General features: G+C 72.7%; 112 protein-coding genes (2 of these 112 only partly in view). 54 read left to right on the forward strand and 58 right to left on the reverse strand.

Translation table 11 applies throughout. From position 1 onward, the window contains the following. Positions 1-1,915, reverse strand: the 5' portion of a protein-coding gene (locus DMB42_RS18705; RefSeq protein WP_125636228.1) for a polysaccharide lyase 8 family protein. 395 nt of this gene lie to the left of the window's left edge; the window shows 1,915 of its 2,310 coding nt (coding positions 1-1,915); it begins with the start codon at positions 1,913-1,915; its stop codon lies off the left edge, out of view. A 179-nt stretch (positions 1,916-2,094) separates the two neighbouring features. Between DMB42_RS18705 and DMB42_RS18710 the strand changes: the two genes are divergently transcribed. Then, positions 2,095-2,325, forward strand: a complete 231-nt coding sequence (locus DMB42_RS18710; RefSeq protein WP_125636230.1) for a DUF6289 family protein — start codon at positions 2,095-2,097, stop codon at positions 2,323-2,325. Between the two features lie 10 nt (positions 2,326-2,335). On the opposite strand, the gene DMB42_RS18715 is transcribed toward DMB42_RS18710, so the two are convergent. Genes DMB42_RS18715 through DMB42_RS18725 form a run of 3 tightly spaced genes read right to left on the reverse strand, consistent with a single transcriptional unit; the run spans position 2,336 to position 4,827 of the window. Beyond that, the gene (locus DMB42_RS18715; protein ID WP_260477796.1) at positions 2,336-3,382 is read right to left on the reverse strand and encodes a hypothetical protein; all 1,047 of its coding nucleotides are present in this window, start codon (positions 3,380-3,382) and stop codon (positions 2,336-2,338) included. 42 nt (positions 3,383-3,424) lie between these two features. Further along, on the reverse strand, positions 3,425-4,429 hold the full coding sequence (locus tag DMB42_RS18720; RefSeq protein ID WP_125636234.1) for an NAD(P)-dependent alcohol dehydrogenase: 1,005 nt from the start codon (positions 4,427-4,429) through the stop codon (positions 3,425-3,427). Between the two features lie 11 nt (positions 4,430-4,440). After that, positions 4,441-4,827, reverse strand: a complete 387-nt coding sequence (locus tag DMB42_RS18725) for a nuclear transport factor 2 family protein (protein ID WP_125636236.1) — start codon at positions 4,825-4,827, stop codon at positions 4,441-4,443. A 92-nt stretch (positions 4,828-4,919) separates the two neighbouring features. On the opposite strand from DMB42_RS18725, the gene DMB42_RS18730 reads away from it, so the two are divergent. Further along, positions 4,920-5,483: a TetR/AcrR family transcriptional regulator gene (locus DMB42_RS18730; RefSeq protein WP_125636238.1), complete on the forward strand. Its 564-nt coding sequence runs from the start codon at positions 4,920-4,922 to the stop codon at positions 5,481-5,483. Between the two features lie 27 nt (positions 5,484-5,510). Here DMB42_RS18730 and DMB42_RS18735 read toward each other — a convergent pair whose 3' ends face one another. From DMB42_RS18735 to DMB42_RS18760, 6 genes are all read right to left on the reverse strand, one after another. Further along, complete coding sequence (locus DMB42_RS18735; RefSeq protein ID WP_125636240.1) at positions 5,511-5,714, reverse strand: hypothetical protein; 204 nt, start codon at positions 5,712-5,714, stop codon at positions 5,511-5,513. A gap of 251 nt (positions 5,715-5,965) precedes the next feature. Next, positions 5,966-6,172, reverse strand: a complete 207-nt coding sequence (locus DMB42_RS18740; RefSeq protein WP_125636242.1) for a hypothetical protein — start codon at positions 6,170-6,172, stop codon at positions 5,966-5,968. Positions 6,173-6,253: 81 nt separating this feature from the next. Continuing rightward, entirely contained in the window at positions 6,254-8,257 is a 2,004-nt protein-coding gene (locus DMB42_RS18745; protein WP_125636244.1) for a sensor histidine kinase, read from the reverse strand. Between the two features lie 71 nt (positions 8,258-8,328). Next, entirely contained in the window at positions 8,329-8,694 is a 366-nt protein-coding gene (locus tag DMB42_RS18750; protein WP_125636246.1) for a hypothetical protein, read from the reverse strand. An 80-nt stretch (positions 8,695-8,774) separates the two neighbouring features. Then, a complete protein-coding gene (locus DMB42_RS18755; RefSeq protein WP_125636248.1) occupies positions 8,775-9,665 on the reverse strand; it encodes a TIGR03620 family F420-dependent LLM class oxidoreductase in 891 nt (296 codons plus the stop codon). A 103-nt stretch (positions 9,666-9,768) separates the two neighbouring features. Beyond that, complete coding sequence (locus tag DMB42_RS18760) at positions 9,769-10,101, reverse strand: helix-turn-helix transcriptional regulator (RefSeq protein ID WP_125636250.1); 333 nt, start codon at positions 10,099-10,101, stop codon at positions 9,769-9,771. An 85-nt stretch (positions 10,102-10,186) separates the two neighbouring features. On the opposite strand from DMB42_RS18760, the gene DMB42_RS18765 reads away from it, so the two are divergent. The 3 genes from DMB42_RS18765 (at position 10,187) to DMB42_RS18775 (ending at position 13,287) form a co-directional block, all read left to right on the forward strand. Continuing rightward, positions 10,187-11,056 (forward strand): phosphotransferase family protein, encoded by an 870-nt coding sequence (locus DMB42_RS18765; protein ID WP_125636251.1) that lies wholly within the window; start codon positions 10,187-10,189, stop codon positions 11,054-11,056. 273 nt (positions 11,057-11,329) lie between these two features. Then, complete coding sequence (locus DMB42_RS18770) at positions 11,330-12,553, forward strand: cytochrome P450 (protein WP_125636252.1); 1,224 nt, start codon at positions 11,330-11,332, stop codon at positions 12,551-12,553. A 71-nt stretch (positions 12,554-12,624) separates the two neighbouring features. After that, positions 12,625-13,287, forward strand: a complete 663-nt coding sequence (locus tag DMB42_RS18775) for a TetR/AcrR family transcriptional regulator (protein ID WP_125636253.1) — start codon at positions 12,625-12,627, stop codon at positions 13,285-13,287. Here the strand turns inward: DMB42_RS18775 and DMB42_RS18780 are convergent. Both DMB42_RS18780 and DMB42_RS18785 read right to left on the reverse strand, forming a co-directional pair. After that, on the reverse strand, positions 13,284-13,886 hold the full coding sequence (locus DMB42_RS18780) for a phospholipase (protein WP_260477769.1): 603 nt from the start codon (positions 13,884-13,886) through the stop codon (positions 13,284-13,286). The genes DMB42_RS18775 and DMB42_RS18780 overlap by 4 nt on opposite strands. A gap of 227 nt (positions 13,887-14,113) precedes the next feature. Then, positions 14,114-14,641: a hypothetical protein gene (locus DMB42_RS18785; RefSeq protein ID WP_125636255.1), complete on the reverse strand. Its 528-nt coding sequence runs from the start codon at positions 14,639-14,641 to the stop codon at positions 14,114-14,116. Between the two features lie 665 nt (positions 14,642-15,306). Here DMB42_RS18785 and DMB42_RS55040 point away from each other — a divergent pair. Continuing rightward, entirely contained in the window at positions 15,307-15,441 is a 135-nt protein-coding gene (locus DMB42_RS55040; protein WP_260477770.1) for a hypothetical protein, read from the forward strand. Positions 15,442-15,508: 67 nt separating this feature from the next. Here the strand turns inward: DMB42_RS55040 and DMB42_RS18790 are convergent, their stop codons facing one another. From DMB42_RS18790 to DMB42_RS18810, 5 genes are all read right to left on the reverse strand, one after another. Beyond that, the gene (locus DMB42_RS18790; RefSeq protein WP_125636256.1) at positions 15,509-15,697 is read right to left on the reverse strand and encodes a DUF5708 family protein; all 189 of its coding nucleotides are present in this window, start codon (positions 15,695-15,697) and stop codon (positions 15,509-15,511) included. Positions 15,698-15,825: 128 nt separating this feature from the next. Beyond that, positions 15,826-16,248: a hypothetical protein gene (locus DMB42_RS18795; RefSeq protein ID WP_125636257.1), complete on the reverse strand. Its 423-nt coding sequence runs from the start codon at positions 16,246-16,248 to the stop codon at positions 15,826-15,828. A 77-nt stretch (positions 16,249-16,325) separates the two neighbouring features. Continuing rightward, positions 16,326-17,567, reverse strand: a complete 1,242-nt coding sequence (locus tag DMB42_RS18800) for an alpha/beta hydrolase family protein (protein WP_125636258.1) — start codon at positions 17,565-17,567, stop codon at positions 16,326-16,328. A 138-nt stretch (positions 17,568-17,705) separates the two neighbouring features. Then, positions 17,706-19,319, reverse strand: coding sequence for a sulfatase (locus DMB42_RS18805; RefSeq protein WP_185844732.1), 1,614 nt, complete (start codon positions 19,317-19,319; stop codon positions 17,706-17,708). A 352-nt stretch (positions 19,320-19,671) separates the two neighbouring features. After that, positions 19,672-20,256, reverse strand: coding sequence for a TetR/AcrR family transcriptional regulator (locus DMB42_RS18810; RefSeq protein ID WP_125636260.1), 585 nt, complete (start codon positions 20,254-20,256; stop codon positions 19,672-19,674). Positions 20,257-20,349: 93 nt separating this feature from the next. Between DMB42_RS18810 and DMB42_RS18815 the strand changes: the two genes are divergently transcribed. The 11 genes from DMB42_RS18815 to DMB42_RS18865 all read left to right on the forward strand — a co-directional run bounded on the left by DMB42_RS18815 (position 20,350) and on the right by DMB42_RS18865 (position 33,417). Next, positions 20,350-20,760, forward strand: coding sequence for an organic hydroperoxide resistance protein (locus DMB42_RS18815; RefSeq protein WP_125636261.1), 411 nt, complete (start codon positions 20,350-20,352; stop codon positions 20,758-20,760). Between the two features lie 73 nt (positions 20,761-20,833). After that, entirely contained in the window at positions 20,834-23,077 is a 2,244-nt protein-coding gene (locus DMB42_RS18820; protein WP_125636262.1) for an immune inhibitor A domain-containing protein, read from the forward strand. 158 nt (positions 23,078-23,235) lie between these two features. After that, positions 23,236-23,820 carry a hypothetical protein gene (locus DMB42_RS18825; protein ID WP_185844733.1) on the forward strand — a complete coding sequence of 195 codons (585 nt, stop codon included), beginning with the start codon at positions 23,236-23,238 and terminating at the stop codon, positions 23,818-23,820. 70 nt (positions 23,821-23,890) lie between these two features. Beyond that, positions 23,891-24,418: a PadR family transcriptional regulator gene (locus tag DMB42_RS18830; RefSeq protein ID WP_125636263.1), complete on the forward strand. Its 528-nt coding sequence runs from the start codon at positions 23,891-23,893 to the stop codon at positions 24,416-24,418. After that, positions 24,415-25,095, forward strand: coding sequence for an ABC transporter ATP-binding protein (locus DMB42_RS18835; RefSeq protein WP_125636264.1), 681 nt, complete (start codon positions 24,415-24,417; stop codon positions 25,093-25,095). The genes DMB42_RS18830 and DMB42_RS18835 overlap by 4 nt, the downstream gene beginning before the upstream one ends. Then, positions 25,092-27,311, forward strand: coding sequence for an FtsX-like permease family protein (locus tag DMB42_RS18840; protein WP_125636265.1), 2,220 nt, complete (start codon positions 25,092-25,094; stop codon positions 27,309-27,311). The genes DMB42_RS18835 and DMB42_RS18840 overlap by 4 nt, the downstream gene beginning before the upstream one ends. Positions 27,312-27,318: 7 nt before the next feature. Further along, on the forward strand, positions 27,319-29,619 hold the full coding sequence (locus DMB42_RS18845) for a penicillin acylase family protein (RefSeq protein ID WP_125636266.1): 2,301 nt from the start codon (positions 27,319-27,321) through the stop codon (positions 29,617-29,619). Positions 29,620-29,739: 120 nt separating this feature from the next. Then, positions 29,740-30,249 carry a GNAT family N-acetyltransferase gene (locus DMB42_RS18850; RefSeq protein ID WP_125636267.1) on the forward strand — a complete coding sequence of 170 codons (510 nt, stop codon included), beginning with the start codon at positions 29,740-29,742 and terminating at the stop codon, positions 30,247-30,249. Positions 30,250-30,333: 84 nt separating this feature from the next. After that, positions 30,334-31,680, forward strand: coding sequence for a PP2C family protein-serine/threonine phosphatase (locus DMB42_RS18855; RefSeq protein ID WP_260477771.1), 1,347 nt, complete (start codon positions 30,334-30,336; stop codon positions 31,678-31,680). A 73-nt stretch (positions 31,681-31,753) separates the two neighbouring features. Next, positions 31,754-32,737, forward strand: coding sequence for a GlxA family transcriptional regulator (locus tag DMB42_RS18860; RefSeq protein ID WP_125636268.1), 984 nt, complete (start codon positions 31,754-31,756; stop codon positions 32,735-32,737). 71 nt (positions 32,738-32,808) lie between these two features. Further along, positions 32,809-33,417: a cysteine hydrolase family protein gene (locus DMB42_RS18865; RefSeq protein ID WP_125636269.1), complete on the forward strand. Its 609-nt coding sequence runs from the start codon at positions 32,809-32,811 to the stop codon at positions 33,415-33,417. A 25-nt stretch (positions 33,418-33,442) separates the two neighbouring features. Here DMB42_RS18865 and DMB42_RS18870 read toward each other — a convergent pair whose 3' ends face one another. Beyond that, positions 33,443-33,880 carry a hypothetical protein gene (locus tag DMB42_RS18870; RefSeq protein WP_125636270.1) on the reverse strand — a complete coding sequence of 146 codons (438 nt, stop codon included), beginning with the start codon at positions 33,878-33,880 and terminating at the stop codon, positions 33,443-33,445. Between the two features lie 222 nt (positions 33,881-34,102). Between DMB42_RS18870 and DMB42_RS18875 the strand changes: the two genes are divergently transcribed. Beyond that, positions 34,103-34,480 carry an STAS domain-containing protein gene (locus tag DMB42_RS18875; protein ID WP_185844734.1) on the forward strand — a complete coding sequence of 126 codons (378 nt, stop codon included), beginning with the start codon at positions 34,103-34,105 and terminating at the stop codon, positions 34,478-34,480. A gap of 13 nt (positions 34,481-34,493) precedes the next feature. Here the strand turns inward: DMB42_RS18875 and DMB42_RS18880 are convergent, their stop codons facing one another. Continuing rightward, positions 34,494-34,856 (reverse strand): cupin domain-containing protein, encoded by a 363-nt coding sequence (locus DMB42_RS18880; RefSeq protein ID WP_125636272.1) that lies wholly within the window; start codon positions 34,854-34,856, stop codon positions 34,494-34,496. A gap of 129 nt (positions 34,857-34,985) precedes the next feature. Then, entirely contained in the window at positions 34,986-36,506 is a 1,521-nt protein-coding gene (locus tag DMB42_RS18885; RefSeq protein ID WP_185844735.1) for an alpha/beta fold hydrolase, read from the reverse strand. 160 nt (positions 36,507-36,666) lie between these two features. Between DMB42_RS18885 and DMB42_RS18890 the strand changes: the two genes are divergently transcribed. The 4 genes from DMB42_RS18890 to DMB42_RS18900 all read left to right on the forward strand — a co-directional run bounded on the left by DMB42_RS18890 (position 36,667) and on the right by DMB42_RS18900 (position 39,010). Next, entirely contained in the window at positions 36,667-37,263 is a 597-nt protein-coding gene (locus DMB42_RS18890; protein ID WP_229824266.1) for an RNA polymerase sigma factor, read from the forward strand. Continuing rightward, positions 37,256-38,494 (forward strand): CU044_5270 family protein, encoded by a 1,239-nt coding sequence (locus DMB42_RS18895; protein ID WP_125636274.1) that lies wholly within the window; start codon positions 37,256-37,258, stop codon positions 38,492-38,494. The genes DMB42_RS18890 and DMB42_RS18895 overlap by 8 nt, the downstream gene beginning before the upstream one ends. Positions 38,495-38,566: 72 nt before the next feature. Beyond that, complete coding sequence (locus tag DMB42_RS53255) at positions 38,567-38,707, forward strand: hypothetical protein (RefSeq protein WP_185844736.1); 141 nt, start codon at positions 38,567-38,569, stop codon at positions 38,705-38,707. Between the two features lie 54 nt (positions 38,708-38,761). Further along, on the forward strand, positions 38,762-39,010 hold the full coding sequence (locus DMB42_RS18900) for a hypothetical protein (protein ID WP_125636275.1): 249 nt from the start codon (positions 38,762-38,764) through the stop codon (positions 39,008-39,010). Between the two features lie 19 nt (positions 39,011-39,029). On the opposite strand, the gene DMB42_RS18905 is transcribed toward DMB42_RS18900, so the two are convergent. The 3 genes from DMB42_RS18905 to DMB42_RS18915 form a co-directional block, all read right to left on the reverse strand. After that, positions 39,030-40,124, reverse strand: coding sequence for a serine hydrolase (locus tag DMB42_RS18905; protein WP_125636276.1), 1,095 nt, complete (start codon positions 40,122-40,124; stop codon positions 39,030-39,032). 132 nt (positions 40,125-40,256) lie between these two features. Then, positions 40,257-40,994: a 3-keto-5-aminohexanoate cleavage protein gene (locus DMB42_RS18910; protein WP_125636277.1), complete on the reverse strand. Its 738-nt coding sequence runs from the start codon at positions 40,992-40,994 to the stop codon at positions 40,257-40,259. Between the two features lie 109 nt (positions 40,995-41,103). After that, positions 41,104-42,090 carry an aldo/keto reductase gene (locus DMB42_RS18915; protein ID WP_125636278.1) on the reverse strand — a complete coding sequence of 329 codons (987 nt, stop codon included), beginning with the start codon at positions 42,088-42,090 and terminating at the stop codon, positions 41,104-41,106. Positions 42,091-42,220: 130 nt separating this feature from the next. Between DMB42_RS18915 and DMB42_RS18920 the strand changes: the two genes are divergently transcribed. From DMB42_RS18920 to DMB42_RS18940, 5 genes are all read left to right on the forward strand, one after another. Beyond that, positions 42,221-43,009: an SDR family NAD(P)-dependent oxidoreductase gene (locus DMB42_RS18920; RefSeq protein WP_125636279.1), complete on the forward strand. Its 789-nt coding sequence runs from the start codon at positions 42,221-42,223 to the stop codon at positions 43,007-43,009. Then, the gene (locus DMB42_RS18925; RefSeq protein ID WP_125636280.1) at positions 43,006-43,584 is read left to right on the forward strand and encodes a TetR/AcrR family transcriptional regulator; all 579 of its coding nucleotides are present in this window, start codon (positions 43,006-43,008) and stop codon (positions 43,582-43,584) included. Before DMB42_RS18920 ends, DMB42_RS18925 begins: the two co-directional genes overlap by 4 nt. A 61-nt stretch (positions 43,585-43,645) precedes the next feature. Next, entirely contained in the window at positions 43,646-46,273 is a 2,628-nt protein-coding gene (locus DMB42_RS18930; RefSeq protein WP_125636281.1) for a hypothetical protein, read from the forward strand. A gap of 77 nt (positions 46,274-46,350) precedes the next feature. Then, entirely contained in the window at positions 46,351-47,181 is an 831-nt protein-coding gene (locus DMB42_RS18935; protein ID WP_125636282.1) for a serine/threonine-protein kinase, read from the forward strand. Further along, positions 47,171-50,632 (forward strand): protein kinase domain-containing protein, encoded by a 3,462-nt coding sequence (locus DMB42_RS18940; protein WP_125636283.1) that lies wholly within the window; start codon positions 47,171-47,173, stop codon positions 50,630-50,632. The genes DMB42_RS18935 and DMB42_RS18940 overlap by 11 nt, the downstream gene beginning before the upstream one ends. A gap of 49 nt (positions 50,633-50,681) precedes the next feature. On the opposite strand, the gene DMB42_RS18945 is transcribed toward DMB42_RS18940, so the two are convergent. Both DMB42_RS18945 and DMB42_RS18950 read right to left on the reverse strand, forming a co-directional pair. Beyond that, positions 50,682-51,524, reverse strand: a complete 843-nt coding sequence (locus DMB42_RS18945) for a hypothetical protein (protein ID WP_125636284.1) — start codon at positions 51,522-51,524, stop codon at positions 50,682-50,684. A 3-nt stretch (positions 51,525-51,527) separates the two neighbouring features. Further along, complete coding sequence (locus DMB42_RS18950; RefSeq protein WP_125636285.1) at positions 51,528-51,851, reverse strand: hypothetical protein; 324 nt, start codon at positions 51,849-51,851, stop codon at positions 51,528-51,530. Positions 51,852-52,076: 225 nt separating this feature from the next. On the opposite strand from DMB42_RS18950, the gene DMB42_RS18955 reads away from it, so the two are divergent. From DMB42_RS18955 to DMB42_RS18970, 4 genes are all read left to right on the forward strand, one after another. Next, the gene (locus DMB42_RS18955; protein WP_125636286.1) at positions 52,077-52,709 is read left to right on the forward strand and encodes a CrcB family protein; all 633 of its coding nucleotides are present in this window, start codon (positions 52,077-52,079) and stop codon (positions 52,707-52,709) included. Further along, complete coding sequence (crcB, locus tag DMB42_RS18960; protein WP_125636287.1) at positions 52,706-53,071, forward strand: fluoride efflux transporter CrcB; 366 nt, start codon at positions 52,706-52,708, stop codon at positions 53,069-53,071. Before DMB42_RS18955 ends, crcB begins: the two co-directional genes overlap by 4 nt. A gap of 86 nt (positions 53,072-53,157) precedes the next feature. Next, a complete protein-coding gene (locus tag DMB42_RS18965; protein WP_125636288.1) occupies positions 53,158-53,610 on the forward strand; it encodes an ATP-binding protein in 453 nt (150 codons plus the stop codon). Between the two features lie 61 nt (positions 53,611-53,671). Then, on the forward strand, positions 53,672-55,414 hold the full coding sequence (locus DMB42_RS18970; protein WP_125636289.1) for a SpoIIE family protein phosphatase: 1,743 nt from the start codon (positions 53,672-53,674) through the stop codon (positions 55,412-55,414). 10 nt (positions 55,415-55,424) lie between these two features. Here DMB42_RS18970 and DMB42_RS18975 read toward each other — a convergent pair whose 3' ends face one another. The 7 genes from DMB42_RS18975 to DMB42_RS53260 form a co-directional block, all read right to left on the reverse strand. Further along, complete coding sequence (locus DMB42_RS18975) at positions 55,425-56,264, reverse strand: phosphotransferase (RefSeq protein ID WP_260477772.1); 840 nt, start codon at positions 56,262-56,264, stop codon at positions 55,425-55,427. Positions 56,265-56,269: 5 nt separating this feature from the next. Continuing rightward, the gene (locus tag DMB42_RS18980; protein ID WP_221762231.1) at positions 56,270-58,141 is read right to left on the reverse strand and encodes an alpha/beta fold hydrolase; all 1,872 of its coding nucleotides are present in this window, start codon (positions 58,139-58,141) and stop codon (positions 56,270-56,272) included. A gap of 55 nt (positions 58,142-58,196) precedes the next feature. Further along, entirely contained in the window at positions 58,197-58,760 is a 564-nt protein-coding gene (locus DMB42_RS18985) for a TetR/AcrR family transcriptional regulator (protein WP_125636291.1), read from the reverse strand. Between the two features lie 93 nt (positions 58,761-58,853). Next, positions 58,854-59,180 (reverse strand): TraR/DksA C4-type zinc finger protein, encoded by a 327-nt coding sequence (locus DMB42_RS18990; RefSeq protein WP_125636292.1) that lies wholly within the window; start codon positions 59,178-59,180, stop codon positions 58,854-58,856. 32 nt (positions 59,181-59,212) lie between these two features. Then, entirely contained in the window at positions 59,213-60,019 is an 807-nt protein-coding gene (locus tag DMB42_RS18995; RefSeq protein WP_125636293.1) for a rod shape-determining protein, read from the reverse strand. Positions 60,020-60,259: 240 nt separating this feature from the next. Beyond that, entirely contained in the window at positions 60,260-60,628 is a 369-nt protein-coding gene (locus DMB42_RS19000; RefSeq protein WP_125636294.1) for a hypothetical protein, read from the reverse strand. Between the two features lie 374 nt (positions 60,629-61,002). After that, positions 61,003-61,437 (reverse strand): hypothetical protein, encoded by a 435-nt coding sequence (locus DMB42_RS53260; RefSeq protein ID WP_185844737.1) that lies wholly within the window; start codon positions 61,435-61,437, stop codon positions 61,003-61,005. Positions 61,438-61,795: 358 nt separating this feature from the next. On the opposite strand from DMB42_RS53260, the gene DMB42_RS19010 reads away from it, so the two are divergent. The 3 genes from DMB42_RS19010 to DMB42_RS19020 all read left to right on the forward strand — a co-directional run bounded on the left by DMB42_RS19010 (position 61,796) and on the right by DMB42_RS19020 (position 64,734). After that, positions 61,796-62,326 (forward strand): GNAT family N-acetyltransferase, encoded by a 531-nt coding sequence (locus DMB42_RS19010; protein WP_185844738.1) that lies wholly within the window; start codon positions 61,796-61,798, stop codon positions 62,324-62,326. Positions 62,327-62,532: 206 nt separating this feature from the next. Continuing rightward, positions 62,533-62,970 (forward strand): carboxymuconolactone decarboxylase family protein, encoded by a 438-nt coding sequence (locus tag DMB42_RS19015; RefSeq protein WP_125636296.1) that lies wholly within the window; start codon positions 62,533-62,535, stop codon positions 62,968-62,970. Positions 62,971-63,036: 66 nt separating this feature from the next. Next, positions 63,037-64,734: a serine/threonine-protein kinase gene (locus tag DMB42_RS19020; protein WP_125636297.1), complete on the forward strand. Its 1,698-nt coding sequence runs from the start codon at positions 63,037-63,039 to the stop codon at positions 64,732-64,734. A 78-nt stretch (positions 64,735-64,812) separates the two neighbouring features. Here DMB42_RS19020 and DMB42_RS19025 read toward each other — a convergent pair whose 3' ends face one another. From DMB42_RS19025 to DMB42_RS19040, 4 genes are all read right to left on the reverse strand, one after another. Next, positions 64,813-65,688 carry a hypothetical protein gene (locus DMB42_RS19025; protein ID WP_125636298.1) on the reverse strand — a complete coding sequence of 292 codons (876 nt, stop codon included), beginning with the start codon at positions 65,686-65,688 and terminating at the stop codon, positions 64,813-64,815. 13 nt (positions 65,689-65,701) lie between these two features. Further along, positions 65,702-68,353: a hypothetical protein gene (locus tag DMB42_RS19030; protein WP_125636299.1), complete on the reverse strand. Its 2,652-nt coding sequence runs from the start codon at positions 68,351-68,353 to the stop codon at positions 65,702-65,704. A 147-nt stretch (positions 68,354-68,500) separates the two neighbouring features. Then, positions 68,501-69,217 (reverse strand): hypothetical protein, encoded by a 717-nt coding sequence (locus DMB42_RS19035; protein ID WP_125636300.1) that lies wholly within the window; start codon positions 69,215-69,217, stop codon positions 68,501-68,503. Positions 69,218-69,231: 14 nt separating this feature from the next. Beyond that, positions 69,232-69,786, reverse strand: a complete 555-nt coding sequence (locus DMB42_RS19040; RefSeq protein ID WP_125636301.1) for a papain-like cysteine protease family protein — start codon at positions 69,784-69,786, stop codon at positions 69,232-69,234. A gap of 161 nt (positions 69,787-69,947) precedes the next feature. On the opposite strand from DMB42_RS19040, the gene DMB42_RS19045 reads away from it, so the two are divergent. From DMB42_RS19045 to DMB42_RS19060, 5 genes are all read left to right on the forward strand, one after another. Continuing rightward, complete coding sequence (locus DMB42_RS19045) at positions 69,948-70,856, forward strand: hypothetical protein (protein ID WP_221762232.1); 909 nt, start codon at positions 69,948-69,950, stop codon at positions 70,854-70,856. 80 nt (positions 70,857-70,936) lie between these two features. Further along, a complete protein-coding gene (locus tag DMB42_RS19050; protein ID WP_125636303.1) occupies positions 70,937-71,842 on the forward strand; it encodes an NADP-dependent oxidoreductase in 906 nt (301 codons plus the stop codon). 139 nt (positions 71,843-71,981) lie between these two features. Further along, the gene (locus DMB42_RS53265) at positions 71,982-72,134 is read left to right on the forward strand and encodes a hypothetical protein (RefSeq protein WP_185844739.1); all 153 of its coding nucleotides are present in this window, start codon (positions 71,982-71,984) and stop codon (positions 72,132-72,134) included. 224 nt (positions 72,135-72,358) lie between these two features. Continuing rightward, positions 72,359-76,324: a metallophosphoesterase gene (locus DMB42_RS19055; protein ID WP_125636304.1), complete on the forward strand. Its 3,966-nt coding sequence runs from the start codon at positions 72,359-72,361 to the stop codon at positions 76,322-76,324. A 71-nt stretch (positions 76,325-76,395) separates the two neighbouring features. Then, positions 76,396-77,520: a HupE/UreJ family protein gene (locus DMB42_RS19060; RefSeq protein ID WP_125636305.1), complete on the forward strand. Its 1,125-nt coding sequence runs from the start codon at positions 76,396-76,398 to the stop codon at positions 77,518-77,520. Here the strand turns inward: DMB42_RS19060 and DMB42_RS19065 are convergent. Next, positions 77,477-78,466, reverse strand: a complete 990-nt coding sequence (locus DMB42_RS19065; protein WP_260477773.1) for a hypothetical protein — start codon at positions 78,464-78,466, stop codon at positions 77,477-77,479. The genes DMB42_RS19060 and DMB42_RS19065 overlap by 44 nt on opposite strands. Positions 78,467-78,541: 75 nt before the next feature. Here DMB42_RS19065 and DMB42_RS19070 point away from each other — a divergent pair, with 75 nt between their 5' ends. Beyond that, positions 78,542-78,994: a MarR family winged helix-turn-helix transcriptional regulator gene (locus tag DMB42_RS19070; protein WP_125636306.1), complete on the forward strand. Its 453-nt coding sequence runs from the start codon at positions 78,542-78,544 to the stop codon at positions 78,992-78,994. After that, positions 78,991-79,749: an SDR family oxidoreductase gene (locus DMB42_RS19075; RefSeq protein ID WP_125636307.1), complete on the forward strand. Its 759-nt coding sequence runs from the start codon at positions 78,991-78,993 to the stop codon at positions 79,747-79,749. The genes DMB42_RS19070 and DMB42_RS19075 overlap by 4 nt, the downstream gene beginning before the upstream one ends. 64 nt (positions 79,750-79,813) lie before the next feature. On the opposite strand, the gene DMB42_RS19080 is transcribed toward DMB42_RS19075, so the two are convergent. Next, positions 79,814-80,278: an ATP-binding protein gene (locus DMB42_RS19080; protein ID WP_125636308.1), complete on the reverse strand. Its 465-nt coding sequence runs from the start codon at positions 80,276-80,278 to the stop codon at positions 79,814-79,816. 98 nt (positions 80,279-80,376) lie between these two features. Between DMB42_RS19080 and DMB42_RS19085 the strand changes: the two genes are divergently transcribed. After that, the gene (locus DMB42_RS19085) at positions 80,377-80,715 is read left to right on the forward strand and encodes a hypothetical protein (protein ID WP_221762233.1); all 339 of its coding nucleotides are present in this window, start codon (positions 80,377-80,379) and stop codon (positions 80,713-80,715) included. Continuing rightward, positions 80,708-81,289 carry a TetR/AcrR family transcriptional regulator gene (locus DMB42_RS19090; RefSeq protein WP_260477774.1) on the forward strand — a complete coding sequence of 194 codons (582 nt, stop codon included), beginning with the start codon at positions 80,708-80,710 and terminating at the stop codon, positions 81,287-81,289. The genes DMB42_RS19085 and DMB42_RS19090 overlap by 8 nt, the downstream gene beginning before the upstream one ends. A gap of 92 nt (positions 81,290-81,381) precedes the next feature. Here DMB42_RS19090 and DMB42_RS19095 read toward each other — a convergent pair whose 3' ends face one another. Then, a complete protein-coding gene (locus tag DMB42_RS19095; RefSeq protein ID WP_221762234.1) occupies positions 81,382-81,930 on the reverse strand; it encodes a TetR/AcrR family transcriptional regulator in 549 nt (182 codons plus the stop codon). A gap of 93 nt (positions 81,931-82,023) precedes the next feature. Between DMB42_RS19095 and DMB42_RS19100 the strand changes: the two genes are divergently transcribed. Next, positions 82,024-82,944: a TIGR03620 family F420-dependent LLM class oxidoreductase gene (locus DMB42_RS19100; RefSeq protein ID WP_125636311.1), complete on the forward strand. Its 921-nt coding sequence runs from the start codon at positions 82,024-82,026 to the stop codon at positions 82,942-82,944. Here the strand turns inward: DMB42_RS19100 and DMB42_RS19105 are convergent. Together DMB42_RS19105 and DMB42_RS19110 are read right to left on the reverse strand one after the other, a co-directional pair. Further along, entirely contained in the window at positions 82,941-83,513 is a 573-nt protein-coding gene (locus DMB42_RS19105) for a DUF1707 domain-containing protein (protein WP_185844740.1), read from the reverse strand. The genes DMB42_RS19100 and DMB42_RS19105 overlap by 4 nt on opposite strands. 50 nt (positions 83,514-83,563) lie before the next feature. Next, positions 83,564-84,457, reverse strand: coding sequence for a DNA-3-methyladenine glycosylase (locus DMB42_RS19110; RefSeq protein WP_125636313.1), 894 nt, complete (start codon positions 84,455-84,457; stop codon positions 83,564-83,566). Positions 84,458-84,565: 108 nt separating this feature from the next. Between DMB42_RS19110 and DMB42_RS19115 the strand changes: the two genes are divergently transcribed. From DMB42_RS19115 to DMB42_RS19125, 3 genes are all read left to right on the forward strand, one after another. Then, positions 84,566-84,790 (forward strand): antitoxin, encoded by a 225-nt coding sequence (locus DMB42_RS19115; RefSeq protein WP_125636314.1) that lies wholly within the window; start codon positions 84,566-84,568, stop codon positions 84,788-84,790. A 66-nt stretch (positions 84,791-84,856) separates the two neighbouring features. Then, positions 84,857-86,032 carry an acyl-CoA dehydrogenase family protein gene (locus DMB42_RS19120; protein ID WP_125636315.1) on the forward strand — a complete coding sequence of 392 codons (1,176 nt, stop codon included), beginning with the start codon at positions 84,857-84,859 and terminating at the stop codon, positions 86,030-86,032. 35 nt (positions 86,033-86,067) lie between these two features. After that, positions 86,068-86,793 carry a YqjF family protein gene (locus DMB42_RS19125; RefSeq protein ID WP_125636316.1) on the forward strand — a complete coding sequence of 242 codons (726 nt, stop codon included), beginning with the start codon at positions 86,068-86,070 and terminating at the stop codon, positions 86,791-86,793. Here the strand turns inward: DMB42_RS19125 and DMB42_RS19130 are convergent. The 3 genes from DMB42_RS19130 to DMB42_RS19140 are packed head-to-tail and all read right to left on the reverse strand — an operon-like array spanning position 86,784 to position 89,705. After that, the gene (locus tag DMB42_RS19130; RefSeq protein ID WP_125636317.1) at positions 86,784-87,434 is read right to left on the reverse strand and encodes a phosphatase PAP2 family protein; all 651 of its coding nucleotides are present in this window, start codon (positions 87,432-87,434) and stop codon (positions 86,784-86,786) included. The two genes, DMB42_RS19125 and DMB42_RS19130, sit on opposite strands and share 10 nt — an antisense overlap. Beyond that, entirely contained in the window at positions 87,421-88,146 is a 726-nt protein-coding gene (locus DMB42_RS19135; protein ID WP_125636318.1) for a phosphatase PAP2 family protein, read from the reverse strand. Before DMB42_RS19135 ends, DMB42_RS19130 begins: the two co-directional genes overlap by 14 nt. Beyond that, entirely contained in the window at positions 88,146-89,705 is a 1,560-nt protein-coding gene (locus DMB42_RS19140) for a phospholipase D family protein (protein WP_125636319.1), read from the reverse strand. Before DMB42_RS19140 ends, DMB42_RS19135 begins: the two co-directional genes overlap by 1 nt. Positions 89,706-89,769: 64 nt before the next feature. Between DMB42_RS19140 and DMB42_RS19145 the strand changes: the two genes are divergently transcribed. Next, complete coding sequence (locus tag DMB42_RS19145; protein WP_125636320.1) at positions 89,770-90,645, forward strand: diacylglycerol kinase family protein; 876 nt, start codon at positions 89,770-89,772, stop codon at positions 90,643-90,645. On the opposite strand, the gene DMB42_RS19150 is transcribed toward DMB42_RS19145, so the two are convergent. Further along, positions 90,642-91,955, reverse strand: a complete 1,314-nt coding sequence (locus tag DMB42_RS19150; RefSeq protein ID WP_260477775.1) for an MFS transporter — start codon at positions 91,953-91,955, stop codon at positions 90,642-90,644. The two genes, DMB42_RS19145 and DMB42_RS19150, sit on opposite strands and share 4 nt — an antisense overlap. 148 nt (positions 91,956-92,103) lie before the next feature. Here DMB42_RS19150 and DMB42_RS19155 point away from each other — a divergent pair, with 148 nt between their 5' ends. Next, positions 92,104-93,603 (forward strand): cobyric acid synthase, encoded by a 1,500-nt coding sequence (locus tag DMB42_RS19155; protein WP_125636322.1) that lies wholly within the window; start codon positions 92,104-92,106, stop codon positions 93,601-93,603. On the opposite strand, the gene DMB42_RS19160 is transcribed toward DMB42_RS19155, so the two are convergent. Together DMB42_RS19160 and DMB42_RS19165 are read right to left on the reverse strand one after the other, a co-directional pair. Further along, positions 93,573-94,619: a 1-acyl-sn-glycerol-3-phosphate acyltransferase gene (locus tag DMB42_RS19160; protein WP_125636323.1), complete on the reverse strand. Its 1,047-nt coding sequence runs from the start codon at positions 94,617-94,619 to the stop codon at positions 93,573-93,575. The two genes, DMB42_RS19155 and DMB42_RS19160, sit on opposite strands and share 31 nt — an antisense overlap. A gap of 39 nt (positions 94,620-94,658) precedes the next feature. Continuing rightward, positions 94,659-95,471 (reverse strand): patatin-like phospholipase family protein, encoded by an 813-nt coding sequence (locus DMB42_RS19165; protein ID WP_260477776.1) that lies wholly within the window; start codon positions 95,469-95,471, stop codon positions 94,659-94,661. A 109-nt stretch (positions 95,472-95,580) separates the two neighbouring features. Between DMB42_RS19165 and DMB42_RS19170 the strand changes: the two genes are divergently transcribed. Genes DMB42_RS19170 through DMB42_RS19180 form a run of 3 tightly spaced genes read left to right on the forward strand, consistent with a single transcriptional unit; the run spans position 95,581 to position 98,274 of the window. Further along, positions 95,581-96,492 (forward strand): ABC transporter ATP-binding protein, encoded by a 912-nt coding sequence (locus DMB42_RS19170; protein ID WP_125636325.1) that lies wholly within the window; start codon positions 95,581-95,583, stop codon positions 96,490-96,492. Beyond that, positions 96,470-97,261: an ABC transporter permease subunit gene (locus DMB42_RS19175; protein ID WP_125636326.1), complete on the forward strand. Its 792-nt coding sequence runs from the start codon at positions 96,470-96,472 to the stop codon at positions 97,259-97,261. The genes DMB42_RS19170 and DMB42_RS19175 overlap by 23 nt, the downstream gene beginning before the upstream one ends. Then, a complete protein-coding gene (locus DMB42_RS19180) occupies positions 97,261-98,274 on the forward strand; it encodes a CdaR family transcriptional regulator (protein ID WP_125636327.1) in 1,014 nt (337 codons plus the stop codon). Before DMB42_RS19175 ends, DMB42_RS19180 begins: the two co-directional genes overlap by 1 nt. Here DMB42_RS19180 and DMB42_RS19185 read toward each other — a convergent pair. The 4 genes from DMB42_RS19185 to DMB42_RS19200 form a co-directional block, all read right to left on the reverse strand. Beyond that, complete coding sequence (locus DMB42_RS19185) at positions 98,265-98,885, reverse strand: LysE family translocator (RefSeq protein ID WP_125636328.1); 621 nt, start codon at positions 98,883-98,885, stop codon at positions 98,265-98,267. The genes DMB42_RS19180 and DMB42_RS19185 overlap by 10 nt on opposite strands. Positions 98,886-98,902: 17 nt before the next feature. After that, positions 98,903-99,850 (reverse strand): quinone oxidoreductase, encoded by a 948-nt coding sequence (locus DMB42_RS19190; RefSeq protein WP_125636329.1) that lies wholly within the window; start codon positions 99,848-99,850, stop codon positions 98,903-98,905. 63 nt (positions 99,851-99,913) lie between these two features. Next, positions 99,914-100,786, reverse strand: a complete 873-nt coding sequence (locus tag DMB42_RS19195; RefSeq protein WP_125636330.1) for a virginiamycin B lyase — start codon at positions 100,784-100,786, stop codon at positions 99,914-99,916. Further along, the gene (locus tag DMB42_RS19200; protein WP_396982844.1) at positions 100,780-102,345 is read right to left on the reverse strand and encodes an ABC-F family ATP-binding cassette domain-containing protein; all 1,566 of its coding nucleotides are present in this window, start codon (positions 102,343-102,345) and stop codon (positions 100,780-100,782) included. The genes DMB42_RS19195 and DMB42_RS19200 overlap by 7 nt, the downstream gene beginning before the upstream one ends. A gap of 71 nt (positions 102,346-102,416) precedes the next feature. Here DMB42_RS19200 and DMB42_RS19205 point away from each other — a divergent pair, with 71 nt between their 5' ends. Further along, a complete protein-coding gene (locus DMB42_RS19205; RefSeq protein WP_260477777.1) occupies positions 102,417-103,004 on the forward strand; it encodes a TetR/AcrR family transcriptional regulator in 588 nt (195 codons plus the stop codon). Between the two features lie 17 nt (positions 103,005-103,021). Here DMB42_RS19205 and DMB42_RS19210 read toward each other — a convergent pair whose 3' ends face one another. From DMB42_RS19210 to DMB42_RS19240, 7 genes are read right to left on the reverse strand one after another with little or no spacing between them, the layout of a single operon-like run. Next, positions 103,022-104,647: a serine/threonine-protein kinase gene (locus DMB42_RS19210; RefSeq protein WP_260477778.1), complete on the reverse strand. Its 1,626-nt coding sequence runs from the start codon at positions 104,645-104,647 to the stop codon at positions 103,022-103,024. A gap of 25 nt (positions 104,648-104,672) precedes the next feature. Beyond that, a complete protein-coding gene (locus tag DMB42_RS19215) occupies positions 104,673-105,626 on the reverse strand; it encodes a hypothetical protein (RefSeq protein ID WP_125636333.1) in 954 nt (317 codons plus the stop codon). A 55-nt stretch (positions 105,627-105,681) separates the two neighbouring features. Beyond that, positions 105,682-106,404, reverse strand: a complete 723-nt coding sequence (locus DMB42_RS19220) for an HAD family phosphatase (protein WP_125636334.1) — start codon at positions 106,402-106,404, stop codon at positions 105,682-105,684. Further along, the gene (locus tag DMB42_RS19225) at positions 106,397-107,467 is read right to left on the reverse strand and encodes an ABC transporter ATP-binding protein (RefSeq protein WP_125636335.1); all 1,071 of its coding nucleotides are present in this window, start codon (positions 107,465-107,467) and stop codon (positions 106,397-106,399) included. The genes DMB42_RS19220 and DMB42_RS19225 overlap by 8 nt, the downstream gene beginning before the upstream one ends. After that, a complete protein-coding gene (locus tag DMB42_RS19230; protein ID WP_125636336.1) occupies positions 107,464-108,318 on the reverse strand; it encodes an ABC transporter permease in 855 nt (284 codons plus the stop codon). Before DMB42_RS19230 ends, DMB42_RS19225 begins: the two co-directional genes overlap by 4 nt. After that, positions 108,306-109,130, reverse strand: a complete 825-nt coding sequence (locus DMB42_RS19235; RefSeq protein WP_125636337.1) for an ABC transporter permease subunit — start codon at positions 109,128-109,130, stop codon at positions 108,306-108,308. Before DMB42_RS19235 ends, DMB42_RS19230 begins: the two co-directional genes overlap by 13 nt. Continuing rightward, complete coding sequence (locus DMB42_RS19240; RefSeq protein WP_125636338.1) at positions 109,127-110,281, reverse strand: ABC transporter substrate-binding protein; 1,155 nt, start codon at positions 110,279-110,281, stop codon at positions 109,127-109,129. Before DMB42_RS19240 ends, DMB42_RS19235 begins: the two co-directional genes overlap by 4 nt. A 112-nt stretch (positions 110,282-110,393) precedes the next feature. On the opposite strand from DMB42_RS19240, the gene DMB42_RS19245 reads away from it, so the two are divergent. Beyond that, positions 110,394-111,086 carry the 5' portion of a GntR family transcriptional regulator gene (locus DMB42_RS19245; RefSeq protein WP_125636339.1) on the forward strand. 54 nt of this gene lie beyond the right edge of the window, so only the first 693 of its 747 coding nucleotides appear in the window; it begins with the start codon at positions 110,394-110,396; its stop codon lies beyond the right edge, outside the window.

The raw sequence follows: 111,086 nt of genomic DNA on the forward strand, positions 1-111,086 counted from the left end.
GGGACCTGCGCGGATCGACGCCGTGGTCGACGATGATCGTGGTGTAGTGCCTGCTGACGGGGGTCGTGTCGCCTCCGGTGGTGGCGCCGGTGTCGATGTCCCGCCAGCGGCCGGTGCGCCGCTCGCGCACCACCTTCGCCTCGGCGCCGGCGAGCAGCGCGTACCCGGCCACGCCGTCCAGGTGGATCCAGCCGTCGCCCCGGGTCAGCGGCGGATGGGCGCCGTGGGTGTTGCGGTTCTCCACGACGGTCTCGACGCGGCGGCCGTCGGAGGCGGTGATGCCGGCGCCGAGGGCGATCACCGCGTCGTCGAGCAGGAACCACGCCTTCCTGGCCCGCAGCGAGGAGCCGTCGGCGATCAGCTTCATGGCCGCCACGCCGTACTCGCCGTCGAGCGCCACGCCGCCCGCCCACGGGGTGGGCGGCAGGCGGCGCTTGCCGTGGGGGAGGTCGGCGCGTCCGCGCGTGTCGACCGTGGTGCCCGGCAGCCGGTACGGGTCGATCGTCGGCCACAGGTCGTCGTTCCAGTGGGTCAGGTCGCCGCCGGTGTAGAGGTAGGTCATGCCGTCGCCGGTGTACCAGCCGTGCAGGTTCTCCTGGTTCATGGCCTCGGCGGCGCCGATGCGCTCCGAGCTCATCGCGATCGCGTACGCCCAGGTGGGACGGCGGTGCACGACCCGGTCCATGTCGGCGAAGACGTACGTGCCGGTCATGCGCGGGCCCACCGGCACCGACGGGTCCGCCAGCAGGGCCTCGGCCCGCGCGCCGCCCGCCAGCGGCGCGACCGTGTCGTACGGCACGTCCCGGTTGCGGGTCAGCCAGCCCTTCACCAGCGGACCCCAGCGCCGGGCATGGCGTTCGGGCGCCGCCTCCAGCAGCGTGAGGATGGCCTCGACCGCCTTCTGCCCCGAGTGGTAGTCGCGGTGGCCCTGCACCGAGATCTGCCGCCCGCGTACGCAGTCCATCATCAGCCCGTCGAAGATGAACGGCATGAACGAACGGTCCACGATGTCGTAGACGTTCCCGATCCGCTTGATCTCCCACGGCGATCTGGCCAGCATGGCGATCAGCTTGGCCACGCTCTCCAGGTAGTCCACGCCGTAGCTGCCGTTGTAGGGGTACAGGTCGTGTTGGATGAACGAGCCGTCCCGGTAGAAGCCGTCGCCCGGCCCGCCGGTGCGCCGCAGCAGGTCGGAGACCGCGTTCCTGGCCCGCCTGACCAGCCGGGCGTCATGGGTGAGCAGCCCGCGCATCGCCACCGCCATGGCCTTGCTCGCCCGGTTCGCGCCGGTCTCGACCACGCCGGGATGGCTGACGCGGCGCTCGGGGTCGGGGCACCAGTGGCGCAGCGGGCGCAGCCAGCGGCGCAGGCGGTCCTGGGGGAGGCCGTCGTAGAGCAGGGCGCAGGTGTCGGTCAGCGCCCGGGGGACGCCGATCTCCCACCAGTACCAGTTGCTGCCCCGGCGGTCGAGGCCCTCGCGGTAGGCGTGCTCGTACAGGAAGTCGAGCGCCCCGGCGGCGGTCTCGGCGACCCGCGGGTCGCGGTGCATGGAGGTGCCGGGCGTGGCCCAGCCCAGCGCGAGCGCGCGCATGCGGTTGTAGGCGCGGTTGAAGTTACCCGTACGGGGGTCGTCGAGCGGCAGGTCGGGCCACAGGCTGGGGCGGCCGGCGACCGGGTTCATCTTGCGCAGCACCGCGTTGGCCGAACCCTCGACCGCCCGCGTCTTCTCCAGGTAGGCGGGATCGTACGAGCCGCCGGCCAGCAGGCTCACCCATCGCTCGCGCGCGGCGTCGAACGCGGCCGCCCCACCGGCCCCGACCGCGCCGGCCGCCTCGGCCGGTCGCTCCCACGCGGCGAGTCCGGCCACGGCCGCGGCCCCCAGCAGGGCGGACCGGCGGCTGAGGGGGTGGGTCATGGAAGCCTTTCGACAAACGGGCGATTACCAGATGGAAAGATCCTATGTCGGGAGCAAGGTCGATCTTTTCGCCTCCGCGACGGTACCCGGCATCGACCGTATTGAACTGTATTGCTCTGTTCGCTCCGGTGATCGACCATCAAGGGCAATAGCGCTACCTCGCGTCAGGAAGGATCTCCATGATTCGCCGCGCATCGCTGGCCGTCCTGCTCGCCCTCGGCACCCTCACCGTCATCGGCTCGCCCGCGCAGGCCCGCGCCTGCCAGATCGACTACCACTGCGAGACGTACTACTACAGCGACTCCAGCCGCACCACGCTGGTCGGGGTCAAGTACGAGAACTGCGTCGGCGACGAGACGTGGGTGGGCACCCGCGGCTCGTACCCGGAGTTCTACGAGACCCCCTGCTGACCCGCCGCCCCTAGAGGCTGCTGTACGGGCGTTCGCTCACCCTGTCGTGGATCGCGCGCAACCACGGCTCCCGCACGGCCGGCAACCGCGCCAGAGCATCGAGGAACACGTCCGGGTCAGGCCGGAAGGCACACCAGGGCGACAACGGCGGCGGGTCGTCCCGCCGGACACCGGCAGGCATCCCGGCCGCCGCCGGGACGAGCCGCCGTTCGTCGTGGAAGGCCATGTGCAGCCACACGCCGGCGGCCAGCGGCACCACCGCCTCCGCGTCGTCGCACGGCCAGACCTCGCCCGTCTGCGGATGCCTCGGGACCAGGGCGACGTCTCGGCCGCCGCCGGGCAGACCGGGCCCGGCCAGGGTGAGGCGCCGGCTCGGCGGGCCTGGTGAGAGCAGTTTGTCGAGCGTGGGGCGGAAGGCCATGGCGACCGGTCCTTCGGGGACGGCGATCCGCCCGCCGCCCGACAGCGCCAGTACTTGGGCCAGCGCCACCGCGGCCGCCGCCTCCCAGCGCGGGCTCCACGTGCCGGGATGGTCGACGGGAGGAGTGGCCGGCCACTCCTCCCGCAGGTCCGTCCAGGCGAGTGCGACGTGGGCGGGGCCCTCCACGCTGACCGGGCGTACGGCGCGCGGGTTCAGCCACACCACCTGCCAGCGACCGCAGTCGTCCACGCGGGCCGCCACCGGGCGCCCGCATCCGGCGCACGCCAGGTTGGGGCCGCCCCCGTCGTCCAGGCCGCAACAGGCGCCCCCGCACGCCTCCAGGATGTGGACGGTCCCGCGCAGGTCGCCCGGCGCGATCCCGACCGTTCCCCGGGGGCCGTACGACAAGGAGCGCACCTGCACGTACACGCCGCGGGCCGCCGCCGCGTCCGCGCCGATCTCGGCCCACGACAACCAGGGCGGCCCCTCCGGTTCGTCCCGGATCGTGTACGTGCCGGGCTCCAGGAGGGCGGGGAGCAGGCCGTAGCCGTGGCGCTGGTCGGCGTGGTCGGGGAAGTCGACCCGCGACACCCTCGCGGTCAGGACGGCACCACATCCCGCGCATGCGAACACCACCAAGCGGCTCTCCCGGCAGGACGGCTCTCTTCCGGCGGCGGTTCAGACCGTGATCACGATCTTGCCGAACGCCTGGCCCGAAGCGTAGTGGTGATAGGCGTCGGGGGCGTGCTCGAAGGCGAAGACGCTGTCGATGACCGGGCGCAGCCGGTGGGCCTCGATGAGCTCGTTCATGGTCACGAACTGGGCGCGGCTGCCGACGGCGATGCCGCGGACCGTGGCGCCCGACCTGAAGATCGCCCTCGGGTCGAGGGGCGGCGGGTCCCCGGCGACGAACCCGACGCTGGCCACCTGGCCCGCGATCGAGGTCGCCTCCAGCGACCGTCCGAGGTCGCCGGCGACGTCGATGACGTGCTCGGCGCCCTGTCCCAAGGTCAGCTCGCGGACTTTGGACGGCCAGTCAGGGGTGGCGCGATAGTCGACGACGTCGTCGGCGCCCAGCTCGGCCAGGCGCTCGGCCTTGGCCGGGCTGCCGGTCGTGGCGATCACACGGGCGCCGAGCGCCTTGGCGAACTGCAGCGCGAACAGCGACACCCCGCCGGTGCCCTGGGTGACGACGGTCTGGCCCGGCAGGGGGCCGGAGCCGTGGCCGGTCAGGGCGTTCCACGCGGTGACCGCGGCGCAGGGGAGCGTGGCGGCCTCCTCGTACGACAGGTGGTCGGGGATCGGTACGAGGGCCTGTTCGTCGAGCAGCGCGTACTCGGTGAGCAGGCCGTCGAGGGAGCCGCCGAGCTGGGGGAGGTGCTGGACGCCGAAGGGGCCGTCCTGCCAGCTCGGGAACAGGGTGGCGGTGACCCGGTCGCCGACCCTGGCGGCGGTGACGCCGGGGCCGAGTGCCACGACCTCGCCGGCGCCGTCGGAGATCGGCACCACGTCCGGCTTGACGGGGAGCACGTAGTCGCCGCGCAGGATCATCAGCTCGCGGAAGCTGAGGGAGGTGGCGCGTACGGCGACGAGCACCTGCCCGGGGCCAGGCTGGGGGACGGGGTGTTCCTTGATCGACAGGCCGGCGATCCCGGCCCCGCTGTCGACGTGGTAGCTGCGCATGACGTCCTTCTTCAGTTGTCGGTGGCCAGCGGAACTTCGCCGGCGGTCTTGCTGTAGCCGAGCGCCTCGACGATCTGCCCGTCGCGGACGCGCATGACGTTCACCCCGCTGACCCAGTCGGAGGGGCCGGGTCCGTAGTGGTAGTGCCACTGGATCGTGGCCCGGTCGCCGGCGACGATGACCTCCTGCGGCTCGAACCGGCTGGTGCGGTCGTCCACGAGCGCACCCCACCAGTCCAGGCACGCCTGGCGGCCGACGACGCGCTCCCCGGTGGGGGCCGGCTGCACGGACTCCATCACGCAGTCCTCGCCGACCACATCGGTGAGCAGGTCGCGGTCACGCTCGACGAAGGCGCGGTTGAAACGGTCGATGACGTCGGCGGTGGGCGCGAAAGACATGATCACTCCGAGAAGTTCGTTGGTAGATCGATCGGTCTATCTATGTATATCGACCGGTTGATCTACTCGTCAACCCGTGGCAGTCTGAGGTCATGAGTGTTCGTACGGGACCCGGCCCTCGGGAGCGCCTGCTGGAGGCCGCCGACCGGCTGATCTACAGCCATGGCGTGAACATCGGCGTCGACGCGCTGCTCAAGGCCGCCAACGTGGCCAGACGATCCCTGTACGAGCACTTCGGCGGCAAGGACGGCCTGATCGTCGAGGTGCTGAGGTCAGCGGCGGAGGCCGACGCCGCCGACTACGTGCGCACCATGGACGCCGCCGGCCGCGACCCGCGCGAACGCCTGCTGGCCGTCTTCGACCGGATCGGCGAGATCGTCGTGCTGCCCGGCTTCCACGGTTGCCGCTACCTGGCCGCCGACCTGGGGCTGGCCGACCCCGGCCATCCCGCGCACGAGATCACCCGCGACTACCGGCAGCGCGTGCACGACCTGCTGGAACGCGAGCTGACCGCGCTCGGCCACCCGCGCCCCGGCCACGCCGCCGACCAGCTCCTCATCCTCATCGACGGCACCCTCGCCGTGGGCGCGACCCGCCCCGGCACCGCCCCGGGCGCCGCCGCCCGCGAGCTGGCCGAACACGTCATCGCCCCCTGACGGGCGCCGGGCGGGTGCGGAGAGCGGCTACCGGGCCGCCACGGTCAGGCTGGTGCACGGAGTGCCGGCCTCGGGGCCGAGCAGGTCGAGCGCGAACCCGTCCGCGGTCCGGCGGCCCCGCAGCCGCGCCGGCTGACCGCAGAACAGCGGCCTGTTGTTCCGATGTCCCACCCGCGTCACCCGCTCGGCCCGCCCCTCCAGCCGGAGCGTCTCGGCCAGGGCGAGCGTCATGAGCGGCCCGTGCACCACCAGGCCGCCGGGCCGCTGGGCGCGACGGCCTCCCGGTAGATCAGGTCCTGCCGTTCCTCCAGCCGGGGCGGCCGTCCTGGGCGGTCAGCCGGGTGCGTACGACGACCACGAACATCCGTCGCGGCAGATCGACGGGCGGCAGGAACGGGCCGCGTACCGTATGCCCTCGACCACCATCCGCCCACGGTACGCCTCGACCGTGTCGGGATCGCCCCGGGGGGAAGGGGCGATCGTCAGCGGACGGCGATGATGCCACTCGGGAGCAGCGCGCCGAGGGTGGTCGTGTCGTTGAGGATGTTGAGCATGTCCAGCACCGGCTGCACCACCGCGCCGACGGGCCCGCCGGCGGCGATCGAGTCGGCGGAGGCCGGAGTGGTGAGGACGGTGGTCAGCAGAGCGCCCCCGGCGAGGGTGCAGGCAATACGGCCCATGAGCTTCATGGACACCTCCGTGAGAGTTACCAAGAGTGATCGTCTAGCACCTTACGTGATCGAAGGCCGGACACCCGGTAAGGCACACGGTCAGGCGGGCTGGACGGGAATCATGACCTCGACCGTCGTGCCCGCGTCCGGGGCGCCCGTGACCAGGCAGATCCCGCCCAGCTCGGCCGTACGCTCGCGCATCGAGGCCAGGCCGACGCCCGGACGGTGGCCAGGGGGCAGGCCCACGCCGTCGTCGGCGACGAGCAGGCGCAGCGCCCCGGGATCGCGGCGCAGCTCGACGCGGACGCGGGTGGCGCGCGCGTGCCGCCGGACGTTCGTCAGCGCCTCCTGCGCGATCCGGTAGACGGCCACCTCGACGGCGGCGGGCAGGCCGGTCAGGTCACCCTCGGTGACCATTACGGCGGCCGAACCGTCCGGCCCGGCCAGCGCCCGTACGGCGGCGGCCAGGCCCAGGTCGTCCAGGGCGGGCGGGCGCAGGCCGTAGACGAGCTGCCGCAGGTCGCCCGTGACCGCGTCCATGCCGGTACGCAGCTCGCCCAGCAGCCCGTCGGCCGCCTCGGGAGAGGTTCGCAGGCTGAGCCGGGCCATGTTGACGGTCATGGCCAGGCCGCTGAGCGTCTGGCCGAGGCCGTCGTGCAGGTCGCGGCGCAGCCTCCGGCGTTCCTCCTCGCGGGCGGCCAGCAGACGTTCGCGGGAACGTTGCAGGTCGGCCGCCATGCGCACGGCGTGGGCCACGTCGGCCGCGTACGGGACCAGCGTGTCCAGCACCCGCTCGTCGTGCGCGGCCGGGAAGCGGCGCGGGGCGGGCGGGCCGATCAGCAGCCGCCCCACCCACTCGCCGTGCCAGACCAGGGGCACCTCGCGGGGGCGGTCGCCGGCCTGCTCGCGGTCCGCGCTCGCCACGATGACCGGGTGGCCGGGCTCGCCGCTGGTCACCTCCACCGCGACACCCTGCACCGCCAGGCCCTCGCGCAGCACGCCGACCACCGCCGCCAGCGCCTGGCCGGGATCGCCCCGGCGTACTTCCTGGGCCAGCCGCTCGGCCAGGTCGCGCGGATCGCCCACCGAACCGTAGAGCAGCCGGTCGACGGCGCGTTGCAGCGTCCGGCGCAACGGCTGGAAGAACGCGCCCGTGAGCAGCGCGGAGGCGAGCCCGGCGACCTGGTGGTACCCCGCCACGACCAGGCTCGACAGCGTGGCCATCCCGAAGTAGACCCCGCCGATCACGGCCAGCAGCCCGGCGGCGACGAACGTCCGGCTGACGACGGTGTCGATCCCGTAGAGCTGGTGGCGGGTCACCGAGAACACCAGCGCGACCGGGATGAGCGCCGCCCAGACGATCGACAACCAGGTCAGCTCCAGCGCGACGACGCCCACGAGCATGAACACGATGTACCCGCCGAAGGCGAACAGCGGCCAGCCGATCTGCCGCCGGCCCACCGGATCGGCCCGGCGGAAACGCAGCAGCAACGACCAGGCGGCCAGCGGCAGCGTCGCGAGGATGCCGGTCCAGGCCACCGGCGAGACCACCGGCCAGTACGGCGCCAGCTCCGGGATCTCCAGCGGGTTGTGGATGACCGCGGGCAGCGGGTAACCCTCGGCCGGCGGGTCGGGCCGGACGAACATGTGGGTCAGCTCGACCGCCGTGGACACCACGCCCAGCAGCACCACGGCCCGCCAGCGCCGCGACGGCAGCCTGCCGTCGGGGGAGTAGAGCGGCAACAACATCTCCAGCATCAGCCCGGACACCGCCCAGCCGATGTGGGCGGGGAACCGTACGAGCCCGGCCAGCTCGATGTTCCCGTCCGCCGCGGCGGACAACATCGCCGCCTGGCAGAAGGTGTTGACCGCGCCGCCGACACCGCCCGCGCACATCAGCCACGCCAGCCTGAGCCCGGGCCGGTGCGCGATGAGGAACGCGGCGAACGCCGGGAACGTGGCCCCCGCCGCCGCCAGCGGCGTGAAGATCTCCGGGACCTGCCACTCGGCGGGAAGCGCGGCGTAGAGCAGTATCGCCGCGAGCACGAGCACCGGCGAGATCACGGCCAGGACGACGGCGACCACCCGGGTTGCCCACGCCATCCGTCCCCGCCTTCCGGCTGCCGTTCCCGCCCGACCCTAGCGTGCCCGCCGGGCGTCGGCTATGACGCCGATCACCGCAGGGCCCGCAGCAACTCGGCCCGGTCGAGGTGCTCGACCTCCCACGTACGGGATCGCAGGGTGCCCCGATGGCGGTAGGCGCGCATGATCGCGACGTGTTCGCGCAGCCGTACGAACCCGTGCAGATCCTCCTCGCGCCGCCACACCGACAGCGAACCGACGCGGCGGCCGGGGACGTCGGCCCAGAGCCACATGCCGACCGCGCCGGGCAGCTCCGGCCAGTGGCGGCTCAGTGAACGGCCGTGCCGGACGATGCCGGGCAGGTCGAGCAGCCGCCGCATGCGGAAGTCCGTCAGGGCGGCCACCAGCGGCCCGGGGCTGCGGCTCTCGGGGCCGGCGATCCAGCGGGAGGTCAGCATGGGCGTGCGTCCGGCCGTCCGGCGGGCGTCTCTTGAGTCATGCCGCACAAACTATATTAACGACCGATCGGTTGCATACTTCAGGAGGTCCGGCCGGGCGACAGCGCGGCGGCGAGCTCGCGCCATTGGGGCATCGCCGTCCCGCCCGGCTCGATCCCGATCACCTGGACGGCGACGTGGTCGGCCCCCGCCTCGACGTGGCCGCGGAGCCTGCCCGCAATGGTGTCCAGGTCGCCCCAGAAGACCAGGTCGTCCACCAGGCGGTCGCTGCCGCCGCCGGCGATCTCCTCCTCCGCGTATCCCAGCCGCCGGAACTTCGCCACGTTGTACGGCGTGCTCAGGTAGGGGCGCAGGTGCTCCCGTGCGACGGCCCGCGCCACGGCGGGGTCGGTCTCGAACAACACTGGATGCTCGACCGCCAGGAACGCGTCCCGGCCGAGGAGGTCCCGCGACTCGGCCGTGTGCGCCACGTTGACGTGGTAGGTCTGGGCGCCGGCGGCCCGGTCGCGGGCCAGTTCGAGCATCTTGGGCCCGTACGCGGCCAGGATGCGCCGCACCCCGGACGCGGGCGCCGGGTTGGGCGTCTCCAGCTCGTCCATCTCGTCCAGGTAGGCGCGCATGGCCGCCAGCGGTGTCGTCCCCGGGCGGGGCTCGCCGCCGAATCCCAGGCCGAGCAGGTGCCGGTCGGGGTAGCCGGCGGCCAGCAGCAGCGCGGCGCCGTACGTCCACTTCGCCGCGCGGGCCCAGATCTGGGCGATGCCGTTCACGACGTGCATGCGCCGCGTGGCCGACAACAGGAAACCGGCGTGCGTGAGCGCCTCGCGTCCGAGCAGCTCGGGCACCCAGAACGCCCGCCAGCCCAGCTCCTCCAGCTCCTGGATCGACTCGCGCATCCGCGCGGCCGGCTGGTGTTCGAAGTCGAACGTGTAGATCCCGAACGTGCCGAGATCCAGGCCGTCGATGGTGGCCATGGGAGGTCCCCTCGTCATCTGTCGATCATTAGTGACATAGACATATCGCAAAATGTCGATACGATACAAGTCGAGGGTCCCGCCGGCCGGCCGGTCGCCGCCTCTACAGGGTGTGGCCGAGCGTGGCGACGAGTTGCGCGATGCGCCGTTCGTCGCGCTTGTAGTGGGTCCACTTGCCGACGCGGGTGGCCCGTACCAGCCCGGCGCGCTGCAACTCGCCCAGGTACGCCGACACCGTCGACTGCGCCAGCCCCACCCTGGCCTGGATGTGGGTCACGCACACCCCGACCTCCACCGGGTCGGCGATCGCCCCCTCCAGGGAGAAGTTCCGCTCCGGCTCCCGCAACCACGACAGCAGTTGCAGGCGTGTGGGGTTCGCCAGCGCGCGCAGGGCGTCGGACAGCTCGGAATCGGTCATGAGTGAGGACTCCGTCATGGATGCGATCATAGGGAGTCATCGACGCATCGCAGTAATCCGATGCGTATCGGTTCATGATGGTCCGAGCCTTCTGGGAGTCCGAATGAGCGACCACACCTCCGCGTCCGGCCTTGAACCTGGTGAGCGGGCGTTGCTGGAGCGGGTGGCGCCCGGTCTCGGGGATGGCGGGCCGGTCGTCCGGGAGGGGCAGTTCCACCGGGTGGTGGTCGGGCCGGATCGGGTGGTGTGCCTGCCGCGTACCCGGGCGGCGGCCGTACGGTTGCCGCGGCGGGCCGCCGTGCTGCGTGTGCTCGCCGGGCTCGATCTCGGGTTCCGTACGCCTCTGCCGCTGTCGGAGGGCACGGGGGAGCCGCCGTACCTGGTGCTCACCCGTGTGCCCGGGGCGCCGTTGGAGCCGTACGAGGTGGCCGACCCCCGGGTGGCCGACGCGGCGGCGGCGCAGTACGCCGCGCTGCTGGCCGGGCTCGCCGCGGCGGGCGCGGACGAGCGGGCCCGCGCGGCCCTGTCCGCGCCGCGCGACCAGTGGCGGCGGTTCGCGGCGGAGGTCCGCGCCGACCTGTTCGCCCTCATGTCGCCGGACGGACGCCGTCGCGCCGAACGGGAACTCGCCGCGCTCGACGATCTTCCGTACGTCGCCGAGGCCGTGGTGCACGGCGACCTCGGGCCCGAGAACGTCCTGTGGGAGTACGAGGACGGCCTGCCCCGGCTCGCCGGCGTGATCGACTGGGACGAGGTGACGATCGGCGACCCGGCCGAGGACCTGGCGGCCCTGGAAGCCGGGTACGGCGGGGACTTCCTGGCCCGCGTACTGGCGCGGACGGCCTCCGCGGACGCCGCCCTGGCCGCCCGCGTCACCGCCATCCGCCACACCTTCGCCCTGCAACAGGCCCTGTCCGCCCACCACGACGGCGACGCGGAAGAACTGGCGGACGGCCTCACCGGCTACCGCTGACCCCACCCCCGCGGCGGCGGCAAGAGCGGCAGTCGCGCCGCGGGCTCTCCCGAACCCGCGCCGCGGGCTCTACCCGGACCGGGGCCGCGGGCTTTCCTCAACGGGTCGAGCTTTCTTCAAGGGGTCGTAATCCCCGCTGACCAGCACACCCTTCACTTCGTCATGCCCAGGTAGATCCCCAAACCCAAAGTAATCCATCCAGTCAAGGCGATTGCCTTAAATAAGGCGATCGCCTTATATTTCGAAGTGTCGGGCTTTCAAGCTGGAGGACGCATGACTGCAGAAGCGATCCCCGATTTCCCCTTCGACCGCCCCACGGCGCTGGAACCGCCACCACAACTCGCCGACCTGCGGGCGAAATGCCCCGTGTCCCACGTACGGCTGCCCAGCGGCGACGTGGCGACCCTCGTGACCAGGTACGACGACGCCCGCGCCGTGCTGGCCGACCCGCGCTTCAGCCGCAACCTCGCCCGCGACGGCGCCGCCCGGCTGTCCACCACCGAGGACGGCGGCCTGTTCAGCCGGAGCAAGGAAGGCGCCGGCGACATCAACGAGGGCGAGGGCCACATGCGCTGGCGGCGGCTGCTGAGCCGCTGGTTCACCGCGCGCAAGATGGAGGTGTGGCGCTCCCGGGTCGAGGTCATGGCCGAGGACCTGCTGGACGACATGCTGGCCAAGGGCTCCCCGGGCAACCTGTCGTCCGGTCTGGCCCTGCCGCTCCCGGTACGCGTCATCTGCGCCCTGGTCGGCGCGCCGAGCGAGGACCAGGACAAGTTCGCGCACTGGTCGCGCACGATGCTGACGCTGACGCGCAACACGCAGGAGGAGGTCGACGCGGCCTACCGGGAGTTCAACGCGTACGTGTCGGACCTGGTCGACCGCAACCGCGCGAACCCCGGCGACGACCTGCTCAGCGAGCTGACCCAGATCAGCGACGCCGAGGACGGCAGGCTCAGCCAGGCCGAGCTCATCGCCACCGTACGCGGGCTGCTGCTGGCCGGCCACGAGACCACGTCCAACATGATCGCGATCATGACGGCGATGTTGCTCTCCGACCGGCGGCGCTACGAGGCCGTGATCGACGACCCCGACCTGATCCCCGGCACGGTGGAGGAGGTCCTGCGGCTGGACAGCACGTTGTCGGCGATCGGCGGCGTGCCCCGGTTCATCACCGAGGACGTCGAGCTGGGCGAGGTCACCGTGCCCGCCGGCAGCACGCTGATCCCCAACGTCCCCGCCGCGAACCGCGACCCGGCCAAGTTCACCGATCCCGACCGGTTCGACCCGCGGCGGGACAACGGCAGCCAGCACCTCACCTTCGGCGCCGGCCGCCACTACTGCCTCGGCCAGCCGCTGGCCAGGGTGGAGCTTCAGGTCGTCCTGGGCCTGCTGACACGCCGCCTGCCCGACCTGCGGCTGCGTGACGCTCCCGAGGACCTGCGGCTGCGTACGGGTGGTCTGTCGGGCGGCCTTCAGGATGTCTGGGTCACCTGGTGACCTTCTGTCCCCTTCCAGCGGCATGGGATACTCGCTCGGGGACGGTGGTGTAGACAAGATCGAGGACGGTCATGGACGTCAGTACGGCGGTCGCCGCGCCGCCTGCCCGCTCGACCCGCGTCAAGGACAAGATCATGGCGACCGCGGAGCGGCTCTACGCCGAGCACGGCTTCGCGAACGTGTCGATCAGGATGATCCGCGAGGCGGCCGGCCAGCGGAACAAGTCCGCCGTCCAATACCACTTCAGCACCCGTGACGAGCTGATCCAGGCGATCCTGTCCCGGCACGCGGCCGCCATCGACCTGCACCGCCTGCCGATGGTGGCCGCGCTGGAGGCGTCCGGCGAGGTGACGTTGCGCGACTGGATCACGTGCGCCATCGCGCCGAGCATCGAGCACCACATCGAGCTGGGCACCCCGTCCTGGTACGGACGGTTCCTCGCCCAGGCCGTCGTGGAGCCCACCTTCCGCGAGTACGCGGCACAGGCGACGCTGAGCACGCCCTCGTTCCGCCGCCTGGAGCTCCTGCGCCCGCCGTCCATGCGGGACCGGGCGCTGGAGTTGTCCGAGCGGCAGGCGGCCATGATCCGGCTGCTTGTCGTGCACATGAGCGCCGAGCTGGAGGCCGACCTGGCCGCCGGCCGTGCCGCCGCCTCCCCCGAGCAGGCGTGGCGCTCGCTGGGGGACAACCTGATCACCGCCGTGTGCGGGCTCAGCAGCGCCCTGCTGCCCTAGAAGAAGTTCAGCGCCGCGTTCAGCACGTCGTCGATCGGCAGGCTGTTGGGCCGCAGATTGACGTCCGGCAGGTCTTCGTCCGGGATGTCGTCCTCGCGTGCGTCGTCGTTCGGCCGGGGCCTGTTCCGTACGTCCCGGACCTCGTCGTCGCTGACGCGGGGGGCGCCGAACCGGCGGACCGCGTGGTAGTACATCAGGGCCAGGGCCTCGCAGCTCGGACGGCGGAAGAAGGAGTACTGGGCGCACACCTGCTGCAGGTCGAAGTAGAGCGCCTGGTCGATGCGCTCCTTGTTCGCACGGAACTCGTGCACGGCCTGGTAGTTCCGGTAGCCGAAGTCGTGCCGCCGGCACGCCAGCCGGAAGTCGAAGCCGAGCGGCTCGTCCGGGCTGCTCGAACAGCCGTCGCTGGACCAGTCGAAGCCGAAGTCCGCCCACGACCGCCGGTCCTTCCAGGCGTCCCGCCAGGAGGCGGCGCTGGCCGCGGTGGGCTGGGTGAGCCCGGCGAGCGCGGAGAGCTTCTCCTCCCGCGTCCCCGCGTGGGCCGGCGTTGCGATCGCCAGGGCGGCGACCAGAGAGAGCGCGAGCGGGACCGGTGCCACGAGAGCCCGTCTGACCATGGGAAACCTGCCTGTCTCGACCGGGACGGGAAATGTCATGGCCAGATTCACCCGCGACCCCGCCGACGGCCCGGATCTGCGGGAAAACCAGCGGCAAAATCCTGGCCGTTTTCCCGGTGCGGGCCCCACTTTCAGCAACACAAGCAGATGAGCCCGACATCACCTCCTTTATCGGCTTTGAGCCGTGTTCATGGTGATTCGCGGGCGGGTTATCGCGGGCCGTCCGCCCGGTTCATCTCCTCCGCCCGTGCCAGGGCCTCCGCCAGGGGTGGGACGTCCCAGACCGCGCGTTCGGCGTCCGTCGTGACGGGGTCGACGCGGTAGAGGGACCAGTGGCCGCCCGTGTCGACGTACTGGGTGCCGTACCGCTGGGGCAGGCCCATGTGCAGCAACCATCGATCGAGGGCCGCCGCCGCGCTCCGCCGGGCCGGCCGGCAACCTGCGTCGGCCGCCCGCCGCGACAACTCGAACGCCAGGTGGTAGTGCTCGGCCAGTCCGCCGTGCTGCATCACCATGGCCAGGTGGTAGTAGTCGCCCGGCGACCTGACCTCGCCGGCCGCGAACTTCTCCATGCACCGCGCCCGCCGGGCCAGGTCGCGCCCGCCGCCGCCGTCCCTGAGCACGCCGTCGCGCCGGTCGTCCTGGTCCCGTTCGAACAGCTCGCGCAGCTCTGGATCGCCGGGCGCCTCGCGGTCGGGGTCCGCGAGCTTGGCGAGGATTTCCGGAAGGCTGAACATTTCGCCGCGCGGCGCGGCCCACCATCGGCGTGCCGCTCGCTCGCGGCCCTTTCCAGTACGGTTATCCGCCACGCCTGCCAGCGTGCCGGGACGGACCGAAGTACGCAAGACGGCAGCACGCCGCAATATAGGGAAAATGTAGGCCCGGCTCCCGTTGACGCATTTTGCGGCCGGGGCCATGATGGCCGCGAAAGGAGTGCCTCGACCTCCGCCTGAAATGAGGAATACGTGATCCGGTTTAAGGATGAAAATTATCGCCGCCCGCGCCACCCGGTCGAGGCGTCCGCCCCGCTGGTCGGCGGCAGGGGGTGAGCGGATGCCTCCCGCGCCGGACGGTGTGGCACTCATCGGCGCGCGCCGGATCGAGCCGGCCGCCGATTTCGTGCCGCACGAATTCAACCGGCCCGGAGTGGACGCGCCGACGGCCATTGACACGGGCCGCGCACATTGGTGTGGAATTCTAGAACGATCACGAAGAAGCGTTTCTCGGCGAGCCGTCAAAAGCGCACGGCAGTGCCGTCCGGCTCCTTTCCGGGCGGGCCCGGAGTGGAAATGGTTCGTACGCGATGGGGCGGCCCGCGAGTACGGGCCCGGCATTCCGCGTCCGCCGCTCGCCGGCGAGGGGGCGAGCGGCCCGCAGGGCGCGGCCGGGGCGGCGAGGCGGCATGCGTGACCTCGCCGCCCAGGCCGCCGACGCGCTGCGCGCCCTGGACGAGGCGCTGGTCGCGCTGCTGAAGGCGCTCCCGCCCGAGAACGCCGGCGCCCGCGCGGCGCTGCGGGCGGAACTCCCGGGGACGTGACCGTCTGCCACGCGTGCGGTGAGCTGGTGCTCTACATCATCGCCAGCAAGAAGCGCGCCGGCTGACCCTAGGCGTCGTCGCGGACGGTCTTGAGCACGCCGTACAGGATCTCCAGGCCGCCGAGGACCATCAGGACGACGCCGACCTTCGACGGCGTGACGATGAAGATCTCCTCGTCCAGGCCGAACAGCCAGAGCGCCAGGCCCGCCACGAAAGTGAGCGAGCCCGTGAGAAGCGTCTTGCGGGCAGAGGCCATCTTCGGTCCTTCCGGGCAGGTCATGGGGTCTGAGACGACCCTAGTGACGGCCCGGCGGCCGGAACTCCTGCCGGTTGACGAGATCGGGCTACATCCTTCGGCTGACGGCCCGAGGGCTCACGCGGCCGTCAGCCGCCCTGCGTGTAGATGGTCCGCCAGCGCGAGCACCTGCCGACCGGGCGCTTGGAGGTGCCCCGGCACACCTGCGCCCGGATCTGCAGCACCCCGCCGACGCCCTTCCGGAAGGAGCCCGTGCCCGGTACGCAGTTGTAGATCCCGAACGTCCGCCAGCGCCCGTTGCTCGCGCTCTGGTACCTGAGGACCACCCACGAGCAGCCCTTGCCGCGGTCGTCGTCGAGGTAGCCGGTCACGGCGAGCCCCGACTGGCCGGCGACGACCTTGCCCCGGGCGCTCGCCAGGCCGTCGGTGGAGTGCAGGGCGCCCCACCTCCAGCTCGCCGGATCGGCCGCGGCGGCGGTGCTGTGCGCGGCGAGCATGAGGACGGCGGCGCCCAGGGCGGCCAGGACTCGGGTCAGGCGATGGTTCGTCACCGGTCCAGGAGTACCGGCCGGTACTTGCGGGCGACTTGGAAGCGGGATGGGAACGGGAGACGGATGCGCAGGGGGCGTCAGAGGGCGGGGCAGCGGGCCGGGGCGGTGCCGTAGGCGTACTGGAGGAAGTCGACCAGGTAGGCCGGCCAGGCGTTCCAGTCGTGGCCGCCCTTCGTGTAGCAGTAGCGGTGGCCGACGCCGAGGCCGGTCAGCGTCGCGTCGAACTCGCTCGCGTACGCCCCGAGGATCGGCTCGTTGACGCCTCCGGCGTTGTCGCTCGCCCTGGTGTCGTAGCCGCACTCGGCGGGCGCGGGCTCGCTGCCCCCGGGAACGTGCGGGACGGTCGCGCAGCCGCCCGCGTAGAGGGCGAGGCGTCCGTCGTAGGGGGCGTACTTGCCCTGCGTGACCAGGTCGGCCGGGTTGGCCGCGGGCCAGTCGTCGACGGTCCGGCCGTGGAAGACGGTGGTGGTGTGCGGGCCGAACAGGGTGTCCAGGCGGTAGCGGCGCTGCACGTCCTGGTCGGGGACGGGCAGCGGGCTGCCGTTCTCGTACTTGTTGACCCGGAACTCGCCCAGGTCCGTCAGGTTGACGGCCGCGCCGGACTGCCACATCGAGTCGGAGATCGTGGCCTGGGCGGGCTTGGCGCGCAGGTCGATGCCCGGTGAGAAGGCGCCGATCACCGAGAACACGCCGGGGTGCGCGGCGGCGTACCTGAGCGTGCCGTAGCCGCCCATGGACAACCCCGCCAGGCCGCGTCCGGAGCGGTTGGCGACGGTGTTGAAGTTGGCGTCGATCCACGGGATGAGCTGGTTGATGTGGTACGTCTCCCACTTCGGCGCGAAATATCCGTCCGTACGGCCGGCCCAGTCCGCGTACCAGCCGGTCATCCCGCCAGTCGGCATCACCACGATGCCCTTGAAGGCGCCCGCGGTCCGGACGAGAGAGACGAGGTCGGCCTTGGTGGTCCACGAGTCGTAGTTGTCGCCGCCCCCGTTGATCAGGTAGAGCGCCGGGTACCGGGCGGCGCGCTGGGGGTCGTACCCCTTCGGGAGGTAGACGCGGACGGTGATCGGGCGCGACAGCGGGTTGATGACCGGCGTGCCGCCGGCCGCCTGGAAGATCGCGGTGGAGGTCATGGTGACGTCCCGCAGCTCAGAGCCGTCGCTCTGCGGGCGCCGCTGCACGTCGGCGCAGGTGATGCCGTAGCCGTCAGGGTGGGGGAGCACGGTCGCGCACGCGGCCGCCTCGGCGGGCGTCGCCGGCGCCGTCATCGCGCCCGTGATCAGCAGTAATCCGGCCAGGGTGGACGTGAACCGCATGGTTCTCCTTCGGTTCGGACTCCCGACCGTCCCAGGCTACGGACGGACCGGCGGTCGAGGCGTCAACCGCCGGTCCGAAGAGGGTCAACCTGCGGGGTACATCGGCCGCCGTACCCCGTCGTCCGTCCCGCCCGCGGCTCAGCGCAGGTGGGCGGCCGTCCAGCAGTCGGGCGCGCCGGGCCGGCCGCAGGTCGTCAGGCCCTGGAGGACCTTGGCCAGGTACGCCGTCCGGGTGTTGCCGGGGGCGTTGGACTCCTGGCGGGGGTCGGTGACGGTGTCGTAGTACTCGGGCTTCGGGTCGCCCTCGTACTCGACGTACAGCTCACCGGCCGTGCGTACGGCGTTGTACGTGGGCGGCTGCGCGTTGCCCTTCTTCAGCCGGTCGGCGTCGGGGTCGGGTTTGCCCGGCGTACGCGGATCCGGACGTACGTGCTCGACCAGGGCCGCCTGCCGCCAGTCCGTGACCTGCCGGCCCTCGATCAGGGGGAGCAGGCTGCGGCCGTCCCGGCTGTCGCGCGTCGCCGGGGCGATGCCGGCCATGTCGAGGAAGGTCGGGAACAGGTCCACGTTCTGGGCGATGGCGTTGCTCACCAGGCGGTCGTGTTGTCCCGTGGCCGGCCGCTTGACCAGCAGCGGGACCCGTACGTCGTGGTCGTAGGCGGTGGACTTGCCGCGTACCAGGCGGTGCTGGCCGAGGTGGAAGCCGTTGTCGCTGGCGAACACGACGTAGGTGTTGGCGCGCTCGCGCTCGGTCAGCGTGGACAGGACCCGTCCCACCATGTCGTCGACCGACTGGACCATGCGGATCCGGTCGCGGAAGTCCTCGCGCAGCTCCTTGACGCGCTTGGCGCCGATCGGCTCGCGGCGTACCCAGGAGGGTTTGTCGGCGGTGTCCTCGTCGAAGGCGGGCAGGGGGGTCACGTCGATGGTGTCGCAGTCGGGGCCGCCGCAGTCGCCGTGGGGGAACTCGCCGGCCGGGAACCGCTCCTTCGGCCGGTCGCGCGGCGCGGGCGGGAAGCGGGGCTCGGTGTCGCCGGGCTTGACGTCCACCCTGTTGTGCGGGGAGAAGGGGGACACCTGGAGGAAGAACGGGCGGCCGGGGGCGTACTCGCGGGATCGTTCGATGAAGGCGGTCGCGCGCCTGCCCAGCTCGTCCACCAGGTACGTGCCCTTGGAGGGGGTGATCGGCCGCCGGGCGCCCGACTTCTCCTTGATGTAGCGGGTGAGCTGGTACCTGAACTCGTTGTAGCCGCCGCCCGCGGAGACGTGCCATTCGTCCCAGCCGGGGGGCACCTGGTAGCCGGGGCGGGCGGGGTACTCGTTGATGTACTTGCCCAGGTACCCGGTCCGGTAGCCGGCCTCGTGGAGGGGGACGGCGTACGTCCGGCCCTCGTGCTTGGCGAACGCCTGGTAGCCGCCGCGGTCGTAGCCCTGGTTGGTCCGTACGCCGGTGTTGTGGGGGAACTGGCCGGTGAACATCGTGGCCCGGGAGGGGCAGCACAGGGAGTCGGACACGTAGTAGTCGGTGAACGTGGTGCCACCGTCGGCCAGGCCGCGGACCGTGTCCATGTAGGGGAGCAGGTCGGCCGACATGTCATCGACCAGGAAGAAGATGATGTTGGGCCGGGCGGGGGCGGTTGGGGCGGCCGGAGTGGCTGGAGCGGCCGGGGTGGCCGGGGTGGTGGCGGCGGTCGCGCCGGTCGTGCGGGAGGCGAGGAGCAGGGCGAGGACGACGGTCACCGCCACAGCCACGCTTCTCCTGATATTTCCGGACATCGACATGACTGCCTCGTTAGCGGTGGGGAGGGGAGGAATAGCGCTGCCAAGTAATACCAGACAAACCACCCACAAGACACAAAACCCCCACAATCCTTCAAGGCCATCCCCACCGCAGCCGCCGGATCCAGCCAGGCAAGGAAGAGGAAGGGCCTGGGCGAAAGAGGAAGGGCGACCCAGCAGGAGGGCCCAGCGGGAGGGGGCAGGGAATCCGGCCCTGGTTTACGCCAACCCCAACGCCAACCCCAACGCCAACCCCAACGCCGCCGACGTTGGCCCGGCCTCGGGGTGAGGGCCGGTGGCGGGGGTTGGGGGCGAGGTGGTGTGCTTAGGGGGTGGGGTTAGGGGTCAGGGTGCGGGTCAGGGTTTCTTTGACTGTGGCGCGGACGCGTGTCGGGTCGTCGAGGTCGAAGCCGACCACCAGGCCGTCCCTGATCAGGAGCAGGATGTCGGCGGTGCGCTCGGCGGCGGCGTGGCCGTCGGCGTCGAGGAGGTCGCGGTACAGGTCGCGGTTCCAGCGCCGGTGCTCGGCGATCGCCTCCCGTACGGGATGCGCCGGATCGGGGTACTCGGCCGCCGTGTTGACGAACGGGCACCCCCGGTACTGGGCGCTCGACCCGAACTCGCACATGAACGCGAAGATGGCCTCCAGCGTCTCCCGGGGCGAGGCCGCGTGGATCGTGGCGGCCATGGTCCGCTGCAGTGCGCTCTGCTCGGTGATGTACGCCCGGACGAGGTCGTCCTTGCTCGGGAAGTGGTGGTAGAAGGTCGCCTTGGCGACGCCCGCCTCCGCGATGATGCGGTCGATCCCCACCGAGTGCACGCCCTCCGCGTAGAACAGCCGCGCCGCGGTCTCCAGGACGCGGGCGCGCGCCGGGCTCGGACGGGGGTCCTTCGGGGTCGGTGCACTCACCCCTTGACGTTACCAGACAGACCTGTCTAGTCTCATGTCCAGCAGACCAGACAGACAGGTCTGTCTGGCTTACCGAAGAAGGGTTCACCGGACATGAGCATGTACACCGCCATCGCCACCTCCGCCGGCCGTGACGGGCGCGCGGTCTCCTCCGACGGCAGGCTGGACGTCAAGCTGGCCCTCCAGAAGGAGCTGGGCGGCGACGGCGAGGGCACCAACCCCGAGCAGCTCTTCGCCGCCGGCTACGCCGCCTGCTTCGCCTCCGCGATGCGGCTCGTGGCGGCACAGAGGCAGCTCGACGTCGCGGACGCGTCGGTCACGGCGGAGATCGGCCTCTCGCCCAACGGCGCCGGCGGCTTCCAGCTCGACGCCACGCTCCGCGTCGAACTGCCCGACGACATCGCGCCGGAGGCGGCCCGCGAGCTCGTCGAGGCCACCCACCAGGTCTGCCCCTACTCCAACGCCACCCGCGGCAACATCCCGGTCAATCTGATCGTCGAGTGACGACGGGCGCGTGCCCGAATGGAAGATCGTACGGGGGTAGAGGGCGGACTTGGAGTGTGACATGTTACATGCCATGCGAACCACTCTCTCCGCGGCGGCCGCCCTCGTGGCGTTCGCCGCGCTCGTCACCCCGCCCCTCACGCAGCCGGTCTCCGCCGCGACCGCGCAGGCGCCACCCGCCAAGAAGACGAGCCGGGAGATCTCCCCGCTCAGCCCGCAGCAACGCGAGCAGGCGGCACTGCGCAGGCAGGCCGTCGACGGCGTCTTATCCCCGGACGCGGCGGCGGCCAAGGCACGCACCGGCCGCTCGGTCAAGGTCGGCCACCGCTACGTCGAGCTCGCCCAGGAGCGCAAGGACCAGATCTTCGTCGTGCTGGCCGAGTTCGGCGACAAGGTCGACAACGAGACGAAGATCGACGGCCAGATCAAGTACGGCGGACAGCCCGGCCCCCGCCACAACGCGATCCCCGACCCGCGCGGCACCGACGACAACCACACCCTCTGGCGTCCGGACTTCAACCGCGCCTCCTACGCGAAGTCCTACTTCGCGACCGGCGGCAACTCGCTGCGCGACTACTACCGCCTCCAGTCCTCCGGCCGCTACGACATCGACGGCTACGTCAGCGACTGGGTACGCGTGCCGTACAACGAGGCCCGCTACGGCAGCGACCGGTGCGCCCCCGAAGAGGGTGGCATCTGCTGGAACAACTGGGACCTGGTACGCGACTCGGCCAACGCCTGGTACGACGCCGAGAAGGCCAAGGGCAAGACCGCGGAGCAGATCCGCGCCGAACTGGCCAAGTACGACGTCTGGGACCGCTACGACTACGACAACGACGGCGACTTCGACGAGCCCGACGGCTACCTCGACCACTACCAGGTCGTACACGCGGGTGTGGACGAGACGTGGGGCGGCGGCGCGCAGGGCGCGGACGCGGTCTGGGCCCACCGCTACTTCGCCTACTGGCCCGAGCGCGGCCAGACGGGCCCCGACGGCAACCGCAACGGCGGCACGCAGATCGGCGACACCGGCATCTGGATCGGCGACTACCTGACGGCCGGGGAGAACAGCGGCGTCGGCCTGACCGCCCACGAGTACGGCCACGACCTCGGCCTGCCGGACCTGTACTCGGGTGCGGGCGACAACGCGGTCAACTTCTGGTCGCTGATGTCGTCCGGGTCCTACCTGAGCTCGCGGACCGGGCCGCTGGGCGAGTACGCCGGCGACCTGGACGCCTGGAGCAAGCTCCAGCTCGGCTGGCTGTCCTACGACCGGGCGCGCGCGGCCACCCCGTCCACGCACACCCTGGGCGTCGGCTCCTACAACACCCGCGATCCGCAGGCGCTGGTGGTGGACCTGCCGCCGCGCGAGATCAGTACGCCGCTCGGCAGGCCGTACCAGGGGGAGTGGCAGTGGTGGAGCGGCAAGGGCGACAACCTTGAGCAGACGCTCACCCGGCAGATCGACCTCGGCCGGGCCACCGAGGCGACGCTCAAGGCGCACGCGGCCTACGCGATCGAGCAGGGCTACGACTACCTGTACGCCGAGGTCTCCCGTGACGGCGCGTCCTGGACGCCGGTCGGGCAGCCGCTCACCGGGCAGTCGGACTGGCGTGAGCTCAGCTACGACCTGAGCCCGTACGCGGGCGCCAAGATCTGGTTCCGCTTCCGTTACTCGACCGACTCCAACACCTCCGAGTCCGGCTTCCGGGTGGACGGCATCGAGGTGCCCGGCGTGTTCGCCGACGACGTCGAGCAGGGCGAGGGCGAGTGGACGGCGGTCGGGTTCGCGCGCAGCGGCGAGGTGGGCGTGCAGCGCTTCTCCCGCGCCTACCTCGCCGAGAACCGCCGGTACACCGGTTACAACGCCTACCTGCGGACCGGGCCGTACAACTTCGGGTGGACCGGCAGCCAGCGGGTCGAGCACTACCCGTACCAGCAGGGGGTGCTCATCTGGCTGTGGGACGCCTGGTACGGCGACAACACCACCCGCAACCACCCCGGCGAGGGCATGATCCTGCCCGTGGACGCCCGTCCGGAGCCGCTGCGCTGGACCAGCGGGACGGCCGCCGGGGCGCGGCTCCAGGTGTTCGACGCGCCGTTCGGCACCGAGCGTACGGACCGGCTGCGGCTGCACTCGGCGGGCGTGCCGGCCGTGTTCCCGGCCCGTCCGGGCATCCCGGTGTTCGACGACCGGCGTGGCGTCTACTGGAACCCCGACCTGCCCGAACTCGGGGTGAAGGTGCCTGACACCGGCACCCGGATCTCCGTCCTGCGCGACGGCGAGCGCGCGACGGTACGCGTCTCCGGATCCTGAGCCGAAAGGTGCGGCCTGCACGCGGTTCGCGTGCAGGCCGCACCTTTTGTGGGTTTATGACCGTTTTAGTCGGGTTAGTGCACTGTTGTGCTGTTGTAGTCGGTAGGGGAGGAAAGATGATGAACGCTGGTTCCGACGGATTCGGTACGACGGAGACCATGACGAACGAGCCACCCAAGCGCCGCTTCTCCCGTTCCTTGCTGCTCGCCGCGACCACCGTGGTCGTCCTGGCCACGGGGGCCGGGGTCGCCTACGCCTCGGCGCAGTCGCAGTCCCCGTCGCCCACCGAGACGCCCTCGGCCACCGCCACCTCGCCCGGCAAGGGCATGGGGCACGGGTTCGGCGGCCCGCCCGTCCACGGGGAGTTCGTCGTCCCCGACGGGAAGGGGGCGTACGTGACGGTCGCCGCCCAGTACGGCGAGGTCACCGCCGTGGGCCAGGACTCCGTCACGGTCAAGAGCGCGGACGGCTACACCAAGGAGTACGTCGTCAACGCCGACACCCGGGTCGGCCGCCGCGACCAGGGCATCAGCGCGATCAAGACCGGCCAGAAGGTCATGCTCACCGCCAAGGTCACCGACGGCACGTCCACCGCCATGACCATCCACGACGTGACCGCCCGCCACGGAAAGGGGCGCGCCTCGGACGAAGAAGGGCAGGACGAGGGGCAGGGGCGCCGGCACCGCGATCACGGCGACCGGTCCGGCGCCCCGGCGCCGAGCCCGTCCACGACCACCTCCTGACCAAGGGCCACGCGGCCCCTCACCCGAACGCTTATGCCTCGCGGATATACCCTCGGTATATAGTCGGGGCATGAGCGTTCCTCTTGCGCTGCTCGGTCTCCTGGAACGGGAGCCGAGCCACGGCTACGACCTGAAGCGCGACTACGACACCTACTTCGGCCGCGGCAAGTCGCTGCCCTTCGGCCAGGTGTACTCCACACTCGGCCGGCTGGCCAGGGACGGCAAGGTCACCGCCGGGCAGAGCGAGCCCGGCGACGGCCCCGAGCGCAAGCGCTACGCGATCACCCCGATCGGCGCGCGGGAGGTCGAGGAGTGGCTGAGCGAGCCGGTCGCGGCCGAGCCGTACCTGCAGACGGTGTTGTTCACCAAGGTCGTGCTGGCGCTGATGCTGGGCCGCGACGCGGCGGCCTACCTCGACCTCCAGCGGGCCACGCATCTGCGGCGCATGCGGGAGTTCGCCCAGATCAAGCGGGGTGACTCGCTGGCCGACGCGCTGCTGGCCGACCACGGCATGTTCCACCTCGAAGCCGACCTGCGCTGGATCGACGTCACCCAGGCGCGGCTGGACGCGCTGGCCGAGCTGGTACGTACGTCATGATCCTGGAAGCGCGCGAGATCAGCCGCTCGTACGGCCGGACACCGGCGCTGTGGGAGGCCAGCCTGGAGGTCGGCGCCGGGGAGGTCCTGGCGGTGATGGGCCCGAGCGGCTCGGGCAAGTCGACGCTCCTGCACTGCCTGGCCGGGATCTTCACCCCCGACAGCGGCGAGGTGTGGTTCGACGGGCGGCGCCTGGACACGATGAGCGACGACCGGCGCACCCGGCTGCGGCGCACGGCGTTCGGCTTCGTGTTCCAGTTCGGGCAGCTCGTGCCGGAGCTGACGGCGGCCGACAACGTCGCACTGCCGCTGCTCCTCGCACGTACCAGGCGCAAGGAGGCGTACCGGCGGGCGGACGGCTGGCTGGAGCGTCTGGAGCTGGACGGGCTGGGCGGCCGGCGCATCGGCGAGCTGTCCGGCGGTCAGGCGCAGCGCGTGGCGGTGGCCAGGGCACTGGCGACCGGGCCGCGGGTGTTGTTCGCCGACGAGCCGACCGGCGCGCTCGACTCGCTGACCGGCGAGCACGTCATGGAGCTGCTCGTGGGCCTGGCCCGCGAGGAGGGCACGACCGTGATCGTGGTGACCCACGACGCCCGCGTCGCCTCCTCCGCCGACCGGGAGGTCATCGTCCGCGACGGCAGGCTCACCGACCCCTACGCCGGCGAGGTCGTACGATGATCGCCCTCGGCCTGCGGCTGTCGCTGGCCGGTGGCAGGGAGGCGACGGCCCGGCTCGCGCTGATCGTCGCCGGGGTCGCGGTCGCCGTGGCGGTGCTGCTGACCACGCTCTCCCTGTTCAACGCCTTCCAGGCGGCCAACGAACGTACCTGCTGGGAGTGCACCCGCGGCACCGCCCCCAGCGGCTGGGTCCTCGACCCCACCGCCACCGGCGCCCTGTGGAACTACCGCGAGGACTACTACGCGGGCCGGGCGATCAAACGCCTCGACGCCGCCGCGCTCGGCGCGCGCGCCCCCGTCATCCCCGGCCTGTCCCGCATGCCTGCCCCGGGCCAGTACTACGTCTCCCCGGCGCTGGCCCGGCTGCTGGACTCGGTGCCGCGCGAGCAGCTCGCCGACCGGTTCCCCGGCTCCCGCGCCGGCACGATCGGCCGCGCCGCCCTGTCCGGCCCCGACGCCCTGACCATCGTGCTCGGACGTACGCCCGAACAGGTCGCCGCGCTGCTCGGCACCAGGCAGGTCGACACGACGGCCGCCGAGCCCGCCGTCGACGACAACGCCGACATCTACCAGTTCGGGTTCGCGATCGCGGCCGTCGGGCTGCTGGTGCCGCTGGTCGTGCTGGTGAACAGCGCCACCCGGCTGGCCGCCGCCCGCCGCGAGGCGCGCTTCGCCGCGATCCGGCTGGTGGGCGGGACGTCCCGGCAGGTCAACCTGTTCGCCGCGGTGGACTCGGCGCTCGGCGCGCTGACCGGCACGGTCGCCGGGATCGGACTGTTCCTCCTGGTACGCCGGGCCGTGACCGGCGTCCCCATCACCGGCTCCCGGTTCTTCCCCGACACGGTGGCCCCGGCCGGCTGGCAGTACGCGGCCGTGCTGGCCGGCGTCCCGCTGCTGGCGGGGGCCAGCGCGTTGTGGTCGCTGCGCCGCGTACGGATCTCGCCGCTCGGCGCGCTCAGGAAGGGCGCGCCGCGACCGCCGCGGGCCTGGCGGGTGATCCCGCTGCTGGCCGGGCTGGCGCTGTTCGCGGGCCCGGTGTTCCGGACCGAGGACCGCAAGCCGGACACCGTGTCGGCCACGGCCGCCCTGGCGCTGATCATGATCGGGCTGATCCTGGCCGGGCCCTGGCTGACCATGCTGGCCGCCCGCCTGGCCGCCCGGCTGACCAGGGGCGCGGCGATGTTGCTCGCGGCGCGCCGGCTGGCCGCCGACCCGAAGGCCGCCTTCCGGTCGGTGAGCGGGCTCGTTCTCGCGGTGTTCATCGGGACGGCCATCGCGGGGATCGTCCCCGCCGTGCTCGACGGCCAGCGGGCGGTGGCCGGCGGCACGCTGTCCGGCGTGCTGCGCGCCCCGCTCGGCCCCCTGGGCGGCAACGGGCTGTCGCCGCAGGCCGGGGCCGACCTGCTGGCCAGGCTGCGGGCCTACCCGGGCGTCGGCGTGTTGCCGATCTACGCCGCCAAGGAGGAGGAGAACCGGATGATCCGCCCCGACCGGCCGCCGCCGCCCCGGGCGGTCGTCGAGTGCGCGAACCTGGCCGGCTTCCCCGCGCTCGGGCAGTGCCCGCAGGGCGCGCAGGCCGTCGCCGGCCAGTTCGACCGGGTGGTGGAGGCCGACAACCCGCTCACCATCGACAAGCTGATCCCCCTCGCCGGCCCCGGCAGCCAGGCCGTCTCCGCGGCCGGGCTCAACCTGTCCGCCGTGCTGGTCGCCATGGCCGACCCGGCGGCGCTGGAACGCATCCGCACCTTGCTGGCCACCCAGAGCGCCGGCCCGCCGATGACGTTCGACGAGGTCGCCCAGGTCAGGGCGACGCTCTACACCCAGGCCGAGAACGTCGCGCTGGCCATGGTCGCGCTCACCCTGATCGCCGGCGGTTGCAGCCTCGTGGTGGCGGTCGGCGGCGGCCTGGTGGAGCGCAGGCAGCCGTTCACGCTGCTGCGGTTGTCGGGCACGCCCGGCCGCACCCTGGGCGCGGTCGTGCTGCTGGAGTCGGCGCTGCCGCTCGTCCTGGCGGCCGTGGTCGCCGCGGGGGCCGGGTTCGGGGTGGCCGCGCCGTTCATCGACGCGATGGGGATGAAGGGGGCCTCCCTGGCGATGCCGGGGCCGGTCTACTTCGCGAGCGTCGGCGGCGGGCTGGCCGCGTCCCTGCTGGTGATCCTGACCGCGCTGCCGCTGCTGCGGCACATGACCGCGCCCGACAACGCGCGTTTCGAATAGGAGCCACATGAAGCTTCGACCGCTGGCCGCGGCGTTCGTGCCGGCCCTGGTCGCCACGCTGCTCACGGGCCCGCCGGCCGTGGCCGCCGACGGCCGCTACTCGGCCGAGATCCGGCGCACCGAGTACGGCATCCCGCACGTCTCCGCCAAGGACCACGGCGGCCTCGGCTTCGGCTACGGGTACGCCTTCGCCCAGGACAACCTGTGCGTCATGGCCTCGTGGGTGGTGACGCTGCGCGGCGAACGGTCCCGGTTCTTCGGCCCCGACGCGAAGTCCGACGACCCCGTACGCCCGGTCGCCAACCTCACCAGCGACCTGTACCACAAGAGCGTCGCGGACTCCGGCGTCGTCCGGCGGCTGCTGGCCTCGCCCGCCCCGCTCGGCCCGAGCGCCGACCTGCGCGAACTCGTGGACGGGTACGCGGCCGGCTACAACCGCTACCTCGACGACACCGGCGTGGCCAACCTGCCCGACCCCGCCTGCCGCGGCAAGGAGTGGGTGGGCCCGATCACCGCCGAGGACGTCTGGGCCAACCTCCTCGACCTCAACCGCATGTCCGGCGGCTCCGCGCTCAAGGAGGCCATCGTCGGCGGCGACGACGAGGACGAGGGCCCCCGCCGCGCGCCCGGCAGCAACGGCTGGGCGCTGGGCCGCGAGGCGACCCGCGGCGGCAACGGCATGCTGCTGGCCGACCCGCACTTCCCGTGGAACGGCATCCGCCGCTTCTACCAGGTGCAGCTCACCATCCCCGGCGTGCTCGACGTCTCCGGCGCCAGCCTGTACGGCACCCCCGTCGTGCAGATCGGCCACACCAGGAACGTCGCCTGGACCCACACCGTCTCCCACGCCCAGCGTTTCACCCTCTACCGGCTCGAACTGGCCAAGGGCGATCCCACCACCTACCTGATCGACGGGCGGCCCGAGCCGATGGGCCGCCAGGAGGTCGAGGTGCCGCTCCAGGACGGCGGCTTCGTCTCGCGCACCCTGTTCACCTCCCGCTACGGCCCGGTGCTGGCCGCCGGGCGCGGCGGCGGGTACGCGTACGCGCTCGCCGACCCCAATGCCGCCAACCTGCGCTCGGCCGACGAGTGGCTGGCGATGTCCAAGGCCGCCGACCTGCCCGGGTTGCGGGCCGCGCAGGACAGGTACCAGGGCCTGCCGTTCGTCTACACGCTGGCCACCGACGTCGGCGGGACCGCGTCCTTCGCCGACGCCTCCGTGGTCCCGCACGTCACCGACGCCCTGGCCCGCCGTTGCGCCAGGCCCGCGCCCGACCCGTCGCTGGACGCCTTCGTCCTGGACGGCTCGACGTCGGCGTGCCTGTGGGGCAAGGACGCCGACGCGGTCGTGCCGGGCATCTTCGGCCCCGGCAGCCGGCCCGGCCTGACCCGCGCCGACTACGTCGCCAACTCCAACAACAGCCCGTGGATGACGAACCCGGCCGCCCCGGTGACCGGCTACGACCAGATCTGGGGCGCCGTACGGACCGACGTGGAGCTGCGGCCCCGGGTCGGTCTGGACATGATCGACCGGCGGCTGAAGGGCGCCGACGGGCTCGGCGCGCCCGGCTTCACCCTGGAGACGCTCCAGGCCACCGCCCGGAGCAAGCGCAACTACGGGTTCGAGCTCATGCGCCCGGACCTCGCGGCGTTGTGCCGTGAACACCGCGAGCTGCGGGCCACCTCGGGCGAGCGGGTCGACGTACGGGCCGCGTGCCGGACGCTGACCCGCTGGGACGGGCGGGCCACGCTGGACGGCGAGGGTGCCGTGTTGTGGCGGCAGTTCTTCGACGGGTTGCAGCGCCCCGGCAAGCCGGGGGAGCCCCAGCAGCCGTGGTGGCGGGTGCCGTTCGACCCCGAGCAGCCGCTCACCACGCCGCGCGGGCTCAGACGGGACGCCACCACCGTGCGGCAGGCCCTGGCCGACGCCGCGCTGTTCTTCCAGGCCAACCGCCTGCCGCTGACCCTCACCACCGGCCAGGCCCAGCACTACGGATCGGTCCCGATCCCCGGCTGCACCGAGGGGGAGGGCTGCTTCGACCGCGTCCGCAACTCCGGCCCGCTCGGCAAGGACGGGCGCTATCCCGACGTGAACACCGGCTCCAGCTTCATGATGGCCGTCGAACTCACCCCGGACGGCCCCCGCACCCGGACGATCCTCACCTACTCCCTGTCCGCCGACACGAGCTCGCCGCACCACGCCGACCAGACCGCGCTGTTCTCGCGCGGCGGCTGGGTCACCGAACGTTTCACCGACGCCGAGATCAGGTCCGACCCGAGGTTGCGCGTCACCACGGTGGCTGGCTGACCCGCGGCGGCCGGCCGGCGCGGGGGCCGGTCGGCCGGCGGTCGGTACGCTGGCCCGATGGCGGTCGTCCTCGATGCCGATCTCCGGCCGCCGTGCCCGCGCCGACCAGTGAGGAGCGTCATGACCCGCGCCTGGACCGCCCGTACCGAGACGGAACGGGACATCCCCGCCATCCGCGAGGTCAACCTCGCCGCCTTCCCCACCTCGCTGGAGGCCGACCTGGTCGAGGCGCTGCGCTCCGACCCGGCCTGGATCCCGGGGTTGTCCGTCGTGGCCGAGACGTCCGACGACACGATCGCCGGCTACGCCCTGCTCACCCGCTGCCTCGTCGGCGAGGAGCCGGCATTGGCCCTCGGTCCGTGCGCCGTCCTGCCCGGCTTCCAGAAGCAGGGCGCCGGCTCGGCCGCCATCCGCCACGGCCTCGACGCCGCCCGCGCCATGGGCGAGAACCTCGTCGTGGTGCTCGGCCACGCCACCTACTACCCGAGGTTCGGCTTCACCCGCGCCTCGGCGTACGGGATCCGCCCGTCGTTCGAGGCGCCCGACGAGGCGATGATGGCGCTGGTCTTCGACGACACGCTGCCGGTGCCGGACGGGACCATCACCTACCCGGCGCCGTTCGGCGTCTGACCGCCCCGCACGGCCGGTGCCCTGACCAGGTGTCATGCCGGTGACCGGGGGCATGACCTGGGCAAGGGCATCTCGGGGGGTGAGGTGGGCGGACAGCGGCCGCGGGAGGGCGGCGCGTTCGGCGGGGATCTGGGGCCGTTCGGGGCCGAGAAGCTCCGGCGGTTGCAGGCGAGCCTGGAACAGATCGGCGATCTGCACGGCCGGATGGCCCGCCTGCTGGAGGCCGTCCTCGCGATCAGCTCCGAGCTGGAGCTGAACACGGCGCTCCGGACGATCGTGGAGGTCTCGGCCGACCTGGTGGACGCCCGCTACGGCGCGCTCGGCGTGCTCAACGAGGAGGGCGAGTTCGCCGACCTGTTCACGTACGGGGTCTCCGAGGAGGTCTACCAGGCCATCGGGCGGCTGCCGACCACGCACGGCCTGCTGGAGGAGCTGATGGCCCACCCCCGGCCGCTGCGCGTGGACGACGTGCCCGCCCATCCCGGCTTCCGCGAGTACCCGCCGGGCCATCCGGTGATGCGTACCCTGCTGGGCACGCCGATCCTGGTGCGCGGCACGGTCTACGGCAACCTGTACTTCGCCGACAAACGTACGGGCATGCCGTTCACCGGCGACGACGAGCGGATCGTCGCGGCGCTGGCCAGCGCGGCCGGCGTCGCCATCGAGAACGCCCGCCTCTACGAGCGCATCCGCCGCAACACCGAGGAGTTCCAGCGGAGCCTGCTCCCGCCGCTGCCCGCCCTGAACGGCCTGGCGGCCTGCGCCCGCTACCTGCCCTCCAGCAGCGTCCCGCGGATCGGCGGCGACTGGTACGACGCCATCATGCTGCCCGACGGCGTACCCTGCCTGATGGTCGGCGACGTGATGGGCCACGACCTGCGCTCGGCCACCGTCATGAGCCAGATCAGCAACATGTTGCGGGTGCTGGCCTACGAGCACTGCGAGCCGCCCTCCCAGATCCTGCGCCGCCTCGACGAGATCCTGCACGCCCTGCACGGCGGCCCGATGGCGACCGTGCTGCTGGCCCGCCTGGAGGAGGAGGGCGACGACGCCTGGCGGCTGCGGCGGGCCACCGCCGGCCACCTGCCCCCGCTGCTGCTGCCCGTCGAGGGGCGCGCCCGCTACCTGCGCGCCGACGGCGGCCATCCCCTCGGCGTCACCCCCGACCTGCCCCGCCCCGACCACCAGCAGGTCATCCCGGCCGGGTCCACCCTGCTGCTCTACACCGACGGGCTCGTCGAGGACCCCGCGCACGGCCTCGACCGGGGCATGGCGAGCCTGGCGCACACCGCCGACCGCCTGCGCGACCTGCCCCTGGAGGAACTGTGCGAGCTGCTGCTCGCCCACGGGGGAGCCGATTTCACCGACGACGTCGCCCTGCTCGCCGTGCGCCTCGGCGACCCCGCCGCGCTGCGCGGCGCCCGTGCCTGACGGGCGGGCGATGGCCGGATGTGCCAGATAAGTGTCGTTGCGGTCATTCCGCCAGGTCGGTGACAATCGGGTCATGCCTGCTGCGCACCGCGTCGTCATCGTGCTCTTCCCGGACGTCGACCTGCTCGACGTAACCGGCCCGGCCGAGGTGTTCGCCCTGGCCAACCGGGTCGCCGGTCGCGCCCTGTACGACGTGCGGCTCGCCGGGCCGCAGGGCGGCCAGGTCAGCACGTCCGCCGGGGTGCGGCTGGTGGCCGACCTGACGTTCGAGGAGGTCGGCGACCAGGTGGACACCCTGGTGGTGCCCGGCGCGGTGACCGTCACCCCCACCGGGCCGCGGGCCCTGACCGACGCCGAAGTGGTGGCCTGGGTACGGCGGACCGCCCCGGGCGCCCGCCGGGTGGCCTCGGTGTGCGTCGGCGCGCACATCCTGGCCGAGGCCGGCCTGCTGGACGGCCTGACCGCCACCACCCACTGGTCCACCGCCGCGCAACTGGCCGCCGACCACCCGCGGGTCACGGTCGATCCCGACCCGATCTTCCTGCGGTCCAGCGGCCGGGTGTGGACGGGCGCGGGCATCAGCGCGTGCCTCGACCTGGCCCTCGCCCTGGTGGCCGAGGACCACGGCGAGGAGATCGCCCTCGCGGTGGCCCGCGAACTGGTCGTCTACCTCAAGCGCCAGGGCGGCCAGAGCCAGTTCAGCGTCCCGCTGGCGCAGGCCGCCTCCGGCCGCCGCGACATCGACGACCTGCGCCTGTGGATCGCCGAGCACCTCGCCGAGGAGCTGACCACGGTCGAGCTGGCGGCGCGGATGGGGCTGAGCCAGCGGCAGTTCAGCCGGGTGTTCCGGCAGCGGACCGGCTTCACCCCGGCCGCGTACGTCGAGTCGGCGCGCGTGGAGGTGGCGCGCCGGCTGCTGGAGACCACCGACCTGCCGCTGCCGCGAGTGGCGGCCGACAGCGGGCTCGGCTCGGTGGAGACCCTGCACCGCGCCTTCCGCCGCCGCCTGGGCACCGGCCCGGGCATCTACCGCCGCCGTTTCCACACGGTGGCCTGACCCCTTGATTCTCCCGCGTACGCCGTCCATGCCGGGCGGCGGCGCGAGCCTGCCCGAAAGGAACCCCCGCCATGAGCACCACCGTCTCGCCCACCCTGCGCCAGGTCGTCGGACTGCCCGCCGAACCGGCCCGCCTGGCCGACTCGACCCTCGTACTGATCGACTACCAGAACACCTACCGCACCGGCGTCATGGCCCTGCCCGGCGCCGACCAGGCCCTCGCGGCCGGGGCCCGCCTGCTCGAACGCGCCCGTGCCGCCGGAGCCCGCGTCGTGCACGTCGTCAACGACGGCGGCCCCGGCACGCCGTACGACGTCCGGGCCGAGATCGGGGCCATCAGCCCGCAGGTCGCGCCGCGCGACGGGGAGCCGGTGGTGGTCAAGACGTTCCCCGACGCCTTCCAGCAGACCGGCCTGCGGGACGTGCTGACGGACCTGGGCGCCGGGCCTGACCTGGTCCTGGCGGGGTTCATGACCCACATGTGCGTCGCGTTCACCGCGCAGGGGGCCTTCAACCTGGGCTTCCGTCCCACGGTCGTCGCCGACGCCTGCGCCACCCGCCCGCTGGCCGGTCCCGACGGCACGCCGTTGTCCGCCGGGGCCCTGCACGACGCCGCCCTGACCACGATCGGCGACCTGTTCGGCCTGGTGGTCGCCACGGCCGACGCCCTGCCGGCCTGACCGGCCTGACTGGCCGGCGCGCCGGTCACCCGGTGGCGGGGCGGCGGCGGCCGGCGACCAGCCGGTCGGCCGGAGCCCGGCGACGGGCGGGCACGGTCCGGCTCTCCTCCGCGGGAACACTCTCGGTCCGCTGGGCCGGAACACTCTCGGTCTGCGGGGCGGGGGCGGTCTCGGTCTGCGGGGCGGCGGTGCGGTCGTCGGCGCGTTCGGTCAGGAGGCGGCGCAGCTCGCGGCGGCGGGCCAGTCTGCGGCTCGTCCCGGCCGCGATCAGGAACGCCCCGAAGATGAACGCGGCGGCGGTGGCGGCGCCCGCGCTGAACAGTTCCAGGTCACCGACCCGGAAGGTGATGCCCAGCAGCGTGAGGTCGGCGGTGGCGGTGGCCGTCGTCCGCGTGAACAGGACGGCCACGGCAGCCGACCCGGCGACCATGAGCAGCAGGCCGAGCAGGACCATGATTCTCATCTCCTCGTACGTCGGCGATCATGTGTCCTTGCCGCTTCCCAGCATTTCTTTACTTATGTATGAAATGAACGCACATTCGGCTCAGGAATGGCCGCACGAGTTCAGCCCTGATTGCCTGCGAAGAAACGCCGATCGAGCAGCGGCTCGACCGCGTACGGGCTGGTGGCGGGGTTTGTCGGGCCTTGTCGAGGGGAGAGCGGATCGGGAAGGGAAGTGATAGCAGTGAAAGTGGACACTTTCCGACTTCTCGCCAACTCTGCGGGAGAAACGGTCGTTCTGCACCCGGCCGGTGACCTTGACCTGCACACCGCCGGAGCCATAGAGGCTTGGGCGACCGGCTACCTCGACGGCCGGCCGGCCGCCGTCACTTTGATCGATCTGTCCGACGTCGGCTTCATGGATTCGGCCGGACTCGGCGCGCTGATCGGCGCGTGGAAACGGATCACCGCCACGGGACGGACGGTGATGGTCGCCGCGCCGACCCCGCAGCCGGCCAGACTGATGCGCATCACCGGTCTGGAAGGCCGCCTCGGCGTACGCGCCACCGTCGCCGAGGCTCTGGAAGAGGTCATTCCCAGGCGGTCTCACGCGCCCGCCTGACCGGCTCGCGGCGTCAGCCGCCGGCCGCCTTGGCGTACTCGGCGGCGGCGCCCGCGAAGTCGTACAGGACGACCTGCTCGTCCCCGACGACCCAGGCGTCATGGCCCGGCGAACACACGAAGACGTCGCCCGGTCCCACTTCGGCCTCGGTGCCATCGTCCATCCGCAGACGCATCCGGCCGGAGACCATGAAGCAGTTGTGGTGCAACTGGCACGACGGTGTTCCGGCGATCGGCTTGACGGAATCCGCCCAGTGCCATCCCGGTTCGAAGGTGGCGACCCCGAAAGTCAGGCCGCTCAGCTCGCAGACCTCCAGGTGGCCTTTCGGGAAGTCGCGCCGTTCGTCGGGTTTGTCGATGCTCTTGATCTCGATCATGACTGACTCACCCCCCTTCGTCAGTTTCCTTCTTACGCTGAATTGTCCATAACGAGGGGTTCAGCAGGGCAAATATCCCTTTGAGGGCATGGGTACGGCCCACTGGGAGCCGTACCCATGACGTGCTTACTAGCCGGCCCAGGGCAGCTTGTCGGACGGCCACGCCCGCTTCGTCTGCTTCTTGAACGTCTCCTCAGGCGTGCCCACCGCGCAGCGGGTGCCCTGCGGCGGGACCTTCAGGTCGGTCAGGTACTGGTCGATGATGTCGGTCTGGCACTTGTCCTTGCCGTAGATGCGGTGACCCCAGCCCTCGTACGTGAGCAGCACGGCCTTCGGGCCGAGCTGGCGGGCCGCGTTCGCCGACCAGATCCACGGCGTGGCCGGGTCGTGCATCGAGCTGCCCAGCAGCAGCGGGGCCTTGCCGGTGTAACGCAGGGTGTGCGGCGGGTTCTTGGTGGTGGAGTTGAGGCAGATGGGCAGGTCGTCAGTCGGGTACGGGTGGTACCGCGTGTCCGGGGCGAGCCGGCCGGCGGTCCGCATCAGCTCCGCGTACTCGGCGTAGTTGCGCACCTTGAGGTTGTAGTCCTGGCAGAGGATCGTGGTCGGCAGTTCGGCCACGTCCCCCTGCACCGGCCCGCGGCCGGGCAGCGGCGGCACCCACTCGGGCGCCGGGCCGCCGTTCAGCCAGTTGATCACTTCGCTCAGCGTGCGCCAGTCGGGCCCTTCGTTGCCCAGCGCGGCGTTGTAGATGACCTGCAGCTCGGTCATGCGCTGTCCGGTGCTGGGGTAGACCAGCTGGCCGCGGCGGGCCTTGTCCAGCAGGCTCTTCCAGATCGCGCGGATGTCGCGGCCGTTCAGCACACAGCTCGTGTCCTGCTCGCACCAGCCGACGAACTGGTCGAACCCGTCCTCGACGGCCAGGGCCTCGGTGGCGTAGAAACCCCGGAGGCCGAGGCTGTGGTCCATGTTGCTGTCGAGCGCGAGCGCCCGGATACGGCCGGGGAACAGCTCGGCGTACATCTGCCCGATCAGGGTGCCGTACGAGATGCCGTAGTAGGTGAGCTTCTCCTCGCCGAGGGCGGCGCGGAGGGCGTCCATGTCACGGGCCACGGAGACGGAGTCGACGTGGTCGTAGAGCGGGCCGGTACGGGCCCGGCAGTCCGGGTGCAGCTTCTTGGTGAAGGCGTTCCAGGCGTCGAAGTCGGCCTGGCTGCGCATCACGGTCTGCGGCATCTGGTTGTAGACCGACGCCGAGCAGATCACCGGGTGGCTGCGGCCCACGCCGCGCGGGTCGAAGCCGACCATGTCGAACCGGCTCTGGAGCTCCTCGGTGTAGGAACCGGGAGCGCCGTACACGGCCTCCACGCCGGAGCCGCCCGGTCCACCGGGGTTGATCACCAGCGAGCCGACGCGGGCGGCCGGGTCGGTGGCCTTGCGGCGGGCGACGGCGAGGTCGATGCTCGCCCCGTTCGGCTTGGACCAGTCGATCGGGACGGTCAGCTTGCCGCACTCGGCGCTGGGCTCCTCCTCACAGGGCGCCCAGGTGATGGTGCGGGTCGTCGCGGTCGAGTCCGCGACGGCCGCCGGTACGGGAATCAACGCTGCCAGCGCCACGAAGGCGGTGGCGAGCAGAGGGAGTTTCTTCCGCAAAATTGCGCTCCAATCAACGGTCGATGCGCCCCCCGTGGGCAGTCGACCGCCCTTGATCATCGCGGGTCGCGGGGGCGAATGGGGTCAAAAATGGAAAATTGCCCGCCCGCACGAGCTGACAGGGCGTGAATAGGGACGGGCGCTCCCACCAAGTAGGGGTGTGACACAAACCATGACGGTCGAGGACGAGCGGGTGATCGCCGAGTCCCTGCGCTCCCCCGAGAGGTTCGGGGTGCTCTACGACCGCTACTTTCCCGAGATCCACCGGTACGTCGCCGGCCGGCTCGGCACCCAGGCCGCCGACGACCTCACCGCGGAGATCTTCCTGGCCGCCTTCCACGGCCGGGCCGGCTTCGACTCCGGACGCGGCGTCGTCCGCGGCTGGTTGTACGGCATCGCCACCAACGTCGTCGCCCAGCACCGCAGGAGCGAGATCCGCCGGCTCCAGGTCATGCAGCAGGCGTCGGAGGAGACGTTCGCGGGCGACCGGGCGGAGGACGGACACGAGGACCTGGTGGCCGGCCGGCTGGCGGCGGCGGGCCTCAAGGGCGAGCTGGTGTCGGCGTTGCGCGCGATGCCGGACGCAGACCGCGACGTCCTGCTGCTCCTCGCCCTGGCCGACCTCAGCTACCAGGAGATCGGCCATGCCCTCGACATCCCGGCCGGAACGGTCGGCTCCCGGCTGAACCGCATCAGGAAGAAGCTGCGAGCCGCCCTGGGCGGCGCCAACCCCTTGCTTGGAGACACCCATGGATGACCTGAACCTGCTCCCCGACCTGTACGACATGCCGCCGGCCACCGCCGACGTGATGGCCGCCGGCCGCGCCCGCCTCTCCGAGGCCTACACCCAGACCTCCCAGCCAGACCCGGCCCCCCTCGCCCAGCCGGGCCCGGACGCCTTCGCCCAGACGGGCCCGCCGGAGAGGGGTGAGCTGCGCGGGGGGCGACGGTCGTTGCTGCGCGCTCTGCCGGGCGCCCGGAACGACCGTCCGGGTGCCCGGAGCGACCGGGGCCGCCGGAGGCGTTGGCCGGTCGTGGGGGCCAGCCTGGCCGGGGCGGCGGCCGCCGTCACCGTGGCCGCGACGCTCCTGGCCCCGACCGGCCAGACCCCGTCCGCCCAGGAGCCGTCCGCTGTCAGGCCGTCCGGTCGCGGCTCGTCCTCGGCGGTCGTCCGGCTTTCGGCCCGCGAGATCCTGCTGGCCGCCGCCGATTCGGTCGGGCCCGCGTCGGGCGAGGGGGCGTACTGGGTGCGCAGCGCCGTCAACGGACGGTTCGAACGCGACCCCAGCGACCGATACACCCTCAAGACCACCCGATCGGTCGAGGCGTGGCTGCCGAACGCGGCCGACCGGCGCACCTGGGTGATCCGCCGGGACCTCGGCACCGTACCGGCCACGCCCGAGGACGAGGCCGCCTGGCGCGCCGCCGGCTCCCCCCGGAGCTGGACCCTGCCTGGCGCGAACCCCCCGGTGAAGCTGCGGACCGCCCCCGGAGAGCCCGACGCCCTGCGCGACGACACCGGCAAGACCCTCACCCTGCTGGGCACGCCCATGACGCCCACCACCCTGAAGGCCCTGCCGACCACCCCCGAAGGGCTGCGCGACACCCTCGAACAGATCATCTCCAAGGGGTACGGCAAGGAACGCGTGAACATGGACAACCAGCTCTTCGAGACCGGCGTGCGACTCGTCATGAACCTCCCCACCTCACCGGAGGTGCGGGCGGCGGCGTACCGGATGCTGGCCGCGCTGCCCGGGGCGACGGCGGAGGGCGAGGTCACCGACCCGCTCGGCCGCAAGGGGCAGGCGGTCAGCCGGCCGGGCGGCACGGGGGAGCAGTACCGGTTCGTCGTGGACACGACCACCGGTCAGCCGCTGGCGCTGGAGTCGGAGATCGGCCAGGACCGCTCGTACGAGGCCATCAAGTCGACCACCTGGACGGACGACGAGCCCCGGCTCCCGGCCCGCCGCCACAGCATGAACCGCTGACCCGGCGAAGGCGCCGCCCTCCGCGACGGGGGCGAAGGCGGCGCCGGATCCCCGGCGGTTACGGTGAACGGCATGATCGAAGGTGAATCGCCCCGGCGTGGCACCGCCGCCACCGCCATCCTCGACTGGCGCCACCCGGGCGTCGCGGCCCTGGCCGGACGGCTCCCCCGTACGGACGCCCCCGCGACCTGGTACGCGCCGCCCACCGCCTGATCGCCGAGACCATCCGCCCGGTCTACGCGATGAACGACGAGCAGCCCGTCGGAGTTGTTCGACGGCCTGTGCGAGACCTCCGGTTTCAGCAACAGCGGCTCCGAGACCCTCTTCGACGCCGTCACCCGGACCGTCGTGGACTGGGACGGCGGGTCCTCACCCCGATGCGACCTGTCCGCCCGCGTACGCGCCGACCTGGGCTACTTCGACTCCCGCGACGAGCTGTTCCGCCTGCACGGTCAGACGTTGTGCCAGGTCGCCCGGCTGGTCGCCGACCCCCTGCTGAGCCGCCGTTCCGCCTGACCGCTCTAGAACGGCACTCCTAGCGGGCGCACAGGGCGGTGTCGAAGGCGGCGATCAGCCGCTCGCGGGCCTTGCCGCCGTTGGCCGAGCCGGTGGCGTAGACGGTGACCGTGCGGCCCGCGCGGTCCCGGCCGCTGAAGGTGGACACGCCCGGCACGTCGCCGCCGTGCCCCCACAACTTCCCGCCGCAGCTCAGCGGGATCTCCATGACGCCGTACCCGTAGCGGGCGCCCTTGGGCCAGCCGGGCTGGGCGACCGCGACGTACGAACCGGACTTGACGGACTGCGCCCGCCAGAACGTGTCGAGGTCGCGCGGCGTCGAGACCAGCCCGCCGCTGGCCCCGAACGCGTAGCCGGGCAGCCGGGTCACGTCGACGATCCCGTCCTTGGGCCGGAGCGGGTGCACGCCGTAGGTGTGCGCGTGCGGGCCGCGGATCCCGTCCTCGCCCTTGGCCGGCCAGTACGTGTCCCGCATGCCCAGTGGCCGCAGCACCAGGTCGCGGCTCACCTCGCGGAAGTCGCGCCCGGTCACCGCCTGCGCGACCAGGCCGAGCACCATGTAGTTGGTGTTGGAGTAGGCGAAGCGGCCCCGGGGCGTCGGTTCGAGGGTCAACGCGAGCTTGAGCAGGTCCTGCTTGCCGATCTTCGACCAGTCGGCGGCGGGCGTGAAGTCCGGCAGGCCGCTGGTCTGCTGGAGGAGCATCTTCACGGTGATGTCCCGCCCGTCGATGCCCTCGCCCCTGATGACCCCCGGCAGGTACGTCTCGACCGGTTCGGCCACGTCGATCTTGCCCTGGTCGATCAGCTTCAGCACGGTGGCCGCGATGATCGACTTGCTGACGCTGGCGATCCTGAACCGGCCGTCGGCGCCGGGCATGGGCTGCTTCGTACCGCGTCGCGCGGTGCCGGAGACGATCGTCGCGGTCCTGCCGTCCGGGTAGCGGATGTAGGCGATCGCGCCGGGTATGTCCGGGGAGGCGGTGAGGGAGTCCAGTCGTGACTGCACTGTGGGCGTACGTTCGGCGGTGGCGGCGAACGCCGGAGCCATCGGCGCCAGCGCCAGCGGGACGATCACGAGCAGGGCGAGCGCACGCCGGGACGTGGAGGACGGCATCGGGACTCCTTCGAGTGATCGATCAAGGTATGTCCCAACTCTGGCGAAATGTCGGCTGTGTCGCAGTCACGACACCACCCGTGATCATGCGGGGGCTGTCCCTACCACCCGGACCGCACCGGCACGCCGTACCTAGCGTGCGGAGCGGCCCTCGGCGAGGGCGCGGCGGACGAGGGCGGCGTTGCCCTCGGCCGGGCCGCCGTCCGGGTCCAGCAGGGTGTCCTCCCGGCCGATCCGGGTGGCGAGGCCCAGCCGCGCGGCCTCCGTCACGAGCGGCCAGGTCGCCGGACCCTCGCCGTGCAGGAGCCGGGGTACGGGGGAGCCGTCCAGGCGGTCGAGGACGGCCGCCGCCCGGGGGACCGCCTCCTCGGACGGCGCGTCGATCACCTCGACCAGGATCCGCGTCATCCGCCCGGCCAGCCCCGAGGCGGTGAGCGTCGCGGCGTCGGACGGCGACCACACGCCCGCCTCGACCCCGATCCCCGCCTCCAGCAGCGCCCGCGCCAGGTCGCCGAACCCCGGCTCCGACAGGTTCACCGAGGCGAAGTCCGGGCGGGCGGCGGCGGGCAGCCGGGCCCAGGCCGTCACCGCGTCCAGGCGGGCCGGCACGTCGCCGCCCGTGATCCACAGACCGGTGGACACGCCCACGGGCAGGCCGGGCGCCGCCGCCCGGATCGCCGACGTCGCCGCCCCGACGTCGGTGGCCGCCAGCGACTCCCGCCCGGCCGCGTCACGCGGATGGACGTGCACCGCGCCCGCCCCCGCCCGCCGTACGGCCACGGCGTCGGCGGCCAGTTCGTCCGGCGTCAGGGGCAGCCGCGGGTGCTCGCCCGCCGCCCGGCTCCCGTTGAGGCACGCTTTGATGAACATGCGCCCATCCTTCCCGAGCGAACCACCCTCAGACGGGCGGCCCGGCGGGCGTCAGGGTTCGCTGGTGTGCGGTCCGGCGTGCGGTCCAGCGGTCTGGCGCTCTAGCGGTCTAGTGTGCGGCGTCGAGACGGGCGCGCTGGTCGGCGGTCAGTTCGAGGTCGACGGCGGCCAGGTTCTCCTCGAGCTGGGCCACCGACGACGCCCCGGCCAGCGGGATCACCGGCAACGCCGAGCCGATCTGCCAGGCCAGCACCACCTGGTTCATGCTCGCCCCGCACTCCTTCGCCACCTCGCGCAGCACGGCCAGCCGGGCCGGGGTGCCGGGGTGGTCGTAGTCCGGCGGCACCTGCTTGTCCTGCCGGGTGTAGGCGCCGCCGAGCAGCGGCGAGTAGGCGACCAGGGTCAGGTCGGGCTCGGCGCGCAGGTAGCTCAGCAGTTCGGCGCCGGCGTGCCCGAGGCTGCCGTCCTCGAAGATCGTCTCCGGTACGTCGAAGCGCGGGCGCAGCAGGCTGTGCTGGTACTGCAGCACCTCGTACCCGGCGACCCCGGCCGCGGTGGCCAGGGCGCGGGCCCGTTCCACCCGCCAGATCGGGTGGTTGCTCACCCCGAGCAGGCCGACCGTGCCCTCGGCCACCAGCGCGCCGAAGCCCTCGACGGTCTCGGACAGCGCCACCGTACGGTCCTCGATGTGGGCGTACAGCAGGTCGATGCGGTCCACGCCGAGGCGTTCGCGGCTGCGCTCGGCCGATTCCCTGATCGTCTTGGCGGACAGTCCCTCGGCGTTGTCGACGTAGCTCGTGCCGGGGGCGAGGGGGCGCGCGCCCAGCTTGGTGGCGATCACGATCTCGTCGCCGACGCCGTTGGCGCGCCGCCAGCGGCCGAGCAGCTCCTCGCTCTGGCCGCCCTGGCCGCCGTCCACCCAGAAGGCGTAGTTGTCGGACGTGTCGATGAACGTCCCCCCGGCCTCGACGTAGCGGTCGAGGATGGCGAACGACGTCTTCTCGTCGGTCACCGAGCCGAACAGCATCGCGCCGAGGGCGAGCACGCTCACGTCGCGGCGGGTTTCCGGGCTGGTGCCGATCGTCCGGTACTTCATGCTCACTCCCCAGTTCGACCCGTCCCGTACGGGCCACGGAACGGAGTCTGGGTGCTGGAGCGGACTCCAGGTCAAGCCGGGCCGGAGACCTCCTTGAAATTAGATCATTTCTCTAGAAAAATGCTCCGATATGTCGATCATGGTGGTGACTGGTGGCAACCGGGGCATCGGTTACGCGGTGTGCGAACGGCTGGCCGCCGAGGGCCACAAGGTGCTGCTGGTCGCGCGGGACGCGGAGCAGGGCCGCGAGGCCGCCTCGCGGATCGGCGGCGACGTCCAGGCCGTGGCCGGACGGCTCGACACGGCGGCGTCGGTCCGGCGCCTGGCCGCCGAGCTGCGGGACCGGTGCGCGCGCATCGACGTACTGGTGCACAACGCCGGGATCTGGCCCGCCCGCCGCACCCTGACCGAGGACGGGCTGGAGGAGTCGTTCGCGGTCAACCATCTGGCGCCGTTCCTGCTCAACCACCTGCTGGAGGACCGGCTCGGACGGGTGGTGCAGGTCACCGCCGGCCTGTACGCCAAGGGCAGGGCCGAACCCGGGCGCACGTCCGTGGGCGCGTCCTTCTCACCGATGCGCACGTACGCCGACACCAAGCTGTGCAACCTGCTGACCGTGCCGCTGTTCGCCGAACGCTGGCGCGCGGCCGGGACCACGATCGACGCCGTGCACCCCGGCGTCATACGTACCGGGCTGGGCGACCGCGGCGGCCTGCTCGGCCTGCTGCTCAAGGTCGCCAAGCGCACCTGGGCCGCGCCGGAGGAAGGCGCGCGGCACGTCGTCGCCCTGACCGGCGCTCCCGGCACCGGCCGCTACTTCGACCAGGACCGGCAGGTCCCGTTGCAGGGCCCTGCGCTGGACGCCGAGCTGGCCCGCCGCATCTGGGACGAGGCCGAGACGCTGACGGCCGCCCGATGACCCGGCACCGGCGCAGCGAGGAGACCGTACGCAGGCTCCTGGACACGGCCCTGGAGGTGTACCCCGCCGACTTCACCCTCCGGGCCGTGACCACGCGCAGCGGCGTCAGCATGGGCAGCGTCTACCACCACTTCGGCAGCCTGGAGGGACTGGCCGCCGCGCTGTACAGCAGGTGCATGGACGAGCTGCTGGACACCCTGATCGCCGCCGTCGGGCCGGCCGCGGACGCCCGCGACGGCGTGCGCCGCGCGGTGACGGCCTACCTCGGCTTCACCGCCGCGCACGCGGCCGAGGCCCGCTTCATCCACGCGGCGCCGTACGCGCTCGACCTCGGTCCGTACGCCGAGCGCATCGCCGCGGCCAAGGCGTCCCGGCTGGCGAGGCTGAACGCCTGGATCGGCGCCCACATGGAGGACGGCTCGGTCGCGCGGCTGCCGGCGGCGCAGGTGGAGATGTTGCTGATCGGGCCGGTGGCCGAGGTGAGCAGGCGGTGGCTGGCGGGCGCGCCGGAGATCGACCTGGCCGAGGCGGCCCGGATCCTGCCCGACCGCATCTGGTTGTCGCTCGCCGGCTGACCGGGGGCCCTCGGGATGAGCACGACGGGATCTGTCGGAGTCGATCTCTAGGCTGCCGCGCATGACGAGTGCGGCAAGCTCATCGACCTCCACGGAGGCGGCCTGGCAGGACATCCGGCGGCTCGTCGGGATGCGCGCCCTGAAAGACCTGGCCGACCGGGTGCTCGCCCTGACGGACGACGAGCGGGCCGACGCGGCCGACCGACTCCCGGGGCTGCTCGGCGAGGCCCGGCGGACCACCACCTCACGCGCCGAGCCCCCGGCCCCCGAGAGCCCCGCCTCCGAGGTCGGGGTTTCCGGTTTGGGGCAGGCGGGGGTGGATGCCGACTGGATGCGTGGGCTCGGGGGCCGGATGGGGGTGTCGGACAGCGATCGGGTCGGCGGGTTCGGGGAGGCGTTGCGCGTCGTGGGCGCCGGCACGCTGCCGGGGCCGGCCGCCGTGGCCGCGTGGCTGGGGCGACGCGAGTTCGTCCCGCGCTGGGGCACGCCGCCGCACCCCGCCGAGGTGATCTGCGTACTGGCCGCGCGTCCGGTCGCGTTCCAGGCCGACGTGGCAGCCCGGGTGGCCAGGAAGATCCGTACGGCCGACGACCGGCTGGCCCCGCTCGCACTCGCGCTGCTGCGGGCCTTCGGCGGCACCCCGCTCGACCACGATCCGCTCGTCACCGCCTGGCTGGCGGCCTGGCCGGTCCGTCCCGACCCGTTGCTCGTCCCGCTGCTGCCGCGCGTCTTCGAGGCGGAGGGTGTCGGCCGCGTCCTGCGCGGCGAACGGCTTGACCCCGTGCCCACGCCCTGGCTCGCCCTGATCAAGCGGCTGCTCAACGCCGGGCGGGTCTCCCGCGAGGAGCTGGCCGACGGCTGCGTACGCCGCTTCCTGCGCGGGGGCGACCCCGCCGACCTGCGTTTCTTCGTGCGGCTGCACGAGCTGGCCGGTCCGACGCGGGAGGAGGTCGCCGTCTGGTCCCGCGACTACCTGCGCCTGCTGCCCGCCGCGCCGGGGCCGGTCGCCGAGCTGGCGCTGACCCAGGTGCGCCGTACGGGCCCGCACGACGACGGCGACGTGAGCGAGGCGATCGCGGCGCTGACGTTCCGGCCCGAGGCCGGGCTGGCCCGCGCGGGCCTGCGATGGCTGGAGGAGGAGGTACGCCGTGCCCCCGCGCGGGCGGCGGACCTGGCCCCCGCGCTCGCCACGGCCTCTGGCCACGACTCGTACGAGGTCCGGCGACGAGCCGCCAGGATCGCGGCCCGCCACGCGACGGCGTTCACACCGGCCGCAGACGTGCTGTCCATCGAGGTGCTGGGCACGGAGGTGGCGGCCACGGAGGTGCCGGTGCCCGACCCGCTACCGGTGTTCGAGCCGTTTCCGGAGCCCGGGTTCGGGATGGGGCGGGACGGCTGGGTGGGGGGTGAGCGATGGCTGGCGGCGCTCGTCGCCGGGATGGCGGGTGACCGGGAGGCCGTGCGCGCCGAGGTGGCGGCCGAGTTCGACGGCACGTACACGCAGCTCTACGACCACGACCGCTGGGTCGGCGCCGACTTCTGGATCGCCGCCCTGGCCAAGGAGGTGCTGCGGCCCGGCGGCGACCCCGTCGCGGAGCCGCGCCTGCCGGAGCCCCGGCACGTCTCGCCCCCGCACCTGTTCCTGCTCCGCCGCTTGAGCGAGGTCTACCAGGCACTCCGGGCGGGGACGCTGCCTCCCGTACTGCTGGCCACCCCTACGGCGCTGAACGGGCACCTCGACCCCGAGGTGCTGGTGGACCGGCTGGAGACGACCGTCGCGATGGGCGCCGAGCCGCTGTCCGCCGACCTGTGCCAGGCGCTGCTGCGCCTGCCCAGGGGCGGCCATCCCGGCGCCGCGGCCCGCGCCGCCCGGCTCGGCCGGCCCGCCGCCGTGGTCGCGGCGTGGCTACACGCGGGCGGACCGGCCGATCCCGAGACGGGGGTGCGGTGGTCGTACATCGAGGACGACACCGAGCACCTCTTCGACGAGCGGGAGCCGGTGCGCCTGACCAGCCAGGTCCGCCTGGTGCCGGTGCTGCGCGCGCGGCCGACCGGGCACGTCCTGATCGACGAGCTGCTGGCCGAGCCGTCGCGATGGCGCTGGAACGACCACGGGCGGGCGATGGACTGGTGGGCCGCCACCCTGCCGTCCCATCGGGAGGTCGTCGCCGTCAACCACCTGCCCCATCTGGTGCACCTGTGGAACCACCCCGGCGTCCAGGTCTCCCACTTCGTGGAGCTGGCCGACGACGACGGCCCGCCGGGGGAGGCGTTCGCGCTCGTCGTGGCCTGTTTCGTGGCCGGTGGCGACGTACGGGCGCTGCCGGTGGTGCTGCGGATGGCGGCCAGGGGCGAGCTGCCGGGCGAGGCGGTCGGCAGGCAGCTCGCGCTGCTGGTCCGGCGGGCCTCGTTCCAGGTACGGCCGATCCTGCGCGCGCTCGGGGAACTGGCCGGGCAGGGGGCGGACGAACCAGTGTGGCGGATGTTCACCGGGCTGCTGCCCGGCCTGCTGCCGGGGCCGGGGGAGCGTCCGACCGTGACCCACTCCGACGCGGTGGCCCTGGCCGCCGACGTGGCCGGGCGGGTGGGGGCGCGCGGCGCGATCCCGGTGGTGTCGGCGCACGCGGCGAGCGGCCGCGACACCCGCTTCGTCCGCGAGTGCGGCCGTCTGCGCGACCTGCTCGGCTAGTTGCCCCCGCGGGCGATGTGCGCCGGGGAAATGGTGATGCGGCGGCGCGGCCGGACGGGGACGCCTACGATCCGGCTATGGACGTCGTACTCGGTGAGTGGTCCATCGGCGAGGAGCTCGGACGCGGCGGCATGGGCGTCGTGCACGCCGCCACCCGCCGTGACGACGGCACGCCGGGAGTGGTCAAGTTCATGCGGCCGGACCTGGCCGAGAAGGAGCCGCAGGCGGCGGCGTACTTCGACCGCGAGATGCGGGCCGGCACCGCGTTACGCCACCCCCACCTCGTGCACGCCACCGCCGTGGGCGAGACGGACGGCACCCCGTTCATCGTCATGGAGCTGTGCGCGGGCGGGAGTCTCGCCGACCTGGTGGCCGAGCGGGGGCCGCTCACCTGCGAGCGGGCGCTGCCGATGTTCGCCGGGCTGCTCGACGGGCTGGCGTACGCGCACGCCGCCGGGTTCGTCCACCGCGACATCAAACCGCGCAACATCCTGCTCACCGCCGACGGCACGGCGAAGATCGCCGACTTCGGGCTGGCCAAGGCGTTCGAGGCGGCCGGGTGGAGCGGGCTGACCCGTACCGGCGCGCTGCTCGGCACGCCGTCGTTCATGCCGCGCGAGCAGGTGCTCAACTACAAGTACGCCCGCCCCGGCGTGGACGTCTGGGCCATGGCCGCGACCCTGTACTACGCGCTCACCGGCAGCACGCCGCGCGACTTCACCCCCGGCCGTGACCCGTGGCTGACGGTCTGCACCACCAGGCCCGTACCCGTCGCCGAACGCGACGCGGGCGTGCCGGCGGCCGTCGCCCGCGTGCTCGACCGGGCCCTCGAGGACGCCGACGGGCTGCCCCATTCCAGCGCGGACGAGCTGCGCGCCGAGCTTCAGGAGGCCACGCATGACGACTGACTGGCGGCCCGGCGAGGTCGTGGCCGGCGACTTCGTCGTCGAACGAGACCTCGGCCGGGGCGGCCACGGCCGCGTGACCCTGGTGCGCAGCCGCCGCTCCGGTGAGCGCTACGCCGCCAAGCGCCTGGTCAGCGAGGACCTGGTCGAGCAGGGACGCCTGCTGGCCGAGGCGCAGCGCTGGGTCGTACTCCCGGCCCACCCGCACATCACCGCCTGCCGCTTCGTCCGTACGATCGGCGACGAGGTGGCCGTCTTCAGCGAGTACGCGCCCGGCGGTTCCCTGGCCGACCGCATCGCCCGCCGCGACCTGACCGAGACCGCCATCCGGACGGCCGCCGCGCAGGCCGCCTGGGGCCTGGACGCCGTCCACGCCATGGGCATGCTGCACCTGGACGTGAAACCGGCCAACATCCTGTTCGACGCGGACGGCACCGCCAAGATCGCCGACTTCGGCCTGGCCGCCAGGCACGAGGTGCCGCCGGCCCAGACCGCCCAGCTGGAGGCGGTGATCGACTACATCGCGGGCGACCTCGGCGAGGCGGCCAAACACGTGTTGTGGACACAGCTCGCCGGGGAGCAGGACACCATCGCCGCGGTGCCGGCCGGCGCCACCTCCGCGTACGCCTCGCCCGAGCAGGCCGAGGGGCGCGCGGCCGGTCGCGAGGCCGACCTGTGGAGCTGGGCGGTCACGGTGCTGGAGATGTTCGTCGGCGAGCGGACGTGGCCGTCGGGCACGGTCGCCCCGTTCGTGCTCGACGCCGTCGCGGGCGGGCGTCAGGCGTGCCGGGTGCCGCTGCCTCCTGACGTCGCGGACCTGCTCAGGGCCTGTTTCGCCCTCGATCCCGCCGACCGGCCGCGGTCATTGGAGGAGGCGTCGCGGGTCGTGGGCGTACCCGGCCTGACGGCGCCGGGGCGGCCCTCGGTGACGGCGTCGTCCGAGCCGCGCAGCAGGAGGTTCGGCGAGGGCGCGGGGTGGGAGGACCCGCGCGGCTACCTCCGCTTCGCCTACGAGGCGGCCGGCCGCGACCCCGACGAGGCGATCGCCCGCTGGCCGCGCAGGGGCGGCGGATTCGCCGCCCACGCCCTCGCCGACCTGCACGCCTTCCAGGACGCGGCCACCGTCCTACGCGAAACCCTCACCGAAGGCCGGAACGCCGAGGACCGGACCGCCGAGGACCGGAACGCCGAGGGGCGGCAGGCCGAGGGAAGGCAGGGCGAGGGGCGGAACGTCGAGGTGCTGGCTCGGGTTCTGGTGAGTCAGGCGCGGGTCAGGCAGGCCCTCGCCGACGACGGCGGCGCGATCGGCGACCTGCGTTCGGCCGCCGCGCTGCTGGACACCGCCACCCCGGCCCACCGTGCCATGCGCGCGTGGACGCTCCACTGGCTGGCCATCGCGCTGCGCGAGCACGGCGACCTCGCCGAGGCGCGTACCGTCGGCAAGGAGGCGATCGCGGGCGCGGACGACGTCGGCGACCCCGAGGACGCCGCCCGGCTGCGCGGCTCGGCGCTGCTCGCCCTGGCCAACACCATGATCGCCGACCGCTCGGGAGACCCGTTCGAACCGCTGGGGGCGGCGCTCGACGAGCTGCGCGCGGCGCGGAACGTCGGCGGCCAGGCCCGGGTGCTGGCCGCGACGGCGGCCCTGCGCGAGCGGCGGGGCGACGGCGCGGCGGCCGCCGCGCTGTGGGACGAGGCCGACGCCCTGCTCACCGCCGCCGGTGAGGACGAGGACGACGCGCCCACCGCCGAGAGCGTCCCGGTCGTACGCGCGCTCATGGCCATGAACCGGGCCACGCTGGCCTCCGGCATGCCCGAACGACTCGTCCACGCCACCCGCGCCGTGGACCTCCTGACCCCGCTGGTCGAACGCCAGGGCCGCCACGACCTGTCCACCGAGCTGGCCGCGGCCTGCGTGAGCGCCGCGTACGCGTACGAACACCTGGGCAGGCCGCAGGAGTCGCTGGCCGCCTACCGGCGCGGCCGGGAGCTGTACGAGCGCGCGGTCGTCCGCGACGGCCGCACCGACCTGGCCGACGAGCTGAGCGAGTGCCTGGAGTTCGAGTCCACGCTCACCTTCAACCTGTACGGCGCCGAGCAGGCGCTGGAACCGGTGCGCGCGGCGGTCGAACGATGGCGTCGCCTGGCCGAGCTGGAGGGCATGGACCGGTGGGGCAGGCAGCTCATCAGGGCCCGCGTCCGGCTGGCCATCACTCTGGAGGACGCCGCCCGTCCCGGCGCGCTGGAGGTGCTGGACGAGGCCGCCCGCGACGCCGCCGCGCTCGGCCCTGCCCGTACGCCGTGGTTCGCCACCCAGATCGCGACGATCCACCGCGAGCGGGCCGTCGTGCACCGCAGGTCCGGCGACCTCCAGGCCGCCTTCGACGAGTGCGAGGCCGCCCTCGCCGTCCTGGACGAAGGCGGCGACGAGGCGACGACCACGCGGATGCTGACCCTGGAGACGCTCAGCGCCGTCCTGGCCGAGGCCGGTTACGCCGACGAGGCCCTGAACGCGCTGGCCGCCGCCACCGGCATCGCCGAGACGCTGGCCGCGACCGGCGGCCGGGACGCCGCCGCGCTGGCCGACTCCCACCGGCGCCTGGCCTCGCTCCTGATGGAGACGGGACGTCCCGAGCAGGCCGCGCAGGAGGGCGCCACGGCCGCGGCCCTGTACGCCGAGGTCCTGCCCAACCGCCCCGACCTGCGCTTCGACGCCTTCCGCTGCGCCTATCTGACCGGATCCGCGCTGCACATGCTGGGCCGCGTAGAGGAGGCCGCCGACGCCTACCGGCAGGCCCGCGCGTCCGGCGGCGGCCTGGGCGACGACGACGTGTCGATGAGCAGGCTCAGGAGCCATCCCGGCATCGCCCGCCGCCTGTACGAGTCCACGGGCGCCGAGCCTCCCGACACGGCCACTCTGTTCAGGGTGCTGGACGGCCAGATCGCCGAGCTCGACGCCCTGCTGGCCCTTCCGCCCGAGCGCCTTGGCGAGCGGCTGGCCGGGATCGAGGCGTCGATGGCCCAGGCGGGGGAGCTCGGCCGGTCCGGCCACACCCACGAGGCGTCGCGGCTGCTCGAACCGCTGCTCGGCAGCGCGCTCTGGCTGAGCCGCAGGCATCGTGGCGAGGCGGCCGCCGTACTGGCCGGTGAGCTCGGCCTGAGCCTAGGTGTCACCGCGCTGCACGCCCAGCGGGACGCCCCGGCGCTGCGCGGCTTCCGTACGGCGGTCGCGAGTTACGGCGAGCTGGCCGGGCGGAGCGGCGGGGAGCGCCACCGCGAACGCTGGTTCGACGCCCACATCGGGCTGGCGACGTGCCTGACGGTGGTCGGCGACGCCGCCGGGACCGAGGAGGTCGCCCGCGAGCTCGAACGCCAGGTCCGCCGGTGGACGCCCCACCGCGTCGGCCACTGGCGCCGCCGCCTGCGCACCTCCCTTGACGGCCTGCGCAGCTGACGGCCTGCACGGCTGACGGCCTGCACAGCCGGCGGGAGCGCTGATCGGGCTAGCCGGCGGCCTTGGCCAGCGGGACGATCTCGCGGCCGGAGGCGGTGTCGACCGAGACGCGCCCGGCGGCGATCAGCGCGTCGAGCACGCGGGAGAACTCGAAGAGCTGCAGGCCCGACAGCGCCTGCAACTTGCGCGGCTCGGACCCGCCGTTGGCCCGGAGGGCGTCGAGCAGCACCTGCTCGGCGGGCGGCGTCTGGTCGAGTATCGGCCGCAACGAGGCCACCAGCTCCATCAGCACCTTCTCGCCGACCAGCGCCTGCAACGACAACCCCAGCACGTACGACTTGACCTGCTCGGGCAGCGTGGCCTCGCGGCCCGAACGCAGGGAGGTGATCCGGTCCTCCACCACCTTGGTCTCGGCGGGCGTGAAGTTCTGCAGGGCCGCCATGCTGTACTGGAACAGGGCGTCCGCACCGCGCTCGAACGGGAACCCGGCCATGATCTCGCCGACCACCTTCGACCGGATCCGCGCCCGCCCTCGATCGACCGCCCGGTCGGTGGCCGACAGGATCACGGTGAGCACCGCGCTCGGCCCGACCCCGATGACCTGGTTGCCCGCGGTGACGTTGAACAGCGAGCTGCGGAACAGCGCGCCCGACCCGAACCCGGCCACCAGCACCTGCGTGAACGCGACACTCTCCCCGGCCGCGCCGAACGTCCACCGGAACTGGGTGACCATCCACAGGGCCGCCACGGCGCCCCCCGCGTTGACCGCCAGATAGAGCGCGGCCGGGACCGACAGCAGCGCGCCCGAGGGGTCGTCGCGGTAGCGGGACACCAGCTCGGCCAGCGCCACCATCGCCCCGATGAGCGCCACCGCGGCGTACGAGATCCACATGGCTCAGGCCTCGCGGTAGAGGTGGACGATCTCGTCGCCGGGCGGGCCCGTCACGGTCACCAGGCCGTCCTCCGCCAGCTCGGCCAGCATCGCCGTGAACTGCAGGAACGGCATCCCGGCCCGGCTCTGCAGGTCGGCGATCGGCAGCTGGCCGTCGGCGTCGACCAGCGCGCGCACGGCCTCGCGGCTGCGGGGGGAGCTCAGGGCGCGGCGGAAGGCGGAGGCCGCCTTGTCCTCGCCCGTGGCCACCGAGTAGTCGGCGGCGTCGCCCCGGCGTGGTGGCGGCGGCATGCTGTTCACTCCCGGAAGCTCGCGCTCGTTCGACATGGGCGCCCCCTCCTGTCGGCCTGGGTTCACCTTGGTGCAGGTCGCGAACCCTGTCAACGACGGGGCTCGGTCGGGGCCGCCGGTATGATGAGGGCGGCTCCCCGTGCCGGGAGCCGCGGCGGTGGGGCCCGCCGCCCCCCGTCCGGTCGGGGATGACCGCGGCGTCGGCCGCCAACGGTCCCTGCCAGAGATGTGTCACGCTCACGTGCTGGTAGGAGATGCCTCATGACTCACGCCCGTCCCGGCAGGCCCGATCCCGCCGCCGTGTCCGCCTCCGAGTCCGCCTCCGAGGAGGAACAGCTCGGAGGGGCGCACGCCGCCGGGGAGGAGCCGTTCGGCGGGGCGCACGCCGTCCGGGCGGAGGTCGATCCGGGCGCCGCGGTCGACCCCGACATCGACCTCCATGTGCCCGCCCAGCGCAGGGAGCTGGCCCGGGCGCCGGTCGCCACCCTCGCCGTCATCGCGGCCGGCGGCGTGCTCGGCGCGCTGGCCCGGTACGCCGTCCTGACCGCCTTCCCGGTGCCGCCCGGCGGCTTCGCCTGGCCGACGCTGGCCGTCAACGTCTCCGGATGCCTGCTGATCGGGCTGCTGATGGTGGCCATCACCGAGATCTGGCAGGCCCATCCGCTGACCCGGCCGTTCCTCGGCGTGGGTGTGCTCGGCGGCTACACCACGTTCTCCACCTCCATCGCCGACGCCCAGGGGGCCCTGGCCGCGGGGGAGCCGCGCACGGCGCTGGCGTACCTGGCGGTCACCTTGGTCACGGCGCTGGCCGCGGTGTTCCTGGGGCAGGCGCTCGGACGCGGGCTGTTCGGCCGCTTCGGCGCCCGCGCCTCCCGGGAAGGAGGGCGGCCGTGACGACGCTGCTGCTGGTGGCGCTCGGGGCCGCCGTGGGCGCGCCCGCCCGCTACCTGGTCGACCGCGCCGTCCAGGCCCGGCACGACAGCCAGTTCCCCTGGGGCACCTTCACCGTGAACGTGGCCGGGTCGGCGCTGCTCGGCTTCCTGCTCGCGCTGCCCACTTCCGACGGGGTGCGCGCCCTCCTCGGCACGGGCCTGTGCGGGGCGCTGACCACGTACTCCACCTTCGGTTACGAGACCCTGCGGCTGCTGCAGAACGGCGCCCGCACCTACGCCGCGCTCAACGCCGCGGCCAGTGTCGCGGCCGGCCTCGGAGCGGCCTGGTGCGGCATCGCCCTGGCCCAGGCCGTCACCGGGTGAGCGGCCGGCGCGTTTGACGATCGATCGACGGGAAAGCTGAAGAGGGCCGGCGTACCCCATCCCGACGCCCGATAGACGAGACGATCATGCGTGTGGAGTTCGAGCTGCGCTGTCCCATCAGCGCCGATCTTGCGTTCATCCGCGACCTGGTGCGCATCCACGGTCGCCACGGCGGCCTGGCCGGCGAGCGGCTGGAGGACCTGGTGCTCGCGGTGAACGAGGCCGTCACCAACGTCCTCGACCACGGCGGCTCGGCCGGCCTGGTCACCGCGACCCGGGACGCGATCGGCGTGTGCGTGGAGATCCTGGACACCGCGGGCCGCCTGTCCCCTGACCACCTCGACCCCGGCGGCGTCGACCCGACCGCCTCCCACGGCTTCGGCCTGTGGGTGATCCAGCAGTTGTGCGACTCCGTCGCGCTGGAGCAGACCGGCCTCAGCTCCCGGCTGCGGCTGCGCATGCTGACGCCCTCCGACGCCTCCCGCGATCGTGGGAGGCGTCGGATCGACGCCATGGCCGGCGCCTTCCCGTGGTCCTAGCCCCGGCACATTCCTTCTACTCGAAGCCCGCATGTCAGTAATCATCCGATAACGTAGTGTGATGATGGCTGATCGGGGTGACATCGCACACCGTCCGGACGGCTCCGGCGGGCAGCCCCAGGAGTGGCTGCTGCGCGCGGCGTTCGACGGCACGGGCATGGGCATCTACCTCACCGATCCGGCCGGCCGCATCACGTGGGCCAACCCCGCGGCGGCGACCCTGCTGGGCTTCCCCGCCGACGAGCTGCGCGGCGCCGACGCGCACGACATGCTGCACCGCCGCCTCGACGGCACCCTCCCGCCCCGCTCCGGCTGCGAGCTGGTGACGGTGTGCCGGGAGGGCCGGTCCGTCCGCAGCGAGTTCGCCACCTTCGCCACCGCCGGCGGCTCGCTGCTCCCGGTGTCCTGGCTGGCCTCGCCCCTCGACCCGGACGGCGAGCCGGCCGGTGTGGTCGTCGTCTTCATAGACATCGTCGAACGCCTCGACGCGGCCGGCCGGCAGGCCGAGCAGCTCGTCCGCGCCCAGAAGCTGACCGAGCAGTTCCGCCTGCTGACCGAGCTCAGCGCCGTCCTCACCCAGACGCTGGACGTACACGAGGCGATGACGCGGCTCGGCCGGCTGCTGGTGCCGCGCCTTGCCGACTGGGCGGCCGTGGACATGTTCCTGGGGCCGCGCGACCTGCGCCGGCTGGCCGTCGCCGCGTCCGGGGTCGAGCCGGTGGACCCGTCCTGGTTCGCCGAGTTGCCGTCGCTGCCGAAGGGCGCCTCCCGGTCGGCGCTGGTCCGGGTGTTGCGCGGGGAGCAGGCGCTGCTGCTCGGCCCCGAGCAGATCGCCGCCCCGCCCGACGGGCCGCTGGCCGCGGCGCACGACGCCCTGTTCAACGTGCTGGGCGGCTCGTCGGCGATCGTGGCGCCGCTGCGTACGCCGCGTCGCGTGCTGGGGGCGCTGACGGTGGCGCGTACCAGCGCGACGCGGCCGTACACGGAGGCGGACGTGGACCTGGTGGCCGACATCGCCCGCACCGCGGCCCTGGCGGCCGACAACGCCTGCCTGTTCGGCCAGCAGCGCGACATCGTCGACACCATGCAGCGCCACCTGCTGACCCCGCTGCCCCAGGTGGACCACCTCCAGCTCGCCGCCCGCTACCTGGCCGCCCCGGCCGGCTCGCAGGTGGGCGGCGACTGGTACGACGCGTTCGTGCTGCCCGACGGTGTCACCGCGATCGCCATCGGCGACGTCGCCGGCCACGACCTGGAGGCCGCCGGGCAGATGGCCCAGCTCCGCAACATGTTGCGCGCCCTGGCCTGCGACCACAAGGAGTCGCCCAGCCTCATCCTCGACCGGCTCAACAAGGTCATGGCCGTGGCCAGCGACGTCCCCACGGCCTCGGTGATCCTGGCCCGCATCGAGCCGCCTCAGCCCGGCGGCGAGCCGGACACGCGGATGTTGCGCTGGACCAGCGCCGGTCACCTGCCGCCGCTGCTCGTCACCGCGCACGGGCAGGCCCGCTATCTGGAGGAGGGCCAGTCCCTGCTGCTGGGCGTGCACCTCGACGACGTGACCCGGCACGACGCCCTGGTCCCGCTGCCTCCGGGCAGCACGTTGCTGCTCTACACCGACGGGCTGGTCGAGGTGCCCGGCACGAACCTGGACACCAGCCTGGCCCGGCTGCGCCGCCACGCCGGCACGCTGGCCCGGAGCTCGCTCCACGACTTCTGCGAGGAGGTGCTGGCGCTCGCGCCGTCGCCGCGTACGGACGACATCGCGCTGCTCGCCCTGCGCCTGCCGCCTCCCGGAAGGTAGGACCCGGCGGTCAGGGGGCGGTCAGGGCGGCGTCGATCGCCACGGCGTGCCGCTCCAGCCACGCCTCGCGCCGCTTGATCCGGTCGCCGACGCCCTCCTCCCACATCCGGGCCCAGCCGCCGCCCTGCTCCTCGGCGATCTGCCGCATCGAGAACCACGACCGCCGGGTACGCAGCAGGGCCACCTCGACCAGGCGTGACCGGTCGGTCTCCGACATCCCGTAGGCGTCGGCGAGCAGGCGGCAGCGGCGCGGCACGTCCACCTCGTGCAGGGGCGGATCGGCGTCGGCGGGGTCGGCCAACGGCGCCCAGTACACCATCGCGTTCATCAGCTCGTCGACCCGGCTCGTCGGCCTGGCCATGTCGAAGTCGATCAGCCCGGCGGCCTCGCCGTCGCGGAACACGATGTTGTCCGGCGTGTAGTCCAGGTGCCCGACCAGCTCCGGCGGGTACGGCGGCGCGGGCGGCATGCCAGGCGGCTCACTGAACCCGAAGTCGGCCCGTACGCCCTCGGGCAGGACGAACCCCGCCACCGCCTCGTGGTAGGCGCGTACCAGCCGGCCCACGGAGGCCAGCCGTTCCTCGTCGGCCAGCCACGCCGGCCTGGGATGCCCGGCGACCTCCCCGGGGACGAAGGTCAGCACCTCGCGTCCCGCGGCGTCGATGCCGAGGAAACGCGGCGCGCCCGCGAACCCGGCCTCCTCCAGGTGCCGCAGCAGCGCGTGGACGAGCGGGGAGTTGGTGCCCACGGGGCGGCGTACGGTGTCGCCGACGCGGACGACGCCCGCGGTGACGTCGCCGCCGGCGAGCGGGATCTCGGGTTGGGGGTCGGCGGGTTCGGTGTAGGTCAAGGAGTTCATCGTTTCCTGACGTTCTGGGGGAGTGGGCCGGTCATGATCTCAGGTGCGGGCGGGGGCGGACAACCGTCCGGGACGTACCCGCGGGCGATCTGCCGGACGATCTCCGCGACGGCGGCCGGGTGGGTGAGGTGCGGGTGGTGCCCGGCGCCCTCGACGGTGGTGACAGAGGCTACGGGGCCCGGGTCGCCGGTCAGCGGGTCCAGTTCGCCGGCCACGAGGTGCACGGGGACCGGGCCGCCGAGCAGCGTACGGAGGGCGGCGCGTTCGGCGGGGCGGTGCGCGGCCCGCAACACGCGCGCGGTGCGCCGGGCGACCCCGGGACGCCGCAGCCCGGCCGCGGCCCCGGCCAGCGCCCGCCGGGCGCCCTCGTCCGGGGTGGCCGGGCCGAGGAGGGCGGTCGTGAGACGGTCGGCGCCGCCTCTCCTGAGGAGGGGGCCGGCGAGCAGCAGGGTGAGCCGGGACGGCTTCCGCTGGAGGAAGTAGGGGGAGAGCAGGACCAGGGCCGCGACCCGGCCGGGGTGGGCGGCGGCGTAGCGGAGCGCGGGCGCGGCGGCGGCCGAATGGGCGACGATCACCGGACGGGTGCGCACCGGCGCCAGCAGCCCGGCCAGCCACTCCAGCGGGCTCGCCGCGGTGGGCGACGAACGCCCCAACCCCGGCAGATCGGCGACCAGGGCGGATGGGGTGCCAGGCAGTTCGTCGAGCAGGGCGTGCCAGGAGTCGCCGTCGAGTGGGAGGCCGTGCAGGAGCACCAGATCCGGCGAGGTGCGGTCCCCGGCGACGTACGTACGCGACCCGGCCACGTCGTGGAAACCCCCGGGACGCGCGGCCGGTGCCGCCCCGAAGCGGTCCGCGACCAGGCGGTCGGCCCAGCGGCGCAGCGCGTCCCCGGCGGGCGGCTGCCGTAGCCCCGCCGAGCGGGCGACCCGGTCGGCCGAGCCCGTGTCGTACCGGTCCTCGGTCAGGAAGCCCAGCGTCTCGGGATCGGCGCCGGTCAGCGCGGACGGCAGGCGGCGGACCAGGGCCACCGGCACGCGGAAGCGCGGCGCGGGCACGCCGAGGTGACCGGCGAGCAGCCGGATCAGGTCCGGCAGGCCGGGCGTGGCGGGGTCGAGCACCCAGTGCAGGCCGCCGGGCTCGGGATCGTGCTCGGGCACGGCGGCCATGAACCGGGCGAAGTGGTCCACCGTCACCACAGGCACGAACGTGCGGGCCCCGCCCGGCAGCGCCGGCAGCCGTCCGGTCCACAGGTCGCGGACCAGCGCGGCCAGCCCGAGGTACTGGCCGGCCTCGCCGGTGCGCGAATGGCCGATGACGCTGCTCGGGTTCACCACGGTCAGCGGTACGCCGAGCCGCGCCGCGCTCACCCGTACGGCCGCGTCCCCCTCGGCCTTGGAGCCCTCGTACGCACCCTTTGTCCGGTACAGGGCCGCCAGTTCGGCCTCCGGGAGCGGGTGGCGCGGGTGGGGGTCCAGTCCGACGCGATACCCCGACACGTGGACCAGCCGGCGCAGGTGGGGCCGGGTGGCGGCCCACTCCAGCACGTTGAGCGCGCCCTCGACGTTGACCGCCCTGGCCTGCTCGCGTTTCATGCCGAAGCGGTAGAGGCCGGCGGCGTTGAACACGTCCCGCGTGCCGGTCAGCCGCCGGTCGTCGGCCGCGCTCAGGCCCAGGCCGGGCCCGGCGGTGACGTCGCCCTCGACCAGTACGAGCCGCGTGGCGTCCACGCCGTGCCCGCGCAGCCAGTCGTGCAACGCGTCGTCCCGGCGGCGGACGACGGCCGCCACCGTACGGCCCTGGTCCAGCAGGTGCAGGACCGTCCATCTCCCGACGAAGCCGGTCGCGCCGAACACCACGGTGTCTTCCATCAGCAATCCTCTCTAGACCGATCTGCATATTCTGCGGGCACGGAAAACCGCCCGCTCACGCCAGCAGCCTGACGAGCTGACGGCGGGCCCGTTCGACAGGAAGGCGGCTACGGCCCGCGCGGGCCAGCACCAGCGAGCCTTCGACCAGTGCGAGCACGGTCGCCGCGAGGTCGTCGGCCGCCTCGTGCCCGCCGCCGCGCAGGGCGTCGGCCAGCCGCCGTTGCCAGCCCTCGTAGATGCCGCCGCAGATCCGCTGCAAGTGCTCGTTGGACGAGGCGACCTCCAGGGCCACGGTCGCCACCGGGCAGCCCTTGGCGTAATCGGCCGCGACCATCCTGTCGGCCAGCGCGTCCAGGAGGGCCGGGACCAGCTCGCGGACGTCGGGGACCGTGTCGGCCAGGTCGGCGATCATGGCGTCGACCTCCCGCCCGGCGGCGGTGAGCGCCTCGCCGACGAGTTGGTCCTTGCCGCCGGGGAAGTGGTGGTAGAGCGAGCCTCGGGGGGCGCCGGCCACCGCGAGCACCTCGTTGAGGCCGGTGCCGTGGGAGCCTTGGGCCTCCACCAGCGTCCGGGCCGCCGCGATGATCCTTGCCCGCGTCTCGTCGCCTTTGACCGCCATGCGGCTCATACTAGACCGGTCTGCATATTTCTGTCCAAGCGGGCCCGGAACCGGCCGCCCGCGCCGGGGGACGCGGGCGGCCGGCCCCGGTGGTCAGGCGGCTTCCTGCCGGCGCTGGCAGTTGATGCAGAAGCGGGCCAGCGGGCGGATCTTGAGCCGTTCGAACGGGATGCCCGCCTCGCAGTGCGAGCAGCGGCCGTACGCGCCGGTGGACAGCCGGTCGAGAGCCTGGGTGAGCTCGGCGATGGCCCGGTCGGCGGTGGCGAGCGAGACCAGCAGCTCCTGCCAGGTGCCGTCGGCGCCGCTGCCGTCCTCGGCCGCGGCCTGGAGGCCCAGCAGGTGGCGGGAACGCCGCTCCAGCTGCTCGTCGATGTCCTGACGCAGGGACTGGAGCTGCACGGTGCTGAGGTGGTCGGTCATCGAATGTTCCTTTCCGCGGGTGGTGCGGGGATTCAGAGGGCGATTACGGGCGCCGCCGGGCGCAGGCACAGGCGCAGCAGGCCGCGGATGGTGGCGTGCTGAGGCTCCGGCGTGGCGTTGACCTGCGTACGAAGGGCCGTGTGCAGGCGGTCGAGCAGCCGCGTCTGCAGCGCGCCCCCGCCCGTGACGGTCAGGCCGTTGGCGCGGGCCGCCGGACGGAGGTGGGCGGGCTGGCGGCGCAGCAGGCCGGCCGTCATCTCCACGACGCCGTCCAGCGCGTCCGGCAGCAGGCCGGTGCTGGTCGTTGCGCTGAGCTGGAGCGCCGCGGCGTCGGTGACGACGCCGCCGCTGACGACGACGACCTCGACGATGCCCGCCCCCACGTCCAGCACCAGGTACGGCCCGGGACCCGCGATGTCCACACCCGCGCCGGCGGCGGCCGCCAGCGGCGCCTCGACCAGCGTCACCTCGCAGCCGGCCGCCTCCGCGACGGCCGTGCGCACCGCCTGGCGGTCGCTGCCCGTCGCCGCCCTCGGCACCCCGGCCATCACGTGCTCCAGCGGCCTGCCTCCGGAGAGCCAGGCGTCCTGCAGCACGAGATGCACGAGCCGCAGGCAGGCCCCCGGGTCGACGACCATGCCGCGCCGGATCGGGCGGACCGGCATCCCGGCCGCGCTCTCCGGCGACGGGACGACGACCGCCGAGGGCCGGTCGGCGATGGCGAACCCGTCCAGGGACAGCGAACGGGTGCGCGAGGTGCCCAGGTCGAGCACCACATGGGCGCGGTGGACCGCGGGTGGTCGCGGTGAGTGTTCATGGACTGATCCGACGTCGGACATGACGATGATCGCTCCTTGCTCGTACGCGGAAGACTCGTACGCGGGACTCGTACGCGAAGGACGAGAGAAAGGGCGTGTCCCGTATCCGGGAAACGCCACGGCGGCGCCCTCGGGCCGTACGGGAACCCGCGGGCGCCGGGCAGCACGAGCACCCGGCACGCGAAGGCCGGGCACACGCGACGACCGGCCCCGCGGCGCGCTTGGCACGGCCGGGAGGCGGCGACTCGTGAAGGAGGAGAGCTAGATCAGCGGCGGGCTGCGCGAGCCCGCCGTGCGGTGCCCGATCTGCTGCGGATCGCGGATCGCGGCCGCGTCCGTGCCGGGCGCCGGGAGCAGCGTGAGATGGGCGGCCTCGGCGTGGCGCATGCCGCGCAGCGGCGGCCAGAGCGAGAGCATGTGGTGCTCACGGCCGCTGGACGCCTGGGGCGGCAGGCTCGGCATCCGGTCGCCGCCCTTGTCCGGGTTCCACTCGTGGCCGGAGGAGAAGGGGTGCGCGGATGTCTGGTCGTCGGCGTAGGAGGGGCCGGCGACCAGCAGGGACAGCAGAACCAGGCCCACCACGCAGCACAGCGCGATGGGGCCTCGTGTGGTTCTCCACGGTCCCGTCATAAGGCCGACCATAGCCCAGGCGGTGAGAAAAGGCATTACCGTCCGTTTCCCGATTCGCAAGGACGGTCCGCGGGGGGCGGGAAGGCGCTTCGGGTGGGGCGCGAGGGGGCTGGGGAGACGCTTGAGGTCTGGCGGGTGGGGTGGCGGACGGGGTGTTCTTGGCGGGGGTGTCGGAGGGCTTCGGCCTGGGGTGAGGTGCGGTCGGGAGGGCTGCTGTCGGCGCTGGCGGCGGGGTTCGCCGGGAGACGTGGCGCGTGGCCGGTCACCGGACCGGGAGCCGGTCTTCGTCCGGTGGCCGGTATGCGTCATGTCGCCGGGGAACCCCGCCGTTTCAGCGTGCGGATGTCTCAGCGGGAACGTCGCCGAGGACTGGTTCAGAAGCCCCCGTCGAAGTTCTCGCCCCACTCGCCCCAGTCGTCGTCGTCCCCGTGGTGCCCGCGGTCGTCCTTGTCGTTGTCGTCGACGTGGTCATTGTCGTGGTCGTGGTCGTGGCGGTCCTTCACCGGCCGGCCGGGAGGGCCCTGCGGACCGCGCTCGCCCTGCGGACCGCGAACGCCGTGGTGGTGGCCATGGTCGTGGTCGTGGTCGTGGCCGCCGCCCCACCAGCCGCCCCAGCGCGGACCCCACCACCAGCGAGGACCGCAGTGGCGCCAGCCGCAGTGGCCCCTCAGGACCGGCTTCTCCCCGGTCGGGCTCTGATACGACGCGGTGGTGGCAGTGCCGGCCTGCGCCGGCATCTGGCCGCCACCGAGCAGCAGCAGCGCGCTCGTGGCGAGCACCGCCGCCGGCTTCTTCATAGTTGATTTCATCGCACTTTCCGTTCAGAGGTTTTGGGAACCGCCGCGGGACATGTCGACTGCCGTCGGTCTCCGGCATGAGCAGTCTTACCCGCGCATTGAGTTCCGAGTTCTGACAAGACAGGCATGAGCTGCTAAAGCTTGACCAGATTTACGAGGGCCCTACAGCCGACTTGTCCAGTTTTTTCGGCATAAGAAGCGGTGGTGTCGCTTTACTGTGACTCGATAAATCCCTAGCACTGTCGTCCATAAGACGCGGCCCTGTCGGAGCATGCGCCGCGAGCGGCCGGCGGGCCGGGCGCCCGGGTGCCGGTTTAGCCGTACGTCCGCTATCGTCACTGTCGTACGCGAACTAGACAGTGAGGTTCGGATGGTGAATCGTACGGAAGTACGGCTGGAACTGATGACCGGCGACGAGGCGCTCGGGCGGCGCGCGGAGCTGATGGACCTCTACCGCGAGGTGTTCACCGGGCCGCCGTGGAACGAGGGCGAGGGCGAGGTCGCCGACTTCGGTGACCGGTTCGCCGTCGACGCCGCGCGGCCGGGTTTCCGTGCCGTACTGGCCTTCGGGGACACGGGGCTCTGCGGGTTCGGGACGGCCTGGACGACGGCGTCGCCGCTGCCGGTCGCGCGCAGCTACGGCAAGGTGCTGGCGGCGCTCGGTCCGGAAGGGGTGGACCGGTTTCTCGTGGGGGCGCTGCAGGTGGACGAGCTGGCGGTGGCCCCGCACGCCCGCGGACGGGGGCTGGCGGGGCGCATCCTGGACCTGCTGTGCGGCGGCGACCGTAGCTGGTTGCTGACCTCGACGGGCGCTCCTGACGCCATTCGCCTTTATGAGCGGCTGGGGTGGCGGCGGGCCGGTGAGAATGACGGGATCGTGGTGTTCACCAACCCCGAGTAAACACGAAGTATCGCGATATCTGGAGCGAACAGGGTGGGTGTCGAATAAGTCGGACATTGCGGTACCGATGAATTACGGTGAAAGGCGGATGAATTTTCCGTAGAGCCCAAAGAATGGCGGTCGAGTGATTTGGGCGATCAGATCTGACTATCTGGGTAGATGTCAGATTTGCCTTTGAGCGCGCTCGAACTCCTATGGTTCACCGCATGACGAACCTTGACACCGGAACCCACCGGGAACAGCAGTACGAGCACGGCCTGAAGGTGCTGCGGGAGATCGACGGCGAGGCCGGGCAGCGAGTCGTGGACTCCCTCGCCGACGTCTCGCCCGAACTGGCCCGCCAGGTGGTCGGCTGGGCCTTCGGCGAGATCTACGACCGTCCCGGCCTCGCCCCCCGCGACCGCCAGTTGGTGACCCTCGGCATGCTCACCGCGCTCGGCGGCTGCGAACCTCAGCTTGACGTGCACGTCAACGCCGCGCTCAACGTCGGCCTGACCCCTGTTGAGATCACCGAGGCCCTGCTGCACTCCGCCGTCTACTGCGGCATGCCGCGCGCGATCAACGCCACGTTCGTGGCGAGGAAGGTCTTCGCCGACCGCGGCCTGCTCCCCGTCGGAGGCGGGGAGGTCGGCGGCAGGGGGTGACGGGCGCAGGGTGACGGGGGCTCGGGGGCTCCCTTCCGACCGGCCGGTCTGTCATGATCGATTGCGATGAGCGTGCAGGCGTTACAGGCGACGGATCCGTCCGAGATCGGCGGTCATCGGCTGCTCGGACGGATCGGCGCGGGCGGCATGGGTGTCGTCTACCTGGCCAGGAGCCGCCGTCGGGGCCTGCTGGCGATCAAGGTGATCCGGCACGACCCGGCCGACGCCGAGGCCATGGAACGCTTCCGCCGGGAGGTGGCCACGCTGCGCGGCCTGCGCAGCCCGTACGTGGCGCCGCTGGTGGACGCCCGGGTGACGACGCCGCCGTACTGGCTGGCGACCGCGTACGTGCGGGGGCCGACGTTGTTGCGGGCGGTGTCGGAGCGGGGGCCGCTGTCGTACGGGCTGTGCCTGCGCCTGCTCGCGGGGCTGGCCGCCGCGCTGGCCGACGTACATGGGCACGGCGTGCAGCACCGCGATCTCAAGCCGCACAACGTCATCCTGTCGCCCGAGGGGCCGCGGCTGATCGACTTCGGCATCGCGCGGTCCCCCGGCCAGAGCACGATCACGACGTCGGGGGAGATCGTCGGCACGCCGGGCTACATCGCCCCCGAGGCCGTACGGCGTGAGCCGATCACGGCGGCGGCGGACGTCTTCGCGCTGGCCGGCACGATCGCGTACGCGGCCACGGGCCGTCCGCCCTTCGGCCGGGGCGAGCCGATGGCGGTGCTCTACAGCAGCCTGAACGCCGACATCGACGTGGGCGGCGTGGATCCGCGACTGGCGGAGCTGATCGGCCGCTGCGCCGCCCGGAACCCGGCGGACCGAATCACCGCCGACCAGGTGGCATCCCTCGCCGCGAACACCGCCGGGGAAGCCGCTGGGCCGTGGTCCTGGGGTGATGACGAGGAGTATCAGGCGCTCGTGGGGGCCGTAGGCCTTGAGGAGGACGTACCGACGGGGGCGGTGACGCGGCGTGCGGGGGCGTCCTGGGCGGGGCGGGCGCTGGCGGCGGGCGCCGTCATCGCGGCCGTCGGCGCGACCGCCGCGATCATGCTCCCCCGCCTCACCAAGCCCTCCACTCCCAACCCCAGCACCGCCACCAGCACCACGACCGCCACCAGCACCACGACCGCCACCAGCACCACGACCGCCACCAGCACCACGACTGCCACCATCGCGCCCGCCGGTGCCACGCCGACCTCCGTTGCCACGACCCCGGCGACCCCGGCGACCGCGTCCGGGGCCCCCGGGGGCGGCGTGGTGACGCAGCCTCCGCCCGGGCCCGCACCCACCGGCCCCGTACGGTGGAGCGCCGTGCACGGGCCCCGATGCGTGGCGGAGTGGTTCTACGCCGACCCCGCCTGGCGTCCCGTCGGCGGCGGCTGGAAGCGCGACGGCTGCGAGGGCGCGGCCCTGGCGCTGCGGGTCGGGAACGAGCCGGCCCACTTCAACCAGGGCGTCAACTGGTACTTCGACACGCGCGGCGGCGCCCGCTGCACCATCGACGTGCACATCCCCGACGACCCCCGCTCGACCGGCCTCGCCTTCTACTACCTGGACGACAACAACACCAACGCGCCGCACCTCGGCCCGCCGGTCACGGTGGACCAGCGCGCCTACCGAGGCCGCTGGGCCCCGCTGGGCACCTGGACGGTCCCGGCCCCCGGCCGGCTCACCGTCCTGGTCGGCAACCAGCCCGTCAAGGCCGACGACACCCACGAGGTGACGGTCTCCGCCGCCCGCGCCCGCTGCCGGTGGTGACAAACAGGACGGTCGGCGCAACGCTGAGGCCGCCGCCGTCTTCGGCCGACCGGCGGCGGCGCAGCCCACCCCCGGGTGTCAGCGCAGTGTCTTGCCCAGGGTGAGCGTCTCCGGGTAGGAGTACTTGACCCGCAGCACGAGCTTCGGCTTGCGCGGCTGGCTGCCGGCGTAGGCCAGCAGGCCCGAGAAGAAGTCGAGGCCGTCGGCGTTCACGCCGACCTCGATGCAGCCGTGGCTGTAGCCCTTGTGTGAGTTGTGCAGGTAGAAGCCGCCGCGCCCGAACATGTTGCCCTTGATCGGGGTGAGCCGGACGCGGAAGGTGCCCCAGTCGGGGAAGACCGGGCCGTTGCCGCCCACGGGGAGGAACTGCAGGCCCTCCTCCGGGTTGGCGACGGCCTTGTCGCCCCGCTGGTTCGCCGCCTCGATCGAGCCCTGGCGGGGGTCGATGTGGGTGAGGAACGAGTACAGGCCCTCGGGCAGCGGGCCGTGGTCCTTGCTGTTCTGCATGGTGCCGATCTGGTGTCCCACCAGGCCCGAGGTGGCGGCGTACAGGAGGGGGCCGGCTCCCCGGAGGGCGGCGGGCATGGATCTGCGCCAGTAGAGGAACTTGCCGGTGTAGACGAGGTCGGCCTCGGCAACGGCGTCCCGGACGTCGAGGTCGAACTGGCCGAGCGTCCTCAGGGCGCCCGTACGCGGCACCTCGACGGCCTCGAAGCGGCCCGATCCCGGTGTCCTGCCGGTCAGCGCGAACACCCGGTACGAGCTTTGCGGGTTGTAGGAGGCCCGGGTCTCCTCCAGGAACACCCGCCCCGGGTCGTGGTGGAAGAGCACGGCATGCACGTTGTCATCGGGTTTCTCCCCCTTCCACATCATCGGCTGGGTCTCCTCGCCCACGTTGAGCGAGACGCGGGAGACCCGGTCGTTCTGGCTCCTCTGGAAGCAGAAGTACGTCATCGGGCCGGCCGCCCTACGAGATCGTCGCGAGGTTGGACGTGAGCGCGATGTCCGTGCCGGACGACGGCGTGTACTCGTGCCATTCGGCGATGAGCGCGCCCTTCTCGCCCGGCTGGAGGATCGGCACGGGGGACTGCGTGCCGCGGTGGGCGAAGCTCAGGCGTTCGACCACGATGTGCGTGGCGTCCGGGATCGCGACGACGACCTGCGCCTCCTGGATGCGGCGGTCGTCCTCCACGTCCAGTACGACCGGCAGCCCGACGACGAACGCCGAGCTGTTGCCGACCTTGATGTTCACCGGGTTCGGGCTCGGCGCGAGGTCCGACGACGACGTGGTGAAGGCCGCGTCCTGGATCCGGGTGGCCGCCCGTTCGGGGTTGGCGGGCGGGATGCCGGGATAGTTGCGGTCGTCGTAGGCCGCGATCTCCTGCGCGATCGTCAGGTACGGCCCCGGGACCGGCGCGCCGACCGCGCCCCCTTCGGCGAAGCGCATCCACTCCTCCTCCCAGCCCTTGCGTACGGTGAGCACGATCCGCGCGCTGCCGGCCCGCAGGAACGCCTGCCTGGTCGGGTCGGGATGCCGCAACTGCCGGATGAACGGCCAGCTCGGCGGTACGTCCCAGAAGTAGGAGTAGAGGAACGTCACCACGTTCTCCCACTCGATCGCCTGGTTGATGAAGCGCACCAGGTCCTCGTGCCGCCGCAGCAGCGACCACTGCTCCGGGCTGAGGCCGAGGCTCGGGCCGTCGAAGCCGATGCCGTGCTGGAGGTCCACGTGCGCGGCGAGGAAGGCGGCCAGGACGTCGGCCGGCATGAAGTCGAAGTCGCTCCCGAGGATGAACCGCAGGACGCACTTCATGATCTCGTCGCTCTCCTCGCGCCGCAGCGTCAGGGTGTCGACGTTGGCCAGCTTCTCCTCGATGGCCGCGATGCGCGCGGCGATGTCCTCCTGCTCGGCGAAGTACCTGGTCTGGGCCGCGTTGTAGAGCGTGTTCCAGACGTCGGTGCGCCACTGCTCGACGGCCTCGGAGGTGAGGTCGAGCCGTACGCCGAGCCCGACGAACACCCGCTCGGAGTGGTGGAAGAAGAAGGTGATCTTGTGGCGGCCGGTGAAGCCGCGCATGTAGGGCGTCGTGCCGTCGAACGACATGATCCGGTGGTCGCGGATGATCAGCGCGTCCGACAGGTTGCGCCAGGTCGGCTCGGAGCGGGCGCCGATGACGTCGAAGTTCATCTTGTCGTCGGAGTCGTCCTTGCCGACCTGGGCGTCCAGCATGATCTCCCGGATGTGCGTGCCGCCGGGCACGTCGAACTCCAGGTCCAGGAACCACCAGTTGCCGTCGGTGTTGACGTGCGAGCTGACCGTCAGGGGCGTCGGCTCCTCCGGGTGCGGCCGTACGGTGACGCCGTGCCGATCGGCCAGCCACTGGTACTTCGGGACGCCGGTCGGGGACGGGTCGCCGTTCTGGTCCACCAGGTCGGTGGTGATGTCGGAGTGCCTGACCGGGAACACGAACGGGCCCTGCTGCGCGCGCAGCAGTTCGAGCTCCGCGTACGCCCGCCGCATCGACGCCCCCGGCTCCGGCACCGCGATGTCGTACGTCAGGCGCAGCCCGTACCGGTAGAGCCTGACCCGCCACTTGCGCATCAGGCTGAAGTAGTCGATCCGGACGGGGTCGTTCCCCGTGTTCTTCAGCACGCGGGTCGAGGTCTCCTCCGAGCCCGTCACGGTGGTCGTGGAGATGGTCACCTTGTGCTCGCGGCGGGAGCGCGAGGACGCCTTCTGCGTCGTGGCGCGGGCGTGCTTGATGCTCTCGGCGGCCGAGGCCGACTCCGAGCTCTGCGCGGTGAACCCGGTGGTGCTGGAGCCGGAGATGATCGGGATGCCGCCCTGGACCGTGCCGGTGATGTTGAACTGGTTGGAGTGCTGGCTCTGCGACGACGTCGACTGCGACAGGTCGGTGTTGTCGGTCACGCCCGTCTCGCTGACCTCCTCCAGCGAGTCCGTCACGATGGTGGTGAACTCCTTCGAGGTGACCGACCACTCCTTGTGCGTGACCGCCGTCTGCTCGCCGGGGGCGAGCGGGATGGTCGAGACGAGCTCGCCACGCTGGATCCCGATCGGGACCATCTCGATGCGTTCGAGGTTGAGCAGGCCGATGGGCGGCGCGGCGGTGTTGACCGTCAGGCCGCGCAGGGCCACCGCGGCGGTGTTGAGCGCCTGCGCGGCCCGGACGGCCGCGTCCCGCTCGCCCGCGCTCTCCGCCTCGCGCAGGCGTTCGGCGCGCAGCTCGATGAGCGTCCCGGCGAACAGGGCCAGCTCGGCGGCCGGCACCCGCGACAGCGCGGCCGGGTCGGGGCGCGGCGCCGCGACCGGCTGCCACTCGAAGCCCTTGAGCAGGTCGAACGCCTCCGCCGAGACGCCCGGAGGTGTGCGCCCGGCGCCCTGGAGGCGGTCGCGTACCTCGTCGGTGTCGCCGGGGGACAGCGCGAGCTGCCGGACCGCCCCCAGCTTGACGATGCCGCCGCCCGCGTCGTCGTGCGCCGTGGGCACCCGCAGCGGTACGAGCGTCCCCTTCAGCACCTCTCGCGCGGAGTTGTCCAGCACCGGCGCGGTAGGCGGGGACGGCGGACCCGCCGCCGCCCCGCTGTGGATGTCTGCCATGGTCGTCCCCCCTCGTGGATGAGCAGCTGTCCCGCCATGGTCGGGCCGCGTGCCGATGGACGGCATGAGTAATCGCTACTCAAAAGGGGTGGCCCGCGCCGCCGTCCGAGATGGCCGACGGAGGCGCGGGCCGTACAGATGATCTTGTCAGGAGCTGCGCCCGCGCAGGACGCGGATCGTGATCCCCGCGCCGAGCAGGACCACGGCGCCCACGACCCAGGGCAGGGGGGTGCCCCCCGGGCCGGGGACGCCGTAGCCGCCCGCGTAGCCGTCCCTGGCGTAGGCGCTGCCGGGGAGCTTGGCGGCGTAGCGCTGTTGTGCCAGCCGCCGGTAGTCGGCCACGGGGACGCCCGCCGGGCCGAGCGACTGCGTGGCCTCGGCGTTGAGCGGTACGACCCTGCCGTCGCGCAGGGCGTACCAGGCGTTGAGCTGCGGCTCGCGGAACACGGTGCCGGTCTGGCTCCCGTACGTCTGCTCGTCGCTGCCGCCGGCGATGTTGCTGACCACCCACGCGCCCCGGCGGTCGCGGGTCGTCCAGACGGAGGCTGTCTGGCCGTCCGGCGCGGTGGCCTGGGTGGCGAGGAAGGCGAACCGGGCGATCTGCGTCGACCGCCCGGAGACGAAGTCGGGATTGAGGTCGTTGACGGCGACCGTGGGCCCGTCGAAGCGCGCCGCCACGGGGGCGAGGCTGGTCTGCCGGCCCTGGCCGGCGAAGAAGCGGCCGACCGTGTCGCCGGCGCCCGCGGCGGCGGCCCTGGCGGCGTCGATGTCGGCCTGGGTGGGGGCGCCGGGGTCGGGCAGCGCGGGGCTCGGGACCCACAGGAACAGGGCGGTCAGGGCGGCGACCGCTGCGAAGAGCTTCATACCGGTGGCCTCCTTCACGCGCCGATGTAGTCGAGCGAGTGGGTCCAGAAGAACGAGGAGTTCGAGACGTAGTAGCTGTAGGTGGACCAGTTGTAGCGGGTGCTGGACGGCCACGGGTTGCCCCAGTACACGTACGACGAGGTCTTGTCGTAGCCGTAGATGACCTCCATGTGGCCGCCGCCGCTGGTCCACTGGATGCGGGCCATGATCGGGCGTTCGGCGTCGATCTCCCTGACGATGGCGGCGTAGGTGAGGTAGTCGTAGACGTACACGCCGGGGTTGATGCCGATCTGGCGGAAGGCGGTCTGGTCGTTGCCGAGGGTGGCCTGGTTGTTCGGGCAGCTCGTGTTGACGCCGCGGTTGAAGGCCAGGTTGCAGAACTGGTTCTGGCTGTAGGAGTACCCGTAGTAGGCGGCGACGGAGTTGCCCGTCGCGGCCCAGCACCAGTTGGAGTACTGCTGCGACTGCTGGGTGAAGTTCAGCTTGTACGAGGTCGCGGCGTCGGCGGGGGCACTGCTCGCGATCCAGGTGGCCGCCGCTAGGGCGAGGGCCACGGCCAGGCGGAACATAGGCGCTCCTTCTGCTGGGGGGTGCTGCGAAGGATGTTCGACCTGCGGTGATGGCCGTACAAGGGGGAGCGGATTTCCCTGACAGATCACTGTGGAAGGTGACATTTCATGACGTTCATGAAGTGATGACGAATCTGTGGAAATCTGTGAACATTCACAGCGTGGCGGATGAGCTCCAGGCCGCGCTGCGCGCGGGCCCCTTTCACGTAGCCCTGCGGGCCGCGGTCGGAGCGCGCGGGCTGACCCTCGAACGGTTGCGCCACCGGCTGGGGCAGCGCGGCCTCCACGTCGGGGTGAGCACGCTGAGCTACTGGCAGCAGGGCCTGCGACGGCCCGAGCGCGAGGAGTCGCTGCGGGCCGTACGGGCCCTGGAGGACATCCTCGACCTGCCGCCGCGCTCACTGATCGAGCTGCTCGGGCCGCCGAAGCCGCGCGGCCGGGCGCCGGGGGTGGCGTACTCGACCCTGTTCCGGCCCGCGCAGGTCGTGGCCGCCATGCTGGACGAGCTGGACGCGGTGGCCGACGACCGCCGCCTGCACATCGCCGTCATGTACGAGTCGCTGCGCATCGGCCCCGACCGCAGCCTCACCGTCCGGGAGACCACGCAGGTGGTGCAGGCGCACGAGGAGGGCGCCGACCGCTACATCATGATCTACCGCGGCGACGCCGGCTGCGACGTGGACCGGGTCACCGTCGCCGCCCTGGAGGACTGCCGCGTCGGCCGCGTCACCAGGGACGGCGCGACGGCGACGGTGGTGGCCGAGCTGCTGTTCGACCGCGCGCTGCGGGTCGGGGACACCCACGTGCTGCGGTACGAGATCGCCGACCGCAGCGGCGCCGAGTCCTGCTTCTACGAGCGCGGCTTCCGCTTCCCGGCCGGCCAGTACGTGCTGCGCGTGGCCTTCGACCCGGCCGAGCTGCCGGTACGCATCCACCGCTTCGCCCGGCGCGGTCCGGGCGGCGACGAGCTGACGGCGTCGGAGCTGACGCTGAACTCCCAGCACGCCGTCCACCTGATGGCCGCGGCCCTCCAGCCCGGCCTGGTCGGCATCCGCTGGGCCTGGCCCTGACCGGCGCGTCCCTGTCACACCTCGGCCCGCTGTCCCGTCCTGTCACCGATGATGACGATGAACGACGGAAGGCGATGACGATGAGAGCAGCACGCGTTCACCGGCCCGGCGGCGAGCTCGTCCTTGAGGACGCGCCCATGCCGTACGGGGCCACCGGCGACGTGGTCGTGCGGGTGCACGCGGCCGGTTTCGTCCCGGACGAGCTGGACTGGCCGGGCACGTGGACCGACCGGGCGGGCCGCGACCGCGCGCCGTCCGTACCCGCCCACGAGGTCGCCGGCGTGGTGTCCGAGGTCAGGTACGGCACCACCGGCCTGTCCGCCGGCGACCGTGTCTTCGGCCTGACCGACTGGCACCGCGACGGCTGCGCGGCGGAGTACGTGGCGGTCGAGGCCCGCAACCTGGCCCTGATCCCCGAGAGCCTGACCTTCATCCAGGCGGCCGCGCTGCCGCTGGCCGGGCTGACCGCCTGGCAGGGCCTGTTCACGCACGGCGGCCTGGAGGCGGGCCGGACTGTCGTCGTCCACGGCGCGGGCGGCGGCACGGGCACGCTCGCCGTCCAGCTCCCCGGCGGGGCCGGGGCGCACGTGATCGCCACCGGCCGGGGGAACGTCGCGGGCCTGGCGGCGGAGCTGGGCGCGCACGAGTTCGTGGACCTGGAGCGGCAGTCGTTCGCGGAGGCGGTCGAGCCGGTCGACCTGATCTTCGACACGATCGGCGGCGACCTGCTCGCCGGGTCGGCGGCGAAGGTCAGGCCGGGTGGCGTGCTCGTCTCGATCACCGCGCCGCCGCCGGTCGTGCCGGAGGAGGGGCGGGCGGCGTTCTTCATCGTCGAGCCAGATCGCGTCCAGCTCGCCGAGCTGGCCAGGCAGGCGGGAGCGGGCCTGCTGCGCGCCCACGTGGGCGCGGTGTACCCGCTGGCCGAGGCGGGGCAGGCGTTCCGGGCCAAGCGCGGTGTGCCGGGGAAGGTCGTGATCGAGGTCTGAGGCCGTCGCAAATGTGCGGATATTTCGGGTCATTGAGGAAACCTTGACCGGCCTGCCGTATGACCGTCCGGGCCCTGGGCACGCGCAGTTACGGAGCCGAGCGACCCGCTGACTCCCCGTATCGAAGGAAGGAACCGTCATGCCGCAGAACAAGGCCCGTAAGACGAAGAGTAGCGACAAGGACAAGGACAAGAGCCGGAACTCCTCGACACAGAGCCGCAGCACCACGGAGAAGAAGCCCTCCGGGGCCAAGCCCCAGGACTGGAAGAACGCTCCGGGGCACCAGAGCTGAGCCTGACCGGCACGACGGCGTGACACCCGGCCCGCGGGCCGCGGGTCACGCCGTCTCCTTCTGTCGGGGTTGTTCCTGTCTGATGACAGATGACCAGAATGAGGAGACAGTTCCCCGTCCCTTCAGTCTCTCCATGCACAACGTTCACCCGTGCGCTCCAACGTGTCCGCTCGAAGGGCACGCCGGAATCATCGGCTGCCCCGTGAACGTCATGGAAGGACCCGATGCAGCCGATGGCAGCACGACAATTACTGGGCGGACTACGGCGTAAGGGACGGCTCGCCGCCGCCACCGCCGCCGCCGCGGTGCTGGTGAGCAGCATCGTGACGGCGGCGTACGCCGACCCGGGGGAGCAGGGCCGAGGCCGCCCGACCCCCACCCCCACGAGCACCCCCGCCGCCCCGCCCGCGCTCACCCCCGCCACCGGCTCGTACCTGGAGGGAACGGCGAAGGTCGCCGCGGTCCCGGTCACCGCCGGGGACAGCGTCACGAAACTCGACATCGACGGCGCCCCCGTCGAGGCCACGAAGACGGTCGGCGTCTCCAAGCTGGCCTTCGAGGTCGGCTCGAACTCCACCGAGGCGCAGTACCACAGCTACGTCCTGGTCAACGGGTCGTACAAGGCCGAGATCGGCGACTTCGTCAACCAGCGGGCCACCATCGAGATCCCGAACGCGAACCTGGTCAAGGGCGAGAACACCGTCGAGATCGTGGTCGGCACGATCCAGTCCTCCTGCGGGCTCAACCACGACGACTTCGTCCTGTCCGACGTGGGCCTCGAACTGCTCGGCGAGGTGGCCGACGGCGAGGACAACCCGTACACCTTCAACTTCGGCGACGGCTCCTGCGGCAGCAACTCCACGCTGCTCAAGCGCGCCACGCTCAAGTTCTTCACGCAGTCCGACCCGCAGGGCACCACCGGCCTGGCCGCCGACGTGGACACCACCAAGCTGTCCAACGGCGAGCACGTGATCGCCGCCGCCACCGCCGCGGGCGCGACCGTCAGGAACACCGTGACGGTGAACAACGCCCCGGCGGGCGCGCCGCGGCTGATGCCCACCGACGGCACGCTCGTGGCCGGCGCCAAGACGGTGTACGCGACCGTACCGGCGGCCGGGACGGGCGGCGTCGAGTCGCTGACCGTCGACGGCGCCAAGCCGGTCACCAGGCCCACCCTCGGCAACGGCGCCGCCATGCTCGCCTTCGACGTGGCCGCGGACCCGATCGAGGACAAGTACGACAACTTCCTGCTGGTCAACGGCAAGCGCATCGACCTGGGCGGCACCTGGACGAGCCGGCGCGTGACCATCGCGGTCCCGGCCAGGTTCCTGATCCCGGGCGAGAACACGATCAAGGTCGTCACCGGCGACTACAAGGAGTCCTGCGGCGTCAACCGCGACGACTTCACGATCGCGAACCTCGCCCTCACCCTCGACGGCGCCACCGTGACGGGCAAGGACATCAAGCCGTCGTACGACCTGGGCGACGGCGACTGCGGCAGCGACCAGGCCCGCCCACGCGAGGCCGAGCTGCGCTACACCCTCGACGCCCCCGCCGTGCACGTCGTCCAGACGCTCGGCTCGGGCCAGGCGACGCTCGGCTTCACCGTGGGCAGCAACTCGATCGAGGCGCGTTACCAGAACTTCGTGCTGGTCAATGGGCAGAAGGTGGTGCTCGACGGCGACTTCGTGAGCCGCCGGGTGGACCTGCCGATCCCGAACGAGTACCTGGTGCCCGGCTGGAACACGATCGACTTCGTGGCCGGCACGTACCCCACGTCCTGCGGCGCCAACCGGGACGACTTCACGATCTCCAACATCAGCCTCACCCCGGCGCAGGGCACCGCCGCCGGCCAGATGCTCAAGACCTCGTACGGCATGGGCGACGGCAACTGCGGCGACACGGTCAACCCGCTGACCGAGATCGACCTGGAGTTCCTGGTGGACGCCCCGGCCCGTGGCCTGCGCGCCGACCTGGACACCACCGCGATCAAGGACGGCCGGCACACCCTGGCGGCCAAGTCGTCCAGCGGCGAGACGGCCAGTCGTGTCCTGATCACCGACAACTCCGCGCCGAAGGTCGCGCGCAGCGTCCCCGCCGCGGACGAGCGGATCACCGCGTCCGTCATCCTGGACGTCACGCTCGACGACGCCTCCGGAGTCGTGTCCGGCCCCGACGTCAAGCTCGACGGACAGCCCGTGGAACTCGGCGTCCAGATCGGCCCCGGGCTGAAGGCGGGCCGCCACACCCTGGCCGTCACCGGCGTCGACGGGCTCGGCAACACCGCCGCCCAGGAGATCGTCTTCGAGTCGGCCGGCATCCCCGACGTCCCCGCTGAGCTGACCCCCGCCTCCGGGACCGCCGACGTGTCGGACCCCGTCACGCTCTCCGCCAAGGTCGGCGAGCCGGGCGGGGGCCAGGTGACGGCCACGTTCTCCGAGGCCAAGATCCTCAGCCCGGACGAGGCGTACCAGGGCACGGCCCCGGCGCTGCCGACGACGTTGCGGGTGCCGGGCGAGCAGCGGGTCAAGGCCGACGGGCTCGAACCCGGCGACGGCCGTACGCTCGACGCCCCCACCGGCCGTGACCTCGTCTACCAGCGGTACGACGTCAAGGTGCAGGGCCACGTGGACCAGCCCGTCCTGCGCTGGGAGGGCGTCGCCGACCCCGAACGACTGGTCTCGCTGCGGGCGTGGAACACCAAGGCCAAGGCGTGGGACCTGCTGACCAGCGCCCGCGGCGCGGCCGACGGCAAGACGGTCCTCACGGCCGTCGTCGGCCAGGACCACGTGGACCGGCAGCAGGTGCACGTCATGGTGACCGCCGAGGACCCGTTCGCCGACGACATCGACGCCGGTGACCCGAACGGCTTCGCCGACCCCGCGACGTACGACTTCTCGCTCGTGCACCTCACCGACACCCAGTACATCTCCGAGGGCGCGGTGGAGCAGGAGACCGCCGAGGAGCGCGCGGTGTGGGAGTCGGCCTACTCCGGCATCGTCAACTGGATCACCGCCAACAAGGACCAGCGCAAGATCTCCTACGTCGCCCACACCGGCGACATCATCGAGAACAACATCAGGAAGCCCGCCGACGAGGCCACGCAGCGCGAGGTCGTCGGCGAGTTCGAGGTGTCGTCGAAGCAGCAGCGCGTGCTCGACGAGGCCGGCATCCCGAACGGCGTCATCGCCGGCAACCACGACAACCAGTCGGGCACCGAGGACGGCCCCGGGGCGATCTACAACAAGTACTACGGCCCGTCCCGCTACCAGGACGCCTCGCGCGGCTGGCAACACGCCAAGTACGGCGGCCCGTGGAAGGAGGGCGACAACCAGAACCACTACGACCTGTTCTCCGCGGGCGGCCTGGACTTCGTGGTCGTCGGCCTGTCGTACGGCGTGACCAGGGACGAGGCCGAGTGGGCCGACTCGATCTTCAAGAAGTTCCCGGACCGCAACGGCATCCTGCTCTCCCACGACTACCTCGTGCCGAGCACCAACCCCGACGGCCGCGGGGCCGGGTTCTCCGCCCCCGACGGCTCGATGCTCTACAAGACGGTGGTCGAGAAGAACCCGAACGTCTTCCTCATCCTCGCCGGTCACGAGCACGGCGTGGGCACCAATGTGAAGCCGAAGGTGGGCCAGGTCGGCAACGGCGTGGTCGAGCTGCTGGCCGACTACCAGTTCTACACCGTCTCGGCCGACCGGCTCGGGCTCACCGAGATCGGCGGCTACAAGCCGGACGACCAGCTCCAGTTCGGGGCGAGCTACTTCCGGCTGCTGCAGTTCAACGTCAAGCGGGCCGAGCTGAGCGTGGACACCTACTCCCCGCTGCTCGGCGACTTCGGCGCCGGCGAGTTCGACCCGCTGCGCCGCTACGACGGGCGCGAGGACAACATGGTCCTGCCCGTCGATCTCACCACCCGGACGACGAGCTTCCAGACCGACTCCCTGGCGCTCTACAAGCCCACGAAGATCATCGGCAGGAGCACCGCCGCCTCGGGCCAGGTCGCCTCGGTGACCTGGAAGCACCTCAAGGACGACACGGCCTACGCCTGGTTCGTCACGGCACGCTCCGCGGGTGGCGGCGTCACCGCCTCCGAGCCGAGCGTCTTCGTCACCAAGGACGAGCACGGCCGCCCCGGCAAGTGGGGACCGGACTCGCCCATGTACCGCTGGTTCACCCGCTGATCCGGCTCCCTCCGCCGCCCCGGGCCTGCGCCCGGGGCGGCGCCCTTCCCCCTGACCTGGAGAGACCAGACATGCCTCGCTGGCGCTGGCCGTACGCCGTCGTCCTCGCCGTCATCCTCTGCGGAGCGCTGGCCGACCTGCTGCACCCGGCCCCCGCGGCCGCGCACGACGCCACCACGAAGGCCCACGCCGAGGTGACCGGCACGGCCGCCGACGTCAGGGTCGTGCTCGACCTGGAGTACGACCTGCTCATGAAGTCGGCCTGGCTCTACGCCGAGGCGTACGAGGCCAAGGAGCGCGCCGAGCAGCTCCGGCAGCTCGCGGCCAACCGCGACGCGGTGTTCGGCTACGTCACCCGCCGCTTCGCCGTCGCCCGCGACGACCGGCCGTGCGCCCCCAGCCAGGTGGGCGCGGCGGACGTGCACCCGCGCGGCAAGGCCGCCTTCGCGACGCTGACCCTCGCCTACACCTGCCCGGCGGACGGGGGCGAGGCGGCGATCTCCAGCGCCCTGTTCCCCGACGCCGAGTCGTTCGTCCACAGCACCCAGACGCTCCTGCGCTACGACCTCGACGGCAGCAAGGGCTCGGCCGTCCTGACCGCGCAGAGCCCGACCCTGCGCGTCGGGGAACGCGCGGCCACCGGCCAGATCGGGGAGTTCTTCCTGCTCGGCGTCGAGCACCTCGCCCTCGGCCTGGACCACGTCTTCTTCCTGCTCACCTTGATCATCGGCGCCCGCCGCCCGCGTGACGTCGTGCTCACCGCCTCCGCCTTCACGGTGGCCCACAGCATCACGTTCCTGCTGGCCGCGATGGGCGTCGTGAACGTGCCCAGCCAGATCGTCGAGCCGGTCATCGCCGGGTCGATCGTCGTCGTCGCGCTCGCGAACCTTCTCGGCCGCGACCGGCCGGGCGCCTGGCGGCTGCCGGTCGTCTTCGCCTTCGGCCTGATGCACGGGCTGGGTTTCGCGGGCGCGCTCGACATCCACGAGAGCGGGTCGTGGGAGCTGCTGCTGTCGTTGCTGAGCTTCAACGTCGGGATCGAGGTGACCCAGCTCGCGATCATCGCGGTGCTCTTCCCGCTGCTGGTGCTCCTGCGGCGGACGGCCGCGGCCCGCTGGGCGGTGGCCGCGGTGTCCCTGTCGATCGTGGTGGTCAGCGCGTACTGGTTCCTCGACCGGCTGCCGCTCCCGCTCTGAGCGACCACAGGCGGCCGGCTCCCCAGGCGAGCAGGGCCAGCACGCCGACCAGCAGGTACTCGATGGCCGGGATCCTGACGGCCTCGTTCGTGCCGGCGTCGTCGCCGCGCAGGGCGTACACGGTGAGCAGGGCCGTCGCGTAGCAGCCGGTCAGCACCCAGCGGGCGGCCCGCGACAGGCCCAGGCCGTGCATCTGCGTGATCACGAAGACGCCGAGGAAGCCGAACAGGAACATCGGCCACAACCCGTCCGGGCCGGAGGTCATGACGGCCACCAGCGTGCCGTGGACCACGACGGCCAGCTCCAGCGCCACCGTCCAGTAGCGGTTGGTGTGCGCCCTGGTGAGGAACAGGCTGCCCTGGAGCAGCAGCAGGAACATGTAGAAGAAGCCGATCAGGTGGCCGGGCGTGGACTCGGCCGGGTGGTACCAGAACGTGTAGACCGCGGCCCAGCTGAACAGGTAGCCGTGGTAGCGGCGGGCGAAGTCGACGATCTCCCGCTTGATGGGCGCGGGCCTGCCGAGGAACAGGCCGCGCCGCCGGTTCTCCATGATGAGGACGACGACCAGCAGGAGGATGACCGAGCCCTGGGAGCTGTAGATCGACACGTCCTGGGCAAGGCCGTCGTAGAACAGGTGGGTCTGCAGCGTGTGGAGGGCGATGAATCCGGCGTTGACCGCGAGGGCGACGACGTTGATCGGGTGGAGGCCCGTGGAGTAGCGGCGGACCCGGGTCTGGGCGTAGTGGATCAGCCACCAGAACACGATCTGGTGGGCGGCGTAACCGGCCCAGGCCGACAGCCTGGTCCACACGGTGGGCTCGGGCAGTTTCCAGTAGTACCAGGACGCGCCCTGGTCGGGCAGCAGCACGACGTCGTGCAGCCGCTCGCCCAGCAGCCAGATCAGGCCGGTCAGGACGGCGCTCGCGACCACCCCGGCGACCAGCACGACCTCGGGCCGGACCGCGTCTAACGTTTTCTTTCTATGATGGAATACTTCCACCATAGAAATATAAGGGGTGACATGACGGCGTACGACCTGATGGTCCTCATCCGCCGGCTCAACGTGGAGAGCGACCGGTTCGTCGAGGGATTCGCCGTGGCGCACCGGTCGCACCGGACCGACATGAACGCCTTGGTGGTCATCCTCGACGCCCACCTCGCCGGTCACCCGCTCTCGCCCGGCGAACTGGGGACCGCGCTCAACCTCAGCGCCCCCGCGACCACGGCCCTCCTCGACCGCCTGGAACAGGCCGGCCACGTCGGACGGCGGCGCGACGCCTCCGACCGCCGCAAGGTCGAGGTCGTCATCAACGAGCAGGCCGTCGAACTGGCGGGCACGTTCTTCGCCCCGCTGGTCCGCCACCTCACCGCGGCGATCGACGCGTTCACCCCGGAGGAACGGGAGATCGTCGGCAGATTCCTCGCCGGGGCGATCGAGGCGACCGTGGCGGCCAGGAAGGAGCACGAGGTATGAGCGGGGCCCGTTCGATCGTGATCACGGGCGGCACCCGCGGCCTCGGGCTCGGCCTGGCCCGCTCGCTGGTCGCGCTGGGCCACCGGGTCACCGTGTGCGGCACCGACCCGGACCGCGTGGCCGCCGCGGAGGCCGAGCTGGGCGTGCCCGCCCTCGTGGCCGACGTCACCGACCGCGCCCGCGTCCAGGACCTCTGGGACGAGGCCGTACGGAGGCACGGGCGGGTGGACATCTGGGTCAACAACGCCGGGATCTCCCACCACCGGCTCCCGCTGTGGCGGCTGCCCGCCGGCGAGGCCCGCGCGGTGGTCGAGGTCAACCTGCTGGGGACGGTCAACGGCTGCGCGGTCGCGGCGGCGGGCATGGCGGGGCAGGGCGGCGGCCACATCTGGAACATGGAGGGGCTGGGCAGCGACGGCCGTACCGTGGCAGGTCTCGGCGTCTACGGGGCGACGAAGCGGGCCGTGACGTACCTGACCGGGGCGCTGGCCAAGGAGGCCCCGGACGGTGTCACGGCCGGTCTGCTCAGCCCCGGCATGGTGGTCACCGACCTGCTGACGTACGGCTACTCGGAGGCCGAACGGGAGCGGGCGGGCCGGATCTTCGCGATCCTCGCCGATCCGGTGGAGGTCGTGGCGCCGTGGCTGGCCGAGCGGCTGGTCTCCCGGGCGCGGAACGGCGCCCACGTGCGCCGGCTGACGGCCGCCAAGATCGCCTACCGGTTCGCGAAGGCCCCCTTCGTACGGCGCCCCTGACCCCGTTTGTGCGGCCTGCTCTCCTGTTCGCTCAGCCGTTTGTGCGGCCCGCTCTCCTGTTTGCTCAGCCTTCCTGTTTGCGGATCAGGAATCCGCCCCGGCCGTCGAACTCCACCGCGTACACCGCGTCGAACCCGTCGGACGCACGCGGCCGGCGCAGCCGTCTGAGCGTCGCGAAGACGCCCACCTCCGGGACCCGCGCCCGGCCCATGCGCTCGGCGTTGCGCTGAAGCGAGCTCTTGACGTTGGGCGGGAACCAGTAGGCCACCACGCGCGCGCCGTGCTCCCGGCCGGCCACGATGAGCGGCTGCCACTCCTCGGGTGAGGCGTTGGTGTTGTCCACGGCCACGTTCCGGTCCTCCTCCAGCGCCTCGCGGATCAGCTGGAGCTGGCGGTGCTGGCGGCGGCGGGCGTTGGGGAAGTCGTCCTTGCTCACGTGCGCGTGCGTGGCGGCCAGGCAGCGCCGGTAGAAGGTGGACTTGCCGGAGGCTTGGAGGCCGATGAGCACAGCCACCTCCCGATCGATCATGGTTCCAGCTTATGGGGGTCCGGACCGGACCCGGGCCTGGACAGGCTAACGCCGTTAGCCTAGGGTTGTGGCTAACAGCGTTAGCCATGGAGGACATCATGACCATCGTGACCGTCGGGCGTGTGACCGGCCGAACCGCCTGGGCCCTGCTCGCCGCCTTCTTCCTCGCCTTCCTAGTCTTCGAGGTGGTCAAGCACGGGGGCGCCACGCCGGTCAGCTCGGTGTTGTTCGTGGTGCTGCCGTACGCGACCAGGTTCGGTGGGCCGGCCGTGGTGCACGACCTCGCGCATCGTCCGTGGATCCCGCTGGCCGTACTGGTCGGCTACTCGGTCTCGTCGCTCAACTGGGTGCCGGTCTTCACGGCGGGGCTGGCCTGGATGACGTACGTGGCGGTCGCCCGCGTTCTCGGTCACGGTCCGAGGAGTGCGCGTGGCTGACCTGACGCCGCGCGCGGGGCAGAACGTCGCGGCGGCGCGCGAGCTGGTCGAGGCGGGCGGGGTGGAGGCGCTGACCATGCGCGCCCTCGCCGCACGCCTCGGCATCCGCGCGCCGTCCCTCTACAAGCACTTCCCCGACAAGTCCGCCGTGGAAGCCCAGCTCATCACCCTCGCCCTCACCGAACTGGCCGAAACCTTGGAACGAGCCGAGGCCGGAGGAGCGCCGATGAGGTGCGCCGAGGGCGACGGTGGGGCGGGGGAGCGGGTTGAAGGTGGTGGGTTGAGGGAGCTTGGGCGGGCTTATCGGGCGTACGCGCTGGCTCATCCGCACCTGTATCGCCTGATGAGCGCGGGGCCGTTGCCGCGTGGGCTGTTGCCCGCCGGGGTGGAGGAGCGGGCCGCACTGCCGCTGGTCCGGCTCGTACGCGGCGAGGCGGCCGCCCGGGCCGTCTGGGGGCTGGCCCACGGCCTGGTCATGCTCGAACTCGACGGCCGCTTCCCGCCCGGCGCCGACATCGACGCCGCCTGGGCCGCCGGCCTGTCCGCCTTCACCCCACTCCCGGCCACTGTCTGACTGCCCCACCCAACGGTCACGCCCGTCGTACGGCCACACCGTCGTACGGCCACCCCGTCACCGGGTCGCGCCGTCCGCGGTCCGGGCCGGGGTCAGGGGGTGGGGGTCAGGAGGCCGGTGAGGGTGAGGGTGAGGAGGTGGGTGGCGTGGGCCGGGTCGGGGGTGGCCTGGGCTATGCCGCCGGCCAGTGCGATGAGGTCGGCCGCCTCCACGTCCGCCCGTACGGCCCCCGCCTCCTGAGCCGGCCGCAGCAGCCGCTCGGCGGCGGCGTGCAGGGTCGCCCAGCAGTCCACCCCGGCCGCCTCCGGCGAGAGCATCATCCGCGCGCCGAGCCCCCGGTCGGTCATGGCGTGTGTGACCAGCGCCCGCAGCCAGTCCACCAGCGCCTCGGCGGGCGGCAGCGCCCCGCCCGCCTCCTCCGCCCGCGCGCACAGCCGGGCCAGCCGGCCTTCGTACACGGCCGCGAGCAGTGACTCGCGGGTGGGGAAGTGCCGGTAGAGCGTGCCCGCCCCGACGCCGGCCCGTTTGGCGACCTCGTTGAGCGAGGCGTCGGGCCCCTCCTCGGCGACCACGGCCATGGCCGCCGCCACCAGTTGCTCGTAGTTGCGGCGCGCGTCGGCGCGCATCGCCCGTGCCGGCACTGGCCACTCCCGCGGGTTGAATCGGAGAACTTCTCCGATTATAGTCCCCGACGTAACCGGAGAAGTTCTCCGTATAGACGGGACGGTGACCTCATGACCGGCAACTCTCACGACGACAGGCCCGATCTGGGCAGGGTGGGTGTGTGGACGTTCGCCTTCGACGCCCGTCCGGCGGGCGAGGCGCGCGACGCCGCGGCCGAGATCGAGGAGCTGGGTTACGGCGCGTTGTGGTTCGGGGAGGGGTTCGGCCGCGACTCGGTGAGCCAGTCGTGGCTGCTGCTCTCGGCGACCAGGCGGATCACGGTCGCGGCCGGCATCGCCAACATCGCCCTGCGCGACCCGATCACCATGGCCGCCGCCGAACGCGCGCTCAACGAGGCCCACCCCGGCCGGTACGTGCTGGGCCTCGGCGGCCACCGCGTCAGCGACCAGCCGATCCAGATGGACGGCTACGCGATCCCCAGCCGGGGCCGCGCGGTGACCACGATGGGCGCCTACCTCGACGCCATGGACGCCGTGCCGCTGGCCTCGCCGGCCCCGGAACGTCCGCCGCGCCGCATGCTGGCCGCGCTCGGCCCGAAGATGCTCGACCTGGCGGCCGGGCGCACGCTCGGCGCGCACACGTACTTCGTGACCGTCGAGCACACCGCGCGGGCCAGGGAGGCCATGGGCCCCGACGCGCTGCTGGCCGTGGAGCAGGCCGTCGTGCTGCACCCCGACGCCGCCAGGGCCCGCGAGCTGGCCGGTGAGCACGTCTCCTTCTACCGCACCGGCGCCGCCCACCAGATCGCCAGCCTGCGCCGCCTCGGCTTCGACGAGGACGAGATCGAGCACGGCAGCGACAGGCTGGTGGACGCGATCGTCGCCCACGGCGGCGTCGAGGCGATCGAGCGGCGGGTCCGGGCCCACTTCGACGCGGGCGCGGACCACGTCTGCCTCCAGGTGCTCACCGACCGTCCCGGCGAGCTCCCCCTCGCCGAATGGCGCGAGCTGGCCGCCCTGACGTCCCTCTAGAGGTCAGACGGGAGCGGGTGGCGGTAGCGGACCCAGATGTCGCCGCGGCTGTGACCGGTCAGCCGCAGCACGACGCCGTCGTCGGACGGCGGTTCGACCGGCTTGTCGTGCAGCTGGCCGAGCCCCGGGGAGACCAGTTCGTCGGCCCGTACGTGCCACCCGTGCGGCACCTTCAGATGCAGGTCGCCGAACCACGAGGTGATCCGGACGTGCACCAGCACCTCCCGGTGGAGGCACTCCGCGGCGCGGAAGTCCAGCTTCGCGGTGCCCCAGACGCCGAGCCTGACGTCGATGCGCGGCGGCACCACCCACCGCCCGTCCCGGCGGACCCGCCAGTGTTCGGTGTGCATCGTCAGCACGTCGGAGCCCGGGGCGAGCGCGGAGGAGACGGGCGGCAGGTCGGCGACCAGCGCGCCGAGCTCACCGACCGTCCTGGCCGCGTACGTGCGGTCGATGCGGTCGTGCAGCTCGTCGAGGCTGATGCGTCCTTCGGCGACCGCCTGCCGCAGCCTGGCGGCCACCTGGTCGCGATCGTGGTCGCCGGCCCGGATGCCGGCGTCGTCCGTCATGGCGACCACTCTAAGGATCATCGGGCGGCCGGGCCACGCGCGCGCGGCGCTCAGTCGCCGGCGGCCCGGTAACCGGCCGCGCGGAACAGGAACGAGGCCCACGACCGGTAGGGCCGCCACGACTCGGCGATCCTGCGGTAGGCGCCCGCCGGCGCGTCCTCGGGCAGCCCGTACGCCTCGCGCAGGATCGCGAACAGCCGCGGCTCGTCGCCGGGGAACGCGTCGGGCGCGCCCGCGCCGCGGATCAGGATCAGACCGGCCGAGAACGGCCCGACGCCGGGCAGCGCGCGCAGCTCGGCCAGGGCCTCCTCGGGGGCGAGCGCGCGCAGGTGCTCAGTGGTGAGCACACCGTCGAGCGCCGCCCTGGCCAGCCCGCGCAGCCACTCCTCCTTCTGCGCGGGCAGCCCGAGCCCGCCCGCGTCCACCAGGCTCATGGGCGGCGGGAACGCCTGGTACGCCTGCCCGTCCACGGTGACGGCCGCGCCGTACCGGTCGGCGATGCGCTGCTTGATCCGCGAGGCGACGAGCATCGACGAGCGTTGTACGATCACCGCCCAGCAGGCCGCCTCCCACGGGCTCCAGAAGCACACCGGACGCAGCCCGGGGCTGAGCCGCTGCACGTCGCCCAGCACCGGGTCGGCCGCGCCGAGCTCGGCGAAGCCGCCGGCGTCCACGTCGAGGGAGAGGATGCGGGCCACCTCGCCGCGGATCGCCGGACCGGTGGCGCGGGTGGTGGTGACCGCGACCCCGCCGGGAGCGGCGGTCACGCTCACCCCGATCGGCAGCCAGTCGGACTCGGCGCAGTAGGCGAAGCGCAGCGTCCGCCCGTCGGAGGGCAGCGCGCTGGTGGCCGGCCAGTCCTCGACGAAACGCAGCGTCGCGCCGAAGTCGTACGGGCCCTCCGCGTCGAGCCTGAACCCGTGTGTGGTGGTGGGCGTGGTCATGGGCCGTATGGTAGGCGGCCCCCGTGGCGGCCGGGACGCTCCGTGTGGTCCGGACCGCGAAGGGTAGGGCTAGCGCTGGCCAATCGCACACGTACGGGGGAGACAGGCATGAGTGCACAGGACTGGGTCAAGAAGGCCGAAGAGCTGGCGAAACAGCACCCGCAGCAGGCTGACCAGTTGCTCGACCGGGTCGAGGACGAGATCGAGGAGCGTACCGGCCACAAGTTCGACGAGCAGGTCGAGCAGGGCACGGACGCGGTGCGGCGCAGCTACGGCGGCAGCGGCGAGCGGGAGCGCAAGCAGGCCCGGCCGAAGGGCGACCAGCAGAAGTGAACCCCCGGGCGCCCGTCCCCGTCCCAGGGGACGGGCGCCCGCCGCGCCGGGGAGGGACGCGACACCATGTCCGAGCTGCTGACCGGGGACTTCTACGAGTTCGAGCACCTGCTCTCCGCCGACGAGCGGGACATCCTGCTGCGGGTGCGCACGTTCCTGCGGGAGAAGGTCGTGCCCGTCGCCAACGACTGCTGGGTGCGTGCGGAGTTCCCCCTGGAGCTGGTGAAGGGCTACGCCGACCTGGGCATCGCGGGCCTGGCGCACCCCGAATGCCCGGGGCCGAGGCCGAGCGGCCTGCTCAGCGGCTTCCTCGCCCTGGAGATGGCGCACGCCGACGCCTCGATGGCCACCTTCTTCGGCGTGCACACCGGGCTGGCCATGGGCAGCATCGCCGAGTGCGGCTCGGCCGAGCAGCGGCGGCGCTGGCTGCCCGCGATGAGCAGGATGGAGAAGATCGGCGCGTTCGCGCTGACCGAGCCGACCGGCGGCTCCGACGTGGCCGCCGGCCTGCGCACCACGGCCAGGCGCGAGGGCGACACCTGGGTGCTCGACGGCGCCAAGCGCTGGATCGGCAACGGCACGTTCGCCGACCTCATCGTGGTGTGGGCGCGGGACGCCGCCGACGGGCAGGTCAAGGGCTTCGTGGTGGAGAAGGGCACCCCCGGCTGCACCGCCACGAAGATCGAGAACAAGATGGCGCTGCGTACCGTCCAGAACGCCGACATCACGCTGACCGGCTGCCGGGTCCCCGAGGCCGACCGGCTGCAGAAGGCCGGCTCCTTCCGCGACACCGCGCGGATCCTGCGCCGTACCCGCAGCGGGGTCGCCTGGCAGGCGGTGGGCATCATGATCGCCGCCTACGAGATCGCCCTGGACTACGCGAAGGAACGCGAGCAGTTCGGCCGGCCGATCGGCTCGTTCCAGCTCGTGCAGGATCTGCTGGTCAGGATGCTGGGCAACGCCACCGCCTGCTGCGGCATGGTCGTCCGGCTGGCCCAGCTCCAGGACGCCGGCGTCTACCGGGACGAGAACTCCGCCCTGGCCAAGGCGTACTGCACGACGCAGATGCGCCAGGTCGTGGGCTGGGCGCGGGAGCTGCTCGCGGGCAACGGCATCCTGCTCGACTACGACATCGCCAGGTTCGTCGCCGACGCCGAGGCGATCTACTCCTACGAGGGCACCAGGGAGATCAACACCCTGATCGTCGGCCGGGCCGTGACCGGGTTGGGGGCCTTCGTCTGACATGATCGGCGGCCGTGGCGGGTAGACGCCGCGGCATGAGAGCCCCGGTGTCCCCTCGCGTCGCCCGGCCGGTGATGTACCAGCGCTGGTCGCGGACGACCTTCATGCACTGGCGCTATCCGCCCGGAACCGTCCAGCGGTTGCTGCCCGACGGGCTCACGGCCGAGACGTTCGACTCGACGGCCTGGGTCGGGCTGGTGCCGTTCGTCATGGAGGACGTCGGGGTCCCGGGGTTGCCGCGGATGCCCGCCTTTCCCGAGACGAACCTGCGGACCTACGTCCGCGACGACCGGGGCCGCAGCGGCATCTGGTTCCTGTCCCTGGACGCCGGGACGCTGCCCGCCCTGCTCGGGGGCCGTGCCGGGTTCTGGCTGCCGTACCACTGGGCGCGCATGTCCGTACGGTCCGAAGGCCCCCTCCTGCGTTACCGGAGCCGCCGCCGCTTCGGCGGGGTCCGCTGCGACGCCGACGTGACCGCGGGCCCGCCGTTGACCGCCGCCGGGCGCGACGAGCTGGCCCATTTCCTCACCGCCAGGTTCCGTCTGTTCAGCGTCGTCGCCGGGCGCCTGGCCGCAGCCGAGGTCGAGCATCCACCGTGGCCGCTGCACCACGCCCGGCTGGACGCGCTGGAACAGGACCTGACCGACGCCGCCGGGCTGCCCGCGCCGGACGGGCCGCCCCTCCTCCACGGCTCTCCCGGCGTTCCCGTGCGCGTCGGCATGTGGCGGCGGGGGCCCCGCGGCGCGGGCCGTCAGGGGTGATCCGGGGAGCGGCGCAGGATCGAGCGGGCGGCCACCACCACGCAGAACACCCCGAGCAGCAGCCCCCATGTCACGTCCGTGAAGAAGTGCATGCCGCGGTAGAGCCGGGAGAAGGCCACGATCAGCGGCGCCGCGACCCCGACCGCCCAGATGGCCACCCGCGGCGCCCGGCCGCGTACGTGCGTGCTCAGCACCAGGGCCATCCCGCAGTAGAACGCGACGGCGGCGCTGACGTGCCCGGAGGGGAAGCTGGAGGTGGGCGGCGCGGGGTCGAGGTGGGGAACCGGCGGCCGGCTCCGGCCGACGGGCTCGGTGGTGGCCAGGAAGACCAGCGACTGGCCCCACACCGCCGCGATCAGGAACACCGACTCCAGCCAGCGTTTGAGGACCAGCCGGAAGACGATCGCCGCCACCGCAGTGAACGCCACGACGTACGGCGTGTCCGACAGGCTGGTGCCGTAGTCGGTGAGCGTGTTCCACGGCGGCGTGCGGATCGAGGCCAGGCCCTTGCTCAGGGCCACGTCGCCGGGCTGGGGCACGCCGACGACGAGCAGCCCCATGCCGTACGTGACGGCGCCCATCAGCGCCAGGGGTAACACCAGCGACAGCGCGTAGTACCGGACCTGCTCAGCTCTGCTCATCGGGCACCTTCAGCGGCTCGGGTTCCAAACCTTCGGACAGCGGCGCGGTGGGCCTGCGGCCCGTGTCGCGGCGCCACGTCTCGAACGCCGCCGCCGCGGCCGCGATCACCGCCACGCCCAGCACGATCCCCGCCACGACGTCGCTCACCCAGTGCACGCCGAGGGCGATCCTGGTGAAGCCCACCGACACCACCACGAACCAGGCCAGCGTCCAGGCGAGCCGCCGTCCCCGCCGGGGCAACTGCGGCAACAGGAGCAGGGTGACCACCCCCGCGCCGAGGGTCACGTTGACCGCGTGGCCGGAGGGGAAGGAGTCGCCGGGGGCCAGCGCGACGGGATCGGGCAGGTGCGGACGCACCCGCGCGACGAGGATCTTCAGGCCGAGCCCGATCAGGCCGCCCGCGGTCACGGTCGCGATCGCCCACAGGGCCAGCCGGCGCCTGCCCCGCACCAGCAGCCACACGGTGAACGCGCCGACCGCGACCCGCCACGGCCACGGGCCGAACAGATCGGTCCAGACGATGAGCACCCTGGTCACGCCCGGATGGGCCAGCGCGTACGCGTGCAGCTCGCGGGCCACCCCGGAGTCCAGCCGGTTGAGCGGCATCTTGGCGACGACGAGCAGCAGGAAGAACGGGATCATGATGAGCGCGGCGGCGAACGCCGCGACCGTCAACCTCGGTCCCAGCCTGCGGAACGGGAACGTGGTCATCAGAACCTCCGCGATCTCCGGAGCCGCGGCGGCCGGCCGTCGGGGTCGACGGCGAACCGGTAGAGCGGCATGGCCATGGCCCTGCGGACCCAGGACAGACCGGGCGCGGGGTGCGGACGTAACCGGCCGGGCGGGCGCGGGCCCCGGCGGCCGGCCGAGTGCCACGCCTCCAGCCGGTCCGCCGACTCCGCGAACGCGTCGAACGCCGCGACCGGGTCGCACAGCTCGTCCAGGCCCGCCTGCGACTCCTCGTCCAGGTGCTCGGACATGAGCGTCAGCCGCAGGTCGCGGGCGAACTTCAGGGCGCCGTACGGCGGGCGCGGGTCCTCCCGTTCGTCCAGGACCGCGCAGCTCAGCTCGGAGTCGTACGTCCACGAGCGCAGGTTGACGTTGTCCGACCCGACCGAGGCCCACAAGTCGTCCACCACGCACACCTTGGCGTGCACGTAGACGGGCGTGCCCTGGTGGTTCTCCAGGTCGTAGACCGCCACCCGGTCGCCGCCGGCCCGCGTCAGCCGGTTCAGCGCCTCGACCCGGCCGATCAGGCTCGCGGGGCCGGCCAGCCAGCCGTCCTGGTCGGGGTGGCGCGGCACCACGATGATCATCCGCAGCTCCGGCTCGCGCTCCAGCGCCCGCGCGAACGGCTCGATCACGTCCGTGGACCACAGGTACTGGTCCTCCAGGTACACCAGCGACCGGGCCCGGCCGAGCACCTTGTGGTAGGCGTGCGCGATGCTGCGCTCGCCGTCGGGCGCGAACGGGTAGGCGCTGTGCCGGGCGGGGTAGGTGCGCAGGATCTGCACGTGGTGGGTGCCCGCGCGCGGGGGCGGCGGGCCCGGCTCGGGCAGAGGGGGAGCGTCGTCCAGCTTGCTGACGTGGTCGCGCAGGCGGCGCAGCGGGTCCCTGGTCTCGGGGGCCGGGTCCTCCCAGCGCTCGCAGAAGGTCTTCTCCACCTCGGCGACCGCCGGTCCGCGGATGGCGAGCTGGAGGTCGTGCCAGGGCGGGCGGGGGCCGTACACGCCGGGCATCGGGCAGGGCTGCGGGTCGCCCAGGTGGCGGGCGTCGTCGCGGCGGCTGTGGCACAGGTCGATGCCGCCGACGAAGGCGACGTCCGCCGAGGGGTCGCGGTCGTGGCGGATGATGACGAACTTCTGGTGGTGCGAGCCGCCCGGCTTGGTCCGCGTGTCGAGCATCGCCTGCCCGTGCGCGTCCTCGATCTCCTCGCCAAGGTGCCGGTTCTCGGCCGAGCTGAAGCGCAGCCGGTCCAGGTGCGAGCGCCAGATGAGGCCCCTGACCACGACGCCGCGCTTCGCGGCGGCGCCGAGTGCCGCGCCGACCGTGGGGCCGTCGTCGGTCAGGCGTTCGTCGGGGTCGCCCCGCCAGTCGGCGAACAGCAGCAGGTCGTCCTCGCGCAACGCCTCCAGGCGGGTACTCAGCTCCGCGAAGTACGTGGAGCCGTGGACGAGCGGGCGTACGTCGTTGCCGCTGGACCAGGCGTCGAGCTCGGTGGCCCGGTTGTCGCGTTCCTCCTCGGTGAGGAACCAGTCCTGGATACGCATTCGGCCACCGCTACCCGCTCGAAACCTACTCATAACCCTGCAAACCTCGGGTAGTGCGGGAGGCGTGTCCCCCACCATCGCGGTTGTCGCTCATCGTAAGAAGATCCTCGGCGCGGGCCTCGACCGGCTGCGCGTGCTGCTCAGCGAGCAGGACGTCGGCGAGCTGATCTGGCACGAGGTGCCCAAGAGCAGGAAGGCGCCCAAGAAGGTGCGCAAGGCCCTCGACGCGGGCGCGGAGCTGGTGTTCGTCTGGGGCGGCGACGGCATGGTGCAACGGTGCGCCGACGCCATGGCCGGGTCCGGCGTCCCGATGGCGATCCTGCCCGCCGGGACCGCCAACCTGTTCGCCACGAACCTGGGCATCCCCATCGACCTGGAGGAGTCCGTACGGATCGGCTTCCGGGGCCGGCGGGCCGAGCTGGATCTCGGCCTGCTCAACGGCGAGCACTTCGCGGTCATGGCCGGCGCCGGGTTCGAGGCCGAGATGATCGCCGAGGCCGACGGCAAGGCCAAACGGAAGCTCGGCAAGCTCAGCTACGTCAAGGCCGCCGTCCGGCACGTCGGCGGGCCGCTGGTGCCGATGACGGTGAAGGTGGACGGCGCCACCTGGTTCGAGGGGGAGGCGAGCTGCCTGCTGCTCGGCAACGTGGGCACGATCGCCGGCGGGATCGAGGCGTTCGACGACGCGCGGCCGGACGACGGCTGGCTGGAGGTCGGCCTGTCCACGGCCAAGGGGCCGGTCCAGTGGGCCAGGGTGATGGGCAGGATGGCCGCCGGGCGGTCGGAGGACTCGCCGTTCGTCCGCATCACCCGGGCCCGCAAGGTGTCGGCCCGGTTCGGGTCACCGCTGACGTACGAACTGGACGGGGGCGACCGCGAGGCCACCACCAGGATCAAAGCCGAGGTGGCCCCGGGCGCGCTGACCGTCTGCCTGCCCTAGGCGGCGCGGGCGGCGTCCATCACCCGCTTGGCGTCGCGCTCGAAGGAGGCACGGGCCCCGAGCGTCAGGAGGCCGCCCACGATCATAGGTACGACCAGCAGGTACATGCCGCCGATCAGCGAGCCGAACTGGTCGGAGGCGATGCCGACGACGAGCGAGCCGAACGCGCCGGCCGCCGTGATGAGCAGTTGCAGGACGGCGAAGCCGAGCCCGCGGGCGGCGGCCGGGACGACGTCGGCCAGGCAGGCCGTCATGTTCGGGATCGCGATCGACATCAGCGAGCAGGCCAGCAGGACCAGCGCGGTCATGGCGCCGATCGAGTCCATGGCGAGCGCGCCGGCCAGCACCGCCGCGCCCGCCGTGATGCCGCCGCCGCCGGCCAGCAGCCTGCCGCCCTTGCGGGTGCCGTGCCACTTGCGGCCCAGCCAGGAGCCGGCGAGGGTGCCGGCCAGCGTGCCGGCGATGGTGACCAGGCCGCTCAGCGAGCCGGCGGCGCCGACGCCGACGCCGTAGCCGCGGACCATGAGGGTCGGCAGCCAGTAGAAGATCCCGGCCAGCCCGAGGGTGAGCAGGCCCAGCCCGACGCAGACGAACAACAGCGTCGGGATGCGGACGACCTGCCCGAACTGCTGCCAGAAAGGCGCCTTGGGCTGCTCGGCGGGCTGCGAGGCGGGCTGTTCGGCGGGGGCGCCGGCCACCAGGCGGTCCAGGTCGCCGCGGCCCGGCTCGCGCAGGAACCAGACGAGCACCGCCGTGAGCACGCCGGGCACCACCATGACCAGGAACGCCGTACGCCACGAGAACGCCTCGGCCAGCACGCCGCCCAGCAGCGTGCCGACGCCGCCGAGGTAGGTCGTGACGCGGGTCAGGCCGTACGCCTTGGCCCGGCTGACCGGAGGGTAGTAGTCGGCGAGCAGGCTGCCGGCCGCCGGGTTGTCGATGTTCTCGGCCGCCGCGAGCAGCACCCGCATCAGGTAGAACATCACAAATCCGGTGGCCACGCCCGACCCGAGCGTGGCGACCGCCCAGACCAGGACGACGACCGCGATGATCCGCGTACGGCTGAACCGGTCGGCCAGGAAGCCCGCGGGGAGGGACACGATCGCGGCGGCCAGCGCCGCCGCCGTGGGGATCGAGCCGGCCGCGGTGTCGCTGAAGCCCCACTCCTTCTGTACGAGCGGCAGCACCCCCGACAGCAGGTTGTACTCGATCCGGTCCACGAGCCCGACGATGAAGAGCACGACCAGCGGCGCCCAGCCGAACGGCGCCCGGGTCTGCGCGTCGATGACGCCAGCGCGTGGCGAACCCAACGTCCCGATCATGCCCACCCTTTCCAGTAGAAAAATCTAGAATTACGTTCTAGGCGAACGTTCTAGCCAGAGTGGCAGAAGTCACACGATTCGTAAATGGCCCCTTTCTGGGAAATTTCGCAGTTTGGGGCTCATGTACGGTGATCGCATGAAAGCTGCGCAGGTCACGGGGGCGATGCTGGTCGCCGGAACCACGTCCGACGCGGGCAAGAGCGTGGTGACCGCCGGGATCTGCCGCTGGCTGGCCCGCAAGGGCGTGCGCGTGGCGCCCTTCAAGGCCCAGAACATGTCGCTGAACTCCTACGTCACCGCCGACCGCGGCGAGATCGGCCGCGCCCAGGCCATGCAGGCCCAGGCCGCCGGGCTCGAACCGGTCGCCGACATGAATCCCGTCCTGCTCAAGCCGGGCAGCGACCGCCGCAGCCAGGTCGTGCTCATGGGCGAGCCCGTCGCGGACGTGGACGCCATGGAGTACGGCGCCCTGAAGGACCTCCTGCGCTCGGCCGCCCTGGAGTCCCTGCGACGCCTGCGCGACCAGTACGACGTGGTGATCTGCGAGGGCGCCGGCAGCCCCGCCGAGATCAACCTGCGCCGCGGCGACATCGCGAACATGGGCCTGGCCAGGGCCGCAGGGCTGCCCGTCGTCGTGGTCGGCGACATCGACAGGGGAGGCGTGTTCGCCGCCTTCTACGGCACGGTCGCGCTGCTGGACGCCGCCGACCAGGCCCATGTCTCCGGGTTCGTCGTGAACAAGTTCCGGGGCGCCCGCGAACTGCTCGAACCCGGCCTCGACATGCTGCGCGAGCTCACCGGCCGGCCCGTGTACGGCGTGCTGCCCTGGCTCGACGGCCTGTGGATGGACGTCGAGGACTCCCTCGCGCTGGACTCCCGCCGGGTCGCGACCGGCCGGCCGCTGGGACGACAGACGCTGCGCGTGGCGGTCGTCCGGCTGCCCAGGATCTCCAACTTCACCGACCTGGACGCGCTGTCCGCCGAGCCCGGCGTGGTGGTGCGCTTCGTGACCGACCCGGTCGAACTCGACGACGCCGACCTGGTGGTGCTGCCCGGCTCCCGGGCCACGGTCGAGGACCTGGCCTGGTTGCGGCGCACCGGGCTGGCCGACGCCCTCCTCGCCCGGCGCGGGCCCGTACTGGGGATCTGCGGCGGGTTCCAGATGCTGGGCCGGGAGATCGTGGACGAGGTGGAGTCGCGGGCGGGCCGGGTGGACGGGCTCGGGCTGCTGCCGGTGCGGGTGGAGTTCGCGGCCGGCAAACGGCTCGGCCGGCCCGTCGGGCAGGCGTACGGGGAGCCGGTCAGCGCGTACGAGATCCACCACGGGGTGGCGACGGTCGAGGGCGGCGAGCCGTTCCTGGACGGGTGCCGCGCCGGCGACGTGTGGGGCACGACCTGGCACGGCGCCCTGGAGAACGACGCCTTCCGCCGGGCCTTCCTGGCCGACGTCGCCGACCGGGCGGGACGCGCGTTCGTGCCCGCCCCGGACACCGACTTCGCCCGCCTCCGCGAGGACCGCCTGGACGCCCTGGGCGACCTGATCGAGGCCAACCTGGACACCGACGCCCTGCTGCGAGTGCTCCGCGACGGTCCGGCCCCGGTGCCCTACCTGCCGCCGGGCGCCCCCTCCGCCTGATCCCGGGGCGAACGCCCGCGCTGGGCGGTGATCCAGGCGTCGATCTCCTCCCAATGGGAGTACAGCCAGCGGACCTGCTCCTCGCGGTCACGGGGCACCTCGGACGCGGGCACCCGCCACCACTTGGCCGTGATCCGCGCCGCGTACGGCAGCCTGCGCCACACGTCGCCGATCGTGATGAGGTCGTCGAGGCCGGTGTGCGCGACGAACACCACGTCGGCCCGCGGGCAGGCGCTGATCGCGGCGACGGCCCCGCCGGGCCGGGGCGGCAGGAGGTGGTCCATGCCGCGTGCCCGCTCCGCCTCCTCGGCCAGGCCCTTCTCCTCCAGCCGCCGGATCGCCAGCCGGCGGCGGCGCGGGGTGAAGTTGCCGCCCTCGGGGAAGATCACCAGCGCGTCCCGGTCGTCCATGGTCGCCGCGAGCCGCCGGATCTCCTCGATCACCCGCCGGCGGCCGGACCGGCGCGGCACGAAGGCGTTCGGCAGGCGGTTGATCACGACGTCGAGCGACGGGTCGTACTGGAGGGCGGCCTTCATGACGATGCGGGGGCGGCGTTCGTACAGGGATAAGAGGTGATAGATCAGCAGGAAGGAGTCGCCTGGGCCGGCGTGGCGGGAGAGCACCACGATCGGGCGGCTCAGCCGGGCCGCCTGCTCCTGCGCGGTGGGCGGGGGCTCCTCGACGTCCAGGGTCAGCCGGAAGATGCGCACGGCCGCCGCGTACACCTTCGACAGGAACCACCGGATCAGCGCGTAGTGGCGCTCCTGGTGCCGGGCCCGCCCGAACGCGCCCGACAACCACAACCCCAGGCAGGTGATGAGCACCGCCGACTCCAGCGTCAGCCACGCCACCCCGAACCAGACGAACCGCAGCCCCCTGCGCTGCGGCGGCGGCAGCCGCAACGAGGCCCCGAACGTGACCGCGAGCCACAACGGCAGCGTCACCAGCATGAACACGGTGACCACGATGACGAGCGGAGCCAGGACGATCCGGCGCACGATACGCGGGGGGAGCAACGGCGGCCTCCCTGGGTCAGCGTCCCTGAGGTCGGGCCTTCATCCTCCTCTTGTCCGCAGATAGCGGGAAGAAGCCTCGTAGGCCCGGTCGATGTAGGTGGATATCTGGGACAGGTCCCGGTAGCGCAGAGGTGACAGCGGCTCGGTGGCCCCGGCCGGCAGCACGTGCACCTCCACCCCCGGCGGCAGCGTGGCCATCTCCTCGGCGAACCGGTGGCGGCGGGCGATCTCGAACGCCACCATCCCCACCTCCCAGAACCGCCTGGGCGCGGTCAGCGGCCGTTCGATCCGGCCGACGTGCAGCACGTAGACCCGTTCGGCCCCGAGCCGCACGGCCCGGCCGACGGGGATGCTGTGCACCAGCCCGCCGTCGAAGAAGTGCTCCCCGCCGATCGCCACGGGCGGCAGCAACCCCGGCACCGCGCACGAGGCCAGCACCGCCTCCACCAGCGGCCCGCTGCTGAACCAGTGGGCCGCGGCCAGCCCGACCGAGGCCGCCACGCACTGGAACGGCACCTCCAGCTCCTCGATCAGCTCCGTGGGCACCGTCGCGGCCAGCACCTCGCGCAGCGGACCGTTGGAATGCAGATGGGTGCCGGTCCTGGCCAGCGTGGACAGCCGGGCCACCCACGACCCGGCGAACGCCGTGCGCACGACGTCGGACCGCCACAACGAGGTCAGCCGGGCGACCGCCCGCGCGGGGTCGGCCGCGACCAGCGCGCCGTTCAGCGCGCCCACCGACGTGCCGACGACCAGGCCGGGCCGGATGCCGAAGTCGTCGAGAGCCCGCAGCATGCCCACCTCGTGCGCGCCGAGCACGCCGCCGCCACCGAGCACGAACGCCGTCTCCACGCATCCCACCCTGCCGCATCTCCGTTGCCGTGTCCCGGAAGGCAACCGGGCCGCGACGCTGCCGACATCGGCCAGTGACCCGGCGGGGTGCCGGCGGGACGATTCCGGCATGACAGCAGCGGTTCAGGCCGAAGGGCTGACCAAGTACTACGGCGACCGGCGCGGGCTCGAAGACCTCACGCTGGAGATCCGGCCCGGCGAGATCTTCGGCTACCTCGGTCCCAACGGCGCCGGCAAGACCACCACGATCAGGTTGCTGCTCGACGTGATCAGGCCCACCCGCGGCTCGGTGCGCGTGCTGGGCGAGGACCCGCGTACGGCCGCCGTCCGCTCCCGGGTCGGCTACCTGCCGGGCGAGCTCGCGCTCGAAGGCCGCGACCAGGCCCTCGACTACCTGCGTTTCCTCGGCCGGGTCCGCGGCGGGGTGCCGGGCAGCCGCATCGAGGCGCTGGCCGAACGGTTCGACGCCGACCTGTCGGTGCCGATGCGCAAGCTCTCCAAGGGCAACAAGCAGAAGGTCGGGCTGATCCAGGCGTTCATGCACGAGCCGGAGCTCGTCATACTCGACGAGCCGACCAGCGGGCTCGACCCCCTCGTCCAGCAGGAGTTCCTGGCCCTGGTACGGGAGGTGCGCACGGCCGGCCGGACCGTGCTCATGTCCTCGCACGTGCTGGCCGAGGTGGAGAGCGTCTCCGACCGGGTCGGCATCGTCCGCCGGGGCCGCCTGGTGGCCGTGGAGAACGTGGCGGCGCTGCGCGAGAAGGCCGTACGCCGGATGGAGCTGCACTTCGACGCCCCGGTGCCGCGGTCGGCGTTCGAGGGCCTGCCGGGCGTGCGCGACCTGCGCGTCGAGGGGGCCAGCGTCCGGTGCACGATCGACGGCCGCCCGGACGCCCTGGTCAAGGCCGCCGCCCGGTTCACCGTGGTGCACCTGGTCAGCGCCGAGCCCGACCTCGAAGAGATCTTCCTGACCTACTACAGCGAGGAGGAACGGCACCGTGATCGCCAGGAGTCTGCGTGACCACCGGCGGGCCCTGATCTGGTGGACCGTCGGCATCGGCACGTTCATGGCCCTCTACATCAGCCTCTTCAGGAGCTTCAGCGAGGACCCGACGACGTTCAACCAGCAGGCCCTGGCCAAGTACCCCGGCCCGCTCAGGGACCTCATGGGCGGCATGCCGGACCTGGCCTCCGGCGTCAACTTCCTCCAGACGGTCGTCTACCAGCTCTTCGTCCCGATGTTGTTCGTCGTGCTCGCCACGATGCTGGCCAACCGGGCGATCGCCCAGCCGGAGGAGGCCGGGACGCTGGAACTCGTCGTCACGCTCCCGGTGGACCGCAGGCGGCTGGTCCTCCAGCGGTTCTGCGCGCTGGCACTGGCGCTGCTGGCGGTGTTCGCCGTCACGCTGGCCGTGGCGTGGGCGGCCGGGGACGCGGCCGGGATCGGGGTGCCGTTCGACCGCGTCCTGGCCGCGCACACCGGCGTGCTGCTGCTCGCGCTGTTCTTCGGCGCCGTGGCCCTGGCCGTGGCCGCGGTCACCGGCCGCAGGATGATCGCCTCGTCCGTCGTCGGCGTGTGGGCGGCGGCCGGGTACATCGTCGTCACGCTCGGCCGCAACGTGGCGGCCATCTCGTGGCTGAAGTGGGTCTCGCCGTTCCACTACTACGCCGAGGGGCGGCCCCTCTATGAGGGCCTGCCGGTCGGGGACTACCTTGTGCTGGCGGGAGCGACGGCCGTGCTCGTGCTCACCGCGATCCTGTCCTTCGACAGGCGTGACGTAGGAGTGTGATGGTGCTCCCCGAGATGCCCGCCGACCTGCTCGGCGGGCATTGTCAGGCGCTGGCCGCCGCCGCGACCGGGCGCCTGCCCACGCGCGCGGCGCTCGACGCCTGCCGCGCCGACGGCACGCGCGCCGCCGAGCGGGGCGTCCCGCTGCGGACGCTGGTGGACGGCGCGCTCGCCGCCGCCGAGGGCCTGCCGGACGTGCTGCCCGCGCTGCGCAGGACCGTCTCGGCGCTCATGGAGGGGTACGAACTGGCCCAGCTCGCCGCCATCAGGGGCGAGGAGACGGCCCGCAGGGAGTTCGTCGACGACCTGCTCCAGGGACGGGCCGAGCGGCTGGCCGAGCGGGCCGAGCACTTCGGGCTCCGGCTGGCCGAGTCGTACGTGGTGGCCGCCGCCCGCGGGCTGCGCGAGGGCGACCAGGACCGCATCGAACGCGACCTGATCGCCCGGTTCGGCTCGCACAACGTGCTGGTGGCCGTGCGCGAGGGGCTGCTGGTGTGCGTCGTGCCCGCCACGCTGCCCGCCGCCGTGGGGGAGTTCACCCATCACGTACGCGCCCGCTTCCCGCCCGGCTGGCGGGTCGGCGTGGGCCGGGCACATCGGGGGCCGGGCGGTGTCGTGACCTCGTTCAGGGAGGCGGGCGGCGCGCTGGAGCTGGCCGACGCGCTGCGGCTCGACCTCGACGTGGTCAGGGCCGCCGACCTGCTGGTCTTCCCCGTGTTGCTGCGTGACCGGGGCGCGATCGAGGACCTGGTGACCAGCGTGCTGAGCCCGCTGCTCCGGGCGAGGGGCGGGCACGAGCCGCTGGTCGAGACGCTGGAGGCGGTCTTCGCCGCGCACGGCAACCAGGCGGCGGCGGCCCGCAGGCTGGGGATCAGCCCGCGGGCGGTGACGTACCGGCTGGAACGTATCCGGCGGCTGACCGGCTTCTCGCCCGACGACCCCACCCAGCGTTTCACCCTGGAGACCGCGGTGCTGGGCGCGCGCCTGCTGGAGTGGCCCTGGGATCAGTCGTGAAGGGCGAGCCGCAGCCCGAACCCGACGATGACCACGCCGGTCACCCGGTCGAGGACCCGCCGTACCCGGGCCGACTTGAGGACGTCGCTCATCAGCGAGGCGAACCCGATCAGCACCGCGCTCCACACCAGCCCCTCGGCCACGTGCACCCCGGCCAGCAACAGGCCCATCAGCGCGTGCGGCGCCCCGGCCGGGATGAACTGCGGCAACATCGCCACGTAGAAGGCCCCGACCTTGGGGTTGAGCAGGTTCGTGAGCAGCCCGCGCCGGAACCCCTTCCCGAACCCGAACGCCCGCTGCCCGGCCTCCTCCTCACCGGCCGCGCCCTTGGCCAGCAGCATGCGCACCCCCATCCACACCAGGTACGCCGCCCCCGCCCAGCGCAGGACGTCGTAGGCCGTCCGCGAGGCCGCCAGCAGCGCCGACAGCCCCGCCGCGGTGAGCACGCCCCAGGCGAGCGTGCCGAGCTGGATGCCCAGCACCACCCCCCAGGCCGCCCGCCTGCCCACGAGCAGCGACGTGCGCAGGGTGAGAGCCGTGTCGAGCCCCGGGGTGAGCGTCAGGAGCGCGACGACGGCAGCGAACGACCAAACTGCCGTATTGATGTCCACAAAGGGCGAGCGTAGCGCTAGGGGATGAGCAGCAGTTTTCCGGTCGTACGCCGGGCGGCCAGGTCCTCGTGCGCCCTGCCCGCCTCGGCCAGCGGGTACCGCTGGGACACGGTGATCCTGAGCTGCCCCGAGGAGATCCAGCCGAACAGGTCGGCGGCCCGCCAGAGAAGTTCCTCGCGCTCGGCGATGTAATCGACGAGCGTGGGCCTGGTGAGGAAGAGCGAGCCGGCCCGGTTGAGCGCCTGCGGGTCGACCCGCGGCACCGGGCCGCTGGCCGCGCCGTACAGGGCCATGAGGCCGCGCGGGCGCAGCGCCTTCAGGCCGCCGTCGAAGGTGGTCTTCCCGACGCCGTCGTAGACGACGTGGACGCGGCCGCGCAGCTCGTCCCCGAAGTCCTCGTAGCTCAGCACCTCGTCGGCCCCGGCCGCGCGGGCCAGCTTCTCCTTCTCGGGCGTGGAGACCGTGCTGTAGACCTTGGCGCCGCGGAGCTTGGCGAGCTGGATCAGCAGCTGACCCATGCCCCCGGCCCCGGCGTGCACCAGCACCTGGTCACCCTCCTTGACCTCGTACGTGGAGTGGGTGAGGTAGTGGGCGGTCATCCCCTGCAACATCGTCGCCGCGGCCATCTCGGCCGGCACACCGTCGGGCACCGGCACCAGCCGGCCGGCCGGCACCACGGCCTTCTCCGCGTAGCTGCCCAGCACGCCCGCCCAGGCCACGGTGTCCCCGACGGCCACCTCACGCACCCCGGGGCCGACGGCCGAGACCACTCCCGCCCCCTCCGACCCGATCGGGCTGGGCAGGGAGAGCGGGTAGGCGCCGGAACAGTGGTAGATGTCGATGAAGTTGACGCCACTGGCCGCGACGTCCACCACGACCTCCCCGTCACCCGGCGCCGGGTCGGGACGCTCGACGTACTCAAGAACCTCTGGACCGCCCTGGGCGGAGACGATGATGGCATGCATGCCCCCAGTCAACTCCGCCCGTGACCATCAGTGCCACCCCGGGGGGCTGGCCCCGGGGTGTCGTCACCGGACGCGGGCCAGCGCGCCCGCCTCCAGGGCCACCCAGATCGCCCCGTCGGGCCCGACCGTCAGCCCGTGGGGCTCCGAGCCCTTGTCGCCGGCCGCCGACGAGGGCACCGAGGGCAGGTCGTGCTCCTCGATCGCGCCGTCGACGGTGATGCGGCCGAGGCGGCCGGCCGCCCACTCGGTGAACCAGAGCGCGCCGTCGGCCCCGGTGACGATGGCGTGGGGACGGCAGCCCCGGTCGGGCAGCGGGAACTCGGTGATCCCGCCGGCCGGGTCGATCCGCCCGACCTGACCGGCGCCGATCTCCACGAACCACACCGCGCCGTCCGGCCCCGCCGTGATGCCCACGGGGGCGGCCCCCTTGGTGGGCAGAGGATGGACGGTGACCTCGCCCGACAGGGAGACCCGGCCGATGGCGTCGCCCTGGTTGATCGAGAACCAGAGCGCGTCGTCGCTCCCCACGGTGATGAAGGCGGGCATGCCGCCCTCGACCGGCACGTCGAAGTCCGAACGTCCGCCCGCGCCGCCGATGCGCCCGATCCGGCCGCTGCCCATCTGGGTGAACCACATCGCCCCGTCGGGCCCGGCGACGATCCCGTACGGCGAGTCGGCCTCGTACGCGGTGACCTCGCCGTCGGCGGTGATCTGGCAGACCCGGCCGCCCTTGCCTTCGGTGAACCACATCGTGCCGTCGTGGCCGGGCGCGATGACGCCGGGCTGCCCGTCGGCCGGGTCGAGCTGGTGGATCACCGGCTCGTGACCCGGCACCAGCCTGCCGACGCGGCCCTGGTGCACGAGCGTGAACCAGAGTGCGCCGTCGGCGGCGGTGGCGACGCCGTAGGGCGCGCCTTCGGCGATCGTGATCAACATATGTGTCCCCCTGCCAATCGGATTTCGGTGCCTCGGAAGTGCCGCCTCAGCGCCCGGTCATGCGTGATCATGACCACCGCGCCACGGTAGGCGGCGATCGCGTGGTCGAGTTCGTCGGCCAGGGCCGGTGACAGATGGTTGGTCGGCTCGTCGAGGAGCAGCAGGTCGTGCTCCCGGATCAGCAGCCCGGCCAGTGACAACCGCCGCCGCTGGCCGACCGAGAGCGCGCCCACCTTCTGGCCGAGCACGTGCGGCGGGAAGAGGCCGGTGTCCAGCAGGGCCGCGCGCCGCTCGTCGGCGTAACCGTCGTGCCCGAAAGCGGCCGGCACGGCCAGGCCGGGGTCGAGGTCGTCGTCCTGCGCGAGGTGGCCGACCCGGCACCCGGCCCGCTCGGCCATGACCCGCAGCAGCGTGGACTTTCCCGCGCCGTTGGGCCCGCTCACCAGCACCCGCTCGCCGGGCCGGACGGTCAGCGACCCGACGTGCAGCCGGTCGCCGACGTGGACGTCCCGCAGCTCCACCAGGGGCCCGGGCACGCCCGTGGCGTCGGCCGCCGGAGCGGGAGCGCGGAAGGCGGCACGGAAGCGCAGCGGGGCCGGCGGGCGCGGGACCGGGTCGTCCTCCAGGCGGCGCAGGCGCTCGTGGGCGTTGCGCACCCGGGCGGCCACCGAGCTCTGGACGCGGCCCGCGTTGCGGTCGTAGGCCATCTTGTTGTTGTCCTTCATCGCCCGCCCGGCCGCCACGCGGTGGGCGGTGGTGGCGGCGTGCTCGCGCACCTGCCGGACCTCCTCGCGCCAGGCCGCGTACGCCTGCTCCCACCGGGCCCGCGCCGCCGCCTTGGCGGCCAGGAAGCCGCTGTGGCCGCCGCCGTAGCGGGTGACGGAGCCCTCCTCGACCTCCAGGACGGCGGTGGCCACCCGGTCGAGGAAGACCCGGTCGTGCGAGACCACGACCACCGGCCCCCGGTGCCCGCGCAGCCGCTCTTCGAGCCAGGTCAGCGCCGGCTCGTCGAGGTGGTTGGTCGGCTCGTCGAGCAGCAGCGTGGCGGGGTCGGCGGCCAGCACGCAGGCCAGGCCGAGCCGGGCGCGCTCGCCGCCCGACAGGCTCGACAACACCCGGTCGCGGGCGACGTGCGCCAGGCCGAGGCCGTGCAGCGCCCTGTCGATCCGGGCGTCGGCCTCGTAGCCGCCGCGGGCCTCGTAGGCGGTCAGCAGCTCGCCGTACTCGTCCATGACGTCGTCGGTGAGCGCCGACTCCAGCTCGCGCAGCCTGCGTTCCATGGCCCGCAGGCCGGCGAGCGCGTGGTCGGCCGCCTGCCGGACGGTGTGGTCGAGCGGCAGGCCGAGGGTCTGGCCAAGGTGGCCGACGTCGCCGGTCACGGTGATCTCGCCGTCGTCGGGCCGCTCGACGCCCGCCAGCAGCCTGAGCAGCGTGGACTTGCCCGAGCCGTTCTCCCCGACGATCGCCAGGCGCTCGCCGGGCCCCGCGGACAGGGAAACCCCGGTGAGCACGGCGCGGTCGCCGTACGTCTTGCTGATGTTCCGGACGTTGATCAGGATGGAACTCCAATCGCAACTGTTGTAGCTTTAGTGTTGCACAGTCGAAGCCGCAAACGCAACTGGAGTAGTTTTTGGAGACGAGCAGGCGTCCTGGAGGGCGCAGCGCGCGGGTGCGTGACGCCGTGCGCCAGGCGACCCTGGCCGAACTGGCCGAGCACGGTTTCCGCGGCCTGACGGTCGAGAACGTGGCCGCGCGCGCGGGCGTCCACAAGACCACGGTCTACCGGCGGTGGGGCAGCGCGGAGGGCCTGATCTCCGACGCGCTGGAGCTGGCCGGGGGCGAGCCGTGGCCGATCCCCGACACCGGTGGCGTCGAGGGCGACCTGCGCGGGGTCGTCCAGCTCGTACGCAGCGGGTTCGCCGATCCCGAGCTCGGGCCGGTGTCGTCGGCGTTCGTGGCGGCGGCCGTGCAGAGCCCGGAGGCGGCGCGGGCGCTCCACGACTTCTTCGCCGCCCGGCACGACCAGTCGGCCGAGGTGGTGCGGCGGGCGATCGTCCGCGGCGAGCTGCCCGGCGGCGTGGACGCGCGGGAGGTGATCAGGGTGGCCGTCGCGCCGGTCTACTACCGGCTGTTCGTCGCGCACGAACCGGTGAGCGAGCAGGACGCCGACCGCGCAGCCGACGCCGCGGTGGCCGCCGCCCGCGCCGGGGTCCTGTAGAGGGCGGGGGAGGCCGCCTACGGCTCCTTCTGCCCCCGCAGCTCGAAGTCGTCGAACGTCATCTTCAGCATCGACTCGCTGTCCTTGGGCGTACGCGCGAACACGCCCACATGGCCGTTGCCGAGCCCGTTGGGGTCGTCCACCTGCTGCACCCGCTTGTCGTTCACCCACATCGTCAGCCGCACCCCCGAGCCGCGCTGCTCGCACGAGGCCACGACGCGCACCCGGCCCTTCAGCCCGTCCACCTTGGCGGGCTGGGTCAGCGTGCCGCCCGAGCCGTCGTACACGCGGCGGATCCGGGTGTTGCCCGCGGTGTCGAGCCCGAACTCGTAGGAGGTGTCGTCGTTGTCGGAGCTGTGACAGTAGAGGCCGTACTCGCCGTTGCCCGTCGACTCCCGTACCTCGGCGGTGACGCCGACGACCACCGACGACGGCAACATCGGCGTGGGCGTGGCCGAGGGGTCGGGGGTGCCGGTCGGCGTGGCGACGAGGAAGGGGATGGGGGCCTTGGCCCGCTGCTCCTCGCGGTCGCTCCCCACGTCGAGCCCGTATGTGCCGTCCGTCCGGTAGCCCTTGCTGCCCGTCGTGTCGGCGTCGTACGTGCCCGCCCAGCCGCCGGAGGTCTGCGTGAAGTCCTCGCGGTAGAGCACGCCCAGGTCGTCGGGCGGCCCGCTCGGGGCGAGCAGCGCCCAGCCGGCCAGGCCTCCCGCCACGAGCACCGCCGCCGCGGCCGCGCCGATCCCGGCCAGCCGCCCGCGCCGCCGCGCCGCGGCCGGCCGGCTCTCGGTGAACGGCGTGGTGGCGTGCTGCCAGGCCACCTGCACGGTGTGCGCGGCCTGCTCGGGCGCCGCCGAACGCCCCACGAGGTGGTCGAGGAGCTGCTGGGCGGTGGGCCGCGCGGCCGGGTCCTTGCGCAGCGCCGCCCCGACCAGCTCACGCAGGCCGGGATCGACGTCGTCGAGGTTCGGCTCGGTGTTGAGCACCTGGTAGACGATGGCCGGCAGCGTGTCGCCGCCGAACGGCGCCCGCCCGCTCGCGGCGAACGCGACCAGGCAGCCCCACGAGAACACGTCGCACGCGGGCGAGACCGGCTCGCCCCGCAGCACCTCGGGCGCCATGTACCGGGGCGTGCCGACCAGCTCGCCGGTGCCGGTGACGCCGCCCAGCGTGTCGAGCGCCCGCGCGATGCCGAAGTCGATCACGCGCGGCCCGACGGGGGACAACAACACGTTCGACGGCTTGAGGTCCCTGTGCACCACTCCCGCGCCGTGGATGGCGGTGAGCGCGGTGGCCACGCTGACGGCCAGCGCGTCGAGGCTGGACCCGCGCAGCGGCCCGGACTGGCGTACGGCCTCCTCCAGGTTGGGGCCCGGCACGTACTCGGTGACCACGTAGAGCAGGCTGCCGTCGAGCGCGGCCTCGATCACCGCGGCGGTGCAGAACCGGCGTACGCGGCGGGCGGCGTCGGCCTCCCGGCGGAAGCGCATCCGGAACTGCTCGTGCTGGCTGAGTTCGGGGTTGATCACCTTGATGGCGACCCGCTGACCTGCCGGGTCCTCGGCGAGGTGGACGGTGCCCATGCCACCTCGTCCGAGCATGCTCAGCAGCCGGTAGCGTCCGATCTGGGATATTTCACCGCTCACGGCGGCCCAGCTTACCGATTGGCGGCTATCTGCCGCAGATCTCGCACGCGATGCGCGTACGCCGGGCGTACGACCAGGCCGCGACGGCCATCCCGGCGCCCCAGATCACGTACCCGGGCACGGCCACCCAGAAGAACGCCTCGGGCAGATCCCCACCGGAGAACGGCACGCCCCCGCCGAGCCGTTCGGCGACCATCTGCCCGAGCCCCACCCCGAAGTAGGCCAGCAGCCCGCCGGACACCGCGACCCCCGGCCACAACACCAGCGGACGCGGCACCCGCCGTCCGGCCAGCCAGGGCACCCACCCCGGCCACACCCGCCCGAACCGATGGACGAGCGCGAGCGGCAGCAGTGTCCCGGCGAGCAGGAACTCCACCTCGAACATGACCGCCCCGGCCCGGTACGGCACCATCTCGAACCCCACGGCCGCCTGCGCCGCGACGCGCCCCAGGCACCCGGCCACGGAGACGTAGGCCGCCGCGAAGGCCCACCCCGGCGTACGGGCCAGCGCCCTGGACGAACGCCGCCCGCACGCCCCGCAGGCCCCTTCGACCCGCCGCCGGTAGGCCCCGGCGGTCCGCCAGAGCAGCACCCCCGAGCCCACGCAGGCCGCCTTGCTGAGCGCCCCCGTCCACGAGAACGGGACGCCGAGCCCGGGGACGACCACGGCCACCACGTCGAGCAGCAGCAGCGCCCCCGACACGACGAGCGCGCCGCCCACCGCCCACGCCAGCGCCGGCGGCGCCCACCGGAGCGGCCCGGCCGGACGCCCGCTGGTCGTCATCACGGCCGTCATCACGACCAGCAGCGACGCGGCGGCGGCGCACAGGGCCACCGCGCCCCAGCCGGTGAACACGATCAGATCGGACCCGACCGGCGACATCCGCTCGGGCATGTGGCCGAGCTCCCAGTAGACGCGCAGACCTCCGTAGAGGACCACCAGCGCGAGCGCCGCGGCGGGCGTCCTGACGTTACCCATGATCGGGATCCTGCCGGGGCTGGCGGGGCCCGTCCCTCCCCTGCGGGGGCCGTCCTCATCCCCCGTGCGGGGGAGCGCCGCGCAGCGAGGCGCGCACGCGGGCGAGCCCGTGGCCGGGGTCCACCACCAGCACGCGGCAGCCCGCGGCGGTGGCGGCGGCGACGCCCACCGGGCTGTCCTCGACGGCCACGCACCGCGCCGGAGCCACCCGCAGCCTGCGGGCCGCCTCCAGGTACGGCTCCGGGTGCGGCTTGCCGCGCGCCGTGTCCCCGTCGGCGATCACCAGGTCGAAGGTGTGCCCGAGCCTGGGCAGCACCAGCTCCACGATGCTGCGGGGAGAGGCGGTCACCAGAGCGGTCGGGACGGCGGCCGCGGCCAGCTCGGCCAGCAGCTCCGGCGCCCCCGGCACGACGGTCAGCCCCGCCCTGACCCGCTCGGCGAACGCCTCGGTGAGCGCCGCCGCCACCTCCCGCACCCCCAAACCCTCGGGGACCGGCGCGGAGGTCGCCTCGGGGGCCGCTCCGGGGGGCGCGGCGGGTCCCGCTCCGGGGGGCGCGGCGGGTCCCGCGACCAGGTGGGCGGCCGTGTCGCCCACCGCGCGGCCCGTCACGTACGGCGCGTCGGCCGCCGCCAGCGGGCGCCCGAGCGACCGGGCCACCGCCGCCACGGCCTGCCACCAGAGCCCTTCGGTGTCCACCAGCGTGCCGTCCATGTCGAACAGCACCGCGTCGAACAGCACCGTGTCGAACGGGACCGCGCCGGCGAGCGCCTCAGGCATCGGCGGACAGGACCGGCGCGGGCGCCGTGACCGTACGGGCGGCCACCAGCACGGGCCGCTCCACCAGCCGGACCGTGACCCGCGCCCCCGCCCCCAGCCGGGCCGCCTCGTGCCCGGGCACGTCGGCCAGGACCTCGCCGCCCGCCAGCGACAGCCGCAGCCGCACCGAGGCGCCGCGGAAGGAGGCGGCCACCACCTCGGCCGCGCCGTCGGGGTCGGGCGTGACCCGTACGGCCTCGGGCCGGATCAGCACGTCCACGTCGGGGTCGGCGGGCACCGGGCCGTCCACGGGCAGGAGCTGGCCGAGCACGGTCACGGCGTCCCCGGAGACACGCCCGGCCAGGTGGTTCATGGCCCCGACGAACTCGGCGACGAACGGCGTGGCCGGGCGGTCGTAGACCTCGGCGGGCGGCCCGCACTGCTCCAGCCGCCCGTCGCGCAGCACCGCGACCCGGTCGGCGATCGACAGGGCCTCGGCCTGGTCGTGGGTGACGAAGACGGTGGTGATGCCGAGGTCGAGCTGGAGGCGGCGGATCTCCTCGCGCAGCGCGACCCGTACCTTGGCGTCGAGGGCGGACAGTGGCTCGTCCAGCAGCAACACGCGCGGTTCGAGCGCGAGCGCGCGGGCCAGGGCGACGCGCTGCTGCTGGCCGCCGGAGAGCTGGTGCGGGAAGCGGTCGGCGTGCGAGGGGAGCCCGACGAGTTCGAGCAGCTCGGCGGCCCTGGCGTGCCGTACGGCCGCGGGCGCCTTGCGTACGCGCAGGCCGAAGGCCACGTTGTCGCGGGCGTTGAGGTTGGGGAAGAGCGAGTACGACTGGAAGACCATCCCGGCGTCGCGCTTGTTGGCCGGCACGTTCGTGATGTCCTTGTCGTCCAGCAGCACCGCGCCGGAGTCGGGCCGCTCGAACCCGGCCACGCAGCGCAACGCGGTCGTCTTGCCGCAGCCCGAGGGCCCGAGCAGGGCCACGAACTCGCCGGGGGCGATGGTCAGGTCGAACCCGTCGAGCGCGACCGTCCTGCCGAACACCCGGCGCAGCCCGCGGAACTCCACCTGAGCGGTCATGATTTCTTCCTTCCACTGAAGACGGTGGAGACGGCGAGCAGCAACGCCCAGATGAGCAGCAGGCTGAGGATGGAGACCGCGACGGACAGCTGCCCCTTGGAGCCGGAGACGGTCACGATCCAGACCGCGAACGGCTCGTACCCGAGCAGGCTGGCCACCGTGTACTCGCCGAGCACCAGCGCGAGCGTCAGGAACGACGCGCTGGCGAGGGCCGAGCGCAGGTTCGGCACCACGACCCGCAGCAGCACGTGCGGCCAGGACGCGCCCAGGTTGCGGGCGGCCTCGACCAGCGTGCGCACGTCCATGGTGCGCAGCCCGGCGTCCAGCGAGCGGTAGACGAACGGCAGCACCAGCACCACGTACGCGAGCACCAGCACGACGGGGAACCCCGGGTCCTGGATCGCGATCAGCGTGCCCCAGAACGGCGTCGGCGCCAGTATGTCGGCCCCGTCACGCAGCGAGGTCGTCAGCCCGGCCACGAACGTGATCGGCGGCACCACCAGCGGCAGCGTGCACAACACCTCCATCACCGGCCGCAGCCGCGGCGCGAACAGCCGTACGGCCAGCATGGCCGGCAGCGCCAGCAGCAGGACCAGCACGATCGTCGCCGCCGCGAGCGAGAGCGACATCAGCAGCGAGCGCGTGAAGCCCTCGGCCGTCAGCAGCTCGCCGTAGGCGGAGAACGACACCCCGGTCGCCGGATTGTGGATCGTGTACCAGAGCGAGGCCCCGAGCGGGATCAGGAAGTAGGCGGCGGCGAACAGGAACACCAGGCCGCGCCACCAGCGGGGCCGCGCGGGCGGCTTCGCCGCCGCCGAGACGACGGGCTCCAGCCCGGTCAGCGCAGCCATCGCGAGCTCCTCCTCTGCAGCGGCAGGTAGATCGCCATCACCAGCCCGGCCACCACGATCATGTCGAGGCTGAGCGCCAGCGCGATGTTCTCGTAGCCGACCAGCACGTCACCGGTCAGCGCGCTGGCGATCTTCAGGGTGACCAGCGGCACGACGGTGCCGACCATGGCGTTCGCGGTCGCGTACGCCGAGAACGCCGAGCCGAACAGCAGCACGACCCCGCCCAGCATCGCGGGCGTGAGCACCGGCAGCGCGACGAAGCGCCAGTAGTGCCAGGCGGTCGCGCCGCTGTTGGCGGCGGCCTCGCGCCACTGGGGACGCAGCCCGTCCAGCGCCGGGGCCATGACCAGCACCATCAGCGGGATCGCGAAGTACAGGTAGACGATCACCAGCCCCCAGAACGTGTACAGCGACCCCGAGGGCAGCCCCACCAGGCCGCTGATCACACCCGAGTTGCCGAGCGTGGCGATCCAGAAGAACGCCAGCGGCACCCCGCCGAAATTGGCCAGCACGCCCGAGGCGGTCAGCACGGCCTCGCGCAGCAGCGTGAAGCGCGAGGTCACCACGGCGTAGGCGAGGAACGTGCCGAGGACGGCCCCGGCCAGCGCCACCACGGCCGACAGCTTGACGCTCCCGGCCATGGCGACGAGGTAGCCGCCCTGGAGGCTCTGCGCGAGGTTGGCCAGGCTCGGCCGCCCCTGCGCGGTGAACGCCCCCGCCACCAGCGCGATGGCGGGGACGCCGAAGACGAGGGCGAAGAAGGCCAGCAGGGGCACGGCCCCCGTCCAGCCCCTGGAACGCGAGCGGGTCATCCCGAGATCGCGGCGTCCCAGCCGCCGGCCAGCTTGGCCTTGGCCGCGTCGACCTGCTCGGGCGTGGGGAACTCGGGCGTGCCCTCGACCTGGGGCAGCTTCTCGGCCAGCGCCTTGTCGATCGTGCCGTCGGAGGTCATGGACGGCAGCAGCACCGGCCGGGCGAAGCCCTTGAGGTAGAGGTTCTGGCCCTCGGCGCTGTAGAGGTACTCCTGCCACAACCTGGCCGCCGCCGGGTGCGGGGCGTCCTTGTTGACGGCCTGGGCGTACATCTGGAAGTACTTGCCGTCGGTCGGGACGTTCACCTTCCAGTCCAGGCCCTTGGCGGCCATCTGGGGGGCGTAGGCGGCGTTGTTGTAGTCCCAGTCGATGCTGATCTGGGTCTCGCCCTTCTCGATGGTCGCCGGGGTCGTCTCGACCGGGTTGTAGTTGCCGGCGTCCTTGAGCTTCTTGAAGAAGTCGATGCCGGGCTGGATGTCGTCGAAGGAGCCGCCGTTCGCGATGGCGGCGGCGTACACGCCGGCGAAGGCCGAGCCGGACTTGGTCGGGTTGCCGTTCATCGCGACCTTGCCCTTGTACTCGGGCTTGAGCAGGTCGGCGTAGCTGGTCGGGCAGTTGGCGATCTTCTTGGCGTCGCAGCCGATCGAGACGTAGCCGCCGTAGTCGTTGGTCCAGAGCCCGGTCGGCTCCTTCTGACCCTCGGGGATCTTGTCGAACGCCTGCACCTTGTACGGCGCGAACAGCCCTTCCTTGGCGCCGCTGATCGCGAACGACTGGCCGAGGTCGAGCACGTCGGGGGCGCGGTCCTGGCCCTTGCGGGTCTTGACCGCGTTGATCTCGTCGGCGCTGGCCGCGTCGGGCGTCTCGCTCTCGATCTTGATGCCGTACTTGGCCTCGAACGACTTGATGATCTCGCCGTAGTTGGCCCAGTCGGGCGGGAGCGCGATGACGTGGAGGTTGCCCTCCTTCTTGGCGGCCTCGACGAGCTTGTCGAAGCCACCGACGGCGGCGGCGGAGGCGGCGGTCGCCGCGTTCGTCCCGCCTTCTGTCGCCTTGCTGGTCTGCTGGCTGCTCGGAGCGGCGCCACACGCCGCGGTGACTACGGTAAGGGCCGCGATGACGCCGGCCGTACGGGCGCGAGGTGTGAACACGTCGCCTCCACTCTCCGGGGGGTGTGGAAAGAACTTAGGGGAACTTGTACAAACAAGCGAGCACTAGTAAGTCGCATAAACATTGCTGTTTCGTGAATGGAGAAGGTCGCGAATGGTTGCGCGCTATGAACGGATAGCCGATGAGCTGCGGGATGACATCCTCGCGGGCGCGTACCCGGTCGGTTCCCAGCTGCCGAGCGAGGCCGAGCTGGCCACCCGCCACCGGGCGGCGCGCGGGACCGTACGGCAGGCGGTGGCCGTACTGGTCGCCGAGGGGCTGGTGGGGTCCAGGCAGGGCGCCAGGCGCATCGTGCTCGGCAACGCGCGCAGCCAGAGCTTCGCCGAACTGCACAGTTTCGCCCAGTGGGCCAGGGCCAACGGCTACCGCATCGGCGGCCAGGTGATCTCGCAGCGCCGCCGGGCCGCCACCGCGCCGGAGTCCGTCAGGCTCGGCGGGGAGGACGTGCTGGAGGTGTTGCGCCTGCGCTCGCTGGAGGGCGAGCCCGTCCTGGTCGAGCGCACCGTCTACGCCGGATGGGTGGCCCCCGCCGTCGAGGCGCTCCCCGCCGACTGCGCGTCCGTCACCGAGGCCCTGTACGACTCCGTCGGCCTGGTCTTCGCCTACGGCGAGCACCTCATCGACGCCGTGCCCGCCGGGGCCGAGGACGCCCGCCTGCTGGCCGTGCGGCGCGGCAGCCCGCTCCTGCGCCAGCGCCGCGTCACCACCACGCACGAGGGCCGGCCGGTGGAGTCCTCCGACGACAGGTACCGGGCGGGCAGCGTCACCTTCAGCATCCGCAACTCG

Origin of the sequence: Nonomuraea sp. WAC 01424, assembly GCF_003947315.1 — a bacterium.
In the GTDB taxonomy this organism is placed as follows: domain Bacteria; phylum Actinomycetota; class Actinomycetes; order Streptosporangiales; family Streptosporangiaceae; genus Nonomuraea; species Nonomuraea spiralis.

Coding starts and splice junctions, on each gene's coding strand:
- DMB42_RS19215 (WP_125636333.1), bottom strand. CDS start 105,626: ATGGGTAACGTCAGGACGCCCGCCGCGGCGCTCGCGCTGGTGGTCCTC.
- DMB42_RS18955 (WP_125636286.1), top strand. CDS start 52,077: ATGACTCACGCCCGTCCCGGCAGGCCCGATCCCGCCGCCGTGTCCGCC.
- DMB42_RS18865 (WP_125636269.1), top strand. CDS start 32,809: ATGAGCACCACCGTCTCGCCCACCCTGCGCCAGGTCGTCGGACTGCCC.
- DMB42_RS53255 (WP_185844736.1), top strand. CDS start 38,567: ATGATCGAAGGTGAATCGCCCCGGCGTGGCACCGCCGCCACCGCCATC.
- DMB42_RS19020 (WP_125636297.1), top strand. CDS start 63,037: ATGAGCGTGCAGGCGTTACAGGCGACGGATCCGTCCGAGATCGGCGGT.
- DMB42_RS18730 (WP_125636238.1), top strand. CDS start 4,920: ATGAGTGTTCGTACGGGACCCGGCCCTCGGGAGCGCCTGCTGGAGGCC.
- DMB42_RS19040 (WP_125636301.1), bottom strand. CDS start 69,786: ATGTTCCGCCTGGCCGTGGCCCTCGCCCTAGCGGCGGCCACCTGGATC.
- DMB42_RS18965 (WP_125636288.1), top strand. CDS start 53,158: ATGCGTGTGGAGTTCGAGCTGCGCTGTCCCATCAGCGCCGATCTTGCG.
- DMB42_RS18880 (WP_125636272.1), bottom strand. CDS start 34,856: ATGATCGAGATCAAGAGCATCGACAAACCCGACGAACGGCGCGACTTC.
- DMB42_RS18945 (WP_125636284.1), bottom strand. CDS start 51,524: ATGTGGATCTCGTACGCCGCGGTGGCGCTCATCGGGGCGATGGTGGCG.
- DMB42_RS19180 (WP_125636327.1), top strand. CDS start 97,261: ATGGTGCTCCCCGAGATGCCCGCCGACCTGCTCGGCGGGCATTGTCAG.
- DMB42_RS19130 (WP_125636317.1), bottom strand. CDS start 87,434: ATGAGCAGAGCTGAGCAGGTCCGGTACTACGCGCTGTCGCTGGTGTTA.
- DMB42_RS19220 (WP_125636334.1), bottom strand. CDS start 106,404: ATGCCTGAGGCGCTCGCCGGCGCGGTCCCGTTCGACACGGTGCTGTTC.
- DMB42_RS18770 (WP_125636252.1), top strand. CDS start 11,330: ATGACTGCAGAAGCGATCCCCGATTTCCCCTTCGACCGCCCCACGGCG.
- DMB42_RS18950 (WP_125636285.1), bottom strand. CDS start 51,851: ATGTCGAACGAGCGCGAGCTTCCGGGAGTGAACAGCATGCCGCCGCCA.
- DMB42_RS19135 (WP_125636318.1), bottom strand. CDS start 88,146: ATGACCACGTTCCCGTTCCGCAGGCTGGGACCGAGGTTGACGGTCGCG.
- DMB42_RS18785 (WP_125636255.1), bottom strand. CDS start 14,641: ATGTTCAGCCTTCCGGAAATCCTCGCCAAGCTCGCGGACCCCGACCGC.
- DMB42_RS19085 (WP_221762233.1), top strand. CDS start 80,377: ATGACCATCGTGACCGTCGGGCGTGTGACCGGCCGAACCGCCTGGGCC.
- DMB42_RS19190 (WP_125636329.1), bottom strand. CDS start 99,850: ATGCATGCCATCATCGTCTCCGCCCAGGGCGGTCCAGAGGTTCTTGAG.
- DMB42_RS18790 (WP_125636256.1), bottom strand. CDS start 15,697: ATGGCCTCTGCCCGCAAGACGCTTCTCACGGGCTCGCTCACTTTCGTG.
- DMB42_RS18760 (WP_125636250.1), bottom strand. CDS start 10,101: ATGACGGAGTCCTCACTCATGACCGATTCCGAGCTGTCCGACGCCCTG.
- DMB42_RS18930 (WP_125636281.1), top strand. CDS start 43,646: ATGACGAGTGCGGCAAGCTCATCGACCTCCACGGAGGCGGCCTGGCAG.
- DMB42_RS19195 (WP_125636330.1), bottom strand. CDS start 100,786: ATGTTGATCACGATCGCCGAAGGCGCGCCCTACGGCGTCGCCACCGCC.
- DMB42_RS19075 (WP_125636307.1), top strand. CDS start 78,991: ATGAGCGGGGCCCGTTCGATCGTGATCACGGGCGGCACCCGCGGCCTC.
- DMB42_RS18710 (WP_125636230.1), top strand. CDS start 2,095: ATGATTCGCCGCGCATCGCTGGCCGTCCTGCTCGCCCTCGGCACCCTC.
- DMB42_RS18895 (WP_125636274.1), top strand. CDS start 37,256: ATGGATGACCTGAACCTGCTCCCCGACCTGTACGACATGCCGCCGGCC.
- DMB42_RS18845 (WP_125636266.1), top strand. CDS start 27,319: ATGAAGCTTCGACCGCTGGCCGCGGCGTTCGTGCCGGCCCTGGTCGCC.
- DMB42_RS18745 (WP_125636244.1), bottom strand. CDS start 8,257: ATGGCGTGGGCAACCCGGGTGGTCGCCGTCGTCCTGGCCGTGATCTCG.
- DMB42_RS18860 (WP_125636268.1), top strand. CDS start 31,754: ATGCCTGCTGCGCACCGCGTCGTCATCGTGCTCTTCCCGGACGTCGAC.
- DMB42_RS18755 (WP_125636248.1), bottom strand. CDS start 9,665: ATGGCCACCATCGACGGCCTGGATCTCGGCACGTTCGGGATCTACACG.
- DMB42_RS19010 (WP_185844738.1), top strand. CDS start 61,796: ATGGTGAATCGTACGGAAGTACGGCTGGAACTGATGACCGGCGACGAG.
- DMB42_RS18985 (WP_125636291.1), bottom strand. CDS start 58,760: ATGGCGGTCAAAGGCGACGAGACGCGGGCAAGGATCATCGCGGCGGCC.
- DMB42_RS18725 (WP_125636236.1), bottom strand. CDS start 4,827: ATGTCTTTCGCGCCCACCGCCGACGTCATCGACCGTTTCAACCGCGCC.
- DMB42_RS18735 (WP_125636240.1), bottom strand. CDS start 5,714: ATGACGCTCGCCCTGGCCGAGACGCTCCGGCTGGAGGGGCGGGCCGAG.
- DMB42_RS18905 (WP_125636276.1), bottom strand. CDS start 40,124: ATGCCGTCCTCCACGTCCCGGCGTGCGCTCGCCCTGCTCGTGATCGTC.
- DMB42_RS18815 (WP_125636261.1), top strand. CDS start 20,350: ATGAGCATGTACACCGCCATCGCCACCTCCGCCGGCCGTGACGGGCGC.
- DMB42_RS18720 (WP_125636234.1), bottom strand. CDS start 4,429: ATGCGCAGCTACCACGTCGACAGCGGGGCCGGGATCGCCGGCCTGTCG.
- DMB42_RS18990 (WP_125636292.1), bottom strand. CDS start 59,180: ATGACCGACCACCTCAGCACCGTGCAGCTCCAGTCCCTGCGTCAGGAC.
- DMB42_RS18920 (WP_125636279.1), top strand. CDS start 42,221: ATGTCGATCATGGTGGTGACTGGTGGCAACCGGGGCATCGGTTACGCG.
- DMB42_RS19235 (WP_125636337.1), bottom strand. CDS start 109,130: ATGACCCGCTCGCGTTCCAGGGGCTGGACGGGGGCCGTGCCCCTGCTG.
- DMB42_RS19060 (WP_125636305.1), top strand. CDS start 76,396: ATGCCTCGCTGGCGCTGGCCGTACGCCGTCGTCCTCGCCGTCATCCTC.
- DMB42_RS18740 (WP_125636242.1), bottom strand. CDS start 6,172: ATGAAGCTCATGGGCCGTATTGCCTGCACCCTCGCCGGGGGCGCTCTG.
- DMB42_RS19055 (WP_125636304.1), top strand. CDS start 72,359: ATGCAGCCGATGGCAGCACGACAATTACTGGGCGGACTACGGCGTAAG.
- DMB42_RS18915 (WP_125636278.1), bottom strand. CDS start 42,090: ATGAAGTACCGGACGATCGGCACCAGCCCGGAAACCCGCCGCGACGTG.
- DMB42_RS55040 (WP_260477770.1), top strand. CDS start 15,307: ATGCGTGACCTCGCCGCCCAGGCCGCCGACGCGCTGCGCGCCCTGGAC.
- DMB42_RS18910 (WP_125636277.1), bottom strand. CDS start 40,994: ATGTTCATCAAAGCGTGCCTCAACGGGAGCCGGGCGGCGGGCGAGCAC.
- DMB42_RS19105 (WP_185844740.1), bottom strand. CDS start 83,513: ATGACGGACGACGCCGGCATCCGGGCCGGCGACCACGATCGCGACCAG.
- DMB42_RS18750 (WP_125636246.1), bottom strand. CDS start 8,694: ATGCTGACCTCCCGCTGGATCGCCGGCCCCGAGAGCCGCAGCCCCGGG.
- DMB42_RS18830 (WP_125636263.1), top strand. CDS start 23,891: ATGAGCGTTCCTCTTGCGCTGCTCGGTCTCCTGGAACGGGAGCCGAGC.
- DMB42_RS18935 (WP_125636282.1), top strand. CDS start 46,351: ATGGACGTCGTACTCGGTGAGTGGTCCATCGGCGAGGAGCTCGGACGC.
- DMB42_RS19110 (WP_125636313.1), bottom strand. CDS start 84,457: ATGACCACGCCCACCACCACACACGGGTTCAGGCTCGACGCGGAGGGC.
- DMB42_RS18940 (WP_125636283.1), top strand. CDS start 47,171: ATGACGACTGACTGGCGGCCCGGCGAGGTCGTGGCCGGCGACTTCGTC.
- DMB42_RS18970 (WP_125636289.1), top strand. CDS start 53,672: ATGATGGCTGATCGGGGTGACATCGCACACCGTCCGGACGGCTCCGGC.
- DMB42_RS19000 (WP_125636294.1), bottom strand. CDS start 60,628: ATGACGGGACCGTGGAGAACCACACGAGGCCCCATCGCGCTGTGCTGC.
- DMB42_RS19170 (WP_125636325.1), top strand. CDS start 95,581: ATGACAGCAGCGGTTCAGGCCGAAGGGCTGACCAAGTACTACGGCGAC.
- DMB42_RS19070 (WP_125636306.1), top strand. CDS start 78,542: ATGACGGCGTACGACCTGATGGTCCTCATCCGCCGGCTCAACGTGGAG.
- DMB42_RS18995 (WP_125636293.1), bottom strand. CDS start 60,019: ATGTCCGACGTCGGATCAGTCCATGAACACTCACCGCGACCACCCGCG.
- DMB42_RS18820 (WP_125636262.1), top strand. CDS start 20,834: ATGCGAACCACTCTCTCCGCGGCGGCCGCCCTCGTGGCGTTCGCCGCG.
- DMB42_RS18870 (WP_125636270.1), bottom strand. CDS start 33,880: ATGAGAATCATGGTCCTGCTCGGCCTGCTGCTCATGGTCGCCGGGTCG.
- DMB42_RS19225 (WP_125636335.1), bottom strand. CDS start 107,467: ATGACCGCTCAGGTGGAGTTCCGCGGGCTGCGCCGGGTGTTCGGCAGG.
- DMB42_RS18850 (WP_125636267.1), top strand. CDS start 29,740: ATGACCCGCGCCTGGACCGCCCGTACCGAGACGGAACGGGACATCCCC.
- DMB42_RS53265 (WP_185844739.1), top strand. CDS start 71,982: ATGCCGCAGAACAAGGCCCGTAAGACGAAGAGTAGCGACAAGGACAAG.
- DMB42_RS18775 (WP_125636253.1), top strand. CDS start 12,625: ATGGACGTCAGTACGGCGGTCGCCGCGCCGCCTGCCCGCTCGACCCGC.
- DMB42_RS18840 (WP_125636265.1), top strand. CDS start 25,092: ATGATCGCCCTCGGCCTGCGGCTGTCGCTGGCCGGTGGCAGGGAGGCG.
- DMB42_RS19035 (WP_125636300.1), bottom strand. CDS start 69,217: ATGAAGCTCTTCGCAGCGGTCGCCGCCCTGACCGCCCTGTTCCTGTGG.
- DMB42_RS19120 (WP_125636315.1), top strand. CDS start 84,857: ATGTCCGAGCTGCTGACCGGGGACTTCTACGAGTTCGAGCACCTGCTC.
- DMB42_RS19100 (WP_125636311.1), top strand. CDS start 82,024: ATGACCGGCAACTCTCACGACGACAGGCCCGATCTGGGCAGGGTGGGT.
- DMB42_RS53260 (WP_185844737.1), bottom strand. CDS start 61,437: ATGAAATCAACTATGAAGAAGCCGGCGGCGGTGCTCGCCACGAGCGCG.
- DMB42_RS18765 (WP_125636251.1), top strand. CDS start 10,187: ATGAGCGACCACACCTCCGCGTCCGGCCTTGAACCTGGTGAGCGGGCG.
- DMB42_RS18825 (WP_185844733.1), top strand. CDS start 23,236: ATGACGAACGAGCCACCCAAGCGCCGCTTCTCCCGTTCCTTGCTGCTC.
- DMB42_RS19230 (WP_125636336.1), bottom strand. CDS start 108,318: ATGGCTGCGCTGACCGGGCTGGAGCCCGTCGTCTCGGCGGCGGCGAAG.
- DMB42_RS18835 (WP_125636264.1), top strand. CDS start 24,415: ATGATCCTGGAAGCGCGCGAGATCAGCCGCTCGTACGGCCGGACACCG.
- DMB42_RS19140 (WP_125636319.1), bottom strand. CDS start 89,705: ATGCGTATCCAGGACTGGTTCCTCACCGAGGAGGAACGCGACAACCGG.
- DMB42_RS19030 (WP_125636299.1), bottom strand. CDS start 68,353: ATGGCAGACATCCACAGCGGGGCGGCGGCGGGTCCGCCGTCCCCGCCT.
- DMB42_RS18980 (WP_221762231.1), bottom strand. CDS start 58,141: ATGGAAGACACCGTGGTGTTCGGCGCGACCGGCTTCGTCGGGAGATGG.
- DMB42_RS19050 (WP_125636303.1), top strand. CDS start 70,937: ATGAGAGCAGCACGCGTTCACCGGCCCGGCGGCGAGCTCGTCCTTGAG.
- DMB42_RS19015 (WP_125636296.1), top strand. CDS start 62,533: ATGACGAACCTTGACACCGGAACCCACCGGGAACAGCAGTACGAGCAC.
- DMB42_RS19080 (WP_125636308.1), bottom strand. CDS start 80,278: ATGATCGATCGGGAGGTGGCTGTGCTCATCGGCCTCCAAGCCTCCGGC.
- DMB42_RS18925 (WP_125636280.1), top strand. CDS start 43,006: ATGACCCGGCACCGGCGCAGCGAGGAGACCGTACGCAGGCTCCTGGAC.
- DMB42_RS19125 (WP_125636316.1), top strand. CDS start 86,068: ATGAGAGCCCCGGTGTCCCCTCGCGTCGCCCGGCCGGTGATGTACCAG.
- DMB42_RS18800 (WP_125636258.1), bottom strand. CDS start 17,567: ATGCGGTTCACGTCCACCCTGGCCGGATTACTGCTGATCACGGGCGCG.
- DMB42_RS19155 (WP_125636322.1), top strand. CDS start 92,104: ATGAAAGCTGCGCAGGTCACGGGGGCGATGCTGGTCGCCGGAACCACG.
- DMB42_RS19025 (WP_125636298.1), bottom strand. CDS start 65,688: ATGACGTACTTCTGCTTCCAGAGGAGCCAGAACGACCGGGTCTCCCGC.
- DMB42_RS19115 (WP_125636314.1), top strand. CDS start 84,566: ATGAGTGCACAGGACTGGGTCAAGAAGGCCGAAGAGCTGGCGAAACAG.